General features: G+C 51.6%; 96 protein-coding genes and 1 riboswitch (1 of these 97 running past the window's edge). Of the genes, 28 read left to right on the top strand and 68 right to left on the bottom strand.

The window, feature by feature from the left end; genetic code table 11:
* The 9 genes from PGL01S_RS13780 to PGL01S_RS13820 all read right to left on the bottom strand — a co-directional run.
* A partial coding sequence (locus PGL01S_RS13780; protein WP_280525710.1) for a beta-ketoacyl synthase N-terminal-like domain-containing protein occupies nt 1-504 on the bottom strand: 504 nt, incomplete at its 3' end.
* A 148-nt stretch (nt 505-652) separates the two neighbouring features.
* A complete protein-coding gene (acpP, locus tag PGL01S_RS13785) occupies nt 653-886 on the bottom strand; it encodes an acyl carrier protein (RefSeq protein ID WP_091181516.1) in 234 nt (77 codons plus the stop codon).
* Nucleotides 887-980: 94 nt separating this feature from the next.
* Nucleotides 981-1730 (bottom strand): 3-oxoacyl-[acyl-carrier-protein] reductase, encoded by a 750-nt coding sequence (fabG, locus tag PGL01S_RS13790; RefSeq protein WP_127495195.1) that lies wholly within the window; start codon nt 1728-1730, stop codon nt 981-983.
* A 35-nt stretch (nt 1731-1765) separates the two neighbouring features.
* Nucleotides 1766-2689 carry an ACP S-malonyltransferase gene (gene fabD, locus PGL01S_RS13795; RefSeq protein ID WP_127495196.1) on the bottom strand — a complete coding sequence of 308 codons (924 nt, stop codon included), beginning with the start codon at nt 2687-2689 and terminating at the stop codon, nt 1766-1768.
* Nucleotides 2690-2703: 14 nt separating this feature from the next.
* Nucleotides 2704-3690 carry a beta-ketoacyl-ACP synthase III gene (locus PGL01S_RS13800; RefSeq protein WP_127495305.1) on the bottom strand — a complete coding sequence of 329 codons (987 nt, stop codon included), beginning with the start codon at nt 3688-3690 and terminating at the stop codon, nt 2704-2706.
* Entirely contained in the window at nt 3690-4682 is a 993-nt protein-coding gene (gene plsX, locus PGL01S_RS13805) for a phosphate acyltransferase PlsX (RefSeq protein ID WP_127495197.1), read from the bottom strand. The genes PGL01S_RS13800 and plsX overlap by 1 nt, the downstream gene beginning before the upstream one ends.
* Nucleotides 4683-4740: 58 nt before the next feature.
* Nucleotides 4741-5313, bottom strand: coding sequence for a transcription factor FapR (gene fapR, locus PGL01S_RS13810; RefSeq protein ID WP_015845070.1), 573 nt, complete (start codon nt 5311-5313; stop codon nt 4741-4743).
* Nucleotides 5314-5491: 178 nt separating this feature from the next.
* Nucleotides 5492-5665: a 50S ribosomal protein L32 gene (rpmF, locus tag PGL01S_RS13815; protein WP_015845071.1), complete on the bottom strand. Its 174-nt coding sequence runs from the start codon at nt 5663-5665 to the stop codon at nt 5492-5494.
* Between the two features lie 37 nt (nt 5666-5702).
* Entirely contained in the window at nt 5703-6227 is a 525-nt protein-coding gene (locus PGL01S_RS13820) for a YceD family protein (RefSeq protein WP_127495198.1), read from the bottom strand.
* Nucleotides 6228-6388: 161 nt separating this feature from the next.
* Here PGL01S_RS13820 and PGL01S_RS13825 point away from each other — a divergent pair, with 161 nt between their 5' ends.
* On the top strand, nt 6389-7636 hold the full coding sequence (locus PGL01S_RS13825) for a nucleotidyltransferase (RefSeq protein ID WP_127495199.1): 1248 nt from the start codon (nt 6389-6391) through the stop codon (nt 7634-7636).
* On the opposite strand, the gene PGL01S_RS13830 is transcribed toward PGL01S_RS13825, so the two are convergent.
* Nucleotides 7626-8426 carry a S16 family serine protease gene (locus PGL01S_RS13830; protein WP_127495200.1) on the bottom strand — a complete coding sequence of 267 codons (801 nt, stop codon included), beginning with the start codon at nt 8424-8426 and terminating at the stop codon, nt 7626-7628. The genes PGL01S_RS13825 and PGL01S_RS13830 overlap by 11 nt on opposite strands.
* Before the next feature lie 130 nt (nt 8427-8556).
* Between PGL01S_RS13830 and PGL01S_RS13835 the strand changes: the two genes are divergently transcribed.
* A complete protein-coding gene (locus PGL01S_RS13835; protein ID WP_127495201.1) occupies nt 8557-9789 on the top strand; it encodes a nucleoside recognition domain-containing protein in 1233 nt (410 codons plus the stop codon).
* On the opposite strand, the gene coaD is transcribed toward PGL01S_RS13835, so the two are convergent.
* Together coaD and rsmD are read right to left on the bottom strand one after the other, a co-directional pair.
* Nucleotides 9790-10302 carry a pantetheine-phosphate adenylyltransferase gene (gene coaD, locus PGL01S_RS13840; RefSeq protein WP_127495202.1) on the bottom strand — a complete coding sequence of 171 codons (513 nt, stop codon included), beginning with the start codon at nt 10300-10302 and terminating at the stop codon, nt 9790-9792. It lies immediately after the preceding gene.
* Nucleotides 10289-10879, bottom strand: coding sequence for a 16S rRNA (guanine(966)-N(2))-methyltransferase RsmD (gene rsmD / locus PGL01S_RS13845; protein ID WP_127495203.1), 591 nt, complete (start codon nt 10877-10879; stop codon nt 10289-10291). Before rsmD ends, coaD begins: the two co-directional genes overlap by 14 nt.
* A gap of 357 nt (nt 10880-11236) precedes the next feature.
* Here rsmD and PGL01S_RS13855 point away from each other — a divergent pair, with 357 nt between their 5' ends.
* Nucleotides 11237-11767, top strand: a complete 531-nt coding sequence (locus tag PGL01S_RS13855) for a CcdC protein domain-containing protein (protein WP_127495205.1) — start codon at nt 11237-11239, stop codon at nt 11765-11767.
* Nucleotides 11768-11878: 111 nt separating this feature from the next.
* The gene (locus tag PGL01S_RS13860; RefSeq protein WP_127495206.1) at nt 11879-12217 is read left to right on the top strand and encodes a L,D-transpeptidase; all 339 of its coding nucleotides are present in this window, start codon (nt 11879-11881) and stop codon (nt 12215-12217) included.
* A gap of 22 nt (nt 12218-12239) precedes the next feature.
* Here the strand turns inward: PGL01S_RS13860 and PGL01S_RS13865 are convergent, their stop codons facing one another.
* The 6 genes from PGL01S_RS13865 to PGL01S_RS13890 form a co-directional block, all read right to left on the bottom strand.
* Nucleotides 12240-13025, bottom strand: coding sequence for a glucosaminidase domain-containing protein (locus PGL01S_RS13865; RefSeq protein ID WP_127495207.1), 786 nt, complete (start codon nt 13023-13025; stop codon nt 12240-12242).
* Nucleotides 13026-13167: 142 nt separating this feature from the next.
* Nucleotides 13168-13968, bottom strand: coding sequence for a TatD family hydrolase (locus PGL01S_RS13870; RefSeq protein WP_127495208.1), 801 nt, complete (start codon nt 13966-13968; stop codon nt 13168-13170).
* A 20-nt stretch (nt 13969-13988) separates the two neighbouring features.
* Nucleotides 13989-14738 (bottom strand): ABC transporter ATP-binding protein, encoded by a 750-nt coding sequence (locus tag PGL01S_RS13875; RefSeq protein WP_127495209.1) that lies wholly within the window; start codon nt 14736-14738, stop codon nt 13989-13991.
* Entirely contained in the window at nt 14735-15511 is a 777-nt protein-coding gene (locus PGL01S_RS13880) for an ABC transporter permease (protein WP_127495210.1), read from the bottom strand. The genes PGL01S_RS13875 and PGL01S_RS13880 overlap by 4 nt, the downstream gene beginning before the upstream one ends.
* The gene (locus tag PGL01S_RS13885; protein ID WP_127495306.1) at nt 15501-15803 is read right to left on the bottom strand and encodes a thiamine-binding protein; all 303 of its coding nucleotides are present in this window, start codon (nt 15801-15803) and stop codon (nt 15501-15503) included. Before PGL01S_RS13885 ends, PGL01S_RS13880 begins: the two co-directional genes overlap by 11 nt.
* 34 nt (nt 15804-15837) lie before the next feature.
* Nucleotides 15838-16872 (bottom strand): ABC transporter substrate-binding protein, encoded by a 1035-nt coding sequence (locus tag PGL01S_RS13890; protein WP_127495211.1) that lies wholly within the window; start codon nt 16870-16872, stop codon nt 15838-15840.
* A gap of 147 nt (nt 16873-17019) precedes the next feature.
* Nucleotides 17020-17133, bottom strand: a riboswitch (TPP riboswitch).
* Nucleotides 17134-17332: 199 nt separating this feature from the next.
* On the opposite strand from PGL01S_RS13890, the gene PGL01S_RS13895 reads away from it, so the two are divergent.
* On the top strand, nt 17333-18646 hold the full coding sequence (locus PGL01S_RS13895; protein WP_244935589.1) for a glycosyltransferase family 4 protein: 1314 nt from the start codon (nt 17333-17335) through the stop codon (nt 18644-18646).
* A 57-nt stretch (nt 18647-18703) separates the two neighbouring features.
* Here the strand turns inward: PGL01S_RS13895 and PGL01S_RS13900 are convergent, their stop codons facing one another.
* Both PGL01S_RS13900 and PGL01S_RS13905 read right to left on the bottom strand, forming a co-directional pair.
* Nucleotides 18704-19657, bottom strand: coding sequence for a GDP-mannose 4,6-dehydratase (locus tag PGL01S_RS13900; RefSeq protein WP_127495212.1), 954 nt, complete (start codon nt 19655-19657; stop codon nt 18704-18706).
* A complete protein-coding gene (locus tag PGL01S_RS13905; RefSeq protein WP_127495213.1) occupies nt 19654-20706 on the bottom strand; it encodes a mannose-1-phosphate guanylyltransferase in 1053 nt (350 codons plus the stop codon). Before PGL01S_RS13905 ends, PGL01S_RS13900 begins: the two co-directional genes overlap by 4 nt.
* A gap of 320 nt (nt 20707-21026) precedes the next feature.
* Here PGL01S_RS13905 and PGL01S_RS13910 point away from each other — a divergent pair, with 320 nt between their 5' ends.
* The gene (locus PGL01S_RS13910; RefSeq protein ID WP_127495214.1) at nt 21027-21605 is read left to right on the top strand and encodes a hypothetical protein; all 579 of its coding nucleotides are present in this window, start codon (nt 21027-21029) and stop codon (nt 21603-21605) included.
* Between the two features lie 55 nt (nt 21606-21660).
* Here the strand turns inward: PGL01S_RS13910 and PGL01S_RS13915 are convergent, their stop codons facing one another.
* The 3 genes from PGL01S_RS13915 to PGL01S_RS13925 are packed head-to-tail and all read right to left on the bottom strand — an operon-like array spanning nt 21661 to nt 24533.
* On the bottom strand, nt 21661-22677 hold the full coding sequence (locus tag PGL01S_RS13915; RefSeq protein ID WP_127495215.1) for a GT-D fold domain-containing protein: 1017 nt from the start codon (nt 22675-22677) through the stop codon (nt 21661-21663).
* Nucleotides 22646-23422, bottom strand: a complete 777-nt coding sequence (locus PGL01S_RS13920) for a glycosyltransferase family 2 protein (RefSeq protein WP_127495216.1) — start codon at nt 23420-23422, stop codon at nt 22646-22648. The genes PGL01S_RS13915 and PGL01S_RS13920 overlap by 32 nt, the downstream gene beginning before the upstream one ends.
* A complete protein-coding gene (locus PGL01S_RS13925) occupies nt 23391-24533 on the bottom strand; it encodes a glycosyltransferase family 2 protein (RefSeq protein WP_244935591.1) in 1143 nt (380 codons plus the stop codon). The genes PGL01S_RS13920 and PGL01S_RS13925 overlap by 32 nt, the downstream gene beginning before the upstream one ends.
* 233 nt (nt 24534-24766) lie before the next feature.
* Between PGL01S_RS13925 and PGL01S_RS13930 the strand changes: the two genes are divergently transcribed.
* The 3 genes from PGL01S_RS13930 to PGL01S_RS13940 are packed head-to-tail and all read left to right on the top strand — an operon-like array spanning nt 24767 to nt 27753.
* On the top strand, nt 24767-25450 hold the full coding sequence (locus PGL01S_RS13930; protein ID WP_127495218.1) for a class I SAM-dependent methyltransferase: 684 nt from the start codon (nt 24767-24769) through the stop codon (nt 25448-25450).
* A gap of 5 nt (nt 25451-25455) precedes the next feature.
* Nucleotides 25456-26550 carry a glycosyltransferase family 61 protein gene (locus tag PGL01S_RS13935; RefSeq protein ID WP_127495219.1) on the top strand — a complete coding sequence of 365 codons (1095 nt, stop codon included), beginning with the start codon at nt 25456-25458 and terminating at the stop codon, nt 26548-26550.
* 30 nt (nt 26551-26580) lie between these two features.
* Nucleotides 26581-27753, top strand: a complete 1173-nt coding sequence (locus tag PGL01S_RS13940) for a glycosyltransferase (RefSeq protein ID WP_127495220.1) — start codon at nt 26581-26583, stop codon at nt 27751-27753.
* Between the two features lie 3 nt (nt 27754-27756).
* Here the strand turns inward: PGL01S_RS13940 and PGL01S_RS13945 are convergent, their stop codons facing one another.
* Nucleotides 27757-29661 carry a DUF4214 domain-containing protein gene (locus tag PGL01S_RS13945; RefSeq protein ID WP_127495221.1) on the bottom strand — a complete coding sequence of 635 codons (1905 nt, stop codon included), beginning with the start codon at nt 29659-29661 and terminating at the stop codon, nt 27757-27759.
* 188 nt (nt 29662-29849) lie between these two features.
* Between PGL01S_RS13945 and PGL01S_RS13950 the strand changes: the two genes are divergently transcribed.
* Together PGL01S_RS13950 and PGL01S_RS13955 are read left to right on the top strand one after the other, a co-directional pair.
* Complete coding sequence (locus PGL01S_RS13950; protein WP_127495222.1) at nt 29850-30497, top strand: acetyltransferase; 648 nt, start codon at nt 29850-29852, stop codon at nt 30495-30497.
* Between the two features lie 32 nt (nt 30498-30529).
* A complete protein-coding gene (locus tag PGL01S_RS13955; RefSeq protein ID WP_127495223.1) occupies nt 30530-31648 on the top strand; it encodes a DegT/DnrJ/EryC1/StrS family aminotransferase in 1119 nt (372 codons plus the stop codon).
* 132 nt (nt 31649-31780) lie between these two features.
* On the opposite strand, the gene gmd is transcribed toward PGL01S_RS13955, so the two are convergent.
* The gene (gmd, locus tag PGL01S_RS13960) at nt 31781-32896 is read right to left on the bottom strand and encodes a GDP-mannose 4,6-dehydratase (protein WP_127495308.1); all 1116 of its coding nucleotides are present in this window, start codon (nt 32894-32896) and stop codon (nt 31781-31783) included.
* Nucleotides 32897-33265: 369 nt separating this feature from the next.
* Here gmd and PGL01S_RS13965 point away from each other — a divergent pair, with 369 nt between their 5' ends.
* The gene (locus PGL01S_RS13965; protein ID WP_127495224.1) at nt 33266-34834 is read left to right on the top strand and encodes an FMN-binding glutamate synthase family protein; all 1569 of its coding nucleotides are present in this window, start codon (nt 33266-33268) and stop codon (nt 34832-34834) included.
* A gap of 167 nt (nt 34835-35001) precedes the next feature.
* Here PGL01S_RS13965 and PGL01S_RS13970 read toward each other — a convergent pair whose 3' ends face one another.
* Complete coding sequence (locus PGL01S_RS13970) at nt 35002-35583, bottom strand: GNAT family N-acetyltransferase (RefSeq protein ID WP_127495225.1); 582 nt, start codon at nt 35581-35583, stop codon at nt 35002-35004.
* A gap of 198 nt (nt 35584-35781) precedes the next feature.
* On the opposite strand from PGL01S_RS13970, the gene kduI reads away from it, so the two are divergent.
* Genes kduI through kduD form a run of 3 tightly spaced genes read left to right on the top strand, consistent with a single transcriptional unit; the run spans nt 35782 to nt 38137 of the window.
* Complete coding sequence (gene kduI, locus PGL01S_RS13975; protein WP_127495226.1) at nt 35782-36615, top strand: 5-dehydro-4-deoxy-D-glucuronate isomerase; 834 nt, start codon at nt 35782-35784, stop codon at nt 36613-36615.
* 1 nt (nt 36616) lies between these two features.
* Nucleotides 36617-37384: a DeoR/GlpR family DNA-binding transcription regulator gene (locus PGL01S_RS13980; protein WP_127495227.1), complete on the top strand. Its 768-nt coding sequence runs from the start codon at nt 36617-36619 to the stop codon at nt 37382-37384.
* 3 nt (nt 37385-37387) lie between these two features.
* Nucleotides 37388-38137 (top strand): 2-dehydro-3-deoxy-D-gluconate 5-dehydrogenase KduD, encoded by a 750-nt coding sequence (kduD, locus tag PGL01S_RS13985; protein WP_127495228.1) that lies wholly within the window; start codon nt 37388-37390, stop codon nt 38135-38137.
* Nucleotides 38138-38151: 14 nt separating this feature from the next.
* Here kduD and PGL01S_RS13990 read toward each other — a convergent pair whose 3' ends face one another.
* The 12 genes from PGL01S_RS13990 to PGL01S_RS14045 form a co-directional block, all read right to left on the bottom strand.
* Entirely contained in the window at nt 38152-39606 is a 1455-nt protein-coding gene (locus PGL01S_RS13990) for a M56 family metallopeptidase (protein ID WP_127495229.1), read from the bottom strand.
* Nucleotides 39603-39962: a BlaI/MecI/CopY family transcriptional regulator gene (locus tag PGL01S_RS13995; RefSeq protein ID WP_127495309.1), complete on the bottom strand. Its 360-nt coding sequence runs from the start codon at nt 39960-39962 to the stop codon at nt 39603-39605. The genes PGL01S_RS13990 and PGL01S_RS13995 overlap by 4 nt, the downstream gene beginning before the upstream one ends.
* A 165-nt stretch (nt 39963-40127) precedes the next feature.
* Nucleotides 40128-40964 carry a carbohydrate ABC transporter permease gene (locus PGL01S_RS14000; RefSeq protein WP_127495230.1) on the bottom strand — a complete coding sequence of 279 codons (837 nt, stop codon included), beginning with the start codon at nt 40962-40964 and terminating at the stop codon, nt 40128-40130.
* Between the two features lie 4 nt (nt 40965-40968).
* On the bottom strand, nt 40969-41862 hold the full coding sequence (locus PGL01S_RS14005) for a carbohydrate ABC transporter permease (RefSeq protein WP_127495231.1): 894 nt from the start codon (nt 41860-41862) through the stop codon (nt 40969-40971).
* Between the two features lie 138 nt (nt 41863-42000).
* Nucleotides 42001-43329: an ABC transporter substrate-binding protein gene (locus tag PGL01S_RS14010; RefSeq protein WP_127495232.1), complete on the bottom strand. Its 1329-nt coding sequence runs from the start codon at nt 43327-43329 to the stop codon at nt 42001-42003.
* Between the two features lie 117 nt (nt 43330-43446).
* A complete protein-coding gene (locus PGL01S_RS14015) occupies nt 43447-45006 on the bottom strand; it encodes a response regulator transcription factor (RefSeq protein WP_127495233.1) in 1560 nt (519 codons plus the stop codon).
* Complete coding sequence (locus PGL01S_RS14020; RefSeq protein WP_127495234.1) at nt 45003-46763, bottom strand: cache domain-containing sensor histidine kinase; 1761 nt, start codon at nt 46761-46763, stop codon at nt 45003-45005. Before PGL01S_RS14020 ends, PGL01S_RS14015 begins: the two co-directional genes overlap by 4 nt.
* A 132-nt stretch (nt 46764-46895) precedes the next feature.
* Nucleotides 46896-48368 (bottom strand): rhamnulokinase, encoded by a 1473-nt coding sequence (locus tag PGL01S_RS14025; protein WP_127495235.1) that lies wholly within the window; start codon nt 48366-48368, stop codon nt 46896-46898.
* A gap of 12 nt (nt 48369-48380) precedes the next feature.
* Entirely contained in the window at nt 48381-49640 is a 1260-nt protein-coding gene (gene rhaA / locus PGL01S_RS14030; protein WP_127495236.1) for an L-rhamnose isomerase, read from the bottom strand.
* A 20-nt stretch (nt 49641-49660) separates the two neighbouring features.
* A complete protein-coding gene (locus tag PGL01S_RS14035) occupies nt 49661-51730 on the bottom strand; it encodes a bifunctional aldolase/short-chain dehydrogenase (RefSeq protein WP_127495237.1) in 2070 nt (689 codons plus the stop codon).
* 151 nt (nt 51731-51881) lie between these two features.
* Nucleotides 51882-52934, bottom strand: a complete 1053-nt coding sequence (locus PGL01S_RS14040) for a Gfo/Idh/MocA family protein (protein ID WP_127495238.1) — start codon at nt 52932-52934, stop codon at nt 51882-51884.
* Between the two features lie 13 nt (nt 52935-52947).
* Entirely contained in the window at nt 52948-53835 is an 888-nt protein-coding gene (locus PGL01S_RS14045) for a sugar phosphate isomerase/epimerase family protein (RefSeq protein ID WP_127495239.1), read from the bottom strand.
* A 123-nt stretch (nt 53836-53958) separates the two neighbouring features.
* On the opposite strand from PGL01S_RS14045, the gene PGL01S_RS14050 reads away from it, so the two are divergent.
* The gene (locus tag PGL01S_RS14050; RefSeq protein ID WP_127495240.1) at nt 53959-54888 is read left to right on the top strand and encodes a helix-turn-helix domain-containing protein; all 930 of its coding nucleotides are present in this window, start codon (nt 53959-53961) and stop codon (nt 54886-54888) included.
* Between the two features lie 51 nt (nt 54889-54939).
* Here PGL01S_RS14050 and PGL01S_RS14055 read toward each other — a convergent pair whose 3' ends face one another.
* The 3 genes from PGL01S_RS14055 to PGL01S_RS14065 form a co-directional block, all read right to left on the bottom strand.
* Entirely contained in the window at nt 54940-55713 is a 774-nt protein-coding gene (locus PGL01S_RS14055) for an IclR family transcriptional regulator (protein ID WP_127495241.1), read from the bottom strand.
* 136 nt (nt 55714-55849) lie between these two features.
* Nucleotides 55850-56203: a hypothetical protein gene (locus tag PGL01S_RS14060; protein ID WP_127495242.1), complete on the bottom strand. Its 354-nt coding sequence runs from the start codon at nt 56201-56203 to the stop codon at nt 55850-55852.
* 29 nt (nt 56204-56232) lie between these two features.
* Nucleotides 56233-58176 (bottom strand): primary-amine oxidase, encoded by a 1944-nt coding sequence (locus PGL01S_RS14065; RefSeq protein WP_127495243.1) that lies wholly within the window; start codon nt 58174-58176, stop codon nt 56233-56235.
* A 224-nt stretch (nt 58177-58400) separates the two neighbouring features.
* Here PGL01S_RS14065 and PGL01S_RS14070 point away from each other — a divergent pair, with 224 nt between their 5' ends.
* The gene (locus PGL01S_RS14070) at nt 58401-59816 is read left to right on the top strand and encodes an ammonium transporter (RefSeq protein WP_127495244.1); all 1416 of its coding nucleotides are present in this window, start codon (nt 58401-58403) and stop codon (nt 59814-59816) included.
* Between the two features lie 2 nt (nt 59817-59818).
* Nucleotides 59819-60163, top strand: a complete 345-nt coding sequence (locus tag PGL01S_RS14075) for a P-II family nitrogen regulator (protein ID WP_127495245.1) — start codon at nt 59819-59821, stop codon at nt 60161-60163.
* 42 nt (nt 60164-60205) lie between these two features.
* On the opposite strand, the gene PGL01S_RS14080 is transcribed toward PGL01S_RS14075, so the two are convergent.
* The 3 genes from PGL01S_RS14080 to PGL01S_RS14090 form a co-directional block, all read right to left on the bottom strand.
* Nucleotides 60206-60907: a type 1 glutamine amidotransferase gene (locus PGL01S_RS14080; protein ID WP_127495246.1), complete on the bottom strand. Its 702-nt coding sequence runs from the start codon at nt 60905-60907 to the stop codon at nt 60206-60208.
* A gap of 127 nt (nt 60908-61034) precedes the next feature.
* The gene (locus tag PGL01S_RS14085) at nt 61035-61682 is read right to left on the bottom strand and encodes an SGNH/GDSL hydrolase family protein (protein WP_127495247.1); all 648 of its coding nucleotides are present in this window, start codon (nt 61680-61682) and stop codon (nt 61035-61037) included.
* A gap of 61 nt (nt 61683-61743) precedes the next feature.
* Complete coding sequence (locus PGL01S_RS14090) at nt 61744-62481, bottom strand: DUF4184 family protein (RefSeq protein ID WP_127495248.1); 738 nt, start codon at nt 62479-62481, stop codon at nt 61744-61746.
* 169 nt (nt 62482-62650) lie between these two features.
* On the opposite strand from PGL01S_RS14090, the gene argC reads away from it, so the two are divergent.
* Nucleotides 62651-63604, top strand: a complete 954-nt coding sequence (gene argC, locus PGL01S_RS14095; protein ID WP_127495249.1) for an N-acetyl-gamma-glutamyl-phosphate reductase — start codon at nt 62651-62653, stop codon at nt 63602-63604.
* A gap of 46 nt (nt 63605-63650) precedes the next feature.
* Here argC and PGL01S_RS14100 read toward each other — a convergent pair whose 3' ends face one another.
* The 11 genes from PGL01S_RS14100 to PGL01S_RS14150 form a co-directional block, all read right to left on the bottom strand.
* Nucleotides 63651-68576, bottom strand: a complete 4926-nt coding sequence (locus tag PGL01S_RS14100) for an S-layer homology domain-containing protein (protein ID WP_244935590.1) — start codon at nt 68574-68576, stop codon at nt 63651-63653.
* A gap of 340 nt (nt 68577-68916) precedes the next feature.
* Nucleotides 68917-71331, bottom strand: coding sequence for a beta propeller repeat protein (locus PGL01S_RS14105; RefSeq protein WP_127495250.1), 2415 nt, complete (start codon nt 71329-71331; stop codon nt 68917-68919).
* A gap of 203 nt (nt 71332-71534) precedes the next feature.
* Nucleotides 71535-73580, bottom strand: a complete 2046-nt coding sequence (locus tag PGL01S_RS14110) for a cadherin-like beta sandwich domain-containing protein (protein WP_164775462.1) — start codon at nt 73578-73580, stop codon at nt 71535-71537.
* Nucleotides 73581-73875: 295 nt separating this feature from the next.
* Nucleotides 73876-74376 carry an LURP-one-related family protein gene (locus PGL01S_RS14115; protein ID WP_127495252.1) on the bottom strand — a complete coding sequence of 167 codons (501 nt, stop codon included), beginning with the start codon at nt 74374-74376 and terminating at the stop codon, nt 73876-73878.
* 148 nt (nt 74377-74524) lie between these two features.
* Complete coding sequence (locus PGL01S_RS14120) at nt 74525-74980, bottom strand: GyrI-like domain-containing protein (protein WP_164775463.1); 456 nt, start codon at nt 74978-74980, stop codon at nt 74525-74527.
* Nucleotides 74981-74985: 5 nt separating this feature from the next.
* Nucleotides 74986-75792 (bottom strand): class I SAM-dependent methyltransferase, encoded by an 807-nt coding sequence (locus tag PGL01S_RS14125; protein ID WP_164775464.1) that lies wholly within the window; start codon nt 75790-75792, stop codon nt 74986-74988.
* A 148-nt stretch (nt 75793-75940) separates the two neighbouring features.
* Nucleotides 75941-76990 (bottom strand): ABC transporter substrate-binding protein, encoded by a 1050-nt coding sequence (locus tag PGL01S_RS14130; RefSeq protein WP_127495255.1) that lies wholly within the window; start codon nt 76988-76990, stop codon nt 75941-75943.
* A gap of 29 nt (nt 76991-77019) precedes the next feature.
* Nucleotides 77020-77982 carry a galactofuranose ABC transporter, permease protein YjfF gene (yjfF, locus tag PGL01S_RS14135; RefSeq protein WP_127495256.1) on the bottom strand — a complete coding sequence of 321 codons (963 nt, stop codon included), beginning with the start codon at nt 77980-77982 and terminating at the stop codon, nt 77020-77022.
* Nucleotides 77975-79015: an ABC transporter permease gene (locus tag PGL01S_RS14140; RefSeq protein WP_127495257.1), complete on the bottom strand. Its 1041-nt coding sequence runs from the start codon at nt 79013-79015 to the stop codon at nt 77975-77977. The genes yjfF and PGL01S_RS14140 overlap by 8 nt, the downstream gene beginning before the upstream one ends.
* 4 nt (nt 79016-79019) lie before the next feature.
* On the bottom strand, nt 79020-80525 hold the full coding sequence (locus PGL01S_RS14145) for a sugar ABC transporter ATP-binding protein (RefSeq protein ID WP_127495258.1): 1506 nt from the start codon (nt 80523-80525) through the stop codon (nt 79020-79022).
* A gap of 75 nt (nt 80526-80600) precedes the next feature.
* The gene (locus tag PGL01S_RS14150; protein WP_174806564.1) at nt 80601-81662 is read right to left on the bottom strand and encodes an ABC transporter substrate-binding protein; all 1062 of its coding nucleotides are present in this window, start codon (nt 81660-81662) and stop codon (nt 80601-80603) included.
* A gap of 247 nt (nt 81663-81909) precedes the next feature.
* Here PGL01S_RS14150 and PGL01S_RS14155 point away from each other — a divergent pair, with 247 nt between their 5' ends.
* Genes PGL01S_RS14155 through PGL01S_RS14165 form a run of 3 tightly spaced genes read left to right on the top strand, consistent with a single transcriptional unit; the run spans nt 81910 to nt 86215 of the window.
* On the top strand, nt 81910-83703 hold the full coding sequence (locus PGL01S_RS14155) for a sensor histidine kinase (RefSeq protein ID WP_127495259.1): 1794 nt from the start codon (nt 81910-81912) through the stop codon (nt 83701-83703).
* A 14-nt stretch (nt 83704-83717) separates the two neighbouring features.
* Nucleotides 83718-85265, top strand: a complete 1548-nt coding sequence (locus PGL01S_RS14160; RefSeq protein WP_164775465.1) for a response regulator — start codon at nt 83718-83720, stop codon at nt 85263-85265.
* Entirely contained in the window at nt 85262-86215 is a 954-nt protein-coding gene (locus PGL01S_RS14165; RefSeq protein WP_127495261.1) for a sugar ABC transporter substrate-binding protein, read from the top strand. The genes PGL01S_RS14160 and PGL01S_RS14165 overlap by 4 nt, the downstream gene beginning before the upstream one ends.
* Nucleotides 86216-86259: 44 nt before the next feature.
* Here the strand turns inward: PGL01S_RS14165 and PGL01S_RS14170 are convergent, their stop codons facing one another.
* The 5 genes from PGL01S_RS14170 to PGL01S_RS14190 form a co-directional block, all read right to left on the bottom strand.
* On the bottom strand, nt 86260-87540 hold the full coding sequence (locus PGL01S_RS14170; RefSeq protein WP_127495262.1) for a glycoside hydrolase family 27 protein: 1281 nt from the start codon (nt 87538-87540) through the stop codon (nt 86260-86262).
* Nucleotides 87541-87675: 135 nt separating this feature from the next.
* Nucleotides 87676-88563: an AraC family transcriptional regulator gene (locus PGL01S_RS14175; RefSeq protein WP_127495263.1), complete on the bottom strand. Its 888-nt coding sequence runs from the start codon at nt 88561-88563 to the stop codon at nt 87676-87678.
* 14 nt (nt 88564-88577) lie between these two features.
* Nucleotides 88578-91169: a winged helix-turn-helix domain-containing protein gene (locus PGL01S_RS14180; protein WP_164775466.1), complete on the bottom strand. Its 2592-nt coding sequence runs from the start codon at nt 91167-91169 to the stop codon at nt 88578-88580.
* 144 nt (nt 91170-91313) lie between these two features.
* Entirely contained in the window at nt 91314-97871 is a 6558-nt protein-coding gene (locus tag PGL01S_RS14185) for an OmpL47-type beta-barrel domain-containing protein (protein WP_127495265.1), read from the bottom strand.
* Nucleotides 97872-97969: 98 nt separating this feature from the next.
* Nucleotides 97970-98800 (bottom strand): AraC family transcriptional regulator, encoded by an 831-nt coding sequence (locus PGL01S_RS14190; RefSeq protein WP_127495266.1) that lies wholly within the window; start codon nt 98798-98800, stop codon nt 97970-97972.
* 164 nt (nt 98801-98964) lie between these two features.
* On the opposite strand from PGL01S_RS14190, the gene PGL01S_RS14195 reads away from it, so the two are divergent.
* From PGL01S_RS14195 to PGL01S_RS31115, 3 genes are all read left to right on the top strand, one after another.
* A complete protein-coding gene (locus PGL01S_RS14195) occupies nt 98965-100062 on the top strand; it encodes an FG-GAP repeat domain-containing protein (protein ID WP_127495267.1) in 1098 nt (365 codons plus the stop codon).
* Nucleotides 100059-100913 (top strand): Gfo/Idh/MocA family protein, encoded by an 855-nt coding sequence (locus tag PGL01S_RS14200; RefSeq protein WP_218032366.1) that lies wholly within the window; start codon nt 100059-100061, stop codon nt 100911-100913. The genes PGL01S_RS14195 and PGL01S_RS14200 overlap by 4 nt, the downstream gene beginning before the upstream one ends.
* A gap of 71 nt (nt 100914-100984) precedes the next feature.
* The gene (locus tag PGL01S_RS31115; RefSeq protein ID WP_218032367.1) at nt 100985-101137 is read left to right on the top strand and encodes a hypothetical protein; all 153 of its coding nucleotides are present in this window, start codon (nt 100985-100987) and stop codon (nt 101135-101137) included.
* A gap of 37 nt (nt 101138-101174) precedes the next feature.
* On the opposite strand, the gene PGL01S_RS14205 is transcribed toward PGL01S_RS31115, so the two are convergent.
* The 5 genes from PGL01S_RS14205 to PGL01S_RS14225 all read right to left on the bottom strand — a co-directional run bounded on the left by PGL01S_RS14205 (nt 101175) and on the right by PGL01S_RS14225 (nt 107680).
* Entirely contained in the window at nt 101175-102347 is a 1173-nt protein-coding gene (locus PGL01S_RS14205; protein WP_127495268.1) for a serine hydrolase domain-containing protein, read from the bottom strand.
* 88 nt (nt 102348-102435) lie between these two features.
* Nucleotides 102436-104808 (bottom strand): glycoside hydrolase family 95 protein, encoded by a 2373-nt coding sequence (locus PGL01S_RS14210; protein WP_127495269.1) that lies wholly within the window; start codon nt 104806-104808, stop codon nt 102436-102438.
* Between the two features lie 48 nt (nt 104809-104856).
* Nucleotides 104857-105690 (bottom strand): amidohydrolase family protein, encoded by an 834-nt coding sequence (locus PGL01S_RS14215; protein WP_127495270.1) that lies wholly within the window; start codon nt 105688-105690, stop codon nt 104857-104859.
* 22 nt (nt 105691-105712) lie between these two features.
* Nucleotides 105713-106729, bottom strand: coding sequence for a zinc-binding alcohol dehydrogenase family protein (locus PGL01S_RS14220; RefSeq protein ID WP_127495312.1), 1017 nt, complete (start codon nt 106727-106729; stop codon nt 105713-105715).
* Nucleotides 106730-106744: 15 nt separating this feature from the next.
* Nucleotides 106745-107680 (bottom strand): aldo/keto reductase, encoded by a 936-nt coding sequence (locus tag PGL01S_RS14225; protein WP_127495271.1) that lies wholly within the window; start codon nt 107678-107680, stop codon nt 106745-106747.
* Nucleotides 107681-107819: 139 nt separating this feature from the next.
* Here PGL01S_RS14225 and PGL01S_RS14230 point away from each other — a divergent pair, with 139 nt between their 5' ends.
* Complete coding sequence (locus PGL01S_RS14230) at nt 107820-108683, top strand: helix-turn-helix domain-containing protein (RefSeq protein ID WP_127495272.1); 864 nt, start codon at nt 107820-107822, stop codon at nt 108681-108683.
* A gap of 116 nt (nt 108684-108799) precedes the next feature.
* Nucleotides 108800-109582 (top strand): phytanoyl-CoA dioxygenase family protein, encoded by a 783-nt coding sequence (locus tag PGL01S_RS14235; RefSeq protein ID WP_127495273.1) that lies wholly within the window; start codon nt 108800-108802, stop codon nt 109580-109582.
* Here PGL01S_RS14235 and PGL01S_RS14240 read toward each other — a convergent pair.
* From PGL01S_RS14240 to PGL01S_RS14250, 3 genes are all read right to left on the bottom strand, one after another.
* Nucleotides 109562-110479 (bottom strand): AraC family transcriptional regulator, encoded by a 918-nt coding sequence (locus PGL01S_RS14240; RefSeq protein ID WP_164775467.1) that lies wholly within the window; start codon nt 110477-110479, stop codon nt 109562-109564. The genes PGL01S_RS14235 and PGL01S_RS14240 overlap by 21 nt on opposite strands.
* 67 nt (nt 110480-110546) lie before the next feature.
* Complete coding sequence (locus tag PGL01S_RS14245; RefSeq protein ID WP_127495275.1) at nt 110547-111464, bottom strand: nucleoside hydrolase; 918 nt, start codon at nt 111462-111464, stop codon at nt 110547-110549.
* Nucleotides 111465-111551: 87 nt separating this feature from the next.
* Nucleotides 111552-112376, bottom strand: a complete 825-nt coding sequence (locus tag PGL01S_RS14250; RefSeq protein ID WP_127495276.1) for an AraC family transcriptional regulator — start codon at nt 112374-112376, stop codon at nt 111552-111554.
* A 116-nt stretch (nt 112377-112492) separates the two neighbouring features.
* On the opposite strand from PGL01S_RS14250, the gene lacZ reads away from it, so the two are divergent.
* Nucleotides 112493-115343: the 5' portion of a beta-galactosidase, LacZ type gene (gene lacZ / locus PGL01S_RS14255; protein ID WP_127495277.1), read on the top strand. It continues 263 nt past the right edge of the window; the window shows 2851 of its 3114 coding nt (coding positions 1-2851); it begins with the start codon at nt 112493-112495; its stop codon lies beyond the right edge, outside the window.

A 115343-nucleotide genomic window follows, 5' to 3' on the forward strand; every position in this document is an offset into this window, starting at 1 on the left:
ACCCGTCGCGCAAGCCGTAACAGCCGTGCTGTTCGGGCCTTTCGCGCCGGTCAGCATCGAGACTTGTCCGGAAGCCATGTTCGCGATCATCATCGGAATGAAGAACGGGCTTACGCGCTTAGGACCTTTCTCGAGCAGGATGTTATGCTGGTCTTCCCAAGTTCCGAGTCCGCCGATACCGGATCCGACGATAACGCCTACGCGCTCGGGATCGACATTGGAGCCGATCTCGAGTCCTGCATCTTTAACCGCGTTCAAGCTGGCAACGGACGCGAATTGGACGAAACGGTCCATGCGGCGCGCTTCTTTTTTATCAAGATTGTAATCTTCCGGATTGAAGTTCTTAACTTCAGCGGCGATTTGTGTCGGATATTCGGATACGTCAAACGCTTCGATGCGCGATACGCCCGATTTCCCTTCCATCAAATTACCCCAAAACTGTTCCAGGTCTGCTCCGAGCGAGGTAATAACCCCCATGCCGGTAACGACAACTCTTTGTTTCATTGTAAGATTCACCTCAAAGTGGACTGCATTCAGATGCGTACGTCACATCTTCTATAATAAAAGCGTACAAGCTCATTCATAATGTCATGATGATTCCGTGCCTCAGATGGAGAGAAGTCCCGTCTATTACAACGGGACCCTTGTTTCCTTACGTATGAGATTGTATGTAATTGACTACTTCTCCCACCGTGGTGATGGTCTCTGCATCTTCATCAGAGATCTCCATATCAAACTCGTCTTCCAGTTCCATGACCAACTCAACGACATCAAGAGAGTCAGCGCCGAGGTCATCTTTGAAGGAAGCTTCCAGCGTGACTTCCGCTTCGTCTACGCCAAGTCTGTCGACGACGATACGTTTTACACGTTCTACTACTTCGGACATCCGATTCACCTCCTCCTAGGGTATTATACGAGAATTTAAGACAAAACGCCATACGTAACCGTTGCATTTCCGGTCATTGCGGCGTGATGCTATCTTACATGTACATGCCGCCGTCAATATGGACGGTTTGGCCTGTCATATAGGAAGCAGCATCGGATGCGAGAAAGCGTACCGCTGCCGCAATATCCTCGGCTGCGCCAAGGCGCGCAAGAGGGATTTGCGAAGAAAGCGATTCCTTCATCTCGGAGGACAACTTGTCCGTCATATCCGTTTGAATAAAGCCCGGTGCAATGCAATTTACGGTAATGCCGCGGGAAGCAAGCTCGCGCGCGCTCGACTTCGTGAGGCCGATTACGCCTGCTTTCGCCGCGACATAGTTCGCCTGACCGGGATTTCCGAGCACGCCCACTACCGAAGAGATATTAATAATGCGTCCGGCACGCTGCTTCATCATTGGCCGCGTGACCGCTTTGATCCCGTTAAAGACACCCTTCAAGTTCGTCTCAATAACTTGGTCAAATTCCTCTTCTTTCATACGCATAATTAAATTATCTCTTGTAATGCCTGCGTTATTCACCAAAATATCGATTGAACCGAATTGATCCACAACTTCTTTGACCATGGCTTCGAATTCGTCGGTTTTGCCAACGTTCGCTTTCAGAATGATAGCGCGTCGGCCAAACGCTTCAACCGCCTTGGCCGTCTCCGCCGCAGCCGCCTCGCTGCCCGAGTAGTTGATCGCAACATCGGCGCCGGCTTCGGCAAGCGCAACGGCGATAGCACGGCCGATACCGCGGGATGCGCCCGTTACAAGCGCTTTTTTGCCTTCAAGACTAGCAAACATGGTATACCTCCTCCAAGTTTTGCACGAGCACGATACTACAGTGTTTCCAATGCAGCAATGCTGTTTACAGAGATAACGCGCAGATTTTTGTCGACTTTCTTGATCAGGCCTGCAAGGACAGTGCCCGAACCGATCTCAACGAAAGTATCCACGCCTTGTTCAGCCAAATAACGGATGCTGTCTTCCCAAAGAACCGGAGAGTAAACCTGCTCGACCAGAAGATTGCGGATCGAAGCCGCTTCCGTTACCGGAGCAGCCGTTACATTCGCTACTACCGGAATAGCTGCATCGTTCATCGGCACTTCCGACAATACGCCGGACAGCTTCTCAGCCGCTGGCTTCATCAGCGAGGAATGGAACGGCCCGCTTACTTCCAGCGGAATGACACGCTTCGCGCCGGCTTCTTCTTTGCCTCGCTCAACAACGGCTTGAACACCTGCTGCCGAGCCGGAAACAACGATTTGGCCCGGACAGTTAACATTCGCCAGTTCAACCGTATTTCCTTCTTCCGTGATCTTCGAACATAATTCGGACAGAACGCTGCGTTCCGCTCCAAGCACGGCGGCCATTGCGCCTTGTCCGCTAGGAACAGCCTGCTCCATGAACTCGCCGCGCGCGCGAACCGTGCGGACCGCATCCTCAAAGCTGAGCACGTCTGCCGCAACCAGCGCGCTGTACTCGCCAAGGCTATGGCCAGCCACGTAATCGGCTTTGAGTCCTCGGCCTTCAAGCGCCTTCAGCAAGGCAACACTTACCGTCAGAAGCGCCGGTTGCGTATTAACCGTCTGCTTCAGCAGATCGTCCGGACCGTTGAAAATAATATCGCTCAGCTTGAAGCCCAATGCTTCGTCCGCTTGCTCGAAGACAGCGCGGGAGCTTTCAAACGCTTCGTACGCGTCTTTGCCCATACCAACGGCTTGCGCGCCTTGGCCGGGAAAAACAAATGCAGTTTTGCTCAAACGAATTCCCTCCATTACCAGATCAATACGGAAGCGCCCCAGGTGAGGCCTCCTCCGAAGCCAACAAATACGAGGCAGTCCCCATCGTTAACTCTTCCCTGCTCTACGGCTTCTGCCAGCGCGACCGGAATCGATGCCGCGGACATGTTGCCGTATTTGTCCAAGTTAACCATACACTTTTCTTCCGACAGGTCGAGTCGGTTAAGAGCCGATTGAATGATACGGACATTGGCTTGGTGAGGAACAAGAAGATTGATATCCTCTTTGCTCATCCCGGCTTTGCGAAGAGCTTCCTCCGCCGCATTGCCCATAATGCGCACCGCGAATTTAAACACTTCATTGCCGGCCATATGAATGTAATGCTGCTTCGACGCAACGCTTTCCGCCGTTGAAGGCATGCGCGAACCGCCGCCGCTTACTTTCAAGAGATCTCCACCGCCGCCGTCAGCGCCAAGCTCGAACGACTTGAATCCGCGGCCTTCCTCTACCTGTCCGAGCACCACGGCACCTGCGCCGTCTCCAAACAAGATGCACGTGTTGCGGTCCGTATAATCCGTAATGCGGGATAAGGTCTCGGCCCCAACAACAAGGACATGCTTGTACATGCCGGTAGCGATCATATTCGAAGCGGTTGCCAGACCGTATATAAAACCGGAACAGGCTGCCGACAAATCAAATGCAGCCGCTTTTTTCGCTCCTAGCTTTTCTTGCAGCAGGCATGCCGTCGAAGGGAAGAACGTATCCGGCGTGATTGTCGAAACGATAATCAAGTCAATGTCTTCAATGGCAATGCCCGCCGCGTCTATTGCTTTCAGCGAAGCCTGATAAGCCAGATCGGAAGTCGCCTGCTCCGCTGCCGCCAGACGGCGTTCGCGGATCCCCGTGCGCGTTACGATCCATTCATCGTTGGTTTCCACCATTTGCTCAAGTTCTTGATTGGATAAAATCCGGTCGGGAACGTATTTGCCCGTACCAATAATGCCAACAGGATGTAATTTCATCATGACCTCCCGCCTATTTCCGCCGCTATAGACTCCGTAAGCTGGGCTTTGATAGCCGTCCGGGCCTGCCGGATCGCATTTTTCACAGCCTTAGCATCCGAGGAGCCGTGACATTTCATCACCAGTCCGTTCAAGCCAAGCAGCGGAGCGCTCCCATGCTCCTTGTAATCCATCTTTTTACGCAATGCGCGAAGTTTCGGCATCATAACCGCTGCGGCAAGCTTCGTCATAAGCGTCTCGCCAAAAGCATCTTTGAGGAATGTCATCAGCGATCCCGCTGTCCCCTCCATCGCTTTAAGCATAATATTCCCCGCGAAACCGTCGCAAATGAGAATGTCACAGCTGCGATTAAGCAAGTCACGCGCCTCAACGTTTCCGATAAAATTAATCGGAGCCTGCTCGAGCAGATCATAAGCCGCTTTCGTCAGCTCATTGCCTTTACGCTCTTCGGTACCGACATTCAGAAGGCCTACGCGTGGGTTGTCAAAACCATGCACCTTTGCGCGATAAATACTGCCCATGATTGCGTATTGGAGCAAATGCTCAGGCTTCGCGTCCATATTGGCGCCAAGGTCAAGCGCAAGCACTCCAACATCGTCCATTGTAGGAAGCATTGGGGCGAGCGCGGGACGCTCGATCCCTTCCAGTCTGCCAACAACAAGCAGTCCGGTCGTCATCAATGCACCGGTGTTGCCCGCGGAAATCATCGCATCGGCGCGTTTCTCGCGTACCAGCTGGCCGGCAACGACCATGGACGAGCCTTTTTTTCGGCGAACCGCTTTGACCGGCTCTTCATCCGGACCGATCACCTCATCCGTATGGCATAACGTCACGTTGGCCGGTTTCTGTCCTTTGAACAGCGGCTCAACTGCCGCCGTGTCGCCGACAAGAACCAATTCCGTATCCGGCCACTCCGCCGCAGCTTCCAACACGCCCTGAACGATAAGTCCAGGGGCGTGGTCGCCTCCCATCGCATCTATGGCGATCCGCATGTTTCTTACCTCCCAGCCGCTCTGCCCCGTTAGAAAGGCAAAGCGCTAACATAAAAGCCTATGCCTCGTTCTCTCCTTCACCAGCCGAACGGTAAATGACGAAGTTCCCTTGGAACACCATTTCATCCCCGACATAGGTAAAGAGCTCCACCTTCGACTTGTGGCGCTCGCCGGATATCGAACGTACATAAGCTTTTGCAATGCACTTCTCGCCCAGCTTAACCGGCCTTATAAAGCGGATGTCCGCCGTGACCGTCAGAGCGATTTTCTCTTCAATAACTGCAACAGCCAGCGAGTTCGCCTGGGCAAATACGTGATGGCCCCGGGCAATTCCCGTGCGCGAGAAAACATGCTCTTCTCGAATTTCGAATATCGAGATCCCGCTTTTGTCCAGCTGCAAATCTACAATGTCACCAATCACTTCGTGCAGCGGCAAGGACTGAACGGAATCGTAAGAACGCTCAGCCATCAGCTTCATCCGCTCGCGCAGCTCGGGAATACCCAGTTCCATCCGGTCAAGCCTTATGGTCTGAATGCTGACCTTCAAATGCCTGGTCAGCTCCCGGTCCGTCATAAACGGATTTTCGTCAATTAATTGTGCGAGCAGCTGATGCCGCTGTCGCTTAGGCATTCGTTCGATCTTCGGCACCACCTTAACAGTATTGTGACCCTTGTCTGATTTTACTCGAATAATGGCTGATATTATAACCTGGTACTAAATAAGTATATAAAAAAAAGAGTATGTAAGCAACGGACACAAAAAAATAGCACCTCATCGTAATGAAGTGCTATTGTGGGAAACCCCGAGATTATTGGGAAATAATCTCTTTCGTTTTGTAATATCCGCACACTTTGCATACGTGGTGGCCAAGTTTCAGCTCTCCACATTGCTCGCATTTTACCATACCTGGTACCGCCAGTTTGAAATGCGTACGACGTTTGTCGCGGCGAGTTTTGGATGTTCTTCTTTGAGGTACTGCCATGTTTCCCACCTCCTTCACAGAATCAATGAATCACGCTTTATTGTTCGTCTTTGAATAAATCCTTGAGCACTGCCATGCGAGGGTCAATTTTCTCGGTTGAGCAGCCGCATTTTTGTTCATTTAAGTTCTGTCCGCAATTTTGGCACAGTCCTTTGCAATCGTTACTGCATAACGGAGCGAACGGCATGAACAGCTGAAGCACTTCTTCCACATAAGGCTTCAAATCCAGCCTGTCCCCTGCTACGGCAATAACGTCGTTGTCCTCGTCCTCTTCCTTTTCTTCCTCATCCTGCTCGGACGCCGGCTTGAACTGGTCGGACACAGGGATTACCGTATGAAGCTTCACCGGGTCAAGACAACGAGAGCAAGCGAGTTCCCAAACAATGGACAATTCGCCTTCGACCGTAATCGAGCCTTCATTGCCCGTTACCTGAAGCGACACATGGAGCGGACCGTGACTGATGACATCCGATCTGTCTTTAAATAACGCGGACACATCGAGATTCTCATCAATCTTTGCCTTAATGCCTTTGGACATCGTTTCTTGTACATGAAACTGCATGTGATCACCCCAAACAAACAAAAATTATTATATCTATCATCGAGCGGTTTTGTCAACATTTTCACACTGTTTTTCATCTTTTGCCGCGTTATTTCGTGAATATAACGATATCCCTGTGCTATGATGGGACATATATCCATCTGAAATAAGGAGATGTCAGATTGCGAACGGTAGGACTAATTGTTGAGTATAACCCATTTCACAACGGTCATCAATATCATTTGCGCGAATCGGTCAAAATAGCAAAAGCCGACGCCGTCGTAGCCGTCATGAGCGGACATTTTTTGCAGCGCGGAGAACCGGCCGTCATGGATAAATGGGCCAGGACGGAAGCGGCGCTGCGAGGCGGATGCGATCTGGTGCTGGAGCTGCCCGTCGCCTACGCTACGCAAGCAGCGGAGTGGTTCGCATACGGAGCGGTCTCCACTCTGGAAGCGACAGGGATCGTCGACGCCTTCTGCTTCGGTACGGAGAGCGGGGAGCTTGAAGTGCTGCATGAGGCAGCCAAGCTTGTCGCCCACGAGCCGCCAGCCTTTCAAAGTCTGCTTCGGGAAGCTATGGAGAACGGGAGCAGTTATCCTAGCGCTTACAGCTCGGCGATTGCTTCTTACCTTGCTTCGATCGGGCGATCGGATGCGGCGGATTTCCCTTTTGCCCAGCCGAATCATACGCTAGGTCTTCATTATTTAATCGCGCTGGAACGGATCGGCGGGCGGATGCTGCCCTACACGATACGCCGGGAGAAATCCGAATACGGGCAAACGACGGTTACCGACAGCGCCATCGCCAGCGCTACCGCGATCCGCAAGCTGCTGCTGGAAGGCGGCGAGCTTGAAGCAAGCAAGCCGCTCGTGCCTGCCGGTACTTTTGCCGTGATGCAGAAGGAATGGTCTTCCGGCAGAAGCCCTGTAAGCTGGGCCAACTTCGTCCAGCAGCTGCTGCATGCCGTTGTCACCCACACGCCGGAACAGCTTGCCGGCTACCGCGAAATGACGGAAGGTCTCGAACATAGGCTCCTTCAAGCGCTGCCGAAGCTCAACCATACCGGATTTGAGCCGCTTATTGATGCGCTTAAGACGAAGCGTTACACCCGGACCAAGCTGCAGCGCTCCTTGCTTTCTATTCTGCTCCGCCATAAAAAAGAAGATTTCACTGCGGAGAAGCTTGCTGCCGGCGTCCAATATATCCGCGTGCTTGGATTCACGAGCAAGGGACAGCAGCTTCTGCGCCGCATGAAGAAGGAAGCGAAGCTCCCCGTCCTGCTAAGCGCCGCCAGAGCTCCTATCGAATCCGGATACCTGGAGCTCGATACGCAAGCTTCGGCCGTCTATATGCTGGCCCAGCCCGGACATGAGTCAGCGGCGGCGATGTACCGCGATTTTACGGACAGGCCGATCATTATCGGGTAAGACCAGCTTCATCCTGTATTGCCGCTATAGCAGAGCCCAGCGAGGTGACGGGGATAACCTTCATCTCGCTGCGAAGCTCCTTCGCTTTCGCCGCAGCCTCCTTATAGTTATCCTTCGGAGCAAGGAACAGCTCTGCCCCCGCTCGATCCGCCGTAACCACTTTCAAGGCAATTCCGCCGATTGATCCAACGTTCCCGTCTTTGTCGATCGTTCCTGTTCCCGCAATTCTGAACCCCCGGGTAAAATCCTCATCCAATAGGAGATTAAGTGATTGCAGCGCAAACATCAGACCGGCAGACGGTCCGCCAACGTCACTGGCTGAAATCGTGATTTTCCGGCTCTCATCGTCAGGCTGCAGCCCTTCAGGCGATACTTTGTAAGGAATATTCGCATAGCGGTAGGCAGCTTCAACGGCGCTATTCTGCGAATTAAGCATGTCTTTGGACATCCGCGCCAAATAATCTTTCTCCGACAGCCCATTCGTGACCGAGTTCTTGCTTAGAATTTGAAAGTCTTTGTTCCATATAGCTTGAATCGCCTGCCAATACTTCGCATCGGTTAATTTAACGGTTGTAACCAAAAAAACGCCGCTTTTGTCCATTCCGGCATTAGTCTGCTGGATTGCTGCACCGCTACTGCTTTGCTGAACGAACGGCGCCGTCTCGAACGTTAGCCCAGGCTCATAGACAACCAGCGGTGTCGGAGCATAGACTACGATCCACAGCATTACCGCGATCAAAAAGATCCCTGCCGCCTGCCTCGCGTTACCGCTCAGCCTAAACTTGCCCATAGAACTAACTCCCTCCCTTCCTCAAGGGTCTGGTCTATCCCGCCCTAGACGCGCGTACAATGGAACAGACCCCGGTTCGTCCAAGCCTCTTGCGTAATCGATGATCCTAATTCCAATGGAGTTGATAGATATGGCACGAACGATTCTGTACGCGGCAATCTCGATTCTGATGGTTGCCGCCATCATACGTCAGCCGGATGAAGCGTTCCAAGCATCCCTTCAGGGACTGACCATTTGGTGGAACATCGTATTTCCCGGTCTGCTGCCCTTCCTCGTCTTGTTTGAGCTGATAGCCGCATTTGGCCTTATACACGGAATCGGCGCTCTTCTTCGTCCTCTGATGCGAGGCTTGTTCAAGCTGCCCGGCGAAGCTGCGCTGCCCTTGCTCTTTGGATGGCTGTCCGGACATCAGGCAGGCGCCGAAGCGACGGCTGCTCTTCGCCGCGATCAGCTGGTAACGAGACGCGAAGGGCAAAGACTGCTGGCCTTGTCCCATATGCCCAACCCGCTTTTTATGATTGTCGTTATTGGGGCAGGCTTCCTGCATCGGCCGGAGCTTGGCTTATTTATCGCTCTTATGGTCTGGCTCTCCGCCCTCTGTACGGCCGGATGGATTTCGCTGATCAGCCGGCGGAGGTCTGCGGCGCATCACCTTAATGTCCCTCAAGCGGCCGTTGCACCGAGAGGCTTGATGGAAAATGCAGCGGACGCGATTACGACAAGCCGCGACCGTGACGGCCGCAGCTTTGGCAAGGTGCTTGGCGATGCGGTCTCTTCCGGCGTTCAAAAGCTGCTTGTTGTTGGCGGCTTTATGATTTTTGCGGCCGTAGCAGCCCGGCTGGCGTTGCCGCTCATCCAATTCGCGCTGCCAAGCGGTATTGCCGAATTGGTGCTGCCCGCTTTACTCGAGAGTCATATCGGTGCCTACGGGGCAGCCGTATGGCAAGGCCCCGGCATTACTACCGCAATAAGCGCCGCCGCGGTTGCGGCTATTCTGGCCTGGAGCGGGTTAAGCGCGCTGCTCCAATCAGGCTATGCCATCACCGGCACGGATTTGAAGCTGCTGCCGCTCATTGGCGTCAGACTGCTGCATGCGCTGCATGCCGCTGGGCTAGCCTTGCTGCTGTGGAAGCCGGCACAGGCTGCCCTTGCGATGCTGCCAAGCCGGCTGACCGGCGCTACGGCAGCCATGCTGCAGGACGGCGCTCACTGGCAGCGCCCTTCCAACGCATACGAGGCCGTCACCGCAGTAGGCCTCCCGTCGCTCTGGCCGTATGCGCTGACGGCCGTCGCCGTTCTTGCTATTATGCTGCTGTTGATGCGCGCAGCCGCGCCGCGCGTACCTGGCCTCAAGAAACGCTAGTTAGCCGTTTGACTGCCTCGCTTTATATTTCTCTACGAGACGAGTCTCGATCGGAGCCGGAACAAGCTCATGAACCGGTCCCCCAAACATCGCGATTTCCTTCACAATGCTGGAGCTGAGATACGAATATTTCGGGTTCGTCATCATAAAGATCGTCTCGATCTCTTCATCCAGCAACTGATTCGTCGAAGCAAGCGTAAGTTCGTACTCGAAGTCCGTCACCGATCGGATGCCGCGGACGATAACGCTGGCTTTGCGCGATTTCATGAACCGTACGAGCAAATCCCGGAAGCTGTCAATCGACACATTCGGAATGTCGCGCGTTATTTCGCGAAGCATCTCTTTCCGCTCGTCAAGCGTAAACATCGGACTTTTGCTTGTATTGTTAAGCACCGCCACGATGACGTGGTCGAATTGCTTGGCCGAACGGCGGATAATATCGAGATGTCCCAATGTCGGAGGATCGAAGCTCCCCGGATAGACCGCTACTCGTCCGTTCTCATTCATCTGCATGGCTTGTTCCTCCATCTGCGCTGCCGGGCGAATAACGGTAGATCGTAACTGCCGTATCGCCATATTTTTGTTTTCTCAGCAAAATAAAATGCTCCATCTCGTCCGGATACTCATGCCCGGCATCATGCTCCACCACAATAGTCGCGCCATCCTCCAGCAGCGACCGCTTCGCCAGATCGGCCATCAGCTCGTCCATATGGGTCAAGCGGTAAGGCGGGTCGAGGAAGACGATAGAGAACGCGATTCCCCGCTTCTCCAGCAGCTTCAGCGCACGCTCCGCGTCGTTGCGGTATATTTCCGCATGCCGTCCCATTCCTGCCGCTTCGGTATTTAATTTAATGATATCAATGCTTATTTTTTCCCGGTCGATAAAGATCGTCCGCTCGATGCCTCTGCTCCAAGCTTCAATACCGAGCCCGCCGGTGCCTGCGAATAAATCGAGTGCCAGTCCACCGTCGAAAAACGGTCCAATCATGCTGAATATCGCTTCCTTCACCTTGTCGGTCGTCGGACGGGTATTCATGCCTGGAACCGCCTTCAGCGTGCGGCCTTTTGCCGCTCCCGCAATGACTCTCACTGCTTATTGCTCCCTTCCTCTACTGTCGATGCCTATAGTACCACACTTTCCCTTGGATTATAAAGGCACCCGGAGAGGAGGAACGAGGGCCTCAATATTTTTTTTGGCGTAATATGTATAATCGCCCACAAACCGGACAAGATAAAATCATCGGCGTCGGAAGATGCCGTAGACAACCGCGGAGAAGACTTACGTTTCCCCATAAGCTCTTCGTCCGGTTTCTCCTCTCCCATGAAAGGACGCTCAGAAATGAGCGTCCGATTTTTTTGTAAACAGGCCATTTCCCCACTGCTAATTCCGGTCATTTTGGTATATAGTTACAGTACCACTTTTAATAGACGGGAGGTTTACGGCCCTATGAACCAGATCGGCAGCTATATTATTCCCTTACTCGTTATTCTGTTTGTCGTGTACCGGCGCTTGAAGCGTTCGGTAGGTTTTCAGCCTTTCAAGCCGAGCAGGCTGAAAATGCGCATCGGTATCTTCAGTATCATTGGCATTCTGCTGCTGGCCTCCGGCTTCCCGCATCCTGCGATCTATATTTCCGATGCCATCGGTATCGCCTGCGGCGCGGTAATTGCTTATTATGCCATCAAGCACAGCCGTTTCGAACAGCGCGAGGATACGTTGTTTTACCGGACGCATGTCGGCATCGAGACTTTGGTTGTCCTGCTGTTTATCGGAAGAATCGCCTTCAGGATCATTGAAATGTTCGGCACCGGAGGCGCCAATGCCATGAATCCGGCGCTAAACAACGAGACGGCGCAGATGCAGCAGTATACGAATGATCCGCTGACCGCGGCAACTTTCTTCCTGCTTGTAGCTTATTATCTCGGCTATTATACGTTTATCCTTCGCAAGAGCGACGAGAAAGCGGCTGTATCCTAAAAGCGTTCCCCTTCGGGACGCTTTTTTTCATTGTCCTCTAAAACCGTAACCTTGCGGCTTGTCAGGAATATCATGGCATGAGCAAAAAAATGATGGCGAGGAGACTGCAGCATGGCCGTTTACCGCATAATCGTCGATTTGTCGGACCGGATGCTTCATCTGCTTGACGGAAATGTTGTCGTGAACTCTTATCCCGTTGGCATAGGCAAGATGGTTACCCAGACACCTTCGGGAGAATACAAAATTATTAATAAACAGGAAAATCCCGGCGGACCCTTTGGCGTGTTGTGGATGGGATTGTCCAAACCGCATTACGGCATTCACGGCACGAACGACCCTTCCTCGATCGGAAGAATGGTATCGCATGGCTGCATCCGGATGTACAACGAGGATGTGCTGGCTTTGTCCAATCTTGTGCCGGTTGGAACCCGGGTTACGATTCGCCCCTGAACGCAGGGAAAGCGGCAGTCTCTTAAGGGAGATCTGCCGCTTTCAAAGTGACGGTCTGGGTTGCCTGCTCCCAAACGGCTTTGCGGTTTAATGATGCCGCCAAGTCTCTTACCGTTACATAACCTGTGGAAATATCGAGCCGGGAATCAAGCGGATGGCCGTTAACCGTCAGCTTGCCCGCGGTCCAGCCAATAGCGGCACCAAGCGTTTCCCCAAGTGCCCGGGCAGCAACCCAGGTTGTTCCTCCGTCCAAGTATCCGACCGCGGCAACAAAACCGTCTACCAGAATGGGAACCGTCTGCGAGGAACGGAACATCGTTGTCGATGATGCGGAAGCAAAGGCCGTATCATACTGCTTCAAGGAATATTGGTTTATGAGAGTAGCCAGCTTACTAGGATAAGCAGGATCCGTCGCATAACCGCTCACGTACAGCATCGTAGCCTGTTGCTCGGGCGTTACGGCTGCACGGACGCGGACATAGCGGGGAGTGGCAAACAGCAGATCCTGATCCTTCAAGAAATGATACACGCTGTTATAAGCGCGGAACGACGAATTCATGCTGATCAATGTTCCGTCAACCACTTCCCAGGTTCCTTTCACCACCGCTTCGCCATGCCAATAAGCATTGGGAGCGCCCGATCCGACCTTAATGCCTCCGAGATTGTACCAAGGATGAATGACCCCGCCGGTCTCGAGCATACACTGCGCCAGCCGCAAGGATGGAAAAATCGATGAGCCTTCGCGTCTGACCTGCAGAACAGTCGGGACAAGCGCTGCAATAAATTGCGATCTTGTGAGATTCGCCATTTATCCTCCTCCTTTCCAGTCAAAAACTTATACAAGCTCCTCTCAGTGTATGGAGCTTTGATCCGATTCGTAACGGTGACTGCCGCCGAGGCAGCAAAAAAACTCCGTTATGCCCATATTCGGCATAACGGAGTTGCTCTGCTTACAAACTATAAAATTCACGCGTATTCGAAAGCAGCCGTTCCCGCACTTCCTGCTCCGGAAGCTGCTTGATCGCGGCGATATGCGCGCAAATGTCATGAACCATTTGCGGCACGGTCCTACGGCCCTCGTAAGGCCCTTCAAAAGGCCACGGTCCGTCCGTCTCCACCATGATTCGCTCCAAGGGATACTGCTGTACCAGCGTCCTGATCTCCTGCTCGTAGGCCACGTCCGGCGTCACCGAAATCATATAGCCGAGCGAGATCATTCGCTTAATTGTCGCTTCGTCTCCCTTAAACCAGTGGAAATGGACCTTCTTTACCTGATGCCGCTCCATGATATCGCAAGCTTTGGCACCATCCCCATATACCGCATGCAAAATAATCGGACGGCCTAGTTCCGCGGCAAGCGCGGCAAATCGATCAAGCAAATCGAGATAAGGAGCCTCGTCAAAAGGTCTCCCTTCCTCGGCTGCAGAGGTCCGGGAATAATAAGGCAAGCCAACCTCGCCAATGGCGAACGCTGCGCCGGCTGCATGCTTCGCCTTAATCCATGCAAACAGCTCATCTTGTTCCCATGCCGCAGGAACCGGCTGTTCGGGATGATAACCGTATGCGGGAAACACCCGTCCCGGGAACGACTCGGCGAGCGCGGCGTTGGTCTTGCAGGAATCCAAATGCATCGACACTGCTACAACCGCTTCGATTCCCTCTTCAAAAGCCTGCTCGAGCAAAGCTTGCCGATCCGCTTCCTCATAGGAATCAAGATGAATATGCGCGTCAATTGCGTTTTTCCGCTCCATGATGATCAGCCTCCTTACGCCTATTGAAGCAGCTCGTGAATCTGCTGTTTCAGTTCGTTAAACAACGGTTCCCGCCATAATTGCGGGGAACGGGGTCTTGCGAAGGGTACGATGATCTCTTCCAATATCACTGCCGGCGCTGACGACAAGACAAGGATCCTGTCCGACAGCAGCAATGCTTCCTCGATGCTATGCGTAACAAGGAGAACCGACCGTTTGTTCTGCTCCCAGATGGACATCAGCCACTGCTGCATCTGCTGTCTCGTCAACGCGTCAAGCGCGCCAAACGGCTCGTCAAGCAGCATTAAAGTCTGGGGAGACAGCAGCGCCCGCAGGAAGGATACGCGCTGCTGCATCCCGCCGGATAACACATGGGGATAGGAATCGGCGTACTCCGCGAGACCGATGCGATCCAGCCATTCACGCGCCTGACGCCCCGCTTCCTTACGCTCCGTGCCTGCGATCCCAAGCGCAAGCTCGATATTAGCCGACACCGAACGCCAAGGCATCAGGGAGGCCTGCTGAGGCATATACGATATATGCCCCCGGCTGCCGGTTACTTGCTTGCCGTCAATCCAGATTTCACCGCCAGTTGGTTGCTCCAATCCGCCAATGAGCTGGAACAACGTTGTTTTTCCGCTTCCGGAGGGTCCGACAATGGAGACGAATTCGTTCTCGGCAACGGTGAGCGATAAGCCGTTCAGGACGTTTTTCCGGCCAGCATCAAAGCTTTTGCGGATCTCTTTTAGTTCAAGCGCTGGAGCTGTCATGCTCTTCCCCCTCCTTTCGCCGGACGCCACCGGATGACAAACCTTTCGACGAGAGCTACGAGTCCAAATAAAGCTAGGCTCAGCGCCACGATTAGAAAGACCGAAGCAAATACCCTTGCCGGCTCATAACCTTTGGATGAGAGAATCATATAATGGCCTAATCCCTTGTCAGCTCCAAGCCATTCCGCAACAACGGCGCTTAGAACGGCATACGATGCGGCGATTTTGAGACCCGAGAATAAGTGAGTAACGGCATTGGGCAATTCGAGCCGCGTAAACAGCTGCCAGTCACCCGCTCCAATCATCCGCATGTAATTGCGAAGGGTCGGATCCGTATCCTTAAAGCCATTCAGCATGGCCACGGATACCGGGAAGAAACATACGATCCAGACGAGAATAAGCTTGGGCAGAACGCCGTAACCGAGCCAAATCGTAAGAATCGGGCCAATCGCGATGACCGGCACGTTTTGCGTGACGACAAGCAGCGGATAGACCGCCCTCCGGACAAAAGGAATAAGGTGCAGAATTGCGGCAAGAATGATCCCGGCTGCCGCGCCCCCGCCGAATCCGACAAGCGCCAGCTCCACCGTTGCCCAGGCATTGTCCATCAGGCGCGGCCAGACGTCAACCATTTCTTTTACGATAGTAGTCGGCGAAGGCAGCTGCCACTTGGGCACAACGCCGCTATCAACCGAGAGCTGCCAAGCGGCAAGGATAAGGATGACGAGCAGCAGAGAAGGCCAGACCGCATGATACCAGCCTTTATTGCCCATCCGGATATTTCTCCAACAACCGGCCCATGGAAGCCCCGTTAGCCGGATTGAAATAGACCTTTACCTGCGAGATAACGGACGGACAGCCCATCTCGGTCATGGCTTCATTCATGGATTGCACGATTTCGAACAATTGCGGGAGTTCGCCCTCCATCGTTGTCTCCAGAGGCGCTACCCGGTAAGGGACACCCGATGCCTTAATAATCTCGATTGCGCGGTCTACAAACGGAATAACGCTTTCCCCGTTTGGCGTTGTTGGCAGAATTTGAATACTTACAAGCGCATTGGCCATCATCGTCAGCTCCTCATAATCCTATTGTTTTATCCTAAGCTTTCGGGAGGAAGTCGTTCGTGAACGCTTTATCCGCCTCCAGCTCCTTCTCCAGCAGCTTGTGATCGAACATCCACTGGGAATAGTTCACCCATACTTCCTTCTTCTGCACGCCCCACTGCGAAGCGTCATCCGTATATTTCGGGCTAAGCCACTTCTGGCTTGCGCGAACAAGGTCCGCATTCAGATCCGGCTCTGCCTTAATCAGCACTTCCGCCGCATCCTCCGGATGGTCAATCGCGAATTGGTATCCCTTAGCGGCGCCTGCGACAAACGCTTTAACAATCTCCGGTTTCTCGGCGATCATTTTCTCGCTAGTTTCAAGAAGCGGCGTGTAGTAATCCAGCTTGTCGCTGTAATCGGTCAAGTAAACCATATTCAGCTTCTCGCCGCGCAGCTCGGCTTCCACGCCCGTCCAGGCATAGTAGATCCAGGCAAAATCAATGTCGCGCTTCACCGCCGTGAAGAAATCCGTATCGCCGATGCTAAGCATCTTCACTTTGGTTACGTCCGCGTTCTCTTCCTGCATCAGAGAGCCGATTACCGCTTCTTCTACCGGCGCTCCCCAACCTCCGTAGGTTTTGCCTTCAAACTTTTTCGGAGAGTCGATTCCTTTGGATGCCGGCGAAGCGAAGCCCGAAGTATTATGCTGAATCACGGCAGCAACGGATACAAGCGGCACACCGGCGATTCGCGCCATGGTGAGCGACTCTTGGTAGCCGACGCCAAACTCCGCTCCGCCGGAAGCTACCATTTTATCCGCGCCGTCCTGGCCGGGCTGAATAATCTCGACGTCAAGGCCTTGCTCCTTGAAATAACCTTTATCTCGTGCCACGTACAATCCGGTATGATTCGTGTTAGGCGTCCAATCCAGTACGACCTTTACTTTGGTCAACGGCTTGTCCGCTCCGTTACCGGCTGACTCGTTCCCCGTATTCTTGTTGTTGTTCGAGCCGCATGCGGCCAGCAGCACAACTACCGCCAGCATAGCTGCAACAATCGCGAACCTTCTCTTTGCACCTGATCTCATCTTTCTGTCTCTCCCTCTCTCTACTTGACTATGACGTTTGCTATTATGGCCGGACTACCTTCTGAAAATAAAAAAAGCCCTCCGATTTCCGGAGAGCCATACTTTTCGTCAGCTTTATTACAGGTCCGCCCGCTTCCTAATATAACGGGCAACCTAAATAACAAATTCCTACGCTGGCATTATCCAGATCAGGTATAAGGGTCGGAATTTTCTTCGGAATTCCCTCTCAGCTAGCCTCAACCAGCTCCCCGGTGCTATTCACTTACGTCAATAAACCTCATTATACCCTTTCTACCCGAAAAAGCCAGCTTCCTTTTAAATAAGTCATCTATTCAAGGTTCAAGGTTAGACATAAGCCGATTTTTACGCTTGGTGGGTTGTTGTCCTTATAGCCGCGTGACCGGGATGAATAGTATGTAGTCGAGTGCATATCCGCTAATATCGAGAGGATTGAACCGGGGTGAAAAGACGACACAAGAGAAGCAAGAAGCCGAAACGGCCAAACGCATCGAGGTCTAGAAGACGCAAATCAGGAGGCCGTACCCGATCATACGGCAGACGAACCGCTAAGCGTCAAGCAAAGCGAAAACAACGCCGGCTCTCCAATAAGCGCAGCGCCGGGCGGCCCGCCGCGGAGAAGGCAACGCTTCAATCCGACGGCTCAACCCGGGAACCAGGCGTAAATATTATCGGTTTTGTTCATGCCGAGATGGGGATCGGGGAATCCTCGCGGCTAGCGGCAAAAGCGATTGATTCGGCGGCCATTCCGTTTGGCCTCCTTAATTTCCCGCTTGCCGTAGCCTCGAGAATGTCGGATTACAGCTGGTCGCATAAGCTGCTGGATAAAGCCCGGTACAATACCAATATTTTTCATATGAATGCCGACTTTATGCGTCCTGCCCGCGAGCATTTCGGAAACGAATTGTTCAACAGCCGTTACAACATCGGGTATTGGCATTGGGAGCTGCCGGAGTTTCCGGAAGAGCATGTGGAAGGCTTCAGCCATGTCAACGAGGTGTGGGTGTGCAGCAAATTTGTTGCCGAGTCCGTCTCCAAACGGGCATCCGTTCCCGTTGTTACGATTCCTCACTGCATCCAAGTACAAGTCGCGCCGAATATTAACCGCTCTTCCTTCGGGCTGCCGGAGAACCGGTTTCTGTTTCTAATGATGTACGACGTCCAGAGCTCAACCTTGCGCAAAAATCCCCGGGCGGTAATTGAAGCCTTCAAGCTGGCGTTTGACAAAAACGATCAGCGCGTTGGACTTGTCCTTAAGGTAAATAATGCGGACTTCCGGCCAAATGAGCTTGCCGAGCTGAAGAAGCTGATTGCCGAACGGAGTAATATGCATTTAATTGACAGAGTGCTGTCAAGGCACGAAGTAAACGCCCTGCTGCAGTGCACGGACAGCTATGTTTCCCTTCACCGTGCCGAGGGATTTGGTCTTGGTCTCGCGGAAGCGATGTATTTAGGCAAACCGGTCATAGCAACGAACTGGTCCGGCAACACGGAGTTTATGAATGCTTCAAATTCCTGTCCGGTTTCCTACCAGCTCGTTAACATCGGGCAGGACTGGGGGCCGTACAAGAGCCATCAGATCTGGGCAGAGCCTAATATCCGTCATGCCGCGGAATACATGCAGCGCCTCCTATCCGATGCTCGCTGGCGGGAATCCATTGCGGTAAGCGGCATGAGGACGATTCATAACGATTTCTCTCCTGCCGTGATTGGCCAACGGATCAAGAACCGGTTAATAGAGCTGCGTCAGATTTAAAACAATGAAAGGCCTGCCCGATAGCGAGATTGCTCTCCCCTACCGGGTCAGGCCTTATTAAGCCAGCTCATTGCGCCAATAATTCAATAAATCCTTCATGGTCTGCTCGAACGGAATTTCCGGCTTCCATCCGGTCTGCTCGTAAAACTTGCTATAATCCCCTACAAGCACCTTAACATCGGATGGCCGAAGTCTTGTTTTGTCTTCCTCTATCGTAATATCGACGGTACTATAGCTAAGGAGGATTCGAATCACCTCGCGGATCTCATGGCATTGACCGGATGCGATATTATAGATTTCACCGGCCTCGCAATTGTCCATCGCCATCCGGTAAGCTCTAACCACATCGCGCACATCCGTGAAATCCCGTTTGGCGTCCACATTCCCCACATACAGAACCGGCGGCTTTAAGCCCTTCTCGATCTCCGCGATTTGCTTCGCGAAATTCGAACTCACGAATTGTTCGCCTCTGCGGGGACCATGATGATTAAAGGTCCGCGTTCTGATAATGTGCTGTCCATAGGTTTTGAAATATTGGTAGCCCAAGTAGTCCTGGGCGATTTTACTGACTGCGTACGGACTTATAGGTCGAAGCGGATTGGTCTCCTTGACCGGCACCTCGTCTTCTTCCACATGCCCGTATTCCTCGCTGGAGCAGGCAATCAGCACTTTGGAGGCTAACCCAAGCTTTCTTACCGCTTCCAGCAGATGAACCTGCCCTACAATATTGTTCGTCATGGTCTCGGCAGGCGATTCCCATGACAGCGGTACAAAGCTTTGCGCCGCCAAATGAAAGATCAGGTCCGGCCGAATGTCCGCCATCATACGCTCAACCGCCTGAGCATCCATCAGCTCGCACTCATACAGGCACATATCCGGCAGCAGATGGCGAATATGGCGCAGCGAACTGTGACTCCTCATGGTTCCTGTCACTTCAATCCCCTCGCCGAGCAGATGCTCGGCAAGATGACTGCCTACAAAACCGGTTATTCCTGTAATCAGTGCTTTCATCCCTGCCGGCCTTCTTGATCCGCAGTAAGCGCGGCGATCGCATGCTTGACATTTTGTTCGTCCGATTTCCGGCAGATAAGGAGGCCTTCTTCAGTCGATACAATAATCAAATCCTCAATACCAATCGCAACAACCTGCTGCTGTTCCGAATAAATAATCGTGTTGCGCGTCGCAAACGGGAAGATTTGCCCCAGCAGCAAGTTTCCGTCGCCATCCGTATTAAATATTCTCTCAAGCGAGGTCCAGGTTCCAACATCGTCCCAAATAAATTCGATAGGGATCGTATAGAGACGCTCCAGCTTTTCTACCAGGGCATAATCGATAGAAAGCTTCTGCAAACGGGCATACGACTGCCTGAACTCTTCATCCTTTTGGTCAAAAATAGACCACATCCCCGGCTGATACTTCATCATGTAACCGGCGATCGTAGACGGCTTCCATATAAATATACCGCTATTCCAATACATATTCGGAAGCTCTATCAGCTTCTCGGCTTTTTCCTTGGTTGGCTTCTCGATAAAAGCTTTGACCTCTTTGATGCGTTCCCCAAACTTATCCGCATGCTCTTCGGTTTCTATCGTCTCAATATAACCGTAACCCGTTTCGGCTCTTGTGGGGACTATGCCAAGCGTGACGACAACGCCATCCGTCTTGGCCGCCTGTTCCGCCGCGCGAAGAGCATCCATCAATTCGTCCGTATCCGGAATGTATTGATCGGAAGGTGCCGTTACGAGCACGTCGTCCAGCTCCTGCTTCAGGAAATAACTGGCCGTCAATGCGATGCAAGGTGCGGTGTCTCTCTGATCGGGTTCTATAATGATACGATTGTCTCCCAGCTCGGGAAGCTGTTCCTTCACGATCGGCAAATAGTTTTCGCTTACGGCGACATACACATTTTCTTCGGGCAGACAGGAACGGAATCGCGCGTAGGTTTGCTGCAGCATCGTTGCCTCTTCCGAAGCCAACGTCAGAAACTGCTTCGGCTTGGCAACCGTGCTTCTTGGCCAAAAACGCGTCCCCTTACCTCCTGCCATAATAACAGCGATCATTGACTTTCACCTCGAAACGGTAACTCTTCTACTATTAAAACCTCTCTTCTAGTCAAGCCGGAGCTCCTTCCTTAACCGGTGCCGGATTGATAAATTACATATCTTCAACTTATGCTTTAATAGAGTAATCCTAATGGACGAATAGCCAATAGGGACGGAAATCAGGCAGATGACTCCGCCCAACTATCGCTTTCAAGCATAAACGACCATGCTTTGACTTAATCTATTAAAAATAGACAATCGTTCACGGCAAATACCGTCTTCTCTATGAATCTCGCAACATATGATACGGTATATCAATTGAAAGGAGAGGATTAGATATGGGAGAAACAGGTTTGACAGGTCTGACCGGTCTGACTGGAGCTACTGGCCCTACAGGCCCTACTGGCCCTACGGGTCCTACAGGTCCTACTGGCCCTACTGGCCCTACGGGTCTTACTGGCCCTGCTGGTCCAGGTGCTGCGGTTTACGGTGCTAACGGAGGGGTCTTCCCGCTTGGCGCAATCGGAATCATCGGAACAGTTATTCCACCTGTTGAAATTCTTGCCGTTCCTGTTACAGTTACTTCGGCTGCAGCCAATAAAGTAAAAATCGACGGGGTTGTTGACGTAGCGATTTCCGGTACAATCCTTGGCGTATTGCTGAACCCAACGATTACCGTGGATCTGCTCCGCGACGGCGTTGTAGTAGCTTCGGTTACAAGCACAACTTTCGCAACGATAGCACTTGCTGCAGTACTGGATCTTGAAGTAGTGATTCCAATCACTTTCTACGACACGCTCACTGTCGGCGCACACGAATATACGCTCGAAGTAGCCGTTAACTCGATCTCTGTAGCAATCACAGGTGCTACTGCTTCGGTTCAATACTCCTCGCTTACAGCTTCGGTCGGCGTCTAACCAAACCCAAACAGCCTTTTCCCTTCACGAAAAGGCTGTTCCTCTACATATGCGCTTAGAGTGGCGCTTCTCCCTTGATGAGCGCATTGGCTAGATGGCCGAAATCGATCGCTACCTTGCCGGTTAAGCGGGCAAGCTCTTCGGTAATCAATACGGCAGCGATTCCCGCGGAGACCAGTGCAATGTCAAACTCGTACTGTTTAGCCAATGCCACTACTCTGGCGGCATCCCGGGCACCGTTAACCGGCGTCACGATGCCTGCAACGAATAAGCCGCGATGGTCAAGAACGGCGGATAGCTGTTCGGCCATATTGCCTATAAGGAGAATACGCCTGTTCTGCAGAATCGGGAGAAGGCAGCCCGCCGTGCATAAGCTGTAATTAATAAGGGAATCCGTCCATTGCTTCTCCCGGAGCGATAAGCCAAAGGCTTGAAAAACCGGCGATACAAGCAGCTGATAATTCGGCATTCTGGTTCTCGGTATGCCAACAATATCGGCCCCGTTAACCGCTTCGACCAAGCGGTTGCGAATATCCAGATCCGGCACCTTCACTCCCGCATATTCCAAAAATTTGCCTTCCCGCCTTACTTGATCAACCGGCATAACGATTTCTTGAGCCATGGTAAGCAGCTCTCCGTCTCCGAGCCTTACAACCGATAACGGCCGCTTCTCCTCCATGGCATGAAGAATCGCATCTCTGACCTGTTCCGGAAGCATAAGAGGAATGGCTTGCTCCATATGCATGCTTACTCCCGTTGCTATGATTTGCTGGAGAGACAGGTCCGGAAAAATGATATTCGGCGGCAATAGTTGATCTATGATTTCTTCCCCGCCTGCATATTTTCCCTCTTGATATCCTTTTGCGTAGCCCTCCATAAAACCGGCAAGCTGCCCAGTCTCTGCCCTGGTTCCTTCCGTTTCCGCTTCATGAGCCGCTTCCGGCACTGCTTCTCCTAGCTCTGCCGGGTTCATGATGATTTTGGGCGAAGCATGGGTTAAACGTCGTTTCCTGCCGATTTGCTTCTTCCGTTTCCGCGGCTTACCTTTTTTGCGAGGCGTCCGAATTCGCATGATGTTCCCCCTTGCCGTTCTCATCGTGTAATTCAAGAGGGTCTATTCCCCATTTATTCATAAACAGCCGCCGGTTTCGGTCAACCAGCTCCTCAAGAGCTTCTCCGTCATAACGGCCGAAGGAAGCACTTCCATGATGATAGACAAAAGCATCCTTTGCGACGGCAACGCGGTACCCAGCGCGATAAGCCCGGTAACAGTAGTCGTCATCCTCGTAATGACCGGGCGAGAACCGTTCATCGAGTTGACCTATTGTCTGCATCAGGCTGCGGGAGAACAACATGCAAAAACCGATGATCCGGTTCACGAACTCGCATTGCCCGTTCTCATCGATTTTCAGACGCTCGGCGAATTCGTCATAACGGCCAGTTATTGCGATTTGCTGCCTACCGCTCGCATAGTTTGTCATCGGCCCAACCAGCCCGATGGCAGGATCCGAATCCAGCACGCTGTGCATCCTGCCCAGCCATTCGGACGTGACCAAAACATCATTATTAAGCAGAAGCAGCCGGTCGCCTCTGGCCAATCTCATACCCCAGTTGCAGGCTGCCGGAAACCCCGTGTTCACCGGCAAGGAAATGGCAATGATCCGCTGCTGCTTCAAATAATCCAGCGTACCGTCGGTTGAGCCGTTGTCAATAACAATAAGCTCATACGGTTCTTTGGTATGCTTACGGATCGTTCCGATGGCCTCCCGCAAATGGGAGAGCGCGTTATAGGTCGGAATGATGATGCTTGTTAACATCTTTCGCACGCTCCCTTTTGCGCAAATGATCGGTATATTTGAGGCGCGGGCTTTCCTCCCGCATCGCCCAACCCAGCGCTTCCAAATGATCGCCCATAATCAGCTTAGAGATCGGATTGCTCGCGCCGACATTATCCTTCCTGTGCCTGTTTCTTTTAAATACATTGATGCTGCCGCCGATCCCGATTCGCAAGCCCCTTTGCAAAGCAATGGCCTGCGCTTTCGGAGGAACCGCCAGGTTGGCGAAACCGATCACGTCAATCGCTCTTCGGCTTAAGGCATGCGGAACGGCCGTCATGGAATTCACATTCAAATCATCCCGGCGATTGGAACGGTTCAGAAAATATTTCATAATCGAAACTTCGTCCCAATCGGAGAACATGCCTACATAACGGGAAAGATCGTTCAAAGCGACGTCCATGTCACGATCAGTTGCCCTTGCAAAGCTTAACAGCTGTTCAGCGGCTACCGGGATATCCGCGTCAAGAAAAATCACGATGTCGGAGGTTGTAATTTTCGCTCCGATTGCTCTTCCCACATCGTGACCCAAGGCTTCGTTATAGTGGAGAATGATCGCTCTGCTGCTCGTTCTTGCCATCATAAAGCTCGAGTCCGTCGAGCCGTTCACAACAACAACGATCTCATGGAGGGGCATTCGCTCCAGCTCCTGAATGGTTGACTGAATGGACAACTCCTCATTCATGGCCATAACAACGGCTGCCACTTTCTTATGGGTCGGAAGCAGTACCCAATTGCGGGTCTCGTCAAATGAACGAGTAGAAAAATACCCTTCAACGAATGCTTTCATTACCGGAATATACTTGCCGGCGGCAGTTGCTTTTCGAATTAATCCGCTTTCCTTGAGCCACAGCCCCTGCACATGTTGTTGAAGGTCTGCCCCCTCCTCCATTAATGCCGTTTGAGCAGCACTTCTGCCGAGTCTCCAAGCCAATATGGTTAATTGCTTGCTGGTCCCCTTATCCGCAAGCCCCCGCTTGGTCTTCTGGGGCCTGGATTTCCTTGTACCGGCCGGATTCGGGCGCCGTCTCGGCCGGGATGTCAACGGTTTGGTAGAATACGCTGTTTTTCTTTTCCTGGCGAGGCTTCTCATATTCACACCTCGTTATTCTCATTATGTCTTTCTATGTGCATGCCAATAGAATCCTCCTAGCGTCTGCCTCTGACATTGTATGTGCGGACAATAGAATCGTAACGGCTTATGTACGGCACCGCGCTTCATAAATGTGTATATCGCCTGCACGTTTGTCCCTGACCTCTTATAGCAAACGAACATAAAATATTTCAATTCTTGTGCTTCTATAACGATAGATGGGGAGTTGACTTATGGATTGGAAGTTTTATAGGCCAGAATACGCAGCCGACCATGCACCGGAAATACCGGCGGGAATGATGACGGAAGGAGCTTGGTCCGGACACCGCCGCTTTGCATACGATCTTGTTCGTTTCGCCAAACCGAAAGTAATCGTTGAGCTTGGCACCTTATACGGAACTTCATTTTTCAGCTTCTGCCAGGCCATTAAGGATGCCGCTCTCGATACCGCCTGCTATGCCGTGGACACTTGGCAGGGCGATCCTCATACAGGGATGTACGGGCAAATCAACGATGGCATTTATCAAGCGGTTCAATCGGTCAAAAACAGGGAGTATCCGAATGTCGGCAGTCTTGTGCGAACCACTTTTGACGAAGCGCTTGCTAAGTTTTCTGATAAAACGATCGACATCCTTCATATCGACGGCTATCATGCTTATCATTCGGTGCTCCATGATTATGCGAGCTGGCTGCCGAAGCTGGCGCCAAACGGTATCGTCCTCTTTCATGACACAGCAGTCAAAATCATGAATTTTGGCGTTCATATTTTGTGGGATCAGCTTAGCGCCATTCATCCCCACATGCAGTTCCAACATTCCAACGGCCTTGGTGTGCTCTTTCCGAAAGGCGTGCCGGACAAATTTCAGGATGTTCTTGCCCAGCAGCAGAAGCTCATCCTCCGTTATGCCAGAGGGTAGAGACCATGAAATACACCATTCCGAAAGACACCTACAAGAAAGCGAAGGATTGGGCGAAAACCCTTTCCGCAAGCGAAGCCAAAGAACGATATAAAGTGATTTATCCAGCCGAAACGGTACGGTTGCCTTCCCCAAGAAGCATTGATCCGCACCGCTGGATCTCAACCTGCCACTATGAAGAAGCTTTTGTTGTCAGCATTCCAGATGGAAGGCTTATGACAAGCCACATGTACGTGATTACGCCGGATAACAAGCGGCTTGGCGATCTGGAGCTGTACGATACCGGCTATGAAAAAATGGTTCTTGAAGAGCCTGACTATTATGCCGGAACCGTCGCCTCCTTGTTCTGGGGCTGGAACTTCCCAAAACCAAAGAGCCGCGGCACGCACACGGTATTCGGACACTGGTTCTTTGACATTTTGCCCCGCATTCATCTGCTGGAGAAGAGCGGGATAACGATCGATAAATACGTATTGCCCAAACTGACCTTCCCTTTTCAATACGAGTCATTAAAGCTGCTTGGCATTCCCTTTAACAAAATTATTCAGGTCGATCAAACGGACTTCCATCTGAAGGCTAAGACTTTGGTTGTGCCCGCCGTACCGCTCATGATCGGAAAATGTCCGCCTTGGGCTTCGCATTATATCGCGGATCAAATGAAGAACAAGCGTAAAATCCGCAAACGCAAAGGCTACGAGCGGATTTATATCACGCGTGAGGACGCGGAGGCCCGCCACGTGGTCAACGAAGACGAGGTGCTTCGCTACCTGCAGACAAAGGGGTTTAAGAAGATTGTGCTCACGCCGATGACGACGGAGGAAAAAATCGAAGTTTTTGCTTCGGCCAAAGTCATTGTGGCGCCTTTCGGTAGCGGCAGCATTAACGTTGCCTTTTGCGACCCCGGGGCATCGCTGATTGAACTGGCCCCCGTATCCTTTGTCGACAATTATTTCTGGAAGCTATGCTGTCATGCCGGGCTTGATTATTACGAGCTGTTATGCAAGGTTGAACCCCAGGCGCATGTAGGTGCGGACAACATCATTGTCGATATCGGAAAGCTGGATATTTACTTGCGGCTTAACGGTATTGTGAATGCTTGAACGATTTCTTAAATTACAGGAGGATAAAGCATGAATATCCTGATATGGTCTAATCAGTTCTCGATCGGCGGAGGGATGCGCCTCTTGTTTAATCTGACTGCTGCCATTGCCCGCCAGCCGGGAGTAGAGCGGGTCAGACTAGTCGTCGCACCAAATTCGCAGCTGCGAAATTACGCGGAGCTTCAAAAAACGGGGAATATTGAAATCTGCTTTAACGATTATCCGATCAACCATCCCCAGAGCAGCCACCTGCTAGCGAATATGAACGTGGTTTATTTCTTCTGGCCGCATACCGAGCAGTTTCAAGCCATTGACCGTCCTACGGTCTGCACCTTCCATGACACCACCATCTTTGATTTCGTGCCGCCGTTCATGAAAGGCGACGAGTTGTCCTTTCATTGGAGATTATCCAAAAAATGGATCGATCACACGTCTTCGGTAGTCGTATCCTCCCAACATGTCAAGAACAGACTTGTCGCCCATTTCGGCAACCGTTCGGAGCAGGCATTTGTCATTCCGCATGCAATTACTCCAATCGCAAATGTCTATAACCGCAAGGTGTCACCGGAGCTAGGCGCCCGAATTCCGTCCGACTATATTATTTATCCATCCAATACTTCTCCGCACAAAAACCATAACAATCTGCTTATGGGCTTTGCCAAATCGCGGTACAAAAGAAAATACCCGTTAGTCTTAACCGGGTATTTGACCGATAAATTACGCATTCCGTTCCCGGACAGCACGTCCGAAGTGAACTGGATTCCAACGCTTGTATCCACCATGAAGAGGACCGGTCTTCTGCTCGACCGGCAAGTCTACCCGCTTGGATTTGTAGGCGACCATGATATTCCCGCCTTGATCAAAAACGCTAAAGCACTTATTATGCCAAGTCTGTCGGAAGGCGGCGGCAGCTATCCGGTTGAAGAAGCCTTGCGGCTTGGCACTCCGGTGTTATGTTCGGATATACCGGTTATGCGGGAGCATCTGTCCAGACATAGCGCCAAGATTGCCTGGTTTGACCCGCATAACCCGGATTCCATCGCCAAAGCGCTGGATGATTTGTTTGACGACTATGAAACTTATAAATTATCGGCTTTGCAAGGCGTCCATGACGCCACGCAAACCTGGGACGATATTGCCAAGCAATATATTGAAGTGTTCCGGATTACCTTCTGGCGTTATTACGGCAAGATTCTCTATTAATAATCAGATCCGGCCAATGATTGCCGCATAATCCAAAGCCACATTCGCCCAGCTCCTGTGCAGAAGGCCGCTTGCCGCTTCCTTCTGCGCGGGAACAACCGACTTCCCTTGCACATACAGCTTGCCGATGGACTCCGCCATTTCATCAGGATTGTAAGGATCAAATGTCGCAAAGCTGCTCATATCCGGAATAACCTCCTGGACAATCGACAGCCGGCCGAAGGCAACCGGGGTATCCATCAGCAACGACTCGACGATCGGGAATGGACAGCTGCCTTCGAACAAGGTTGGCACAACGACCCCTTCCGCATATTTGTAAAGCGACGGCAAATCGGCTGACGGGATACGGCCCATAAAGATGACCGATGACCGAATAACGGGATCGGCAATCGCGTTCAGCGCTTCCGTAATTTCCTGCTGTCTCGGACGGTTATTGAGATCATCCGTAAATACGAGCTTTAATCCGGATGCCCTTCCCAGATCGGTAAGCCGGAATCGGTGGAACGCGTCAATAAGCCGCTCGTGGTTTTTGTGCAAGCGGATGACGGACGGGAAGGTCAGGTAAGGACCAAACAGATTGTATTTGACGCGGAATTCTATCTCGGTCTTGATGCCAAAGGATGAGTATTCCTCATGAGGCGCAGCGAATCGGACCACTTCCGTCTGATGAACCGGAAGATTCAAATACGTCAGCCCTTCATGATTGCGGATATAATCGGAATCAAAAACGACAATCGCGGCATTCCTCGTAATTTTTTCCGCCAAAGAATGAATGTATTGAAAATGATCGATATCCTTCGAATACAGATCCGGGAAATGCAGATAAACCAAATCATGCAGACAAACGATATACGGTCGGTGCAGGTATTGGGCCAGCCCCATGCCAACGTAAGGGACGATCCAGACATCAGCAGGCACGATCCGGTTGATTGTCGCCATGCTGTCGGAGTGGTAAAAGTGCAAACGGCTTGGATACAAGGCCTTGAGGGGAGCAAAGATGGTTTCCGTCTCATTCACATTGGCTTCCGTTGTTGCGATATGAAGATTAAATCCGTTTGGCAGCCCTAATAGACCTTCGGTAAGGCGGACGAAGAAACGTCCGATCCCTTCGCCGTCCATTGCGATTTGGGCGCCGAAGCATAGGAACAGACCGATATTCTGGTTTGCCGCGGCCCTGGCGTTTAACGCGGCTTTCACTTTAGGGGCAGGCGGATTTACGGCACGCAACAGATTCTGCGCTTCTTCCGACATGAGCACCCTTGCCAGCAAGCCTTGCCTGGAAACTCCTTGGTGGATGGCCATAACTTCGTTTGCGACATGTGCGTCTTCCGGCTCGCGGCCTAATAGCTCAGCATAGATTCCATGGATAAAGTCCAAGGTATGGGCTGGGAATAAGCCTTGCAAATTAAAGGCCGAAGTGTTGTGGTCTCCGGACTGTTTTCTCGTAAATACCTGCTCGGCTTCGCCGCTTTGCATGATAGACGCCGCCACTGAGGCTCTTGTCATCGCGCCGGCTTCCAGCCTGCCTTTAAATTCGTAGAATCCGGCCGCATCCGGCTCTCGCTGCAGAAATTGCCGGTAGATCTCCCAAATAAAGTCCTCATTATCCAGCTTGAATACAAAATGAAGGTAATCGATGATCCGGCTTCCCTCCACCAGACTTGCCCGCACTCTCGCATTATTGGACCTTAATCGGGCTGCATCCTCCGCCGATATGGAAGCTCCGTCGGGAACGGCTGCATGCGGTACGGCTTTCTTCTTTCTTCTGCCCGTTTTTTTGCCGCGCAGACGTTTCCTGCCTTTTCTTCTCGAAAGTCTCTTCGGCTTTCCGTTTTTCCGCCGTTTGCTTCGTGCTGTTCGGCTGCGCAAGCTGCGTCTGACCGACCTGCGTTTCTTTTTTCGCTTCATTGGTCTGGCCTCCCATCACTATTCGTCTGTAGATAGAGTATTGTCACGGCCCGAAAAAGAAACGGCTCACGCCCTAGCCCTCTGGGGATTTCGACCATATTTGCCGAAATAGACGCCTGTCTAGCCGGAATTGAAGCATTTTATGGCCGCTTGAATATGATGGGATATGCGTAAAGGAGTCGATCGTTTTGTTTCATCATGCCTTGCCTAATAAAACCGTAATTATTGGCGCCGGAGGTCACGCCAAAGTGATCGCGGATATTTTGCGGCACGATCCGCATGTCGAGCTGATCGGCTGCATCGGCCCGGATCCATCGGCAACCATTCTTGGCCTAACCGTGCTTGGCGGTGACGAGCTGCTGCCGGGATTGCATAAGCAAGGAATCCGCCATGCCTTTGTGGCCATCGGCAACAACGCAAGGCGGCATGCCCTTGCGAAGCATGCGGAAAGTCTCGGATTCGAGCTGGTAAATGCCATCAGTCCGCGCGCTTATTTGGCTTCCGGCGTTACTCTCGGCGCGGGAGTAGCGGTAATGCCGGGATGCGTCATTCAGCCGGACACCCGAATCGGCTCATATAGCATCATTAATACCGGAGCTACCGTTGACCACGACGGGAACATCGGCATGGCCTGCCATATTGCGCCGGGCTGCCATTTGTCCGGCAACGTCACAGTTGGCGACGAATCTTTCCTCGGTACCGGTACTTCGGTCATCGACGGCATGCAAATCGGCGAGGGCTGCATGATTGGAGCCGGAGCGGCCGTCATCCGGCCAATTCCTTCGCATTCGCTGGCTGTTGGCGTACCTGCCGTTGTCAAACGGACTTTAGCTTAAGAATGAAGGTAACTCGGAGGGAGGCATAATTGATGGACAACAAATTTTATCCGGTTGCCGTACCCGTATTTAACGGAAACGAAAAGAAATATGTCATGGATTGCATCGACTCAACCTGGATCTCTTCTGCCGGAAAATATATTAACGATTTCGAGACTAATTTCGCCGCGTATTGCGGCACCAAATATGCGATTTCCTGCAGCAACGGCACTACCGCCCTACACCTGGCGCTGCTGGCTTTTGGCGTTGGACCGGGCGATGAGGTCATCGTTCCGACCGTCACCTTTATCGCTACCGCAAACGCGGTTGTATACTGCGGGGCAACTCCCGTCTTCGTCGATTGCGAGCCCGAGACATGGAACCTGGATCCCGAGAAGATCGAAAGCCTGATCACCCCTCGCACCAAAGGCATTATTCCGGTGCATCTCTACGGCCACCCGGCCGATATGGACGCCGTCAGCAGCATTGCCAAAAAGCATGGTTTATTTGTACTCGAGGATGCCGCGGAAGCGCTAGGCGCGGAGTATAAAGGGAAACGAACGGGGTCGCTTGGCGATATCGCAACCTTTAGCCTCTTCGGCAACAAAATCATTACAACCGGCGAGGGCGGCATGATTACGACCGACGATGAACAGCTGGCGAACAAGATGCGTACGCTCCGCGGCCAAGGCATCGATCCGGTGCGCAAATACTGGTTCCCGATAGTCGGTTACAATTACCGCTTGACCAATCTGCAGGCTGCCGTCGGCTGTGCCCAGCTCGAGAATGTGGATTGGCATATCGGCGAGAGGAAGAGAGTTGCCGGTCTTTACTACGAGAATCTCAAAGATGAGCCTTCCCTTACGCTGCCTGTCGAAATGACCTGGGCGAAAAACGTATATTGGATGTTCAGCGTAGTTCTTAACGATGCAGATGAGGCCCGAAGAAATGAAATTATGGCGCAGCTCAAGGATGACGGCATCGAGACGCGGCCTTTCTTTTACCCGATGCATGTACTTCCGCCTTATCAAGGCTTGCAGCATCATGAACAATTCCCTGTTGCAAACCGCATTACCGCGCAAGGCTTTAACGTCCCTACTTACGGCGGACTAACCGAGCAGGATATTCAGCATATTTGCGACCGGATCAAAGCGCGTGTTCGCGGCGTGTAACGCGTATATAGAATGAAGAAAGCCCATCTATTTATCCCCGGGGATTGTAGATGGGCTTTGTTATGGAAGGGATGGGGCCGAAAGGAATAGCAAAAAAGCTGCCTCTTGCGAGACAGCCTTTTCCGTAATTGCTTATTCCATATCCAGGCTTACGCCGTAACCGAGCTTGCGCAGATCGACAACCCGCCGCGCTTCCTCCAGATCGCCAGCGACCATCTCCCCGACCAGATCCTTCAGACTGCTTACCGGCTGCCAGTTCAGCTTGGTCCGCGCTTTAGTCGAATCCCCGATCAGAAGCTCTACCTCGGACGGCCGGTAGAACCGGGGATCTACTTTGACTACGGTCGTGCCTTGCGGAATCTGGTATTCCGGATTGCTGCAGGATACCACGTAGCCGTATTCCTCCGCCCCTTCTCCGTCGAAGGCAACCTCGATGCCCGCTTCCGCAAAAGCAAGGCGGACAAACTCTCTGACCTCCGTCGTTTCGCCCGTGGCAATGACGTAATCCTCAGCCGTATCCTGCTGAAGAATCCGGTACATTGCATCGACATAGTCGCGCGCATGGCCCCAATCGCGTTTAGCCGACAGGTTGCCGAGAGCCAGCACGTCCTGCAGCCCGTAAGCGATCCTCGCTACCGCACGGGTTATTTTCCGGGTTACGAAGGTTTCTCCGCGAACGGGGCTTTCATGGTTGAACAAAATCCCGTTGCAGGCATACATATTGTACGCTTCCCGGTAGTTCACCGTAATCCAATAGCCGTACAGCTTCGCTACCGCGTAAGGACTTCTTGGGTAAAACGGCGTCGTTTCGCTTTGGGGCACCGCCTGCACCAATCCGTAAAGCTCGGAGGTGGAAGCCTGATAGATCCTGGTCTTCTCCGTCATCCCCAGAATCCGGACCGCTTCAAGCAGCCGCAAAGTTCCGATGCCGTCCGCGTTAGCCGTATACTCCGGCGAATCAAAGCTGACATGAACATGGCTCATTGCGGCCAAATTATAAATCTCGTCCGGCTGAACCTGCTGGACCAAGCGAACCAAGTTCGTTGAATCCGTTAAATCTCCGTAATGAAGCACCAGCTTCTTCCCGATTTTATTCGCTTCGTCCGCGAGGCGGTCGATCCGCCCGGTATTGGCAAGCGAGCTCCTGCGTCTAAGTCCATGCACGACGTATCCTTTGGCAAGCAGAAGCTCAGCCAGATACATCCCGTCCTGCCCGGTAATCCCTGTAATGAAGGCGACCTTATTCATGGTTCCCTCCGTCATCGTCATATTGAGCAGGTCGGTCTCCTGCTATCTTCCATATGGTATGACAGGACAAACTGCCTCGGCATCGGACAAAGAACTATTTTCAGCCAAAATGAAATACTGCGCTTAAGATCAATACTATTGCGAGAACCACATACAAAATGAGGGATATTAGCAAAGCTGTCCGCCTGTTCATAGCATCGTCCCCTTTAGCATCGTATACACTTCATTATATGCGGGCGGGACATTCGCTGAGATTGTACGGCGGTTAATTTTCGTACGGGTTGTATGTCCCTGGAAAGCATCCCCTTTTCGGCTGTGATATAATGAACGTTATGACGTTATTTCTCGAGCCAGGAGGGTTTACAATTTATGCTGCTTTCCATTCTGCTTATTTTGGTGGCCATTATCGCGCTGCCTCCAATTATCTTCTTCAGCTACATGTACGCCTTATCGAAGAAACCCAAACATTCGATTATCCGTTCGCATCCGTTCCTTGGCTGGCTCCGCTACCTGCTTGAAAAGCTTGGTCCCGAATTCCGGCAATACTGGTTCGATAACGATACGGAGGGCAAACCGTTCTCGAGAGCCGACTTTGTTGGCGTCGTGTACGCCGCCAAGTACCGGACGGACCTGATCTCCTTCGGCGGCCGCCGGGACTATGAGAAGCCCGGCTTTTATTTGTCCAACGCCATGTTTCCGAAGCTTACCAGCGAACTTAAGATCGATAACGATACGATGCTGCCGGGCAAAAAGTATGTCATAACGGACGAAGGCGTCTTCACGCGCCAGGAAAAGTTTATCTCCGAACAAGTCAGGCCTTGGCTCCTTCATGACGACGATGCGCTAATCGTAGGCGAAAACAGAGATCAGCCATGGAAGCTCAAGGGTTTGTTCGGTGCCTCCGCTACCTCCTTTGGCGCAGTTGGCGAGAACTACATTCAGTCGACGGGCAGTGGCGCCAATATGGCGGGAGGCTCTTGGATCAACACGGGAGAAGGCGGCGTAGCCGATGTCCATCTATCGACCGGCGTTGATGTGGTGTCCCAGATTGGACCCGGCTTATACGGCTTCCGGGACGAGACGGGCAAATTCTTGATTGAAGCCTTCAAGCGCAAAGCCAGCCATTCCAACATTAAAGCCTTTGAGCTGAAATTCCATCAAGGCGCCAAGATTCGCGGCGGACATCTGGAAGGCTCCAAGGTAAACGAGAAGGTTGCTGCCGCTCGCCTTGTTCCCGTCGGTAAAACCGTCAATTCTCCTAACCGTTTCGAGTTTCTGACAAGACCCGAGGAGGCGCTGGAATTCATCCAAACGCTGCAGCGGGAAGGCGGCAAGCCGATTGGCGTAAAAATCGTCGTTGGCGATCCGCAGCGTCTCGAGCCGTTTTTCCAAGCTATGATCGATATGAATATTTATCCGGATTTTATTACGGTTGACGGCTCCGAAGGCGGCTCGGGCGCTACCTTCAAAGCAATGGCAGACGGCATGGGGCTTCCGTTGTTCGCCGGCCTGCTGATTCTGGACGACACGGCCCGCAAATTCGGCATTCGGGACCGGTTCAAAATTTTCGCCTCCGGCAAGCTTATTACTCCGGATAAAGTTGCCATTGCTCTAGCGCTCGGCGCGGATGCCGTCAATTCGGCCCGCGGCTTTATGATGGCGAACGGCTGTATCATGGCACTGCAGTGCCATACCGGCAAATGCCCGGCAGGCGTCACAACAACGGACGATAAGTACCAGGAAGCGCTCGCTCCAGAAGAGAAGCAGTGGCGCGTCATGAACTATATCCTCCAGATGCGGGAAGGCCTCTTCTCCCTGGCTGCCGCTTGCGGTCTGAACAGTCCGCGCGAGTTCCGCCGGGAGCATGTCGTGTTTATGACCGACAACGGCCACACGGACCGCGTCGTTGATTTGTATCCGTATCCGGAAACGGTATAACATAGATAAACGGTTCGAATCCTTATAAAAATAGCGTTGCAGAGAGCTATCCCTGCAACGCTATTTTTCGTTTTTGTTCCCTTGCAGCTTTTTTTAGCAAAACTCCCCCCGCAATAGATAGCAGAGCGCTCTACGTTGGAAATAGTACAGTATCATGAGGCGTTTCTTTATATACGAAGTCGCTCATCTTCGACAGGACTCGATTTACTTCTGGTGTAATACCGATAGCTCTCATCCTCGATTTTAATCTTCTTCTTAAATATAAATCCGCTCTTCTCAATCACCCTCATAGAGGCGATATTGCGAATATGGGCCAGCGCGACTAAACTGTCGATTTTCGTATGCTGAAACAAGTACTCCACCATCCCTTTCACCGCTTGCGTCGTATAGCCTTTATTCCGGTGCTGATTCGAAATCGCGTACATGATCTCCCGCTCCGGGACGGGCAGCTCTTCTTTCAAGCCCGTACAACACCAGCCAATAAATTCGCCGCTCGATTTTTCTATCATCCCCAGCCTTAATCTCAGGTCGCCAACCTCTCCGCCCCCCGACACGGCCTTAAGGAACCTTGCGTTCTCTTCCCGTTCATAATGAACAAACCATTCTTCCCTCTGCTCCCTGGACACGTTCCAACCCGGCAGAAACTCATAAATTTCAGGCTGCCAGGTCAAGGCATGCAAGCTTTCCAGATCATCTATCGCGTACTCCCGTAAATAAACGGCCGGACAATCAATTCGGATTTGACTCATACCTATCTCCCCCATTTCGCTGCTTCCCTCACTATAGCAAGCTTCCAGCTCCGCCACAGTATCCTCTTTCATTAAAAATAAACTTTCCCGTTCAAATTTAGGGTTGCAATTCCACATGGCCCACCTTAAAATGAACTTATACGAACTTAAATAAACTTATTTAAACAAATTCATTTAACCATTGGAGGTCATTTCAACATGGAAATCCGTTACGCATCGCATCCGCAAGAGGTAAAAGCATTCGATACAACGCGACTTCGTCAAGAGTTCCTGCTCGAGACTCTTTTCGTTCAAGACCAGCTGACCCTTACTTACTCGCACGTTGACCGCTTTATTATTGGCGGCGCGGTACCGGTTAACCAATCCGTTAAGCTCGAAGCCGACACTAAAACCATGGGTGCGGCAACCTTCCTCGAACGCCGCGAGATCGGCATCATTAACGTAGGCGGCCGCGGTACGGTTACCGTTGACGGCACCGCTTACGATATGGAAAACAAAGACTGCCTCTACATCGGCCTTGGCGCTGCAGAGGTTGTGTTCACAAGCTCGGATTCGGCTAATCCGGCCAAGTTCTACCTGAATTCGACGCCTGCCCACAAGAACTACCCGACGGTGAAAGCATCGATCAGCGAAGCTTCCCCTAACCATCTCGGAGCTCTTAACACGAACAACGAGCGTACGATCTACCGTTACATCCACACTGGCGGTATCCAAAGCTGCCAGCTGGTTATGGGCCTCACGATGCTGAAGCCGGGCAGCAACTGGAACACAATGCCTTGCCATACGCACAACCGCCGCTCCGAAGTATACCTGTACTTCGATATGCAAGCAGACGGAAATGTTTTCCACTTCATGGGCGAGCCTCAAGAAACGCGCCATCTGGTCGTGCGCAACGAGCAAGCGATCCTGTCGCCTAGCTGGTCGATCCACAGCGGCGTAGGCACAAGCGCTTATACGTTCATCTGGGGTATGGCTGGCGAGAACCAAATCTTCGAAGATATGGACGCGGTTGCACCTCAAGATTTGAAATAACATGAATGCGATTCGCAGACATGAATTAATTATGGAAGCCCTTCTGGCGAGCCGCGAAGTTACCGTTCAGGATTTAAGCGAACGGCTGAACGTGACGGGAAAGACGATTCGCGAGGATCTGGCCAGGCTTGAGGAAAAAGGACTGCTCCTTCGCATACACGGGGGAGCAGTCCTTGCCCAAAGCGACCAGCTTGGCATTTTGTCGCAGCAAGAGCCGCTAGTGCGGCATGCCTCCGAGAAGACGGAGATTGCGGAGCTGGCGCTTACTTTTATTGATCCCGGCGACATTATCGCGCTGGACGGCGGCAGCACAACGCTAGAAATCGCCAAGAGGCTGCGGAATCAACCTATAACCGTCGTGACCAACGATGTACACATCATTGCCGAGCTGTCCCGCAAGGATGAAATTCAGCTGGTCGTGCCCGGCGGTTACCGCGTCCGCAATATGCTTGCAGGCGCGGAAGCCGAGGCTTACATCCGGAAGCTCAATATTAAAAAAGCCTTTTTGTCCGCTACGGGCGTTCATGCGGAATTTGGCTTCACAATTTATACAGGCGACCTGACGGCATTCAAGAGAGCCCTTCTCGATACGGCGCAAACCTCGTATGTGGTCGTTGATCACCATAAATTTGGCCAAGGCGCATTGTTTACCTTTGCGGACTTTCATGAGATAAACACGATTCTGACCGACTCGGGGATCTCATCGGACACGGCTGGGCAATACCGGCAGGCCGGTGCGAATCTTGCGATTTACGAAAGGATGAATTAATCGATGTTATTTGACCTGACAGGCAAAACAGCAGTTGTAACCGGTACATCCGGCGGTCTTGGCCAAGCGATGGCGCTTGGTCTTGCGGAAGCGGGCGCATCCGTCGTTGCCATCTCTTCCTCGAACAGCAATGCGACTGTTGCCGCAATCCGCGAGCTTGGCGGACAAGCGGAAGAAATCTCCGCCGACCTTAGCAACGCCGATATTCTGGAAGATGTCTTTAATGAGGCCCGCGGCTTTTTCGGCAAGGTGGATATTCTCGTGAACAACGCTGGCATTATCCGCCGTACGCCAGCCGCCGACCACGCGGCAAAAGACTGGTATGATGTCATCGACCTGAACCTGAACTCGGTCTTCTTCCTCAGCCAGCTCGCCGGACGCCACATGCTGGAGCGCGGCAGCGGCAAAATTATTAACGTCGCTTCCATGCTCAGCTATCAGGGCGGCATCAATGTTCCCGGTTACACGGCAAGCAAACACGCCGTTGCCGGCGTAACAAAAGCGCTGGCGAATGAATGGGCTGGCCGCGGCGTGCAAGTAAACGCTATCGCCCCAGGCTATATGACAACGAACAACACGGCCCCGATTCTGAAGGATGAAGCCCGCACGAACTCGATTACCGAGCGAATCCCTGCTGGCCGCTGGGGTACGCCGGATGATCTGAAAGGTCCGGTTGTATTCCTCGCTTCTTCGGCATCCGACTACTTGAGCGGTCATGTTCTCAACGTAGACGGCGGATGGATGGCAAGATAAAAAGAAAAAGACGCTTAAACGGATAACCGTTGAGCGTCTTCTTTCTTTTGATCCCAATTATATTTATTCAGCTGATCGATCAGATTCTTCATGTTGTCAAGGTCAACCGCATATGGACGGACATCTCCGCCGAGCAGAAACTCGGCTTCTCCCCTCGTCATAGACACGCTATATGCATGGCTTACCGTAAATGTGATCGAATCCACATTATCGATCAGACTAAGCAGCATAATGGCATTCCGGTAAAAAACGTTTTTATTCGCGGCCATTTCTTTCTCCGCCTGCATATCATCCGTTCCATCGTAATTGACGGTAACCCCGTATGGCTGCGACTTCGTCTGAAGCGAAATCCCCTTCCCTTCCAGGTCAACCGGCTTAGGCATAGCCCCAATCAATCCGCCTACCTTCATGTGATTCCCGACATACAAGGTTTTATTTTCCATAAGCTTTTCAAGATCGTAACCGGCATACGTTTCTTTTTCCAAGGCTGCCGGCTGCATCGACTGCTGCAACGGCTTCGGATTAGCGGTAAATCCGGTAACAAGCACCACTGCAGCCAGCATCGACAACGCTATAACCCAAGAGGATGGCTTACGGTAAGCAAGAACGTTCGTAATTCTCGCCTTCACATCGCTTTCTCCGAAAGCAAGCGGCCCGCCCATTTGCCATTTGCTGCTGTTCATCGATATGGATAACAGCGTGGAGGCATAGCTTCTTTTCACCTCGCTCCCCATCCGCTTCATCACCCGTTCATCACAGGACATCTCCATGTCTTTGCTCATCAGCCTGTAAGAAATCCATAGGACAGGATTATACCAATGGATAATCATCAGCAAATAGGCAGCAGGCTTAATCAAATAATCCCGCCTCTTGATATGAACCTGCTCGTGGGCAACGATATAAGGCAGCTCTTCTTTGGACAGACCGGTCGGGATATAAATTCTCGGCTTCAGAAAACCAAACACAAATGGAGTGCGAATCTGATCCGTTTCAAAGATGCGATCCTGTACCAGCGTTGCCGTTCTCAGCTTACACCATAGCCTCGCATACTGGATCATACCGTATAGCAGCAGTACGCCAACACCGGTTACCCAAATCAAGCTGCCTAGCCACACCATGATTTGCATCGGATTTACGCTCGCTAAAGGCGTGGCAGACGGAAGAGGAACAAGCTGGCGAAGACTGTCCACGCCGATGTCCAATACCGGATTCTTCCGCATCCCGATATCATGCGGAACATATTCGAACCTTCCTGCTTGCGAATGGTTAAGAGGACGTACCGCTTGCAACAAGCTGAAGCCTGCCGAAAAACTAACGGGAACAAGCAGTCTTAACGCTACAGCCGACCATAGAAAGTAGGAAAATCGTTTAGGCAGCCGTTTGAACAATAATCTCGCAAGCATGACAGCGATAGCCACATACCCCGCCGTAATGCTCATATTAACAACCGTAATAAACAGATTCGTCATTGCGTCGACTCCTCAATGATCCGCTTCAGCTCCTCCGCTTCCTTCCTCGACAGCTTCTTTCCGCCAAGAAACGCCGTCAGAAATTGCGGCAACGAGCCGTCGAATGCTTTCTCGACAACCGTCTGACTTTCGTACTTCTGTGCTTCGGTTTTCTTGGTAAGGGACGTCACAACGGCCTGTTCATTCCTTAAAATGCCCCGCTCGCATAGCTTTCTCAGGACGGTATAGGTCGTCGATTTGCTCCAGCCCAGCTTTGATTTGCTCAGCTTCACAAGCTCCGTTGAATTAATCGGCTCATTGTCCCAAATCAGACAGGCAAATTTGTATTCCGCATCAAATAACTTATAGGCTTCCAGTTCGATCGCCTCCACTTTAGGTTTATCTCAATAAACCTTATAAACGAAGTTTATTGCAGTAAACCTCCTTTGTCAAGAGAATGCACCTCTTGTGTTTGACTATCCACCTGCGAAAAACGAAATAAACCCGCAAAGCCTTAGCTTTGCGGGTTAACTACTTGTTTTCTATTTCAGACCGCTTGTGCTGATCCCTTCAACGATATGCTTCTGGAAGAAGAAGAAAATCGCGAATACCGGAATCAAGCTTACAATCGACATGGCGAACATGGCGCCCCAGTTAGAAAGCGTCTCGGCATCGAGATACATCTTAAGGGCCATCGATACGGTGTACATCGAAGGCTTGTTCAGGTAAAGCAGCGGACCAATCAGGTCCTCCCAGCGCCAGTAGAACGAGAAGATTGCGGCGGTTGCCATGGCCGGGATAATGAGCGGCAAAATGATGCGGTAGAACAACCGGAACTTGCCGCAGCCGTCAATGGTAGCCGCTTCGTCGAGTTCACCCGGAAGGGTTCGGATAAACTGCACCATCAAGAAGATAAAGAACGGTGCCCCGAAGTATGCCGGGATAACAATCGGCTTGATGGAGTTCAGCCAATGAAGCTTGGAGAACAGGATATATTGCGGAACCAGCGTTACGTCATGCGGAAGCATCAGCGTAACCATCATAATCGCAAACCAGAATTTTTTGCCCCGGAAATTAAGCCGGCCGAAGCCAAACGCTACAAGCGCGGAGGACAATACCGCACCGATTGTGGCAAGCACGACAAGCACAAGCGTGTTCGTAATGTAAGTGCCAAACGAATGGCCGCCTATGCCGGCCCAGCCGTCCGAATAGTTCGTCCAAATCCATTTGTCCGGAATCAGGCTGTTTGCGGTTGTAAAGATCGTTTCGCTTTTCTTGAAGGAGCTCATGAGGAGCCAGATCACGGGATAGATCATCAAGATCGCGCCGCCGGCTGCAGCAATATGATAAATCGGCCATCTCCATTTTTTTGCGATCATGTGCTTACCCCTCCTTCGACTCGTAGTGAACCCAGTATTTAGATGACAGGAACAACACGGCTGTCAGTACAGACACGATAATCAACATGATCCAAGCCATTGCCGATGCGGTACCCATATCGAAGAATTGGAAGCCTTGGCGGAACAGATACAGCGAATAGAGCAAGGTGCCGTCCAGCGGACCGCCCGTGCCTTTGGAAATAATGTAAGCCGGAACAAACGTCATGAAAGCTCCGATTGTTTGCATTATGGCATTAAACAATATGATCGGTGTCAGCATGGGCACCGTTATTTTAAAGAATCGGTTAAATCCGTTTGCGCCGTCTACGCTTGCGGCTTCGTATAAGCTGACCGGTATGTTCTTTAAGCCTGCCAGGAAGATCAGCATCGAAGATCCGAACTGCCATGCCGACAAGGTTATGAGCATCCACAGCGCTGCCATCGGATCGGCAAACCATCTGACCGCATCCAGGCCGACAAATTGAAGCAATCCGTTAATAATCCCTTTATCGCCGTACAGGTTGCGCCACATGATGGATACGGCTACGCTGCCGCCGATAATGGATGGAAGGTAAAACAAGGTCCGATACACGCCGACCGCTCTCGAAGCGGTATTAAGCAGCATGGCAACCATAAGGGCGAAAAACAAACGAAGAGGAACTCCGATAAATACGTACAGGAACGTGACCTTTAACGATTTCCAGAATTTCTTGTCACTCGTGAAGAGATCATGGTAATTGTCAAAACCAACCCAAGAAGGTGTTGTAAACAGATCATAATCGGTAAACGACAAATAGAGGGATGCCAAAATCGGAACAAAGGTAAATACAAGAAAGCCGACAACAAAGGGGCTGATAAACGCGTAACCCGTCAAATCTCTCTTAAAGATCGCTTTCATTCGGACCAACTCCTGCACAAGATTCGCTACCGGTGAAACGGCTGGCGCCCAGGAGGAGCAGCACACGTTTCGCGGTGAATATAAGCCTTTTATAAAGGATGGCTGGCCGTTTGCGGCCAGCCATCCTGCCTGTCATTCTTATTTGTTCTTGGCTAATATCGCATTGGCTTCCTCGCGGAATTGCTTAGCGGCATCTTCCGGCGTAATTTGCTGGAAGTCCATTTGCTCCGCAAGCGAGCTGAACAAGGTAATAATCTCTGCTGCGCCAATCGGATCCGGCGGATCCATTTGCGAGCTGTTATCTTGCGCCCATGCCACATAATCGAATACTTGCTGTTGAGCTGGTTCAAGCGTTGGTTTGATTGCTTCGATAACTTTGCTGTTTACGGGTACGCCACGGTCGCCTTTGATCAGCTTGTTAGCTTCAATATCATTGACGAAGAAGTTGATAAAGTCGGCAGCCGCTTCTTTTTGCTTGGAATTCTGAGCAATCGAGAAGTACATGCTTGGCTTCAGATAGAGACCTTTCACACGGTCGGGATTTGGCATATTTGCCATTTCCAGCGGACGGTTCGCCACTTGTTGAATGCCTACGAACTGGTTCGTCCATTGCCAGATCCCTACTTGCTGGCCTTTTACCATCAGGTCATCTTCCAGACCTTTAATCTGCGCTTTTACGTCCGGCGGAGGCGTGTCTCCGTCCTTCACAAGCTGAGCCAGCGGTTTGAAGAAGTCAACGAACAGCTGGTCGTCCTCATAACCAAGCGCATTGCCTTCCGCATTATAGAGATGCTGGCCTTTCGTACGCAGGTAGTAGCCGAAGAATACTTCCGGACGGAAGCCGTTATCGAAGTAGAGACCCGCTTCCTTCGCTTTCGAGGCGAGTGCGAAGTAATCATCCCAAGTCCAGTCATCCGCCGGCTTGTCTACGCCCAGCTTCTTCAGAAGGGCTGGATCGTATTGGAAGTTTACGGTGTTCACGCCAAGGTTAAAGCCATAAAGCTTGTCGCCCAGCTTACCGCCGGAGAGCGCGTTCTCCGAAATATCGGTGGTGTCAATCTGCTTGTTCAGGTAAGGCGTAAGATCGGCGAGCTGTCCTTTCGAACCATATTGCGACAGGTAGGAAATATCCATTTGCACAATGTCCGGCAGCTCGCTGGCAGCGGCCTCGGGAGCAAGCTTTTTCCAATAGTCGTCAAAGTTGGCGTATTCGGACTCGATCTTCACGTTTGGATGAGCGGTCTCATACATTTTGATAACTTCAAGCGTGTAATCGTGACGAGGCTGCGAGCCCCACCAGGCAATACGGAGAGTAATGTTTTTCCCTGCGTCCGTTTTGCCTGCATTAGCGGAAGTGCTTGCATTCGCGTTGGAGGCTTGATTTGCGTTGTTATTGTTGCCCCCGCCGCATGCCGTAAGAGTCGTAGCCAAGATGAGTGCGATTGCTGCTGATAGCTTCTTTCCCATGTTTCTAGCGCCCCTTCCTTAAACTATGTAAGTGTTTACATTTCCTATAGTACAGTTAAAAAGGAGAGCCCGGAATCGAATAACCAGTGATTTTTCATCAAAAAACAGACATCTTGTTTAGGATGTTTTCTTGAAATCCGATGGTGATTTCCCGGTATATTTCTTAAAGACCTGGCTGAAATAATGGGGATTATCGCCAAAGCCCAGCTGCTCCGCCAGTTCAAATACTTTAACGTCGCTGCTTGCCTCGATCAGCTCCAGCGCTTTGTCCATTCGCGTTTTCATGACATAGTTCGAGAATTTATCCCCCGTCTCTTTCTTGAACAGCTTGCCTAAATAATCCGCATTCATGTACAAAATCTCGCTTGCCGCCCATTGCAGGGAAAGGGCCGGATTGCTCATATGCTCGCTGACGATATTCATCATCTTCTGAATGATGCCGGAATGCCGGCAGGATTGAATCTCGTAGTTCTCCTGGCAGATTTGTTTGGCCGCATTCTCTACAAAGCTTTGCAGCGCCTGCAAGGTATTGAGAGACTCAAGCTTGGCCAGCAGCTGCAAATATTCGTTCATCCGCTTGGGTTCCGCCTGACGGATTAACGCTACATACAAGGGAATCACGTACGATTTGGCCGTGGAGTTATCCAGCCTAAGCCCCGCCAGAATCCGGAATGCCTCCTCCAGCTCCTTGTTCACCTCTTCCCAGTTGCCCGATTTGGCCGCCATGCAGAGCTGGGTATCGTCATACAAAAAGACCTGTTCCTCTTGCTCATCCTGCTGCTGGATATCCCGGACCGTGATAAGGCTTCCCCCGCCCAGATAGAAGCGATGATTCAGACAGCTTCGCGTATCCATGTACATCTTGCGGGCTTCCGCCAGTTCGCCGGCGTCGCTGATCGCTATCGTTGTATCCATCTTGAAATACCCGGTGAAGGTCCGCTTGACTTCCGCCAAAATGGCGAGAAGCTCGCTTTCGGGATACTGATCCCGGATCAGGATAAGCAGCTGGCTGCCTATCGTGGTGCTGAGCAGAATGGTAGGCTTGCCGATAATATCTTCGGCGATATTTTTAAGCGCAAAGAGATGATCGAACTCAAACGGACCCTCAAGCTGGCATAGCAGCAGCCTGGCTTCCAGATTCTCGAGCTGAATGCCGAACAGCCTGCCGTATTCGTCCCATTCGCGGCGCCCGTAACGCTTGTTCGTTACGTATTCTTTCAGAAACTGCTCCTTCGCGCTTGGGAGTACCTTCTTCAGCTCCTCTTGCATCCGCTGAAGGAAAGCATCGGTACGCCGTTCCTGATCAAGCTGTTCTACGACCGACACAATCGCTTCGGCGATCGTATTCTCGTTGCAAGGCTTCAGCAAATAATGCTTAACCCCGTACTGCATGGCTTGACGGGCATATTCGAAATCGCCAAAGCCGCTCAGCATGATGCACGCTGTATGCGGATAAGCCTCCTTTACCCGTTTCACCAGACTGAGACCGTCCATGCCCGGCATGCGGATATCGCTAATAATGATATCGGGCTGCTGAGCCTCGATAAATTGAAGGGCTTCCAAGCCGTTGCGCGCCGTACCGGCAAGCTGCGTTCCGTATTTATCCCAGTCCATCAGAGAAGCAATACCTTCCAGAATAATCCGTTCATCGTCAATCAACAGCACTTTATACTTCATGTTCTCTCCCCCATTTCGATTGGCAGATACAAGGTAATCCGTGTGTCTTGCTGCGGAACGCTCTCTACCCGAATGCCGTAAGCTTCTCCGAACAGCATCTTGATGCGGTCCTCTATGTTGCGCAGGCCGATTCCCGTTCCTCTTGGCTGAATTTCCCCGCTTCTAAGCTGATCGATGACATCCGGTGCAAGCCCCGGGCCGTTATCCGCTACGGTTATTGCAATGCCGCCTTCATATTCTTCTGCCGTAATCGTAATTACGCAAGCTTCGATCATTTGCTCCAGCCCGTAATGGATTGCGTTCTCCACAAGCGGCTGCAGGCTGAGCTTTGGCACATACACATTTAAGAGACGGTCAGGGATCCGGTTTTCGAATACAAGGCGCTCTTCGAATCGGATATGCTGGATCGCGATATAATGGCTGACCAGCCTCATTTCATCCTCAAGCATCACGGTTGGCTGCTTGTGGCTGATCGTGCTGCGGAGCAGATAACCCAGGGATTCAACCATAATAGAGATCTGCTTATGTCCGGCGATTTTGGCCGACCAGTTAATGGATTCCAGCGTGTTGTACAAAAAATGCGGATTAATCTGCGCCTGCAGCGCTTTGAATTCCGTATCCTTGATGGTCAGCTGCTTGACATAATTTTCGTTGATCAGCTCGTCGATCCGTCCCACCATCATCCGGAAATTTCGCTGCAGCTGGCCGGCTTCATCCTTCGCTAGATTGCGCTCCTCCGGTTCTTCCGCAAATTCGAAATGCCCGAGCTGAATCCGCTTCATTCTCTGATTCAGCCGTTCTATTGGCCCCGTTATGGAACGCGAGAAGCTGAGCGCAGCTCCCAGAATGAGAACCGAGAGTAGAATGTAGACGATAATAACGGTATTTTTCGCCGATTCCGTCGTATGGAAGATCTGATCGTAAGGCATCACGTTAACGTACACCCAATCCAGATAGCCGGAGGAATAATAGGTGATGAAATAGTTTTTGCCCGACAACGATACAATCTTGAAGCCCTGCTGTCCGGTTAGCTGCAAGGAAGTCAGATCCATTCCGTCAGGCTGGTCATGCGGATAGACCAGGTGGCCGCCCTTTTGCAGGATGGCAAAATACGCTTTGGAATTATCCGCCGAGGTTACAAGATCGCTATAGAGCCGGTCGATGTCGATCCTGACCGCCATATTGCCCAGATGATCCAGCTCCAGCCCGTCCACCCTGCGGATTTCCCTGCCCGCAATAAGAGCGTTATCGCCGTAATCCGGGAAGACAAACTGGACGCCGCCATTTGTTTTGTTGGTCTCATTTACGACTTGCGCGTTGCGTTCGGTTGACAAATTAATCATCTTGTAACCGTTTCCATATTGCTTCCTAAAAACATCCATCACATGAAACGACAGTATATATTTCTCGTTGCTGGTGAAGGTCAATAGCCGCTGGCGTATATTTACCGCGGTCAGATAGTTGCTGTACTCGGAGCCGCCTGCCTTAATCTCGCTCAAATAATCCTGAATGTAGCTGTCCGTCGCAATCTTGAAGGAAATCTTCTCCATATTGCGGAGCTCCTTCTCGACGCCTAGCGAAGCGCTGTTGAGAGCACTGGCGGATTGCTTGTAGATTTCCTTGTCGTAAGCGTGAAAGGCATACTTCATGACCGCAAAGGTCGCAATGCCGATAACCGCCATCATAAAAGCAAGCATGACAATTATTTTATATTTGATCCGCAAATTATAATAGAAAGCTAGTAACCCCTGCCTCAAGTTGTTTTCCCTCCAGTCTTCATGCGTAAGTATTGATTATGAAAAAAAGGCAGCAAATACAGCGAGATCATCCCCGCAGTACCGCTGCCCGTAAATACATCCTCTTACGCAAGGTCACTGGCGGATAGACTTTTACCGGAGCGCTGTAATCTCCAGGAATCGTCCGTATCCATCATACCATGCCTCCCCTTGTTGAGGGCCGTAAATCGTAACCGGGAAAGAATCCCTGATAACACGCCGTGCTTCCCAAATATCCGCGAACTCGCCTCTTGCAATCCATTGAACCGCCAGGTTCCCGATCGCGCTGCCTTCCGCGGGTCCCGCCCATACCGGCTTGCCGATCGCATTCGCCGTCCACTGGCAAAGCAGCGTATTATGAATGCCGCCGCCGACCATATGAAGACCGTTAAACTGCTTGCCGGACAACCGTTCCGTCAATTCAAGCACATAACGATATTTGAAGGCGAGGCTTTCCAGAATGCAGCGGACGAGCGTGCCAGCATCCTCCGGAACCGGCTGATTCGTCTTCCGGCAATATTCCTTGACTCTCGCCGGCATGTCGCCCGGAGCCATAAATAAGGGATCATCCGGGTCGATAAAAGCCGTAAACGCAGGTGCTTCTCCGGCAAGCTTCACAAGCTCGGAGAAGCTGTAATCCTGTCCGGAACGCTCCCACTCTCTCCGGCTTTCCTGCAGAATCCACAAGCCCATAATGTTCTTCAGCAGACGGTAAGTGCCGCCATAGCCGCCCTCATTCGTAAAATTAAGCTGTCCCGCCTCCGCCGTCATAATCGGCTCCAGGATCTCCGTTCCGAGCAGCGACCAGGTTCCGCAGCTTAAGTAAGCGAAGGAACGTTCAAGCGCCGGTACGGCGACCACCGCCGATGCCGTGTCATGCTCAGCTACGGCATGAACGGCAATCGGTCCAAGGCCAAGCTCCTCCTGAACGGATGGCTGCAGATTCCCGGCGGGCGAGCCAGGCTGAAGCACTTGCCCGAACAAGGACTGCGAGAGACCAAGATGCTGCAGCAGCTCCTCATCCCATTCTTGCTTAAGCGGGTTGTACAGCTGAGTGGTCGTTGCGTTGGAAAACTCGTTGTGCATTTCGCCGGTCAGGAAATACCGAAGCAAATCCGGGATCATCAGGAAACGCTTCGCCGCAGCAAGCTGCGGTGATTGATTCAGCTTGGCCGCATAGAGCTGGTAAATCGTATTAAACGGCAGAAACTGAATGCCCGTCCGGTTGAATATTTCCGCAGGAGTTAATTCCTCCTGAAGTCTCTCCATCATTCCGGCGCTTGAGCGGTCCCGATAATGAAGCGGATTGCCAAGCAGACTTCCGTCAGCTGCGATAAGTCCGTAATCTACCGCCCAGGAATCAATGCCGATGCTAAGCGGCTGTATCCCCTTATGCTTGGCCTTAAGCAAGCCTTGCTTGATCTCGTGATACAGCCGCAGGATATCCCAGTGCAGACGGTCGCCCGTCTGCACCGGATCGTTAGGAAAGCGGTGGAGCTCTTCGGTTACGATCTTGCCATCCTTCAGACTGCCCAGGATCGCTCTTCCGCTGCTTGCTCCGAGGTCAAACGCCAATATGTCCGACAACCGGTCGCCCTCCTAACCGCGCTTCAGCAATACGTTTTGTTCGTATTCTTTCACTTCGCTGATCCACTGCTCGCGGACCGGAACACCCTTCGTAGCGCAATAGTAATCCCATATCGCGCCAAACGGATACGACTTGAATTCTTCGGTGAGCGCAAGGCGGGTCGTATAATCGCCTTCCAGCTCGATTTTCTTCAGTGTTTCCACCGGCTCGAGCATCGCGCGGAGCAATGCCTTGATTGTGTTGCGCGTTCCGACAACCCAAGCGGCTACCCGGTTAATGCTGGCATCGAAGAAATCAAGGCCGATATGGGTTGTGCCCAGCAGATCATGGCGAACCAGCTCTCTGCCGATCTCAAGCAGCTCATCGTCCATGATGACGACATGGTCACTATCCCATCTCATCGGGCGGCTGACATGAAGCAGAATGCCGCTTGTGAATAGAGCAAGGGAAGACAATTTATTCGAAATGACTTCCGTCGGATGGAAATGGCCCGCATCCAGACAGATCAGCTTGTTATTCTGCAAACCGTAGCCCATATAAAATTCGTGGGAGCCAACCACGTACGCTTCCGAGCCAAGCCCAAACAGCTTGCTCTCCACCGCGTCCAGGTTGTAATTCGGATCAAGCGGCTCGGCAAACACTTCATCGAGCGAAGCCTTCAGACGCTTGCGCGGTGTCATGCGGTCAACCGGATTATCCTTGAAGCCGTCGGGAACCCAGACGTTGGTCACGCAGGTCTGACCCAGCTGCTCGCCAAAGTAAGCGCCAATGCGGCGGGAAGCCTTGCAGTGGTCAATCCAGAATTGGCGGATCTCCGGATCCGGATGGCTAAGCGTAAAGCCGTCGCTCGATTTCTCATGCGAGAAGCAGGTTGGGTTGAAGTCGAGTCCAAGCCCCTGCTCCTTCGCCCAGATTACCCAGTTTTCGTAATGACGCGGCTCAAGCTGATCCAGTTCAACCTTTTCGCTCGTATCGGTATAGATCGCATGAAGGTTTACTTTATGCTTGCCCGGAATGAGGGAGAAGGCTTTCTCCAGATCGGAGCGTAGCTCCTCCGGCGTTCTTGCCGCGCCCGGATATTGGCCCGTAACCGAAATGCCGCCGGTCAATTCCTGGTCCGCGTTCAGGAAGCCTTTTACGTCATCGCCTTGCCAGCAATGCATGGAGACCTTGACCGTCTCCAGCTTGCGCAGTACTTCGTCCGTATCGATTCCATGCTGGGCATACAATGCTTTCGCCGCTTCGTAAGCTTGCTTTACATGTTGATCCATCTGTAGAGGCGCCCTCCTTCTTAGCGTGTGAATGCAGCCGGTACACCGCCGTCAATCGTCAGCATGCAGCCGGTTGTTTTGTCCGATTTCGAAGATGCGAAGAAGGCGATGCCTTCCGCAATATCTCTTGGATAAATATTGACGAGCAGCGTAGTCCGTTTGCGGTAGTGCTCTTCCAATTGATCCGGCTCGATGCCGTAAGCCGCGGCACGCTCGTTGCGCCATGCGCCGTTCCAGATCGCGGAGCCCTGCAGAATCGCGTCCGGCAGAATCGTATTGACGCGAATGCCGAATTCGCCGCCTTCCGCCGCGATGCAGCGTGCCAGATGAGCCTCCAGCGCTTTTGCCGAGCTGTAAGCCGTAACGCTCTTGCCTGCGAAGATCGAGTTCTTGGAGCCGATAAATACCATGTTGCCGCCAATGCCCTGCTGTTTCATCAGCTTGAACGCTTCACGGGCAACAAGGAAATAGCCGGTGCCAAGCACGTTAATATTCAAATTCCATTCTTTGAGAGAGGTTTCGTCAAACGGGCTGGATGTTGCGAGGCCTGCGTTGTTGACGATAATATCCACGCCGCCGTAGACGAGAGCTACTTCCGCATAAGCAGCCTGCACCGCTTGCTCGTCCGTAACGTCCATTTTCACGGCGTAAGCGCGGTTCTCGCCGTATTTGTCGTTGATTTCTTGCGCAACCTTCTGTGCGCCCTCCAGATTCAGGTCGGCCAGCACGACATGCGCGCCTTCCGATACGAGGCGGCGTGCCGTCTCGCTGCCGATACCGCCGGCACCGCCGGTAATGAAGGCAACCTTGCGGGAAAATTCGGCTTCAGCCGGAGCCAGCGACAGCTTGTAAAGCTCAAGCGGCCAGTACTCTACGTTATACGATTCGTTCGCGCTCAGCGATACGAAGCTGCCAAGCGCCGTAGCGCCGCGCATAACGGAAATCGCGCGATGGTACAAAGCGCCGCTTACTTGCGACAGCGCCCAGCTCTTGCCCGTGTTGATCATGCCAAGACCCGGAATGAGGATGACGCGCGGAGCCGCTTCGAACATCACGTCGCCTTCGTTTTTGTTTTCCTCGAAATAAGCTTTGTATTGCTCTTTATAAGCGGCAACGCCTTCAATCAATTTCGACTTCAGGCCGTCAATATCCTCCGCGTTAGGCGTCCAATCGATAAAGAGCGGAACAACCTTCGTATGAACGAGATGGTCCGGGCAAGCGGCGCCAACCTGCGACAGCTGCGGAGCGTCCGCGCCGCCAACGAAAGAAAGCACATCGTCTTGGTCGTCGAACGACAGGATCATTTTCTTCGCGTCGGATACGGCACCGCGGATCGTAGGCATCACCTGCGATACGATTTGACGGCGAACCTCGGCCGGAAGGGCTTCATGTTTCACGCCGCCGAATAATTTGGCTTCATTGACGCGATCTTCGATGAAAGCTTCTGCTTCATTAATAATCTTGATCGTCTGCGCATAGCATTCTTCGGACGTTTCGCCCCAAGTTACAAGGCCATGCTTCTCCATCAGAACAAGCTCGGCGTTAGGATTAGCCAATACGCCTTCCGCGATCATCTTCGAGAGAGTAAAGCCGGGACGCACGTATGGCACCCATACGAAGCGGTTGCCGAAAATCTCTTCCGCTAGATGGCGGCCGTTATCCGCGCAGCACAGGCTGATAATCGCATCCGGATGCGTATGGTCTACGTGCTTGAATGGCAGGAAGGCATGCAGCAAAGTCTCGATCGAAGCGCGCGGATGCTTCGCGTCGATCATGCAGTTGCCCAGGTAAGCAACCATTTCTTCGTCCGTCATGGCATCGCGTTCGAACAAAGGACGGATATCTTCCATGCGAAGACCGGTGAAGTTCGCCGCTTTCATCGAACCAAGGTCCGAACCGCTGCCCTTCACGTACATCACTTCAATATCGCGGCCGCGGAAATCTTTAACCGTCGTTTTCGTGGAAGTGTTGCCGCCAAAGATGTTGCACACGCGGCGGTCTGCTCCGATCAGGTTAGAGCGATAAACCAATTGATCGAGTCCGTTTGTGAATTCAGATGCTTTAGATGATTGCCATAAGCTTTGTACCATTTTGTTTACCTCCGAATACGTTGTTTTATCTTTATGTTTCGATAGTAACATGTTTGTTTATATTTGAAAACAAAAATATTTCGGGCATAAACAAATATAATCAAAAACAAAAAGAGCGGGAAAGCTCCCGCTCCCCGCTCCTGCCAATCGGCTACCTCCGAATAAAATCCGCAATCGTTACTTTTTGCCCGGTCCGCGCGCTTTCCAGCGCCGCATTAACCATAGCCATGCTGTATTGGTTATCCCGGCTGTCGGTTTCCGCCCTGCGGTTCTCCTCAAGCGAGAGGAACATCTCGTCGAGGCAGCCCGGATGCCCGGTTCTTTCCGAATGGGCATTGTATACCACGGAATCCGCCTCTACCCGTTCAAACGATTTAATGAACTTCCCTTCCTGAGGTTCCGGCGCAATCACTTCCGCAAAGGGGGCATCATGCCCGTTCCAGATCGCCGTCCCCTTCTCGCCCGTGATTCTCCAGTCTGCTTCCCACGACGTGTTTGCCCCTTCCGCACACCAGGAACCGCGGTAATTGAACACCGACCCGTCAGACATTTCGAAGATGCAGACTGCCGCGGCCGCCCCTTCGTACCAAGAGCCCGGCGGGTTAAATTCGTGGCAATAAACGGACACCGGATCTGCCCCCAGTATTAGGCGCGCCTGATCGAATGTGTGGATCGCCATATCGAGCAGAAGCGGACTTGCCATCGTTTCCCGGAATCCGCCGAAATGCGGCCCCAGGAAGAAATCCGCGTTCACAAAACCCGGCTTGCCAATCGTACCCGAGTCCAGCAAATGACGCAGCGCGCGAATACGGGGATCAAACCGCCGGTTTTGCATGACGGCATGCGATTTCCCCGTCTCCTCCGCGATCCGGATCAGATCCTTGCATTCCTCCGCGGTTTCCGCAAGCGGCTTCTCCCCAAAAATATTGCAGCCAAGCTGCATCGCCGTACTTGCAATCCGGTGATGGCTCGCGGGGATCGTTACGTCAAAGACAAGATTAGCGCCGGTCTGCTGGATAGCCTCGGCAAGATCGGTGAAAGTTGGGCAGCTTAGCCCCTTCTTTTCCCTCATTTTCTCGGCAAACTCCTGCTTGATATCGACTAAAGCGACAATCTCCGTATCCTTGCGCTCGATGGCCGTATCGATCCAGATGTTCGACATCCCCCCGCAGCCTGCTACTACAACTTTATATGTTGCGCTCATTCCCATGCACCCCTTATTTCGGATTCGGCACAAACTGTCCGCCGCGGCATTGCTTCAAATAGTTCAAGGCATGAACTTGTCCCGTCATCTCCAGCTCGTCGCGGTAGACCGGATCATGCCAGCCTTCGATATCGATTGTCCCTTGATAGCCGGCTTGTCTGAGAATGGTGATAACATCCGTCCAGTTCGTATCGCCAAAGCCAGGCGTCCGGTGCCACACGAATGGCTTTGGCCCATGAATGCCGTATTCCTTCACGATATCCCAAGCGATGGTTGCGTCCTTGCCATGGACGTGGAACACTTTGTCCACCCATTTGCGGAGCTGCGGAATCGGATCGATCAGCGAGACCATCTGATGGCATGGCTCCCACTGCAGACCGATATTGTCGGACGGAATCGCGTTAAACATCATTTCCCAAGCCGTCGGGTTATGCGCAATGTTCCAATCGCCGGCTTCCCAGGTGCCGCCCATATCGCAATTCTCGAACGCAATTCGCACTCCCTTATCCGCAGCCCGCTTGCCCAGCTCTCCGAATACTTCCGCATACCGCGGGATAGAGCTTTCAATCGATTCGCCGGTCAAACGTCCGGTAAACCCGGATACGATGTCCGTCCCGAACAAATGCGCATGATCGATCAGTCTTTCCCAGCTTGCAAGGGTATCCGCGTTATTTCCCGCGCCGGTCAACGGATTGCCAAAGATGCCAACCGTCGATATAATGAAACCGTATTCATCGGACAGCTCGCGAACCCGCTTCGCCGTCTCAACCAGATTCGTGTCGCCCGTTGTCTGCCAGAACGTCAAGCTGTAAGATTCGAAGCCGTGAGGAGCAATCTGAGGAATCACGCGCACCGCGTCGCCTCCGCCAACCAATGTTCCGATCCGAAGTATATTCGTCATATCATTACCACTCCTATGTAGGTGGATTAATTTTGAATGCAACCTCAGTATAGCGCGGGAAAACGGACGATTCTCGACCATTCTTGTGTTTTACTAGTCCAATATTGTGGAGTTGAATCTATCATGAGCTATCCGAAGGAACTGCGCGAGAATACTCGAATAGACGAGAAAATGCACCCGGTTCAAATTTTTTCGAACCGCGCTCTTCAGAAGAAGCCGGGCGAGCTGATTCTCTATTTGCATTGGCATGAGCATTTCGAAATTATCGTCATGCAGCAAGGCAGCGCCGTCTTTCATATCGACAGCGAATCTTACGAGGCTCTTCCGGGGGATGTTTTATTCGTGCCGGCCGGAGCGCTTCATGTCGGCTACAGTCTATGCGATGGAGAAATCTCTTACCTCGCTATCGTCTATAACAGCTCTCTCTTCCAGAATTGGATGCAGGATTCTCTTCATACGAAATATGTCCTGCCCTATTTGGAGGGCCGCGTACAGCTGCCGGTCAAGCCAACCCGGCTCGACCCGTCCTGCGCGGATTATTATTACTTGCTGGAGCAGGCCAACACGGAGTTTATAGAGAAGCAGCCCGCCTATCAATTGATGGTAAAATCGCAGCTTCATATGCTGCTTACTCTGCTGTCCCGCAAATTTCTGCCTCAGCAGCTTCCGGAGCAAGCGACCAATCAATACGTGCATAACCGCGAACAGTTCAAAGCATTAATCGAATATATTGAAGCCAGCTTTGCGGACAAGCAGACGGTAGCCGATGCGGCAAGGCGGATGAACCTGAACGTCCATCATTTCTGCAAAATGTTCAAAAAGCTGACCGGCCGGACTTTTATCGATTACGTCAACGTATGCCGGGTGAATGAAGCGGAGCGGCTGCTGCTCGCCGGCGATCTCTCCATTACCGAGATTGCGGGCCGTGTCGGCTGCGACAACTCCAATTACTTTACGAAGATGTACAGAAAGTACAAAGGCGTTGCCCCTTCCCAGCTCAGAAAACAGCTGGCCGACGCAAACAAAATCCCCTTAAGCGAGCCAATCGCCTAAGGGGATTTTTATTGAATAATCGCTCATTCTTAATTATTCATTGATTCTTAATTACTCGTTGATCCGGTACAAATGCCGGTACCCTAACTCCTGAGAGATCAGATCCGCATATTTTTTCACGTAATAGCTGTACTTCTCGATATTCTCCGCTGTAAAACGCAAGGTTGGGCCTGCGCAATTCAGCGAACCGATCACCGTATTTTCGTAAGAGAAGATGGGCGCGCCGATGCCCGTTGTCCCTTCCGTCGCTTCGCCGGAGGTGATCGCATACCCGCGCTTGCGGATCTGCTCCAGATCATTGGCAATATATTCTCTTGTTAAAAGCCGCAGAGATGGCAAGCCTTCCCAATCAATCTGATTCAAAATGGATTCCCTCGCTGAGGAAGTCATGTACGCCAGAATAACCCGATTGGAAGCCCCGATGACAAGCGGCAGCCTCAGCCCGATCGGCTCGGAAATTTTGAGCAGCTGCGGAGAATCGATATTGTCGATATACACGCCTTCGGTGTTCTCGCGGGTAGCCAGGTAGACCGTTTCCTTCGTCTTCTTCGACAGCTCTTCCATAAACGGTCTGGCAATGGAGCGGAACCGCAAGCTGTCCCACATCAAAAATCCGTATTTCATAATCGACAAGCCCAGCTTGTATTTCTTCGTCTTGCTGTTCTGGGAGACAAAGCCATGCTCCGACAAGGAAGCGAGAATGCGATGTACGCTCTGCACCGGCATATCGAGTTCGCGGCTGATCTCCGTCACGCTGACTTCCTTCTCGCTCCCCTGCGGCACTAGATAATCCAGTATATGTATCGCCTTCGAGATCACGGACATGAGCTTCGCCTCCATGTCATATTTTCGAACATCCCTATTCCATCTTATTGTAGAATGGACGTTTATCATTTGGCAATTCATTCTTTCACGGGGAAAAAGCTGATGCATCCTGACACGCATCAGCTCTCCCGAAGCTTCAAAAGGATAATAAGGTATACATCCCTACACACAAAACGGCTAGAGAGATCGTTGTGCATACAATCGAATGCCCCGTATGACTGTCCTTCTTCATAACGGCGGCGATCAGCTGCCGGACGGCAAAATACATGCTTGCCAGATTGATAAGGAATAAGACCATCATTACGGTACTCATCAGAAAGGAACTATTGTTACCCGTTTCCTGATGGTGATGATGCATTTCACTGACCGTCCCCATAATAAGAGGCATTGTCAGCCAATGAACAAGATGCAAAATAAGCACGCCGGACACGGATACCATCGACAGTACTGAGTATTTCGACTCTACGCTCAGATGCCGCAGTTTCATCATTAGACATGCCTCTCCTTTCTATGCCTAACTTAGCTCTGGCAACCGTCCGCCTTCACCGTGCTGCCGCAATATTTTTTCTTCGCCTGCGGAGGCAGATTAATGGCCGGGCTTTGATTAAAGAAGCTGACCGGCTTCAGCATAAAGCCGATATACGCGGCAGGCATGACCGGCCAATCCTCCGGACGGGGCACATGGGTATGCCCCATCGTGTACCATACGACAACGTCGGTATTTTTAATATTTCGGTCCTTCTCCGCCCAAGCGGACAACCCGTCTCCGCCCAGATGCTGGTTCGGATATTTGCCGGAAGCATACATCTCATCCTCGTCGTAAGGGGTAACCCACAGATGGTGCTTAATAAATCCGGCGCGCTTGATCAGACTGGAACTATCCGATGCAAACGGGAAGCAATTCTCCCCCGTCACGATTTTGAAGCCGACGGATTGGCCAAGCTCATTTTTCACGTTATCGTTAACAAACTTCCAATACCTCGCCGTCTCCAGCTTAATATCGCGCTTCGCCTGAAGCTCCGTCTCCAGCAGTGTCGATTTGGCGTAAAAAGCGTTCTCTCTCGGATTGTTCTCGCCCGGCTCCTCCGGTACGACATTGACCTCATAGACCGAGTTCTCGTTGCCGTCAATCTGCATATCGAGACGAACGTTGAAGAAATGCTGATGATTGGGCGCATAGAGATCCGGTCCCACCAAATTGCCGTATTTCGGCGTTTCTCTCGGATGAAGTCCGGCCGTGGACAGGATCCCCGTCAGCTTCACCTCGAATTGAATATTGCCGTCCTGATAGAGATACCAGAAAAATCCGTATTCATAGTTGGCTACCGTCGAAATAGAGGAGATGACTAACCGGCGGGAACGCCTAACTTCGACATCGTTTGTCCGCCAATCCGTATGCTTCCACAGAATGCCGAAGTCTTCCTCATGCATGCAGATGGCGTTTTTGATGACGTATAAATCCCCTTTGCTGTCCGTCATGACGCCGTCGAAATATTTAATATAGCCCACGCAGTCGCAGCCAAGCTCCAGGCTGTTCGCCAATTGGCCAATACCGTATTCCCCGCTGTCGAACGCGTTCTTCCGGTTCTGAATGGGGCCCGGATCGCCATAAGGAACAACCATCTCCGACAAGGAGCCGCGGTACAGCACCGGACGGTCGCGTCCTTGATCATGATAGGACAAGGTATGCAGCGTTAGACCTTCGCGGGCGTTAAAGCCGATTCGGAACTTCCAATTCTGCCACTCTACCTCATGCCCGTTAATCGTAAAGCTTGGACCTTCCGGCTGCGTAATTTCGACCGGCTTGATCCCGCCGCGCAGCGGCCCTACCCGGTCGGGCGTATAGTTGAACTCCTTGTCGGGAATTTTCGTATATTCATATTCTTCAACCCGAAGCACTTCCATCGTATTCAAATCTATAATTGGAACAATCGGCAATGGGCGGGCGTAACCGTTATCCTTCTCATCGCTGCGGAGGAAGCACAAGGGTCTGGCTAACCGTCGGGTCGCATCCTCTTCCGTCCCCCAATTGCCCGGCGACCACAAATCGACCATTACGAGCTCCGGCGCATGGATGTCGAGCCGCTCCAGCGCTTCAATAAACAGCGGACTCTTGCGGACGGCAATCTCGCATTCCGCCTGCTCATCCAGCATGATGGTTGGCTGTACGCCCGGAACATGCACCCAAGAGACCACCTTTTGTCCGGTAAGAGAAACGACTGCTTCATAGGTCGCATTCTCTTTCTTGTTCAGAATAATAATAAAGGCTTCTCTCTCAAACGGTGTGGAGCCGTCATATTCCATGACAATCTCCTTCTTGGGCTCTTTCAACGCAACATGCACAAACCGGTCGGATTCGGTTAATTGACGCTGCTCTTTCAGAATGCGTACGGCGGCGCTTGTTTCTTCCCGGCTAAGCGGCTCCAGCGGGTGATTCGCTAACGATAAAGTAAGTGGTGTCATGTCAATCGCCTCTCTTCGCTTGATTAATGTTAACTTATGTGACAATAATATCCCGTCTTTTATTGCTGTCAAACCTCTGTTTCCCGAATATCGAGAAAATCAGAATTTGATTTGTCCGAATTTTTCGATTTTCTCACATATCGGGATACTCCCGTTCTCTCTATTCGGATAGCGGGTCATAATTACGTCATGAAAGATAACATATAAATATAGGAGGGACTTACATGCTGAAATCCTGGAAAAAGTACTTATCAATCGCTTCATGGGTGACTCTGCTCTTCACCGCGTTACCTTTAACCGCCTTCGCGGAAGGAGAAACCGCTGTCGTAGATACCGGGGATACGACGTGGATTATCGTCGCAACCGTACTCGTCATGTTTATGTTCATGCCCGGACTCGCTTTATTCTATGGAGGTCTCGTTGGCCAGCGGAATATCTTGTCTACCGTCATGCATAGCTTGAGCGCCTTTGTGATCGTTACGCTTGTCTGGGTGCTATGGGGCTATAGCTTCGCGTTTGGCCCCGGAGTTTCCGGCGTATTTGGAGGGTTTGAATTTATAGGCTTCCAGCATGTCGGCATGGATGCCAAGGATGGCCTGACGATTCCTCATCTGATCTTTGCCATGTATCAGGGAATGTTCGCGGCCATAACTACCGCCTTAATCTCCGGCGGCGTGGCCGAGCGGATCAAGTTTAACGTATGGGTCATATTTGCCGTTCTGTGGGTTACCTTCGTCTATGCCCCGATGGCGTTCTGGGCATGGGGAGGCGGCTGGCTCTCGAAGCTTGGCGGGCTCGACTTCGCCGGCGGAACCGTCGTTCATATCTTATCCGGCGTAAGCGCGCTGGTCGCCGCTCTGGTCGTAGGCAAAAGACGATCCTTCCCCAACCGGACTTTACCGCCCCACAATCTTATTTTCTTTATGATTGGAGCGATGTGTCTCTGGTTCGGATGGTTCGGCTTTAATGCAGGCAGCGCCTTAGCTTCAGGCGGGTTAGCAAGCCTTGCCGTTGTGACGACGCAGGTTGCTGCAGCGGCAGGCGGCGTGCTATGGATGGTTATGGAATGGAGATTGCGAGGAAAAGCAACAATGGTTGGCGGCGTAACCGGCGTCATTGCCGGACTAGTAGCTATTACGCCGGCAGCGGGTTTCGTGTCGGTGCTCTCGGCAATTCCAATCGGCGCTCTTGCAAGCGTCATTTGCTACTGGGGTCTTCATGTCGTCAAAGCCAAGCTGCAATACGATGATTCCCTTGATGTATTCGGCATTCACGGGATTGGCGGGATCTGGGGAGCTATTGCAACAGGCATATTCGCCAGCACCAAGGTTAACCCTGCCGGAGCAGACGGACTTATTCACGGCAATGCCAAGCAGGTCCTTATCCAATGCGTAGACGTGCTTGTCGCGATTGGACTTGCGGCCGTTGGCACCTTCGTCATCTTGAAGGCAATCTCTTTATTCACAACCCTTCGGGTGTCGGAAGAGCAGGAATTAACCGGGCTTGACCTCAGTCTGCACGGGGAGAATGCCTATAACACCTTTGAAGCGATGAACAGCGGCATTCCCGCAAGGCCGCAAACGGAGTATCAGCCTGCCGGCACCGTGCTTACCGCGAGTCCCGAGATGAAAGGAGTGTAACCATGAAGCTGCTGACCGTTATTATTCGTCCCGAGAAATTAAGCAGCGTGACAGCCGCCCTTCACACCATCGGAATCAGCGGCATGACCATCAGCGACGTCCGCGGCCAAGGCATTCAGAAAGGAACCCGGACCTTATACCGCGGAGTGGAGTATCAGACGGATTTCATATTAAAAAACAAAATCGAAACCGTCGTTAGCGACGACCTCTATGAAGAAGCGGTGGAGGCCGTTATCGAAGCGGCAAGAACAGGCGCCATTGGCGATGGCAAAATTTTCGTTACGGACATTGCCGACGCGATCCGGATTCGAACCGGCGAGCATGGCCGGGCTGCGCTGGGCCAATAAACGGAAGAACCCTCCCGTTTACGAAGTCGGGAGGGTTCTCTATTAGGAAGCCTTGATAGGCGATAGAGCCGCCTGATCCAGCACTTGGTGCAAAATATGGAAGGAAGCGGCAACGCGGTGCATATTGCGGCGAATCTCTTCAGGGGATTGGATATAGGGCGAATCAACCAGCTCGCTTGCCCAACGCGTTACCATTTGCTCCATACAGGCAGGCGTAGTCTCGAGATGGAACTGCAGGGCTAACACATCTTCTCCATACGAGAAGGCTTGATGTCCGCAAGCCTCCGAGGTTGCGAGCAGGGTTGCGCCTTCAGGCAGGTCAAACGTATCGCCATGCCATTGGAACGAGTGGAATTCAGCCGGCATTTCCTTCAGCCAAGGATGCTCTTCACCGCTGCGCTCAATGCGGTGCCAGCCAATCTCCTTAAGCGTATGCCGATATACTTTTGCGCCAAGAATCTCCGCAAGCATCTGTGCGCCCAGACAGATTCCCAATATTTTAATTCCGCGGTCCATCGCCGATTTGACAAACCTTTTCTCATCCGCAAGCCAAGGGAACTTATCTTCTTGATAGACGCTCATTGGCCCGCCAAGAATAAGCAGCAGCTCCGTTGTGTCCAGCCATTTCTTATCCAATTCCACTGCCGGGTTAACAACCGTAAGCTGATGTCCGCCCCACTGCGCCCAATCCGAGAAAGTGCTTATATCGTCAAAGTCGAAATGCCGAAACGCCAGTATGTTCATCCCAATTCCCTCCCGTGTGAAACGTGTCTGTTGTCTATAGTCTTATTGTAGAGCTGAATTCGGGAAGACTCGACTCGATTTTCTCACATAGTGGGAAACGACAGGAATTCATTCGGTTAAAATAGGATTAAGTAATGGCAAGCGGGCTGTTCTGCACGGCCTTCAGCCACTCGGATGCCATCAAATAATGGCCGGCCGCCGTTGGATGTACGCCGTCAAACAGCCAATAATCAGGCTCAGCTTTTTCCGCCGCTTGATCAAAAGCCTGCTGGAAGGGCACAAATACCGCCTGATACTCTTCCGCTAATTGCTTCACAACCTCGCTCTGCCGCTCTACCCTCTCGCGCCAGCCGCTCCATTCCTTGGCAGTTACGCCTGTCCGCAGAACAAACGGTTCGCAAAGAACAAGCCCGGTCTCCGGCAATACTTCCTTCGTCTCCTCCAGCAGAACGCGGTAAGCCCGCTCGAAACGGTCCGTCGCGCCGCTAGGCAGCTTGTCCATGATGCGCCATGTATCGTTAACCCCGATCAAGATACTAAGGAGATCCGGCTTAAGCGCAATCGCATCTTCATTCCAGCGCGCGTACAGGTCGGATACCCGGTTCCCGCTAATCCCCCGGTTAATGAATTGATGCCCGGCCTCCGCTTGCTCGCTGCCCAGCCGGCCGGCAATATGATACGCATACCCTTGCCCAAGCAGCTGGCCCGCATACCCATCCCGAGAACGTCCGCAATCCGTGATGGAATCCCCTTGAAACAAAATCACTTTCCCCATTCTAAACTTCCCCTTTGCGTATGAAATAAAGCAAACGCTTCCTCTCCCATTTTATAGAAGACTACGTTCTTCTGTAAATCATGGAAGCGGCAACGAGGCCAACGCAGACTCCCGAAACAGGCGCAACAGCCAAAATACTGATAGCCGGCAGACCGCTGGCATTTAATTTCAACCCCGTGAGCAGCACCGCCCATAGGAACACAACCATCCAATACATCCATTTCTGATAGGAAGGCACGGTAACAATATCCTCATTCCTCGGATTGCTTTTATACAGCTTAATAAGGACCGTTAGCGTTATGACCAACAGTCCCAGCAGAGAAAAGCTGTACTGCAGCATTTTAAATAAAGGCAGATTCAGAAAGACAATCCGATTCAAAACAGCCACGTGATGAACAAAGTAACCTCTCTCGTGCGTAAACCCGTCTACCAGAATATGCGTATAGAACCCGATGATCACGGAAATCAAATAGACGAACCAAGCCTTGAAGCCTCTCCTATCCCAGCTGCCGATCAAATGATAGGCACGTTTATCTAGATCAAATAACGAAGGAAGATGCAGGGCAAGCGAGGCTTTGACCACATAATGAAACAAAAGGCCAAGCACAAGGCTAAGCGGGATAACCTGCAGGAATAAGCCCGCAGCCGTATGCCCGATAGACTGATAAGGCTCCAGCCGCACGAAATACTCCATATCCGGCCCCATGCTGCCCAGCACCAGCCCCGTAACGCTCAAAAGCTTTCGGTTTATCTTTTTTAGCGGATAAGCAAATATCGGATGAGCTAGCGTATAAGGCATCCCTTCGAGCTCCAATCTATACTTTATTTCTAAAGGTTATAGACGAACGGAACAGAAAAAGGTTACAGGATTTTCAAAAATTTGAAAAAGACTGGTCATCTATAATAGATGGGTGTATATTTATTCATAATATTGCATTAATATTCTTGGATGGAGGTTGCAAAGAAGGATGAAGCACACCGTATTTGTGGATGGTCAAGAAGGGACAACCGGCCTCAAGCTGCTTGATTATTTGTCCCGTTTTTCATCGATCGAAGTTCTGAAGATTGATCCCGCGAAAAGAAAGGATCCCAAGGAAAGGGGAAAATTACTTAATGAAGCGGATCTCGGTTTCCTCTGTCTTCCCGATTCGGCTGCCAAAGAGTCTGTCTCGCTTGTCAAAAATGACAAGACGAAATTAATCAACGCAAGTTCATTATTCAGAACGGACAGTAGCTGGGTATACGGGCTGCCGGAATTAAAACACCAGCGGGAACGGATACAAGCGTCATCGAGAATCTCCGTGCCAGGCTGCCATGCCACCGGCTTTATCCTCTCCGTTAGACCTTTAATAGAATCCGGTCTCTTGCAGAAGGACTATCCTGCTTCCTGTTTTTCGATCTCGGGTTATACGGGGGCCGGAAAAAGCGGCATTGAAGAATACGAGAATGCAGACCCGGCTTCCATCGATAAACTCCATGTTCCGAGGCCTTATTCCTTGCTGCATAAACATAAGCATTTACCCGAAATGGTCATGTTCTCAGGACTTGAATATCCCCCGGTGTTTACGCCTATTAAAGCCAATTATCCCCAAGGGCTGGCAATGACCGTTCCGTTAACGGGAAGAAGCATGGCTAAACAGGCATCCGCAAAAACGGTGCGCGAAATATTGGCCGCGTATTACGAGGCAGAGCGATTTGTCCAGGTTATGCCTTACGATTCGGAAGCTTATCTGGAGGACGGTCATTTCCTTATTGATGAATGCAAGAACACGAACCGGTTGGAAATCTTTGTTTTCGGACAGGAAGATCATATTACGATTGTTTCAAGATACGATAATTTAGGCAAAGGAGCTTCGGGTGCTGCGATTCAAAATATGAATTTGATGCTGGGATTTGACGAAGCGTCCGGTCTGATCCTCTAATAAAACAAGAGCCGGCTACCCATGGGGTAGCCGGCTTTGCTGTTTATTAACCTTGAACCGTTGAAATCAGTCTGTACAGAATCGTTGCTGCTTCCGCGCGCGTTGCTGTTTTATCCGGGTAATAGTAGCCTTCCGGCGTCCCTTTAATCAATCCGGATTTCAGCGATTGTGCCGCCGCGTCAGCTGCCCAAGCTGCAATTTCGCTGCCATCCTTCAAGGCCGCAAGCTGATCTGCGCCGGCAGCTTGCGACTTGCCGACAAAGGCAAGGACATTAGCCGCGGTTACGGCAAGCTGCTGTCTTGTAATTTTGTCATTCGGACGGAACGTTCCATCCGTAAAGCCTTGAATGATACCCGCTTCCGTTGCTGCCGCTACCGCGTTAGCATACCAGGCATTTGCGGTTACATCCTTAAAGCTGTTTGCCGGGTTGCCTGCTGTCAAGCCAAGAGCTCGCGTCAGCATCGCCACCCACTCCGCACGGGTCAACTGCTGCTCAGGAGCAAATCGATCGGCGGTTTCACCGTTCAGAATCAAGCTTGAAGCAAGAGCGCTAATCTCTTTTTCGGCCCAATGCCCTCTCGTATCGGCAAACGATTTGTTTATGGCCAATACCGCATAGACGCTGTTATGATTCGTGCGAATAATCGCGGTCACGTTACCGTTTGCATCGGTAACAAATGTCGTTGGCACCGGAGTTACAGAGCCGTCCGAACCGATTACAACAGCAGCGGTTGGCTTCGAGGCAGGTTTGCCAAGCGGAATCGTGCGGGTTACGTACTGCTTCCCAAAATTCTTAACCTCTTGCCAATTCGAATGGCTGCCTACCCATACGTTAAATTGAACGGGAGCTCCAACCAATGAACCGTTTTGCTGCTGCAAAGCCAGTTCGCCTGCATGCTTAACCGCATCGGATACCGCGCTGATTGCCACGCGAAGCTGTTGTCCGTTTGTTACGGAGCTGTTTAGCAAAGCCTGCAAAGGAAGCTCATACGTTCCCAGGCCAGTTTTGACCGTGATCGTCAAAGACTTGTTGTTCTTCAGAAGCTCGGCAAGCGTAGAAACAGGGAATTCTGCCTGCAGATTGCCTTGCCCTTTCAGATCCGTCAAATCGATTGTAATGGAATCCGCTTTGCCGCCTTGAGCTGCGTTTGCCAGAATAGCTGCATCCACCTTCACAACGGACGCCGGCTCTCCGTTAGGAGCGGTTTCCGTTGCTGCCGTAAAGCCGCTGATCGTAGATCCAGTTCCCGAAGTCGTGACGACAGGACCGGTCGTTGCGTCTCCGCCAGTGGAAGGCGTTGTTGTCGAGCTGCCGCTTGTAACGGTTACGGTTGCAGTTGCCGTAAAGCCGCCGTCTTCCGTTGTCACGGTTATTTCGGCCGTACCTGTTCCTTTTGCCGTTACCACGCCATCCGTTACCGTTGCAACCGAAGTATTGCTGCTGCACCAGTACAGGTTATGGTTCTCCGCGTTGCCTGGTTGAATCGTTGCGGTGAGCGTGTCCGTCTTGGTATTGGTCAGATCGAGAGCAAGCTCAGCCTTATTGAGCGTTACGCTTGTTACGCCGACGGTAGCATCCGGATAACGGTACACTTCGAAATCGTCGATAGCCGCCCAGTTGCCCGCTTTTGCATCGGAGAAAACGCCGATTTGCAGCTTGCCGTTGGTCACCTCAATACGGTCGATCGCAAACGGAGTGTAGACGCTGCCGCTTGCGCCCCTCATGTCTTTCGTCAGCTGCGGCGCATTCTCGCCGTAGCCCGATACCTCGAGCTGGAACTTGTTTTGTCCGCCTCCCGTTCTTACCCACACTTGAACCTTATACACGCCGTTCGGAACGGTTAGCGTCTGATAGTTCGATTGCTGGTAAGCCGAACCGGACCAATGGGTCATTTTATATTTGCCGCGCGGGTTATCATTGTCGATGGACGAAGCATTCGACTGCGTACCCGGATGCCATTCCTGCCATGGAGAAAGGGTTGCTTTGCCATTGCTGTCGGTTGTTTCGAAATCGAGATTGTTATCTGGGAAAGGTACCAGAACGCTTGCCACCGCAGGTGTCTCGGTGACCGCATTGCTAGCCGCCGATTCGTTGCCTGCTTGGTCTACCGCCTTCACCGTAAAGGTATAACGCGTGCCCGCTTTCAGGTTGGTCACCGTATAGACGGAAGACGGAGCAGGATCAACCGATGCCCGTTTAAAGCCGTTGACATAAATGTTGTACTTCAGGAAATCGGTCTCGACGTTTGGTTCCCAAGCCAATTTAACCTGTTCGATTCCCGGCTCCGCCGTCAGGCCAACCGGTGCCGAAGGTGCCACGGAATCCGAGCCCGCCACTGTTGTTGTGTTTACGGAAGAGCTTGCCGCAGATTCGCCGTTAGCGTTAAACGCCGTAACGCGGTAGGAATAAGCCGTACTGCCTCGAAGCCCTTGATCCGCATAACCGGTCGCATTTCCGGCCGCGAGTCCAATCAGCCGGTAATCCGGATATACTCCGTTTGCCGTAGTTTCCGAATCCGTGGTAGAACGGTAGATTTTATAGCCGTCCACATCTGCGACCGCTGTCCAGGACAGCTTGATATTATGTCCGCCTGATAGCTCAGCGCCGACTCCTTGCGGTGTCCCCGGAGCGCTCGTTCCTTGTGCTGCCGATGGAGCTTTTGCAATAACCGGAATCAATTCCACATCGTCGAATGCAGCCCATTCGCCGCCTTTATTGCGGGAATGGATACCCAACTCCACTTGTCCGTTCGTCACTTGAATTTCCGGAATAACGATTTGCGTCCACGATCCCACATAAGCCGTAGTTGCCGCCGCAACGCTCAGATCGGCGCCGCCGTATTTCTTCGCTTCCAGGCTTACGTTCGTATCGCCGCCCTTTTGATACCAGACGGAAGCTTTATACGTACCGTTAGGAACTTTCACCGTGCGGAATGTGGTCTGTTCATAAGGCGTGCTGCCGCCTAAATAATGAGTAAGCTTATAAGAGCCGCTTCTTGGATTATCCCTGTCCGCCTTTTGAGCGGATGCTTGGCCTTCGGGCGTCCAGCCATTCCATCCGGCAAGTCCGCCTTCTTCAAAGCTGCCGCCAATGCTCAAATAGTTATAGCTGCTTTGCACGAAATCATAAGAGAACTGGAACCAGTTCAGATTGGCTTTGCCGCGGAAAACGACATACAACTTATGCTTGCCGGATACGGATTCCGCTTGGGCGGCTTTTGTAATCCATGCCCCGTTTGTATCCGTGAGATCCACGCCGCCGACATACTCGCCGTCCGGACGGTCAAGGCGGAACTCGATGCCGCTGTCGCCTTGCGATTGCGCTCTGACCTTCACGCTTGCCGTGCCATTCAGGAATTCAACGTTATCAAATGCGATGTAGCTGCCATCCATCGTTGTACCGACAGCTTTGCCGCCGCCGGCGTCGGTAGTTACTGCCGTTGTCACGCCGTTCATTTCACTGTAATCCTCGGCCTGCAGGGCAGCATACGGGCTGATTGCAGCCGCGCTGTCCTGTGTTCCGTTCCATACAAAGCTGGCTACGGCACCGGCGGGAAGCGTATAAGCGAAGCTTTTGGATCCCCAGCGTACTTTGAAGTCCTTCGGCTGCTTCGACGAGTTCAGGGCTACCAGTACTTTGGAGCCGTCCTTATTGACAAATGCAACATCCTCGATGCTGCCCGCGCCAAACGTATTGGACTTGATCCGCTGCGCTCCCGGCAGAACAAATTTGCTTGCCTGGCCAAAAGCATAGAACTCTTCGTTGTACTTGACTTCATCCGTGCCGCTGTTAACCGTAACTATACCGCGGCAGTCCGAACAGCCCCCTACATACGGACCGTGATTCTCGTCAAGCGCAATATTCCATTTGAGCGATGTGCGAGCCCAGTTGCGGGTAGCGCCGATGATGAGATTCTGAGCATCCCACTGCACGTTGCCTGCAAAATCAGGCGCGAATTCACCGCCCGAGCTTTCCGTGAAATAAATGTCTTTGTCCGGATGCTGGTCATGAACAAGCGACTGTGCGCTGACATTGCCCGAATAGCCGTGGAAGGCGGAACCGGCAATATACTTCTTCGCATCCGGGTCGTTCAGAACCTCGATCGGGTAGTCCGGCTCACTCCAGTTATGATCCCAGACCACAATTTTGGTATCGATCTTAGCCGCTTCAAACGCTGGCCCCAGGTAATCCTTCACGAACTTCGCTTGATCCGCCGGCTCCATTCTCATCCCCGGGTAATCGGCCGGTTCGAAATGCGGTTCATTCTGAAGCGTAACGGCGTCAATCGGAATTCCTTCCGCTTCATAGGTTTCAATAAATTTGACGAAGTATTGCGCGTAAACCCCGTAATATTCCTCTTTCAGCTTCCCTTTTACTGATGAGTCCGTTGTTTTCATCCAACCCGGCGCGCTCCAAGGCGTGCCCATAATTTTCAGATCCGGGTTAATTTGCAGCGCTTGCTTAAGGAACGGAATAATGTATGCGCTGTCATGAGCAACTGAGAAATGCTCCAGATTCGGATCCGTCTCTCCCGGAGGCATATCGTCATACGTATAAATGCTGGTTGCAAAATCGCTTGCGCCCATCGGCAGCCGCATATAACTGAACCCAACGCCGTCGCCTTCACGGCTGAACAGCTTATTCATCAAAGCGTCTTTCGCCTGATTATCCATTTGAGAAATGACATACGCCGAAGAATCGGTTAGAGCGCCACCGAAGCCGTCAATCGTCTGGTATTTCGTATTCTCGTCTACGTCTATCGTCAGCTCTGCCGGCGCGCCGTTCGATTCGAATGCGACATCCGGCTGCTTGGCGATCAGATTGCTCTTGTCACCGGTTGTCATCCATACGTTTACCGGATCAGCGGCAGCTGCCGATACTGCCGGCAACGCAATGCCGGTAAAGCTCGAGACAACAAGACCGGCGACCAGTGTCTGCGCGGCCATTCGTTTCCACATACTTGCTCCCATGCTTCAAGCCCCTCTCAAGAAAGTTTCTCTGCCATGCTGAGTACTGCTTTTCCTATTACCCGTTTAATAAATAAGCCTTGTTGCACCCCCTGTTCCTTGCATGGATCCCCTGGATGTATGTCTTGTTGCTTACCTGAATTGGATAATATCATCAATTGAAATCGATTTCAATAAGTTGATAAAAAGAAATTAACCGCTTTCATACAAAAAGTGCCGTTTTATGGCGTTAAATATATAAAAACCGATTGTGCGATATGTGATATCTTTTGAAATCGATTTCAAATAACGTTAATAAAACACCCGGTACATCCCGTACCGGGTGTTGATCGTCTACCCTCGTTTATCTTTCTTTTGGTCCGCTATTCCCCGGCTTCGGTTTGTTGGCTGCGATATCTCCCCGCACGATGCCAAAACCGTTAGTACCGATATACACGCGCCCGTATACGCGCGGATCGCCGGTAATGGCTTGCGTCGCATTCGCATATTGATGGAGATCATCATTGATCCGAATCCAGCTGCGGCCCGCATCATCCGACCGGTAGAATCCAAACTTGCCGTTGATACGCCCATTCATATATATCGCCATATACGATTGACCCGGTGCAGCCTTGCCAAAGCCGATCATCGCCGATTCCTGCACATTTTTCAACTTCGTAAAGGTGGCACCCGAATCGGTAGAATGGAAAATGCCGTATTCGCTTTGCGTGTTCGTATTATCCTTCGCCGCAACCAGCCAAATATCGCCTTCAACGCCAGGAACCGCTTTAAACTTGCTATTCAGCTTTGATGGCAGGTTAACCGCTTTGACGGATTTAACGAAGTTTGCCCCGCTATCCTTGCTTACATAGAAAGCCCCGTCCGCATAAGCATAAAATTTGGAGGAGTTTACTCGGTCGGAGGATACCGTAGCTCCCTCCGGAATGCCGGCCGAAGCTGTCCATGTCTGGCCATGATCATTCGAGTAGCTTACCGGTCTGCTTTGGTCTGCCGAAGCGCTTTTCGGAGCCCATACAATCGTATTTCCGTTGGCGCTAAGAGCAACCGTTCCGCCTTGCGTTTTATCCCCGTCTGTATCTGTCCACGCGTTGGAAGCAGGTGTCCAGGTCACACCGTTATCCGTGGAGAGGCCTAACCGGGCATCTTTATTCTCCGCATTGCCTACGCGAACGATTAAGTTCGGATTCAACTCGGCATAATCCAGGTCCGTGCTTGTGCCAAAGTAAGGATTCGTAATCATGGTTGGCGCTTTGTCCAATTCTTCATGCCGGAAGCCGCCAATGTCGCCCATTGCGCTGATCAGATGCGCTCCGTCCGGAGGGCTGATCAGACCGAGAACAGCCGTTTCTTCAATTCCTTCGGCATGAACGGATACCTTCACCTTATCGCCGTTATTGCGGTCCAATGCCGTCAAATGATCCGCAGCAAATAGAGTAGCGCCTGTTCCGTACAGAAGCCGGTCCGGATTAAACGGGTCAATCTCGAGATCGCCAATCATCCAGCCAAGCTTCGGATTTTGCTCGACATCGGTCGGACTCGACGTTCTACCCCAATCCAGCCATGGGGATTGCGAGTAATCCAGATCATACTTATTCACCCTCGAATAGCCTTCCCCCATCGTCCAGAAGGACGTCCAGGTCGCTCCGCCATCCGTGCTTCGGAAAATATGCTCATCCGGCCACCACATATTCATTGTTGCGACCATCACCGTATTCGGATTGGAAGGATCTACCGCAAGCCCTCCAAACGGATAGGAAGGGACTCCGCTGGCATCGGTTGGCGCAATGACAGCCGGACTGATATCCGTCCACGCCCCGCTTTTCGTATCGAGTTTCCAGACCGAACCGGCTTTCGTTCCGTTCCAGGCCGGACCGTCGTAAGGGCCAATCGCGCTGTTATACGTAATATACAGCTTCCCGTCAGCCGTGAGTACGCCATGATGAGGAACAAAGCCTTCATGCGGCTGTCCGGCAACCGGTTGCCAGGTAGCGCCGCCGTCCGTACTTTTGTAAATGCTTTGCTCCGTGTCTGCAACTCCCACGTAAATCGTCTTCGTTGTTTGCGCCGATTTCTTATGCTTTGCATCAGCCTTTTTCCCGGTTGTTGCATCAAAGGCAATCCATACCGGCCCTACCTCTCCGCCATAATAATCCTTTACGTTCTGCTCCGCCGTAAAAGAAGTGACTTTGTTCCAAGTCGCGCCGTAATCGGTGCTTCGCCACAACCCGTTGCCGTTGCGCGCTCCAAAATACACTACGCTGTTATTGTTCGGATCAATCGCAAGACGTTCGCCCATCGAACGGCCCGGCATATTGCCTCCGAATTTGAACGGCAGAACGGTTTTCTTCCAAGTCTCCCCTTTATCGTTGGAGCGCAGCATAACCCCGTTCTGATCTGTAAAGTCATTCGAATAAGTGCCAGCGGCAATATACACCCGGTTCGGATCTACCGGATCGGTTGCAAGGCTTTCCACGCCGGCCATATTCCAATTGTCATAGCCGACCCAATCAAGCAGCTGCTTCCAGGTATTCGTCTTCTTGTCCCAGCGGTAGGCTCCCCCAATGTCCGTTCTGACATAAACAAGATCTTTCTCGGAAGGATTGTAGATGATTCCGGGGACAAATCCTCCGCCAACCGTCTTTACTCTCCCCCAGTCATAGCCTTGCGACTTGCTGCCGGATGAGGCCATAACCCCATTGCCGAACAAACTGGCCGTTAGCGCGATAACAGCGATGATACCTGCAACCTTTCTCTTCATTACACCTTCTCCTCTGTTAAAGTTTAGTTTAGCACATTGATTGAAAACGCTTTCTTATGTGCCGCTGTTATCGTACAACGAAAGCAATTTCCATGGATACCCTTGGTTTTATATGTAAATTCAGTTCAAAATTAGTGGTTGCATATGGCTGATTGCATCAAAAAAGCTTCTCCGAAACGAAGCATTCGAAGAAGCTTTCCAATTTAATGCGATTTGTTGTAATCGAGCAAATGAAGCACCATTGTTACAGCCTCTGCTCGCGTTGCCGAAGCCAAAGGCATAAATCGATTAGTGCTTCGTCCGTTAACGATTCCGGCATCGTAAGCAGCCGCTACAAGCGGCTTCGCCCATGAAGGAATGAGACTATCATCCGCAAAACCGGTAGAAGCCGTTACGGCCTGCTTTCCAACTGTACGCATGAGAATTGTCGCCATTTCCATTCGGCTAATTTCCGCATTCGGATGGAAGCTTCCGTCCTCATACCCTTTAATCATACCCTTCTGATAAGCAAGATTTACGGCATCTTTCGCAAATGGCGCAATCTCCGATTGATCCGAGAAGGTATGGCTGCCGGCTTGCGTATCCGGCTTCAGGCCTAATGCGTTAGTTACGATAACGGAAAACTCCTGACGGGTCACGGTTTGATCCGGGCGGAAGCTTCCGTCCGGAAAACCGCTTATCCAGCCCTGCCCGGCTCCGTCAACAATCAGCTTCTCTGCCCAATGCCCTGCAATATCGTTAAAGCTGACGGGCTTCGTGGGAGAATCCGGCGTTACAGTCGGAGGAGGCGAAGTTGGCGCATATCCTCGGTTGAGAATGACCAAATAGATTTGTTCTGCCCCGTTTTGGGCGGTCACCCTAATTTGTATCGTATTGCTGCCCTGATTTAAGCTAAGCGGAACGCTGTTTACCCCGCTTGCGAGACTAGTATACGCACCTTGATTCAAGCTCATTTCCGTTGTAGCATGACTTTCGGCGACAACCGGCTTTAAGGTAATGGAATCAACGGTATAATCAACGCTTGTGTTATAGGCGAAAGTATTTTCGTCAAATGCTGGGTTTAATGTCCCCGCAGATAACGTCAAGCTGCTGAGTTTGGCATTGCTGCTTTGCCGCTCGACGCGAATGGTATAGGTTTTCGCATTGCCGTCATCCGCTGTAACTTTGATATGCAATGTATTTAATCCATCCTGCAGCGGGATCTCAGGGCTGTCCGTGTTATCGGCTAGGCTGGTATAGGAGCCGCTGCCGGATTGCCACTCTACCTTGGCTGAGGAATCCGCGAGCTTAGGCTTGAAGGTCAAGCCGGACACCGTGCTTGGCATCACAACCTCGTAGTCCGTCGTTGCGCTGTCAAAAGACGGAGCCAGACTTCCGGCCGATAAGCTCAAGGCGGATAAATCCGCATTCGAGCTTCTGCGATGGAGGCTGATGCTATAGGTTTTTACGGTGCTGCCATCCTGTGCGGTAACTTGGACTTTAATGAGGTTGTCACCTGCAGAGAGAGGCAAATTCGTGCTTGCTGTTCCGCTAGTAACCGATTCATCGGTTCCGCCGTTAATGCTCACTTTAATCGTAGCGTGCGCTTCCGCAGAGGTTGGCGTTACGGTTGTAGAAGATACGCTGTTGGCAACCTCGGCGGAATAGGAGATTGTCCCGCTTGAGAATAACGGAAGAATAGAAGCCGCAGATAAATTCAGTTGCGATAGATCCGCATTTGTGCTTGCCGCTGCACGGATGACGTTAATCGTGTAGGCTGTTACCGTACTACCATCTTGCGACGTCACCATGACGGGAATGCTGTTGCTGCCGACAGCCAGATTAATGGCATCGCTTGCATGATCGCTTATCGCAGCTAGCCCGTTTATTGTCGCTGAAGCATCTCCGTCCGTAAGTGTTGGCGTAAAAGCAATAGATGAAGTCGTATACGGAACATTCACAGTGTAGCTTGTATTAGCGGAATCAAAGCCCGGCGATAAACTCCCTTCCGATACGGTTAATTTCCTCACGGTAGAATCATTTGGCTGTGGCCTATGTACATGGATACTGATTATGCGGGTGGCCGTTTGATCGGCGGAGGTGATTCTCGCCTCAATAAGGTTCAACCCCGGGTTCATGAATAAATTACCGCTCGAAGTCCAATTTCCAATCAGATTCCAAGTTCCGCTGTTTACCCGGTATTCCAGTTTCGTCTGGTCATCGCTTACCCTTATGCCAATATAGGAGTTGGGATTCGAGCTTCTATCCATGTATAGATCATAGTCGGACACATCATTTGAGAACTCAGGATATAACTCTCCTCCCGCCGACAACGCTAGGACATTGACATCACTTCCTGCCGCAGAAGCCTGTCTAATTGAGGTTGGCAGCAGGAGACAGATAATCAATAAAATAGTCATTATTTTTCTAAACGGCATGTTGGATCATTCCTTTATGTATAAGATATTCGACATAATTCTACCAAATTATAAGACAAAGATAGATATATGGATAGAGATAAATAAAGAAAAGACGCCCCAGATTGGAGCGTCTTCTATTTTATAATTATGTCCCTGCGGTTCCCGCGTTGCTCGCGGCCTTCTGCATGGCATGCATGCCGATAATGACGGCAATAAGCTCGTAGGAATCCAGAAATTCGCATTGATTGTCAAGCACGAAAGCATCGGATGAAAACCAACCGTTAACTTGTTTGAATTGGGCGACAATGTTATCGGATTCATCTATTACATCGTATTCTCTCGAGAAGGCCGGCGAAATAATCTCGTAATCGCCGCGGCCGATCGTTTCATAGGAATATTTTTTCGTGAAAAACGACAGCCTGCTTCTAAGCACTCCCGCTTCCTCACCATCCGCTCCGTTGACCTCCCACTTGCCCGAGAAGAAGGGGAACCTCCCGTTATAGAGCAGTTCACCGTTCGCACCGTAGATATCGATGGTAGAGCTAAAAGCGCTTCTCATATCGAGCTGCCCGACTTGCTGCTCCTGCTCGTTTAAAATCTCCGTCACACCGGCATTCCAAAAATTCTCACGAAAATACAATTGCAATTCAGTCGCCCCTTTCGCATGCCGTGACTATTCCTTTTTATGTTATGTATAACGCCGGTACAAGTCAAAATGTTTCATTATTCCCGCATATCCGACGCTTTATGGGTGAATATCAGCAAAAAGAAGGCTGCCGTCCCCGGCTGTCTTCTTACAAAATGGGAACATACACATCCGCATTGCGAACATGCTGTTCTTCACCGAAACGGAATACTTCAAGCGCTAGAGATCTCGTATTGTTTTTAACGTTCATCGCTTCCAGGGCCGCCTTGATTAACGCATATGGATCCTTTTCGCTTGACCTTACCTTCGCATAGCTCTGGCCTGGAACGGAAAAGCCGAGCATGCCTTCCGGAACCTCGTCGATTCGGGATACTTCCATGCAGTATATATAAGTGAACAGAAAATCATTGGCAAAATGAGGGCAAACATAGCTGTCCGCATTGATCACGTTCGGAATCTCTTTTATTCTGGACAGAAAAAGCTCATTGACCTCCTGGATGCTTTTCGGATTTACGCGCCTGAATGCATTCGTAACCGCCACTCCAACAAAATGCTTCTCTTCCAGTGTAACAATCTCGACCTGCTCCAATTGCTTATTGGTCACGCGAATCACTTCTCCTCATTTAAATTTGGATAAAGCGGCGCCAAAGCGGTATCGATCTTGTCGGCAACTAGCGTATAGAATTCGGGAACATTCGGGCTCTTGGAACTCGGAATTTCTTCAAAGGCCCGAATAAATAAGCCTGAAGCTCCGGCCGCCGACAAAATATCGCCAACCGTCCAGCTGCAGGCGAGCACTTTGCCAAGACCTTCTCTCTCTTCCTCCGGCAGTAGCTTGGCGAAGGCAACCTCGCCTTCCTTAATCCCTTTTTCGAAGTAATTGCCGCTTGGCTCAGTAAGATTTCTCGAGGTTACCCAGGCCCTTGCAAAAGGATGAAAATCCGTCAGCAGAAATCTTCCGTTCGCTCTCAGCCTCCGGCGGACAACATCAAAGATCGCATGAAGATCGGAGAAGTAATGCAGGACGCCAAACTCCATCAGAACGATATCGAATTGTCCCAGCTCTTCCTCATCCGGAATAGACAGGGCATCCGAACAGATATAATTCAGCTTAACTTTGGCCGCAGCCGCAACATCCAGCGCATACCTCTGATTTTCCGCCGATAAATCCACGACTGTAACCTCTGCTCCCTGCATGGCAAGCGCGATCGCTTTTCTGCCATGCGAACCCAGCAGATTAAGCACCCGCTTCCCCGACGGATCTCCTATGTACTTCAGCCAATAACGCAGATTATGGCTGCCCGTCTGCCTTAACGTCTCGGCTAATTCAGCGGGAGTACCGTATTGCCGAACCCAAGCTTCATAAGCCTTCGTCTCCCACGCCATTTTGTTTGCCTTCACTAACCGTTCCTGCAAACCAACCTCTCCTCTCATGATAGACGGCTTCGAGAAACTTCCAAAGCTAAACTTCCAAAGATAACCAGATCTATTATATACGAGAAGGTACTTGGCAAAAAGAAAAAAATCCGCCTTGAGCGGATTTCTGTCTAATAATCCCTATATGCTAGAATTTACGTTTGCTTATTTCCTGCGCCGCTCTCTCCTGCGTAAAGACATCCTCGGGCGGGACCATCCGCTTAGGAAGCGTCCTTCCGGCCATAATCTCCTTGGCCGTCTGCATCAGCTGAGGCCCAAGCAGCGGATTGCACTCCACCACCGCGTTCAGCTTGCCTGCCGCAAGCTGCTGCAGCGCCTTTCGGGAGCCGTCGACCGAAATGACGATAATATCGACTCCGGGTCTAAGGCCTGCTTCCTCAATCGATTCAATGGCGCCAAGAGCCATATCGTCATTATGAGCGAATAATACTTGCGGACGCTCGTCTTCCGGCACCTCCAGGAAGGTGCGCATCACCTCCCTGCCCTTCTCTTCCGTAAAGTCGGCGGGAGCGCTTTGCGTAATGACCATATCTTTTCTAGCCTTTATAATGCTGCGGAATCCTTCTCCCCGCTGAATGGAAGGCGTAGAGCCTTTGGTTCCCTGCAGCTCCGCTATCCGGATCGGGCCAGGCTGGCTGCGCATGAGATCAAGAAGATATTTTCCCGCCCTCACCCCTTCTTCATAAAGGTTAGAGCCAATCGTTGTGACAAATAGCGACGAATCCTTTACGTCAACCGAGCGATCCAAGATGACAACCGGAATCCCGGCCTGCTTGATCTCCAGAAGGATATCCTCCCAGCCGGATTCCACGACTGGCGCGATGGCGATAACATCGACCTTCATTTCAATAAAAGAGCGGATGGCTTCGAATTGCTTGGACTGGGACTGCTCGGCATTACTCATAATTAACCGGATACCCGACTCGGCAGCCGCATCCTGGACTGAGGCCGTATTGGCGAGGCGCCATGCGCTTTCGCTTCCCAATTGGGAGAAGCCGAGAGTTATCGTTTTCCCGGGATTTACGTTCGAGGCTGAGCTCTTCAGCCATTCGCTTATGGCTGGCGGTGCTTCACTGTCTAAGGCCGGCACGGGGGCGGGTGCTTCCACCCGGGAAGTGCAGCTTTGAAGCAGTAAGATTAGGACCAAACCAAATAACAAATAGATTAGCTTCTTCATGCCTGCCCCACCCCCTTGAAAGGAATAACTTATGTCTTTAACGTGACCCTCCGGTCACTGAGCAGTCTCTGGAAGAGGATAAACACAAACAGTAACAACCCGATCACAATCTTTGTCCACCAGGAGCTTAGCGTTCCTTCGAAGCTTATTATAGTTTGGATAACCCCTTGTATCAATACGCCGATCAAGGTTCCCGCGACGTAACCGACACCGCCGGTAAGCAGCGTTCCGCCTATAACAACGGCCGCAATCGTATCAAGCTCCAGTCCCATGGCATGCAATCCGTATCCGGATAGCATATAGAAGGTGAACACGACTCCCGCGAGCGCCGAGCAGAAGCCGCTGAACGTATAGACTAATATTTTCGTTCTGGCCACCGGCAGCCCCATTAGGAGCGCGGATTGCTCGCTTCCCCCAATCGCATACACATTGCGGCCAAATCTCGTATAATGCGCAAGATAGATAGCGGCTAGAACAATCACCAACGCAATGATTACGTTAATGGATATATTGCCTCCGGGAAGCGGTACCTTGGTTTGGGCTGCCTTGGTAAAAAAGCCGTTTGTCACCGTAATCGTATCAATGCTGATGATGTAACAGATCCCTCTGGCGAGGAACATTCCCGCAAGAGTAACGATAAACGGCTGGATTTTGAAATAATGAATAATGGCCCCTAGCAATGTCCCGAATAAAGCTCCAAAGATAAGAACCATCGGAATAACAACGACCGGTGACCAGCCGTGCCGCTCTACCAATGTGGCGCAAATCATCGTAGTGAGGGCAATAACGGAGCCGACCGACAAATCGATGCCGCCGGAAATGATGACGAAGGTCATCCCTACGGCCGTTATGATAAGAAACGAATTATCGATGAGCAGATTATATAGAACCTGTGCGGAGAAAAATCCGGTGTAGCGAAATGAGCCCGCGGCGAACATGACCGCTAGCAAGCCAAAGGTCACAAGGATCGGAACGTATTTGCGGTTAAGCATGGCGGGTAACCTCCTGTTCTGCAGGGTAATTCCTCTTCTTCCAGCGGGTAATCAACGTCTTGCGGAACGCCTCGGATTGAATGAGGCATACGGCAAGCACGACAAAAGCCTTGACGACAAGCGTAATCTCGGGCGGAACGCCAATCATATAGATCGTGGTGGTCAAGGTCTGGATGATCAATGCGCCAATAACCGTTCCCATCAAATAAAACCGTCCGCCATTCAGAGAGGTCCCGCCGATCACGACTGCTAAAATGGCATCCAGCTCATACCATAGTCCGGCGTTGTTCCCATCCGCGCTGGAGACGTTCGAGCTTAGAATCAGCCCTGCTATTCCCGCGCATAAGCCGCAGAACACATAGACAGTCAGAATCACGGTTCTGGAGCGAAGACCCGCAAGCCGGCTAGCCTCCGGATTGCTGCCGACGGATTCAATAAACAAACCGATGGCTGTTCTTCGTGTCAGCAGCGAGGCAATCAACAGCACGGCCGCAACGATAAAGATAGAAAACGGCAAGGAAGCAAGCGAACCCGCGCCGATATATTCGTAGTTCGAATTGGATACGGTTATAATTTGCCCGCTGGTAATTAACTGCGCAATACCACGCCCGGCAACCATTAAGATAAGAGTCGCAATAATAGGCTGAATACGCGTGACCGTAACAAGCGCGCCATTCCACATGCCAAGCACGATAGACAGCGCGATGGATGCCAATACCGCCCCAATTACGAGCAAGACGGAGCTTGGATCCGTGCCTTTGCTTATTGTCAGACAAGCCATAGCGCCGGAAATCGCCACAATGGAACCAACGGAGAGGTCGATTCCGCCCGTTGCAATGACAATGGTCATTCCGATGGAAACCAGGATAAGAGGAGCTCCAAAATTAAGAATATCAATCAAGCTGCCGTATAAGTTGCCGCCCCGGACCGCTAGAGAGAAGAAATCCGGTGAATAGATGAGATTAAACAATAGCAATGCCCCAAGCACAACCAACGGCCAGAACAAATGATGACGGTGCATTTTGCCTCCCATAGCCTTATCCCCCTGCCATCGCTTGCATAATTTGCTGCTGGTTCAGTTCGCCGCCGCCAAGCTCCTTGACTTTGGAGCGGTCCCGCAATACTGCCACGCGGTCGCTGACGCGGATGACCTCTTCCAGCTCCGAAGAAATAAAGAGAACCGACATTCCCTGCTTCGCAAGCGAAAGAACCAGCTTCTGGATCTCCGCCTTGGCCCCAATATCGATTCCTCTCGTTGGTTCATCCAGGATCAACAGCTCGGGTTCCGTCAGCAGCCAACGGGCAAGCAGTGCCTTCTGCTGATTGCCCCCGCTCAGGTTCTTAATCAAGTGTTCGGGGTTTGGAGGATTAATGTTCAGCATCTTGATATACTGGTCTGCGATTTCATCCTGTTTCTTGCGGGAGATCGGCCGGAGCCAGCCTCTTGCTGCCTGCAGCGCGAGTATAATATTTTCACGGACAGTCAGATCGTCTATAATACCCTCGGTCTTCCGGTTCTCCGAGCAGTAAGCAATGCCCAGCTCGATAGCGCTTCTTGGCGATTTCACCGGACTGCCGGATTCCCCGGCAAGCAGCTTCCCTTGATCCGGCCGGTCTACGCCAAAGAGCAGTCTTGCCATCTCCGTCCGGCCGGAGCCCAGCAGGCCTGCTAATCCAACTACCTCTCCCTTCCGGATCTCAAGATCAAACGGGTTAATCGCCCCTTTTCGGCCAAGCTCGGATGCGGTAATCATGATACTCCCCGCGGCGGCACCTGCCTCTTCAGACAGCTTCGGCAGCTCTTCCAGCAGCTTAAGATCCTTGCCGATCATCTTCAGAACAAGCTCGATGCGCGGCAGTCCCGCTGCCAGGTACTCGCCTTCCAGCTCTCCATTGCGTAGAACGGTAATCCGGTCAGACATTTCATAGACCTGATCGAGAAAATGGGTAACGAACAATATAGCCAATCCGTCGTTTTTCAACTTTCGCATAATGCTGAACAGCTGATGTACCTCATTTTGATCCAGACTGGAGGTGGGTTCGTCGAGAATAAGCACTTTCGCCGAAATGCTGAGCGCCCTGGCAATCGCAATAAGCTGTTGGACAGCGACGGAATAAGCATGAAGCGGCAGCGTAACGTCGATGCTCAGATTCAGCCGTTCCTTCAGAAGCCGTGCGGCTTCCTTGTTCATCTTGTTCCATAGGATTCTGCCGAATTTCCTTGGCTCCCTCCCAATATAAATATTTTCGGCAACTGTCAGGTTCGGACATAGATTCACTTCCTGATAGACAGTGCTGATCCCGGCTTTCTGCGCCTCTAACGGCCCGCCAATCGAGACAGCCTGATTTTCGATGGTAACCGTACCTTCATCGATAGAGTAGACACCGGTTAACACCTTAATGAGGGTCGATTTGCCTGCTCCGTTCTCTCCCATCAGCGCGTGAACCTCGCCGGGGAACAGCCGGAAATCCACATTGGACAAGGCCTTTACGCCGGGGAAGCGTTTGGTGATTCCGGTCATTTGAAGAATAGGTGCCTGCATGCTGCTCTCTCCTTTCCAAGAGAAAAAGCCGCCCAGCGGCAATCTGGTGCTCCAGGCGGCTTTTCATTCTTTTTATTAGTACTGGCGGCTCGGCAAAGCTTCCTTCGCCTGCTCGGATGTGAAGGTCGTTTCGTTCGTTACGATACGCGTTTCAATTTCTTTGCCGTCTACAACCGCTTGAGCAGCTTCCATCAACTGAGGTCCAAGCAGTGGATTGCATTCCACGATAAAGTTGATCTTGCCGTCTGCCGCGGCTTGCATCCCGTCTTTGACCGCGTCTACCGAAATAATGATAATGTCTTTGCCCGGCACAAGACCTGCGGCTTCAATCGCTTGAATAGCCCCTAAAGCCATGTCGTCGTTATGCGCGTAGAGAACATCAATGTCTTTATGCGCCTTCAGGAAAGCCTGCATAACTTCCTTCCCTTTGGCACGAGTGAAGTCGCCGGTCTGGGAAGCGATAATTTTGAGCTTGGGATTCGAAGCGATCGTGTCCTGGAAGCCTGCCTTGCGGTCGTTCGCCGGAGCGGAGCCTGTTGTTCCCTGCAGCTCGACGATATTGACATCTTCCTGCGTATCTTTGTATTGATCGACCAGCCATTGACCGGCTTTCTTGCCTTCTTCAATAAAGTCCGAGCCGATAAAGGTCTTATACAGTGACGTGTCGGCCGAATCTACCGCACGGTCTGTCAGAATGACCGGGATACCGGCATCCTTTGCTTCCTTCAGCACCGTATCCCAACCCGATTCCACTACCGGGGAGAAGGCGATAACATCAACCTTTTGCTGAATGAAGGAACGGATCGCTTTAATCTGATTTTCCTGCTTCTGCTGGGCGTCCGAGAACTTCAGATCGAACCCGGCTTCTTTCGCCGATTCCTGGATCGACTTCGTATTAGCCGTACGCCATCCGCTCTCCGCCCCTACCTGCGAGAAGCCAAGCGTAATTTTCTTATCGCCGTCTCCCGAGCCGCTGGCCGTTTCTTGGGCCGCAGCCGTCTCGGCCGGCTTATTTGTTGCGTTTGCCGTATTGTTCGAGTTGTTCCCGTTGCTGCCCCCGTTGCCTCCGCAAGCGGTTACAATAGACACCATGACAGCAAGCGTTACCGCAAGTCCCCATCTTTTCTTTAACTTCATCAGGTTAATCCTCCCTTTTCGTTCACCATGCCTGGCGTGATTCAAGTATAGAACCGTTGCGTGCAACGGAAATATGGAGTCCGTTTGGAGAATCGTTGAATCCTTTTGGCAACTTCCCGGAAATCGAGAGCGTAAAGTGTAATTTTTTTCGCAAAAGGTGCACTATACCGCGAATCTCTTAAAAGCTTAAAGTTTCATGCTATAATGAAAAAAATCAAATTTCATCCTCAATTGGAGAGAGCAGCCAATGAAGCTCATCAAATGGATTACGTCGAGCCTTAGGGCCAAATTGCTGAGCATGTTTATTATTCTTACCGCGGTTCCATTACTGGTGGTTGGTCTCATCTCCTATCAGAAATCGTACAACACGGTCTCCGACCATAGTAAAGCCTCAACCCAGCTTGTCGCGGATCAATTAGCCCGCAATATGGATATTTTGTTCGGGGATACCGAGAGGATTCTCGAGATGGGGAAAGATCCGCAGGTGCTGCAATTTCTTTATTCGCAATCGGAGACGTATCAGGAAGCCAAATCGATCCTGCAGACGTTCAAGTTCTACCGCGAAACCTATAAGTACGACAAAGTGCTGAACATATCGATGGTTAATTTTTACGGGAAAGGTATCAGCGAACGGAAAGGCGTCTTCCAGCTTGACCGAAATCCACTTCGCAATCCGTATTTTCAATATTTGACGCAATATCCCGATGCGGTCCTGCGAATTCCGGAATCATCCTCGTCCGATTCCAATCGCCTTGACGGGTTCACCTACCCCGGGCAGAATGCCTTGTCCATTATTGCGGCAATCAAGCAAAGGATTACCCATGAGGTGATTGGTTTTATCGTCATTGACCTCAATGAAGCGATGATTGACGATTTTCTCAAAAATACCGTCATCGGCAAAACCGGCTTCTTCTATATTAACGACCGGTACGGAACAACCGTGTTCCAGCCTCAGTCCCCTGCGGCCTCACCAGCTATTCTGGAACAAATCGATCAGGAACCGATGACCGCGGCAAGCGACAGCTTTGTTCTCTCCACCAAAGCAAAGCCTCAATTCATCGTGTACAGCACCTCTCAAATAACCGGTTGGAAAATTGTCGGCGTCGTGCCGTTTCAAGAAATTATCGCCGAAGCGAACGGCATCCGTCAGCTCATTATTGTCAGTGTTGCGCTTAGCGCGGTCTTTGCTTTAACGCTGTATTTCTTCCTGACGAACCGCCTGACCCACCCGATACAAATTCTGATGAACAAAATGCGCAAAGCGTCCGGCGGGTACCTCGATGCGAAGGTCACGCCCAGCGGGACCGATGAAATTGCCGATTTGGGTAACAGCTTTAACCGGATGATTGAAGAGATCAAAAGCCTGATGGAGAAAAACCGGCGGGAGCAGGAACAGAAGCAGATGGCGGAGCTGCGGACCCTTCAAGCCCAGATTAACCCCCATTTTCTGTACAATACCTTGGACTCGATTATATGGATGGCGGAAGCGGAGAAAAAGGAAAGCGTTATCAAGCTTGTCAAGGCTTTAGCCCGGTTTTTCCGGTTAAGCTTGAACAAAGGCCGGGACTGGATCTCCGTCAAGACGGAGCTGGAGCATGCCCATACTTACCTGGTCATCCAGCAGATGAGATATCATGACATTTTGCAGTACGAGATTAAGGTGGATCCCGAGCTGCAGGTCTACCCTATTCTGAAGATGAGTCTTCAGCCTTTGATCGAGAACGCCATTTATCACGGCATCAAAAACAAGCGCGGCCAAGGATTGATCATCATCAGCGGACATGTGGAGGATCGGGATCTGGTTCTTACGGTCGAGGATAACGGGATTGGGATAACCCCGGAGCGGCTTGCCGAGCTGCGGGAGGAACTCGAGCTGCCTGTCGATTCTCTTGCCGTTAAGCAGGATGATCAGGAAGGCGGCTTTGGCCTGCAAAACGTGCATCAACGAATCCGGTTGTATTTCGGCCAGCGGTATGGGGTTGAGATTGAAAGCGTATACCGGGAAGGCAGCAAGATTTCAATTCGCATTCCAAAAAAATAAGGATGGTCATAACGATGAAAAAAGTGATGATCGTTGACGATGAAATATTGATCCGCGAAAATATCCGGAGCTGCGTCGACTGGACGAAGGAAGGCTTTGTCTACTGCGGCGACGCACCGGACGGAGAAATAGCTTTACCGCTTATCGAGGAGCAGCAGCCCGACATTCTGATTACCGACATCAAGATGCCGTTTATGGACGGTCTTGAATTAACGGCCATTGTCCGGAAACAACTGCCTCATATCAAAGTTATTATTATGAGCGGCCACGATGAATTCCGTTATGCCCAAAATGCGATTCGCCTTGGTGTCGAAGACTACTGTCTGAAACCGGTTAGCGCCGCCGAGCTGATTGAGCTTCTCCGGAAGGTCAGCGTCAAGATAGATGAAGAGCAGAAACGGCTCAAAGGCCAAGCCATTACGAAGGAAAGGCTGCTCGCTGACCTCTGCGGCGGTTTAATAAGCACTTCGGAAGCGATTGAATCCGCTAAGGAGTTGAATCTCTCCCTATCCTCCCGCTTCTATGCCGCCGCTGTTCTGGATGTCAGGCCGGCTGATTCTGCCGACCAGCAGCTCTTGACCAGCGTCAGGAACGAACTAGATCGGCGGCTTGAACAACCGATCGAATGCTTATCGTATTACCGGAGCAAGACTGAGCTCGTCTATATCTTCAAGAGCAATTCCGCGGAAAGCCTGACGGGCTTTATCCAGACATTCAACTCCGATATCCGGTTACAGCTCGAGCAGCTGTTCGACTGCGAAATTTACGCCGGAATGGGCAGTCTTCAAGAGCGTATACACGGCATTCATATTTCTTGCCTGGAGGCGGAAGAAGACAAATATATTAGCCGGCTTACCCGGCTTAACCAGGCGTCGCTTCACGATATTCATGAGCCAATGAATATCGTCATTAACCGCAGTCAGTTCCTCGAGTTTGCGAAGATTGGCGTACCCGCAGAGCGGGATTCTTTTGTTAGGGAGTTTGCGGCACCGTTAAAAGCTCTTCCTTTTAAAAGCAGCTACAGCTTCTATCTGTTCAACGACCTCACCCTGGAGGCGCTGCGCTGCGCGAAGCAAACCTTCCGTACCGGTGCGGATCCGGGCTGCAGCGCCCCCCGGCTTCAGCAGGAAATTAAAAAAATAGCTTCTTGGGAAGAGTGCTGCTCTTATTTGAATGGCTTGCTGCAAGAGCTCTGGCAGTGGCGGTCGGAATCCTCGGACAAATACGGCGACGTTATCAAGCAAGCGAAGGATTACATTCAATCCCACTACAATAATGAACAATTATCGCTCAAGATCATGGCTGCCCATGTGAGGATCAGCCCTAGCCATCTAAGCAAAGTTTTCAGCCAGGAAACCGGTCAGACCCTTACCGAATATTTGACGCAGATCCGAATCGGCAAAGCGATGGAGCTTCTTAAGACGACCCGCAGCAAGTCTTTCGAGATTGCTTTTGAGGTGGGCTATAATGATCCTCATTATTTCTCCAATCTATTTAAAAAAATGACGGGCATGACACCCAAGGAATACCGCAATCAAGGAGAAAAGGATGAGACGGCATGAGACGGCTGACGCGCTTGTTTATGATTTTTACCTTGCTGCTTGCCGGTTGTTCCAACAATGGGACAGGAGAGCAGTCGTTATCTTCTGCTCAAGGCTCCCCATCGCCAAACGGCAGCTTTGCCAAGGATAAAACCTTCGGCATTATTTATCCGATGACTTATCCTACTTATGAGCTTATTACGCTTGACGCTAACGAAACCGCTGCGAACAACAACGTGGCTTTAATCGTTAATGCGCCGGATGAAGCGAACACCGAGCAGCAAATCCGCATTATGGAATCGATGATCAAGCAAGGAATTGACGGAATAGCCATATCCCCCGTCGATTCCGCGGCGCTTGCTCCCGTCATAAATAAAGCAGAGGCAACCGGAATTCCCGTCGTTACCTTCGAATCGGATGCGCCGGGCAGCAATCGCACCGCTTTTATCGGGGCAGACAACTTTATGACCGGGCGTCAAAGCGCCATGACGGTCAGCCGCCTTCTTGGCCATAAAGGCATGATCATTGTGGAGAACGGCATGGAGGAAATGCTGGGAATGCAGCAGCGGCTGGAGGGCTTTCTCGATTATCTGGCCCAGGAATCGTCCATAGACGTGCTGGAGGTTCATCATAATAAAGGCAGCGAGGAGCAAGCGATGAGCGATATCGAGACCATGATTGACGCTCATCCCCACTTTGATGCCATGGTAGGTCTCGACTATATCTCCGCTTCCGCATCTACTTTGATCTGGAAGGCAAAAGGGTTGAACCGGCTGGCCATATCAATGGGCATTACCTCCACAAACAAAGATGCCTTGATTAATGGCCAGCTTGCTGCCGTCATCTCTCAGAACGAGACGATTTGGGGTCGAACGATTGTGGAAACCCTACTCCGGGCAAGCAAAGGAGAGAAGGTAGATTCCATGCTGAATACGGGGATCACCGAGCTTAGCGCAGACCAATTGAAGTAACGCTCAAATGAAGATGGCGAACTCCATTGGAGTTCGCCATTTATTTAAACGGTATCTAGTCTGTACAAAGCGGCGCCATGCGGCGCAATAACCGAAGATAACGAGGAGCTTAGGGCGCCCAATACCTCTCCTGTCCACAAGTTCTTGATGCTTGCTTCTCCGTCCATACCCAAATCGCCGAAGGATACGGATACTTCCGTCTCTTCTTCGCCGGTATTAAACAAAGCCACATAACGTTCCCCGTTGCTTCCTTCCGCGGACCATACCACTCGATCGCCAATCCGCGATACTTGTCTTGCGCCAAAGCTGGTACGGTGCATATGCAGCACGTCCCAGTTCGTCAACAAAGTCAACGTCCATGCGTCATTATCGCGCATTTCGCCGCCCATCATAAGCGGGGAACGGAAAATCGTCCACAAGGTCATCATCGTCAGCTGCTCGTCGCGCGTGAAGTTGGTCATACGGTCCGGGTGCGAGCAGCGAACGCCGATGCGGCCAAGTGGAAGCATATCGCAATCCGGCCAATTGCCCGGCTTCGGACGCCCCTCCCAAGTTTTGCAGCGGTCGAACATGTCGAGCAGCAGCGGCCAGCGGTCCCAGAAGTCATCCGTCATCCGCCACAGGTTTGCGTTCTGTTCCAGGAAATCCGCATGCTTCACGGGCGCGGGACCAGGCGACAAGCTAAGCACGATTGGACGTCCGACATGGTCAATGGCTTTGCGGATCAGTTCAATCTCGCCGAGATGCGCTCCGCCATGCAGCCAGGAGTCGGCGATATCATCCACTTTGATGTAATCAACGCCCCACTCGGCGTACATTTCAAACAGCGAGTTGTAGTACTCCTGCGCGCCTTCCTTCTTAGCGTCCACGCCGTACATATCCGTATTCCAGCCGCAGAAGGAGCAGGTATGCGCGATATCTCGGGCAGTTAACGAAGTGCCTTTAATAGGCGTATTATCATGAACAGCCTGACGCGGTATTCCGCGCATAATATGAATGCCGAACTTTAATCCAAGGCTATGCACATAATCGGCAAGCGGCTTGAAGCCTTGACCGCCTTCAGCGGAAGGGAAGCGGTTCACTGCCGGAATGAGCCGGGAATAATCATCCATTTCAAGCCGGACGAAAGGACGGTAAAGATCCGACACGGCCCCCGGTTCGTACCACTGGATATCGACAACGACATATTCCCAGCCAAAAGCTTTCAGATGCTCCGCCATATAATCGGCGTTACCGCGTACTTCGTCTTCCCTTACGGTTGCGCCGTAACAATCCCAGCTGTTCCACCCGAGCGGCGGTGTTGGGGCAAATTCACGATGCTGCATAATGACCCTCCTGTATTTCAAGAATGAATAGGAATGAATTGCTCTATATCCCTATATTAATTCCTATTAGATCAGGTCATCTACAGTAATCTAGCGTCAATCATAGTAAAATATTGCGCCCCTCGACTATTGCTATTAGTCGAAATATACCCGGTTATAGACAAGCTGGCCTTCCCCTTGACGGAAATGACCCGGCGTCTCCCCCGTAATTTTGCGGAACCATTTAATAAAATAACTGCCGCCGGAATAGCCCACCTGCTCCGCGATCCGCTCCACGCTCCAGTCGGACTCCTTCAGCAGCCTGATCGCCTCTTTAATCCTCGTCTGATTCAAATAATCGTTAGGGGACATGCCTACCGTTCTGGTGAACAGGCGCAGCAGATGATATTTCGACAAGCTTAGCTGGTCGGCCAGTTGCTCCAGACTGATCATATTTTCGTAGTGCGCATCGATATAAGCGACTGCTTCTTTCACCTTAAGCGGCCACTCCCTTGTATCCTCCTTCGGAGCAAGCGCAAACCGGCATAGCTCGGAGATAAACTGGTACACATAGGAGGATGCCGTATACGGCTCCTTGATCCGGCCGGCATGAGCTTCTTCGTACATCTGCAGCAGCCTTATCGGACGGCTTCCCGTAGGCAGGAGAGGAGTTTCTCCAAGCTGCTTCTTTACCTCTTCCCAATTCGGGAGAATGAGAGAAGGACGAATTAATACAAATATAAAGGACCAATGCGATCCTTCCGGCGGAAAATAATAGCGGTGATCTCCGGGGATCTCCGTCAGAAAGGCTTGTCCTGCCTGGATACGAAAGGTCTCCGTCCCTTTCTCGTAAATGCCTTCTCCGTCAAACGTATATTGAAACAACAACAAGGGTCCGTCGTTCCGGGTCAATCCGTCCCAGCGGTAATGCTGGTCGCGAATGACATCTTGTCCAATCGCAAACAGATTGCATAAAGCCAGATGCTCCGGCATTGTAAAACGGAACCCAAATGTTCCCGTGCTTGTTAATTGACCTGCGTTCATCTATATTCCCCGCTTTATTCGGCTAGCCCGTCTAGCTCGCGGGCTGCCGCAAGTGCCTGCGTCCGGGAAGATACGCCAAGCTTGGCGTAGATCCTGGACAGGTATACTTTTACCGTGCCTTCCTTTAAAGCCAGCTTGGCCGCGATTTGTTTGTTAGGCGCACCTTGTCCGAGCAACTGCAGGATAAAGGTTTCCTGCTCCGTTAAAGGTTCGACCAGTACCGGTTGCGGTTGAGAAGGATTGTCCTGCTGAGGGAAGCATTCCAACAGCCGCTGCACGTAAGCAAGCGATACACTCGGCGATTCATTTTGTACGGCCTCTCGCTGCCGATGCTCCACATACATCTGAAGCAGCTTTTTCATTTGAATCCCCTCGTCAACAAAGCTGCGAATATAACCGTTCGACTCCCCGATGACAAGCGCTTCATGAAGAAGCTGCATTGCCGCGCCGCGATTGCCGCGCTGATATTCCGCGAGCGACTGCACAACGCTGATCTCCGTCCGAACAAGGAAGCAAGGGTCCTGTTCAATCGAGGACTTGATAAATTCCAATTGCCTCAAAGCCTCGGCTGTTTTCCCTTGCGCGGTCAGTATCCTGGCGTAGACGGTATACTCGGTCCAACGGTTGGATGCCGGTTGAATGCGGTCTGACAGGCGCAGCCAGGATATCTCCGCTTTGGCTTCCGCGAGATTGTCTTCCTTGACGTAAAGATGGGCACGGCTTGCGCGAAGCGGATACAGCCAGTGATACTCGCCTTTTTGGTCCGCCATTTGGACGGCTTCGTCAATCGCTTCATGCGCCTTCTGATACTGTCCGTTAGCGGCGTAAAGGCGCGACAGCGTAATCCGGTTAGGAATAAACAAGCCTGCCGTCTGCCTAGCCCTGTCGGATTGCTCGATTTTGCGAATGAGCTGCAGACTGTCGCTTTGCCTGTTCCATTCATAATAGCCTTCGCTTAGGGCTTGAACGACATATAAATTAATGAGCGATTGCCCCCACCCGTGCTGCTCCAGTACGGATACGAACCGCTGACCGATCCGTTCGGTATCGGCCGACAAAATGCCCTTCAAGCCAAAGGCTGTCCGCCTGACGAGCGGCTCAATCATATTGTAATTAAAGTTGTAGAAGATGGGATCCTCCGGCAGCACCCCTTGAAGCCGGTACCCGACAAACGAATCCCATTGCTCGTAACGCCCCGTATAGAAGAGCAGGTTCGATTGAAGGAACAGCATGCCTCCCTGCAGCGGTTCAAGCTCAGCAGCGGTATCGGGCTGTTCGTACATGGTTTCCAGCTTCTCTACGGTCTCCGCGGAAAAATGCATCTGCCCCAACAGCAGATGCGCGAATGCACGATACATTAATAAACTCGCCGGGATCGGGATATGTTCGGAGACCGCCTGTATGCGTTCAAGCAGCGAGGCTAGCTCGCCTTGTTTCAGCGCATCCGGAATGTATTGTTCCAACCTCTCCGCAGCTTCCTTGTAGCTTTCTCCGGCTATCGCATGGTCGATGGCCTTATCGAGCATCCCTCGGGCAGCAAAGGCCTGACTAGCCGCATGATGATATTTCAACCATTGCTCACGGCTTCGGGAGCGGAGACGGTTCTTCAAAAATTCGGCAAATAGCGAATGGTACCGGAACCAGCCGTTATAATTATCAAGCGGAATAACAAACAAATTGAGAATACGAAGCTGCTCCAGCATTTCGCGGCTGTCCGAGCGGTTAAACGCCTGATTGCATACCTCCGCGTCCATGCGCTCGAATACGCTGGTTTGAAGCAGAAAGTCCGTAACGCCCGGAGGCAGCTTGTCGAGCACCTCCTGGAACAAATAAGAGGAAACCTTTTCATTGCTTCCGTCAAAGCCAGCGATAATCCGGTCCATATCCTGCTGAGCCTGAAGCGAGATGGAAGCCAGTTGAAGCCCCGCAACCCATCCTTCCGTTTTTTCAAACAGCTTGCGGGTATGCCTTTGCTCCAAATAAATCCCTGCCGATCTGCAGAACTCTTGCGTCTCCTCTTGGGTAAAATGAAGCTGCTGCATGCCGATATCCGTCCGTTCTCCTCTCGCAAGCCATTTGGCCGCGTCAAAGGAGATTTCTCCCCGGCTTGCGATAATAATCCGGTGATGGGAAGGCAAGTATTCTATGAAATAAGACAAGCTGTTATGGATCTCCGCCTGCTCGATATGATGATAATCATCCAGCACGAGGGCTATTGAATCTTGAGTTGCGGCAAGTTCGTTCAGAAGCGTATCAATGATCGCATTTACCGTTGAACCCGACACAAGTGCTCCAACAGCGGAAAGCGAATCCGCTAAAGAAGATGGGCCTGTTTCCATATAAGCATTTAATACATACCGCCAAAATCTCGCTATATCATTATCTCTTTCATCCAGAGACACCCATGAGGTTTGAATGCGGGCGGATTGTGCCCACTGCGCTATTAAAGTGGACTTTCCGGAGCCCGCCGGAGCGCATACCGTCACCATTCGGCCCTGCATCCCTTGCTCCAGCGAATCAAGCAGCCGCTCCCGGATAATAAGATTTTTCTTAACAACAGGAAGCCGTATTTTTGTTTTTAATAGGATAGGTTCAGAAAATAACATACGCTCTCCTTCTAAGTCAGAAATATTATCTTTATTATACTGAAATTTCGACATTTTTTGCTCAAAAATAGTTTGAGAGGCTGGACGGATTAAACAGAAAAAACCATTACCTGTTTCGGCAATGGTTTTTCGCTCCACTCACTTTTAATTTTGATAGTATTCAATCATCCGCAGCAGCAGCACTGCTGCCTCCGCTCGTGTAGCTTGACCTGACGGCACGAATTTGCCGTCTCCTCTTCCTTGCAATATACCTGCTTGCTGCAAGGCGGCTACATAGCCGGCAGACCACGCCGGAATATCCGAGGCGTCGGAGAACAAAGCCTTCACCTTCTCCGGTTCCAGCGGCTTAATCCCCGCCGCTTTGGCCAGCATGGTCACAAGCTCTGCCCGGGTAACCTGGTCGTTTGGCCGGAACGAGCCATCCGCATAACCATTCACGATTCCGAATTCTTTTGCTCTGGCTATAGCTTCAGCTGCCCAAGCCGGAATTCCGTTTTTATCCGAAAAGACTAATTCCGGTGCTGCAGACCCGGATTGATCAATCACCGCATTCATAAGCATGGTGACGAATTCCGCCCGCGTGACTTGTCCTTCTGGCCGGAACGTACCGTCGTTAAAGCCATGAACGATTCCGCAGCCGTATGCATCCTTTACCGTCGTTTCCGCCCAATGTCCGGACATATCGCCGAATCGGGAGGTGCCGTCAGATACCGGCTTACATGCGACAAGCTCAAGCTTGCCGGGCTCTTCCGGCTCCACCTGAGGCGGATTGACCGGATTGTATCTTGTAATTTTTACGGTATACTCCTGTACCGTTGTCCCATCCTGAGCGGTAACGCGAACCGTAATGGTTTGAGTGCCAACTGCCAAATCAATGAATTCGCCCATCGGCTCTCCTTTTTCATCCAAAATGTCGGCTTTAGCATTCGCATCGCTTGGGACAGCAGTCACTTTCGTTTTCGATACCGAATACGTAACTCCCGCCGTATAATTCAACGTTGAGTCCTTGAACGGCTCGTTCATTTGGATATCGCTAAGCTTAAGCGTGCTTAAATTCGCATTGCTGGATACAATCTCAAAGCGATATTCGGGAGTTAAGCCGCTTTCATTGCCGGCAGCATCCTTTGCTTTAGCTTGAACGATATGCGCTCCAATTGCGAGAGCCTGGCTCGGTACAAAGCTCCACCTGCCGTCATCGCCGGCTTTCGCATTACCAACGGTGTCGCCATCCAGCTGAATCGTAATCTCAGCGTGCTTTTCCGCTGTTCCGGCAATTTCGGGTTTTGTCTGGTTTGTCTTTGAACCTTCATCCGGCTTATTGAAAAGCGGAACCGATGGGGCAGTCGTATCAATGACAAAATTCAGCTGTACGGCCTCTTCCTTCGCATTGCCTGCGGCATCGGCCACTTTGACCTTTACCTGATGGCTGCCGTCACTTAAACCATCCGAAGAAACAAAGGACCATTCACCTTCTTCATTAACTTGAAAAGGCTCCATTGCAGCTCCGTCCAGCGTTAATAAAATCCATGCTCCTGCCTCCGCATCCCCCCGAATGAGAGGTTTGTCCGTATTGAGCAGCGCCCCTTCGATTGGAGCCGCTACGTCAGCCCATTCGGGAGCGATTGTATCTATCGTAAATGATACTTCATCCGATTGAGGCCCCTTATTGCCTGCTTCATCCGAAGCCATGGCAGAAATCGAATGCTCGCCGTCGGGCAATTCCTCCGCAAGAGTAATCGACCATGCGCCAGATTCGTTGGCTTTTCCTTCAGCAGCTTTATGGCTATCTATATAAATAGTAATGGCCGCGTCCGCTTCCGCCGTACCCGAAATGGTCGTTTTGTTCACCTTCGTAACGGCTCCATCCTTCGGCTCAACAATAACCGGCGCTTCCGGTGCCTTGGTGTCTACCGTCCAAGAAACGGAAATTGAGTCCTCGCTGACATTGCCTGCTGAATCCTCGGCAACGGCTTTCGCGATATGAACCCCATCCTTGAGCGCCTCGGTTATCGGGTAATTCCAATTGCCGTTTTCGTTGGTTTTAATCGTTGTCACAGCCGTATCGTCCATATAAATCGTAACCTTCGAGCCCGCCTCTGCTTGTCCTTTAAGCACTGGCTTACTGCTGCCCGAAATAGCACCGTTTGCCGGGGCTTCAATAATCGGGGCTGCAGGCGCGGTAGAATCAATAATAAACACCAGTTCAACGGAATCTGCGGAGGCATTGCCCACGGAATCCCGGATCGTAATCCGCACATGATGAATACCATCCGCTAACGAGGACACCGGCTGGGCCTTCCATTTCCCTTCACCGTCGGTAATGACGGCCGGCAGCGCTTGATCATCGATTTGAATTGAAACTTCGGAGTTTGCTTCGGCAGTGCCTGAGATTGCCGGTTTGTTATCGCTCGTAACCTCATTGTTCTCCGGCGTCAATACGACAGGCAATACCGGCGGAGTCCGGTCAATGCGGACTGTCGCTGCCGCGACAGAGCTGATGTTACCCGCTTTGTCGATCGACCTCGCACTGATCGTGCTCTCTCCTTCCGCCGTAACCGACAGCTCTCCTTCATAGTTCGTCCAATCCTTCGCTCCGGCACCCGTAATGCGGTATTCGGTACGGTCAAGGCCGGATTCACCGCGATCGGAGCCTGCCGTAATGGTTACCTTCACGGCGTTTGCCGATGTCCATTCCTCCGTATCGGGAACAACCGCCGGAGCATCGGGTAACGATCGATCGATTTGTACCTTTCCTTCCCGAACCTCTCCGACATTCCCTGCTTGGTCAATGGTCCTTGCGCTGATCGTCGTAATGCCCTCGGCATCAATGCCAACCGTTTCGGAATAGACCGTCCAATCCTTTGTCGCTGCTCCGGATAAACGGTACTCCGTTCGGTTTACTCCCGATCCTCCTTGGTCTTCGCCGGGCAAGATCGAGACCATCACCTTATCCGCCGAAAGCCAACCGGATTTATCAATGACTATGCCCGGCGCGGTTGGGGCTGTTTTATCCAAAAATACGCTTGTGTCAGCAATGTCGCTTATATTTCCTGCCTGATCTACCGTTCTCGCGTGAATCGTTGTCCGGCCTTCGGCCGTCACGGTAAATTTTCCGTTATAGGGTTTCCAATCCGCATCAACTGCTCCAGTCAAACTATACTCGGTAATGCTTGTGCCCGATAAAGGATCTGTCCCCGGCGTGATCGTAACGTCAACGCCCGAGTTCGTCCACTTGTCGGCGGAAGCCTCTATTTGAGGATGCTCCGGAGCGGTTCGGTCAATCTGAACGGTCGCTTTGGAAGCTGTTCCTTTGTTGCCTGCTTTATCTATCGTTCTTGCAAACACCTCGGTTTGACCTTCCACGGTTATGATAATGGGGCCCGTGTAAGGCTTCCAATCCGAATTGGCAGCACCGGACAGGCTGTACTCCACTTCTTTCACACCGGATCCTCCGTTATCGGTTCCCGCTGTTGCGGTTACCGTTACACGATCTCCCGCATTCCAACCGGATACGTCGGGAGACAGCAGCGTTTCACCAGGCGACGTAAAATCAAGCCCTTGCCATTCCTCGGATTCTTCGCTTATGTTCCCTGCCTTGTCTACCGTCCTTGCCGTAACCGTCGTTTGGCCTTCGACCGTAAGGTGAATCGGTGCCGAATAAGAAGTCCAGCCCAGCGTGGTTGCACCGGACAGCTTATACTCAACGCGATCGACCGAAGAGGCGCTATCCGCACCGGCAGTTAGCGTTACGGTAACGTTAGCTCCCGACCAGCTTCCGCCTGTGGGGCTTATAACCGCAGCTGCGGGCGGAGTCCGGTCCAGCTTCACGGTTCCTGTCGATACGGGACTAATATTGCCTGCTAAGTCTATCGTTCTTGCACTTATCGTTGTCTGGCCTTCGGCAGCGATGGATATCTGGCCTGTATACGTCGTCCAGGTAAGCGTAGCGGCACCGGTTAAACTATACTCCGTGCGCCCGATTCCTGAGCCACTATCCGCTCCTGCCGTTACGGTAACTTTAACGGAAGCGGCATTCGTCCAGCCTGTCACATCCGGCGCAACGTTTGGCGCCGCGGGTTTTGTTTTGTCGACCTTGACCGTAACCGGAACCGCTATACTCGTATTGCCGGCATTATCGGTTGTTCTTGCTTCAACCGTTGTCTGGCCTTCCGCGCTTATCGATAGAACACCGGTATACGTTGTCCAGTCTTTGGTTATTGCACCGGACAGCTTGTATTCCGTTTTGTTCACGCCTGATCCTCCCGCATCGGTTCCGGAGGCAACCGTTACCGATACATTAGACGAGCTCCAATCTGATGCCGAAGCTGTAATGACCGGGGCGGTTGGTTTTGTCTTGTCTATGGAAACGACCGTCGTTCGTTCGGTACTTATATTGCCCGCCTGATCAACGGTCCTGGCGTGAATGGTTGTCTGGCCTTCCGCGCTGATTAACACGGTACCCGGGTAGGTAGCCCAATCCACAATTGTTGCTCCGCTAAGGCTGAATTCGGTTCGTGCAGCTCCCGAACCGCCGTTATCCGTTCCGGCTGTAACGGTAAACGTTACGCTCAAAGCGGACCATGTGCCGTTAGAAGGCGTTATAATCGGAAAAGCAGGCTTGGTTCGGTCAATTTTTACAACCGTTGTCGAGATGGAACTGATGTTATTGGCGTTATCCACCGTTCTGGCGCTTAGCGTGGTCTGTCCTTCCGCACTGATCGTTACCTTTCCGCTATAGGTCGTCCACCCAAGCGTCGTTGCACCGCTAAGACTATACTCGGTCCTGTTGACGCCGGAGCCTGTATCCGCCCCCCCGGCGACAGCAACCTGAACGGACGCGGCATTTGTCCAATTGGCCGTATCCGGCGTTACGACAGGTGCCGTTGGCTGGGTTTTATCCACCTTTACGGTTACCGTTTTGCTCGTTCCGATATTACCGGCATTATCAATGGTTCTTGCTTCAACGGTGGTCTGTCCGCTCGCCCCAATTAAGATCGGACTATTATAGGTCGTCCAATTCAGGTTAGAGGCGCCTGTCAGCCTATATTCGGTCCGGTTAACGCCGGAACCTCCCGTATCCGTACCGTCCAGGATAGCTACCGTAACATCCGTACTGCTCCATGCTCCCGATGCCGGGGTTATTGCGGGGGCTGCTGGCGGCGCCATATCAATCCTAATAACAGCAGTCCCTTCGCCGCTTATATTGCCGACTTGATCAATAGCCCTCACATGGATCGTCGTCTGCCCTTGCGCGAGAATCGAGAACCCGGCGGTATAGGTATTCCATGCTTGGGTAACGGCTCCGGAGAGGCTGTATTCGATCCGGTCTACACCCGAACCTCCCGGATCCGACGATGACGAGAACCAAGCCGATACCGAAGTTGAACTCCAGCTCGTTTGCGACAGGCTGATCGTTGGCGTTGTCGGCGGCGTCCGGTCAATCTTGACAACCGCGGTTGTTACAGCGCTTATATTCCCGCCATTATCTACCGTTCGCGCGGATATCGTTGTTTGTCCCGAATTTGAAATTCTTACCGGATCGGAACCGTTATACGGGGTCCAGCTTGCGGAAGTCGCGCCGGATAAACTGTACTCCGTCCGGTTAACTCCCGTTTCCGCATCCGTTCCCGGCACGATGGACACGTCCACATCGGAAGCGCTCCATGCGCTGCCGACTCCCGTTATGGTTGGGGCGGACGGCGGGTTAAAATCGAAGGTCAGCTTATACAGTTTTGTATTCAAATCATAGGTTGAATCATTGTATCCCCCAACGACGTATACGTCCGATCCAACCGCCACTAGACTGGCATTTTCCAATTGATCCGGATTCGGGACATCCGATTTCCAAGTATTTGTGGAAGGGTCGTACAGCGCAAAAGTTCTATTGCCCATAACTAATACTTTCCCGTTATCGAGAGTCACTTGCGAATGCCTGAAAAAAATATCCCCGGCGTTATAAGGCATCTGAGCAGCTCTGGTCCAAGTGTTTGCTGCGGGATCATAAATATAGGAGTCAAAGGAATAGACATAACCGCTAAGACCGCCGGTAAGCAACACGCGTCCATCCTTCAACGTACTCTGAGCTGCTCCGTAAATACCGATAGGCAGCGGGGCAGCCTCATCCCAACGATCCGCAGCGGGATTATAGATGTACGCGTTGTTGTACAAGGTGGAGCCCAAGCTTGGGGAATAAATCTCGTTCGCTCCGCCTACGGCCAACACGCGGCCGTCAAGCAGCGTGCTCTGGGAATGTCCCAGCACCGTATGCGGGAAATTCGCCGCATTGGTCCAAGCGTTTGCGGAAGGATTATAAATGCGGACAGCATTGTTGTAGACGTAGCCCACATTATTCATGAACGCATTCCCTCCAATGGCAAGCACGCTGCCGCTTGGCAGCATGGATTGCGCGTGATAAGCCACCGGCAAAGAAGGCGCATTGGAAGACCAGGTTTGAGTAACCGTATCGAAGACGTACGAATTCTTCGAAAAAGAATTGTTTCTTGCGTTTTGTCCCCCGGTTAAGAGGATTTTATTTCCCCCAACCGCGCTAGCCATAGCTCCGGAAAGCGTCTCCGGCGGGATAAAAGACGATGGCAGCTCTTCAACCGACACAGCGGCAAATGCTGTTTTTTCACCTCCAGTCGGCAAAAATACGAAAGCTATTGCGATAAGCAACAGCATGCAGCTTAATTTACGAAACACGATCTTCGTCCTCCTCTAACTGAATGAGCAGGACAAGCTTAGCAAATATCATTTTCAGAGCCAATTAACTTTAGTTAACTGCATCAAATAATTTTTTATTAATCCCTTGCCGACTCTCGGAATTGCCCCGGCGTAAGACCGGTTACCTTCTTGAAAAGGTTATGGAACGTCGGCTCGCTCTGATAACCTACCAATTCTCCTATTTCCTTCACCGGCCGCCCGGTCATGATCAAGTAGCGCTTTGCAGCTTCCATCCGGCACCGGATCAGGAATTGGATGACGGACATCCCCACTTCCCGGTGAAACAAATGAGACAAATAGTACTTGCTGACGAAGGTGACTTTAGCAAGCTGTTCCAGCGTGATAGGCTGCTGATAGTTTTCCTCGATGTAGCTTCGGGCCTTTAGGACAGCCGCTTCCGCAGGCTTGACGAGCCTTCGTTCCGTTGATTCACCCGGTATTTGGCGCGCCAGCCGCACAAGCATTAGTCCGAACAAATGGTTGGCTGCCGCCCTGGATTCCGCTAACCCGGAATGCAGCTCGGCCAGGCATTCCCGCACCAGCCTTGCGAACTCCTCCATTTCCCCCCCTAGTTGTATGACAGGCGTCTGATCCGATTCGAGGAAGTAATCTTGAGGGCATCCCTTCGCCTGCAGACCTTTAAAAGCAAAATAAGTAGCTCTGAAGGGATACTGCGTTGACCATTCTTCATGCCATATCCCACGCTGGTACAGCAGAACGGTTCCCGGCCCAACCTCGTACGACCTGCCGTCGACAACAAATGTCCCTCTGCCTTCTTCAACCCATAGCAGCTCGCTGAATGACTCATGCCGGTGAAGAGGATGCTGAAAGGGACTTGCTTCATGACAATCGAATTCGCTGCCTCCGATCAGTGAAGCCGGACTTAGAACTCGCGAAGACACTCCCATCCTTTTCCCTCCTATTCGCAAGAATGAATAGCCCGTTTCGCAAGATAACTCATTGAGAACAGGCTAAATTTCCGTTATTTTCTAGTTAATCGCGATTACTTGAAATATAATCGTTTCTCCACTCTATTTGCAATAAGCAATAGCTATTATTAGGAGGTGTCCTCATGCTGGAGTTTAAGAAACGAAAGCTCTCGGATGATAAATTCGAGGCATGCGCCGTATTTGACGTAAACAACGACGGTGTGCCCGACATTATTAGCGGGGCTTACTGGTACGAAGGACCGGGATTTAACCGCAGACACCGGATCTGCGAGGTAGCGGAAATCGGCGAATATCACGATGATTTCTCCGACTTCCCCATGGATGTAGACGGTGACGGCTCGACTGATATCATCACGGGCTCCTGGTTTACCGAAACGTTAAGATGGCGCCGCAATCCCGGTACTACAGGAGAAGATTGGAAAACGACCGACATTGACCGATGCGGCAATATAGAGACGATCCGATTTAACGATATCGACGGCTGCGGCGTGCCCGAAATTTTCCCCAATACCCCAAACGAACCTCAAGCTTTCTATAAGTTGTTGCGCGACGCCGATGGCAAAGGGACCGGCCAATTCCGAAAAATAATAATCGGAGATGCTCCAAGCGGGCATGGCATGGGTTTTGTCGATATTAACGGGGACGGCCGCGTTGATCTAGTCCTAAGCGGAGGCTGGCTGGAGCAGCCGGAAGATCCGTATCGGACGCCTTGGGTATTCCATGCCGAATGGTCGCTTGGCTCAGCCAGCGTGCCGGTCATCGGCCATGATGTGAACGGCGACGGTCTCGTCGACCTGATTGTAGGTCAAGCGCATGATTACGGACTCCACTGGTATGAGCAGCGCCGGACGGAAGACGGCTCCCGCAGCTGGATCCGCCATACGATTGACGGTACCGCTTCCCAGTTCCATGATCTTTGGCTGGTTGACCTCGATCTCGACGGCAAGCTTGAGCTTGTTACAGGCAAACGTTACCGTGCCCATAACGACGGCGATCCGGGAGCGCATGATCCGATTGGCATTTATTACTACACCATTAATAACGGACGATTCGACAAGCATGTTATCGATTATGGACCTGCAGGTGAAGCTTCCGGCACGGGCATTTATTTCTGGATTCAAGATCTGACGGGCAACGGTTATCCGGACATTGTCGCGCCAGGCAAGGACGGGCTTTATTTATTCGAAAATATCGGACCGGCAAAGGAGCGATTACGATGAGCACAAAGCTGCGTATCGGTTTTGTAGGCGTAGGCGGAATGGGGCAAATGGCGCATTTGTCTAATTACGCCGTGCTGAAGGAGGAATGCGAGGTGGTTGCCTTGGCGGAGCCGCGGCAGCAGATGGCCCGGCTCGTAGCCGACCGTTATGGCGTATCGGAGGTTTACGGCAGCCATCTTGAGCTGCTGGAACATGCATCGGTTGACGCCATTGTTGCGCCTCAGCCCTTCCGTAACCATGCGAATGTTATTCCGGATATTTTGCGGGCTGGCATTCCGGTTTTGACGGAAAAGCCTCTGTCTCTTACGGTGCGGGAAGGCGGCAAAATGGTACGGATAGGCGAAGAAAGCGGCACGCTTCATATGATTGGTTACCACAAACGTTCGGATCCGGCGGTAGAATACGCCAAGCGCGTTATTGAAAAATGGAAAGCATCCGGCAGCTATGGCGAACTGCAATATATCCGGATTACGATGCCGCCGGGAGATTGGGTTGGCGGAGCAGACCAGCCGATTGGCAGCGATGAGCCTTATCCCACGCTCCTGCTGGAACAAGTTCCCGACGGATATACGGACAAAATGACGCAAATGCTGGACAGCTTCGTCAATTATTATATCCATCAGGTGAATATGTTCCGCCATCTGCTTGGAGAGAATTACAAGCTTACCTTCGGCGACCGCCGCGGTATTATGCTAAGCGGCGAGAGCGACAGCGGCGTTACGATTACCTTGGAGATGGCTCCTTACCACACCTCCCACGAGTGGGAAGAACAGATTCTCGTAGGTTTCGACAAGGCTATGTCCGCATTGATCTGCCTGCCCCGCTGGCACGCCAACGCGCGGGAAGAGTAACGATCAAGAAAGACAACGCTTCCGCCGACGAAGCTCTTACTTACGAGCCCATTCTGCCGAACGTCTCCGCGATGCGCAATCAGGCACGTTATTTCCTTGCCGCCGTCCGCGGCGATCGGCCGGCGCCTTGCACGGCTAAGGAAGCGCTGCAGGATTTGATATTTGCCCAATCGTATGTGGAGTATATGAACCGGACCTATCCGGAGAACCTGCCGGGATACTAAAAAAACGCTGCTGCGCCAATTGCGCAGCAGCGTTTCCTTATAAGGTGCTCATCACGATATTGCGGAGCTTCCGTGTCAGCGGCGTAGTGCCCGCATCCTTCTTCTGAATCATAAGCAGAATCGTCACACCCTCTTGAGGGAAGTTGCCGAAGTATGCGCCTAACCAGCCATCCCAGCCGTATTCTCCCGGGCTTGCCAGAATTCCCGCAGTCTTTGTGTCCGTCACGACGCGCATCAAGTTTCCGTAGCTGTGACCGGTCAGCGTATGCCAGGCGTCAAAGGCAGGCTGCTGGCGGGCATTTAACGTTCCCGACGTTAAATATTGAACCGTTCTTGGACGCAAAATGCGTACGCCGTCCAGGCTTCCTTGGTTCAGAAGCATGGTCGTAAATTTCGCCGCGTCGTCAATCGTGGAGACAAGTCCCGCGCCTCCGGATTCGAAAGCCGGTTCACGGTCCATTTGATGAATAATGCCCAGATGATTGCCCGTAAAGAGACTCATTCCGTCTTGCTCGCTTGCGTACGTTTTGACGAGACGCCCTCTCTTCTCTTCCGGCAGCCAGAAGCCCGTATCCTTCATGCCAAGCGGGCCAAAAATCTCCTTCCGCAAAAACTCGCCAAAGCGCATGCCGCTTACCACTTCGACGATTGCGCCGAGCACATCGGCCGATGTGCCATAAGTCCAGGAGGTTCCCGGCTGGAAAGCAAGCGGGCCTTCGCCCAGCTTGTTCATGGCTTCCACGGTGCCCATCGGAGATTCTCCTAACAGGCGTTCGTCAATCTCTCTGAACAAAGCCTCCGTAGCTTGTCCTGCCGCATGAGTTCCGCCGTATACCAGGCCGCAAGTCATATCAAGCAGGTCATGAATATTCATTTCCCGTTCCACGGGCACAAGCTCGCCGTTAACCTCGGCCTGTTGATTTTCGAAGCCCGGCAGGTATTGGCTGACCGGATCAAACAAGTCAATTTCTCCGCGCTCCATCAGAATCATAACGGCCGTTGCCGTAACGGGCTTGGTCATCGAATATAAGCGGAAGATTGTATTACGCTCTACCGGGCGTCCCGCTTCGCGGTCGGCTAGTCCGTCTTCATGATAAAAAATTTCTTCGCCGTCTTTAATCACCATAAAGCTGGCGCCGGCTACCTCGTTGTTATCGATGCTTTTTCTAAGCGCTGATTTAATCTGGCTGACTGCTGTCTGATCTAACATGATCGATAATCTCCTTCGCTTTCAATTACTTTCAATGACCAAAAGTATATTCGTTATTGAAGGAGAAAACTCCTTTATATTAACCTCACTATGCCTTGATTAATTGGTATCTTCCGCCTGCAACCGTCTCGAATGACAATAAGCCTTGCTCATCCAATGCTGCTGCAATCGCAATACCATCCGATTCCACGCGAAGCGCTGCAGCCGACCGGATCCGGCACATTCCGCCCGAGTTGGAAACGATCTCCGCGGTTGTAACAGCCCCTTGCTTCCATTGGAGCGATACGTCGAAATGGCCTCTCGCCCGCAATCCCCTCACATAACCTTGCGGCCAGGCATCCGGTAAGGATGGCAGCAGCTCCAGGTAGCCTTGATGGGATTGCACAAGCAGCTCGGCGATTCCGGAAGTCGCAGCGAAGTTGCCGTCAATCTGGAATGGCGGATGGGCATCAAACAGATTGCCGTATACGCCGCCATGATGATAATTCGTGTTGCCTTCCTCTACTAGAGTCAATAGATTCGAGAGCAGCCCTAATGCCCGGTTGCCGTTGCCAAAGCGAGCCCATAATCCAACCTTCCAGCCTAGACTCCAGCCCGTACCGCCGTCTCCGCGGATTTCGAGAGAACGCTGGGCAGCTGCCATAAGCTCCGGAGTCTCTCCCCATGTCAGTTGGCGACCGGGATAGACGCCGAACAAATGAGAGACATGACGGTGGAATTGATCCTCGTCTTCGAAATCCTTCGACCATTCCTGAAGTCTTCCATTCTCGCCGATTTGCAGCGGATGAAGCCGGCTGCGCGTGTCCGCGAGCCGCTCTCTGAATGGTTCATCAACGCCAAGAATCGTTGAAGCCTCAATCAGATTCGTGAACAAGTCCCAGATAAGCGACAAATCCATGGTAGACGCGGCGCTGACCGCAGCCAGGCCTTCTGCCGTACGGAACTTATGCTCCGGGGAGGTCGATGGCGACGTAATCAACCGGCCGTCCTTGTCTTCATGCAGCCAGTCCAGGCAGAATAAGGCCGCCTCTTTCATGACCGGGTAAGCCTTATCCCGCAGAAACGCCTCGTCTAATCCAAATGCGTAATGCTCCCATAAATGCTGGCAGAGCCATACGCCGCCCATCGGCCAGAACGCCCAGCCCGGATCCCCGTGACCGTAATCGCCAGCCGGCGCAGAATGGCACCAGATATCGCTGTTATGATGCGCGGTCCAGCCCGCAGCGCCGTAATTCGTTGAAGCGGTCTTCCGGCCGTTCTTGGACAAATTCCCGATGAAATCCAGCAGCGGCGTATGGCAATCGGCCAAATTACAGGTTTCCGCAGGCCAGTAGTTCATCTCCGCATTTATGTTAAGCGTATAGTTGCCGCTCCAGGGCGCTCTTGTCTCTTCGTTCCAGATGCCTTGCAGATTCGCGGGCTGGGTTCCTTTGCGGGAGCTTCCGATCATCAGATAACGGCCGTAATGATAAAGCAGCTCCACAAGCCCCGGATCGCTTGCCCCGTAATCCCGGATTCGCGCGTCTGTCGGATAATCAGGCGGCGCAATCGACTCGCCAAGACTCAGCTCCACGCGATTAAACAGCTTCCTATGATCTTCAATATGTCTTTGCAAGAGCGATTCATAGGAAAGCTTCTTGGCTTGCTCCAAGTAAGCGTAAGCTTCTGCCGACTCGTCCTTGCCTTCGCTTCCCGGTGAACGGTCGTAGCCGTTAAAGCTGGTTGCCGCGCTGAAAATAAGAGTGACGGCCGTTGCGCCCGTAACGCGCAGCCCGTCATTGCTGTAAGAAGCTTGTCCTTCTTCCACCCGGGCTGCCAATCGGCCTTCGAACCGCATTGCGTTGGCGCTGCCGGGCTCTCCATACTTAACAGGCATGTCCGTGTCGTAGTAACTCGGATCCACGTGTTCCGGCGCGTCTCCCCGAAGTATCAGGCTATCCTTGTCAAAAGCCGTCTCGTACCGCAGAGCGCTCTCAAGCCGGGCAAGGAAATTAAGCTTGCCCGGCTGACTCGCTTCGAGACGAAGCACAACAACCTGATCGGGATAAGATACGAATAAACGTCTCGTATAAGTCACGTTGCCGATTTGATACTCAACCGTTGAGGTCGCATCATCAAGATGGAGCGCTCTCCGGTAATTTTTCATCGTGTTCCCGTGCAGAAATTTTATATAAAGATCAGCCATCGGCAGGTAGGATTGCGTATATGGCCCCATCATCTGCTTGCATAACCGGTCGGCTGCCGCATATTGCCCCTCTTCGATCAATTTTCTGACTTCGGGCAGCACTTTGACAGCGTTGTCATTATCTCCGTGGCGGGGGCCGCCGGACCAGAGGGTATCTTCGTTTAACTGGATGCGTTCCATTTCCGATCCGCCAAACATCATCGCTCCAAGACGTCCGTTCCCGGTTGGCAGCGCGTCGGTCCATCTGACCGATGGACGATTGTATTGCAGTTTCATAGCAGCCTTGCTCCTTTTTGTAGGGGATATAAGTTGAAATCTATGATTTTATTCCTTTATTCCATAAAATCTTGCGCAGTTCCTGCCTAAAACAAGGGATTGTTCTTCTTCCGTAAAAGCTTCCAGGTAATGCCTTACGATATTTATCGTCTGATCGTAGGCACCGCTTAACGTACAAACCGGCCAGTCCGAGCCAATCATCAGCCTCTCGATTCCGAAACATTGAAACACGGTATCCAGATAGACGGCGAAATCATTCTCATGCCAATTGCCCCACTTCGCCTCCGTGACCATGCCGGACAGCTTGCAGCAGACATTCGGATAAGCCGCGAGTCTTGCCAGATCCTGAGCCCACGGCTCAAATCCTTTATTGGCAATATCCGGCTTCGCGATATGATCAAGGACAAAAGGCTGATTAGGGAACATTTCCACAAGCTCGGCAGCATAAGAAAGATGTTTGGGAAACAACAGCAAATCGTAGGTTAAACCGTACTTTTCCAGAGAAGCTATGCCATTTCTGAAATCCTCCCTCAGTAGAAAGCGGTCATCCGGCTCGTCATGCACCACATGGCGAACCCCTTTAAGCAAAGGGTGATTGCCATATTGCTCCAGCTGCCGCTCAATCTCCGGCGAGCATAAATCTACCCAGCCTACAACGCCTTTTATCTCGGAATAACGATCCGCCAAGTCTAAGAGCCATTCCGTTTCCTGAAGCGACTGCCGGGCCTGAACGGCAATGGAACCGTCAAATCCGTTTTGCAAAAGCAAGGGCTTCAAATGCTCCGGCAGAAAGTCAGCCTGAATCGCCTTGTGCTGCGCGGACATCCAGCCGTAATCCCGTTCGTTGTACATCCAGAAATGCTGATGGGAATCTATTCTCATGCGCTGCCTCCTTTTCTTTAACCTAAGGCCATTCTATCATCGCTTTAATCACTTTGTTAGCGGGATCCAGCCAGGATTCGAAATGATCCGCCATTTCGTCAAACGGCACAAGATGAGTCACGTAGCTGTCAACGTCAATGCCTCCCGCACGGATAACCTCCAGTACATGGAGGCAATCTTCCTTCGTTGCGTTGCGGCTTCCCATAATGGTCAGTTCCCGTTTATGGAATTCGGAATCATCGAAGGAAATATGGCCTTTTACTAATCCCACGTACACAAGCGTCCCGCCATGCGCCGCGTAACGAACCGCTGCCGACATGGAATGGGTGTTTCCCGTGGCATCAAATACGATGGTCGGGTAATCGCCGCCCGTCAAAGCCTCCAACCGGGAGAACGGATCATCCAGCGCATTAACGGCATGATCAACCTTTGCCCACTGCTTGCAAAAGTCCAGTCGTTCGTTATTCACATCCATTGCGATAACATTCGCGCCCGCATGCTTGGCGAGAGCCATGATGCCAAGGCCGATGGGCCCCGCTCCGATCACGAGCACCGTATCACCGGCCGCAAGTCCCGACCTCCGTACGGCATGCGCTCCGATGCTGAACGGTTCCACGATGGCCGCTTGCTCCAGGCTCAAGCCGTCCGCTTTGAGCAGATGCGTAACGGGAACGGAAATTTTCTCGCGCATTCCTCCATCCGCATGGACGCCCAGCACTTGAATCGATGTACAGCAGTTTGACTTTCCATGCCGGCATGCCACGCATTTCCCGCAATGCAAATAAGGGATAACGGCAACCTGATCGCCGGTTTTGAAGCCTTCCTCGTTATCGCCGATTTGTTCGATAATACCCGACAGCTCATGGCCGAGTATACGCGGATAAGTGAAGAACGGCTGATTTCCTTTATAAGCATGAAGATCCGTTCCGCAGATGCCGACCCGTTTCACCGATACGATCGCTTCACCAGCCGTAAACACCGGCTCCTCGAGATCCGCATACCTGAATTGCTCAACTTGCTCGCATACAATCCCCTTCATCATGCAACGTCTCCTCTATCTCTTATTATAAAACGGTATACCGCTCGCCCAAGTCTCGTTCATAATAGGCGCTAGAATTTTCCTAACTTCCCCAAGCAGCTCAAGATTAACCGGCTCATCGACCCACATCGCGTTCTTTGCAATGTTTGAAGGATTAGCCGTGCTGACAAGCGTTGTTGGAATCCGCTCGTTCATGGTAGAAAATTGAACCGCAAGCTTGGCAATATCCTCGCCTTGCGCGGCGCAATACTCCGCTGCCCGCTTGCATAACTCTTTAACCTCCCGGCTGGCGGGATGCCAATCCGGCGTACCCCGCGTTCCCAGCAAGCCCATCGATAGGGGCGATGCATTCACGAGTCCGATTCTCTTTTCCTCTATTAAAGGGAGAATCGTTTCAAGCGTTGTGTCATTCAAGGAGTAATGGCAATACGAGATGATGGCGTCTATGTCGGCGTTAGGCAGGAACTCTTCAAATAAGCTGAGCGGCAGCCCGCAAATGCCGGTATTTCGGATTTTCCCTTCGGCTTTCAACCGCTGAATGGCGGGGATCGCCTCTTCGTAAATAATAGCCGGCTCTACGAATTCAATGTCATGAAGGAACAGAATGTCCAAATAATCGGTATGCAGGCGCTGCAGGCTCTCTTCCACGCTTGCGACAATGGTCTCTCCTCTGAAATCAAAAGCATCCGCCCCGTATCTGCCTGCTTTCGTAGACAGATAGTAACGGTCGCGCGGAATGCTCTTCAATGCTTGACCAAGCACCGTTTCCGCTTTCTTGAGTCCGTAATAAGGCGATACGTCAATCAGATTAATGCCGGCATCGATTGCCACATGAACCGTGCGGATGCTTTCGTTGTCATCCGTTTCGCGGAACACGGAGCCAAGCGAAGAAGCGCCAAAGCTAAGTGCCGATACTTGCAGTCCGGTCTTGCCAAGCTTTCTATATTTCAAAGAGTCTCACTCCTGTTATAAAAGAATATAATTTCATTCTACATCAGCATAATCACACATGAAAACGCTCTAATCCTGTTATTTTATGCTCTAATTTGCTATCATCGAAGTAGTTACTGGCAGAAAGGAAGACGAAGTCATGCAAACCATACACAAACGCTTCGAGGAAACGGATAAATTCCCGTTCAGCCTTGTCTATCGGGATACGAAATCGCCGCAGCGGGAGCTGCCCGACCATCTGCATGACTGGTACGAGATTGTTTTTGTTTATTCCGGCGCAGGGACCTTCTTCATCAATCACAGCTTTTACGAAATGAATCCCGGCGATGTGTTTCTTATTCCCGGCAATACGGTTCATCGCGCGTTCCCGGAAGAGCTCTCGCCCGTGACCTCCAGCGCGATCTTCTTTGCGCCCCGTTTCATTCAGCCCATGGAATTCGGTGAATCCCATTCGCTGCTTCGCTGCTTCGAGCAAGCACGGAAAAGCAAAAGCTATAAGCTGGAGACATCCCTTGACGAGCGCCAGGCTTTTTCCGGCCTGATTGACGTCATGAATGAAGAATGGCATAACCGGCTTCCGAGTTATCGTGCAGCTATTGCCGTCAGGCTTTATGATTTCCTTATCGCGTTGAACCGGATGGCCTTGACGGAGACCGAGCATACGAGAAGCTCCAGCACCGAGCCGTCCTGGATCAGAGTGATCCTCGATTATATTGATGCTCATATCGGATCGCAAGAGATGAGTCTCGCCGACCTATCCTCGAAAGCATCCGTAACGTATGCCCATTTCTCCAGAGTGTTCAAACAGCATACCGGCATGAACGTAAGCGAATATATGCTGATCAAAAAAATCATGTTAGCCAAAGAAAAGCTGATGCTGACGGGCGATACCATCGCCTCCGTGTGCCAGGCATGCGGCTTTGAAAGCGAATCCTATTTCTATAAAAAGTTTAAGCTGGTCACCGGGATGACCCCCGTGGAGTACAGGCGCAGCTGCCGGTAAAGTCGATTTTCGCTTTTGGCGATTTCCCCTTGTTTTTCGGTTGATTCACCAAGAATAGCAGGCGTCCAGCCTATATGCTAAGGATGAAATCACAGAATCAGAAAGGGTGAACGTTTATGTTGGACAGCACGAAAGTATTAACCGAAGAGCAAGTACGCTATTACAGGGAGAATGGATTTGTTCAAATCGATGACATGTTGTCTGCGGAGGAGGTCGAGGAGCTGCGGGGCTACCTGGAAGAGACGATGGCGGTGCAAAACGGGCGCTCCACGCAAACGGCAGCTTCGGGGGATCTCTATTACAAAGTGTTGAATCAACGGGTTAATACGTGGCGGGATCACGGAGGAATGGCCCGGTTTGTGTTGTCCCGCCGGTTGGCCGACGCTGCCAAGCAGTTATCCGGAGCAAGAGGCGTGCGGCTCTTTCACGATCATGCCTTGCTGAAGATGCCTCAGGATTCGAAGCCAACGCCCTGGCACCAGGACTTGCCTTACTGGCCGATGAACGAGCCGGGCGCTTTGTCCATCTGGATTGCCTTGGATGATGTGGACGAGCATAACGGATGCTTGATGATGGTGCCTAAGTCGCAAAAAATCAAAAACTTGAAATCGATCGACCTTGTTAATCCGGAAGATATCTTCTCCAACGATGGCGCCAAGGATGTGGACCGCAATACGGCAGCCGTCGTGCGGATGAAAGCCGGCAGCTGCTCCTTCCACGACGGACTCACCTTTCACTATGCCCATGCCAACGAGACCGATAACCCCCGCCGCGCTCTTGCTATCGTCTATATGCCGGACGGCACGACTTACAGCGGCGCGAACCATGTATGTACCGACGGGCTTGGCTTCCGGAAGGGTGACGTGTTGACCGGCGGACTATTCCCTAGGCTCGCCTGACTCGGCGCGTCCCTTCATCCGCTTTCTGTAATGGCTTGGCGTTTCTCCCGTGAGCTTCTTGAAAACATGATTGAAATGGCTCAAGTCCTCGTATCCTATATCCAGCGCAATGCGGGCAATCTTGTCGCTTGAAGCGGCCAATAATTGCTTGGCAAGCTGAATTCGCTGGTCGTTACGAAATTCCACGAAGGACATTCCGGTCATTTGGCGGAACAGCAAGGTAAACTTGCTTTGGCTCATGCCCGCCATCTGGCTGATTTGTTCCAGCGACAAGGGATGGGATTGATGACGTTTAATAAATTCGCATAGGCGGGCGATCATTTCCCCGTCGTTCTGAATGGAAGGCAAGGAATGATTGCGGTTATTGACATACATGCGGCTGAGGATGATAAACAACTCGATGAGCTTTGATTTGATTAGAAAACGATACCCGCTTTCCTTATTTCCGTACTCCTTCATCAGCTGCTCCAATATTCCTCGGATGTCCAGCATTTGCCGGGGAGACAAGGTAAGCTTCGCTTGGAAGGATACATCCGACCGCAGAAACGGCTCCATATAATAAAAGTCGATAAACGAAGTGACTCCCGATAATACGGCAAGCTCCCGTTCGAGAAGAGCCGGTACGAACAGGACATTCACAACCCCCATCCCTTCGCTCTGAACGACCGTATACGCATGATCCATGCCGGGTTCGATGATGAACACATCTCCGGCCGCAATAGGGAATGTTTGTCCTTCGTATTCGTGAAGTCCCGAGCCTTGGCTAATAAAGACGAGTTCTACGAATTCATGGCGGTGCAGCGGAATCATCGTACCCTGCTTGAGCTCATAAGGTTCAATATGAAATAGAAAATGTTCGCTTTCCAGATGCTGATCGCTTTTCAGCACATCGCTCATACGGGTCCCCCGTCCGTTCATAAGGCGCTTTGCGGCTTGCAAAGCGCCTTTGCTGGACTATCAGATTTCAATGGAATTGTTTGATCTTCAGGAACAAATCCTTAAATACCGCATCCCGGTCAATATATCGCACGTAACGGATGAGATGCCTCGAAGGATCTGAGCTCCAACGGAAGTCTTCCGCAATGCGTGGACTAGGAAGCAGCTGCGAAGGTGCCCATTTTGGATTATTCAGCCAGGCTATCGTAGAGATATCCCAGATAACTCGGGAGTAGGCATAATGATCATCCGCGCAATCCCGGTAAGTCTCGTACAAATATTGCCCCAGCTCCCCCTCCGGCTGCACGTAATCCCGAATTTCGGATAACGTAGTCCTCAGATTCGAAGCAACTCCCATGCAAGGAATTAGAACAAGCGGCACGCCGCTGTCCATAATGACTCTGGAGGCATGCAAGTCCTGGGACAAATTAAACTCCCTTGTATCTCCCCATTCCAATGTATGGCCGCCAAGCCACACCACTACAATCTTTTCGATAATCCCAGGTTCCGTCAAAATGGCGCTTGCCACGTTCGTTATCGCTCCAATAGCTACCACATACAGCGGATCGTCGGCTTCACGCTGCATCGCCCTCTTAATCAGATCACGGACCGCATCACTTTCAACGGGCAGCTCGGCACCGGGCAAGTATTGCTCCGAGCCGCGAAAGGCCGGAACGTCCTCGCGCTTGAGCAGCTTTCGTATTTTCAGAATCTCGTTATAGCTTTTTGTCATGCCGTCGCCCGGGCTGCTGGATAATTCGTTGAAGAACGGGGCGGCGTATAAAGCCTCGACTTCCATTCTCTCATTCGACAGCAAAGAGTAGGCTACGGCGAATTGATCGTCAATTTCGTTGTACGTATCCGTATCGAGAACGATATGGATTTTCCCGGTTGGCGGGGCTAATCGTTGGACCACAAATGATTCGGACAGCTTCGGATACGACATTTCCTATTCCTCCATTATCAACAACCCATATTGTGTAAGCCCTTGCAAGATCAACTTTAAGCCGTTTCAACTCCAGCGTCAATGCGATTACGGAACCAATCCGTGCAGCTTCTTGAACGCTTCGGGATTCATCCCGTTCAGCTTGCGGAATACGACGCCGAAATAGCTCGAGCTCTCGAAACCAACCCTGCCCGCAATCTCGTACATTCTCATCGCCGGGTGCTGGAACATAAGCTGCTTGCTCCGTTTAATGCGCTGCTGGTTAATGTATTCCATCGGTCTGATATTCATCGTCTGCTGAAACATTCTGCATAAATATTGCGGGGTAACGGTCGCCACAGCCACCAGCTCGGTAAGCGTCATCGGTCTTTGCAAATTGTTCTCTATATAATGAAGGACGGGCTTCACCCGGTCGAACTCCTGATCCGAATAGGATGGGGACAGCAATTGATATTTAAGATCGATTAACAGGCCGTATAACAGCTTCGATCGTTCGAGGTCAGCCTCCTGATCATTGTCCATGGCCAAAGTCAACATCTGTTCCAACGGCTTGATGAGCTCATTGGTCTTCAGTCTTCCTGTTCCCGATTCGCTAATTCCGGCGAACAACAGCATTTGGTCCGCCTCTCGGCCGTTAAACGATACCCACGATACCTTCCATTTCTGATTCAGCGGCCTGTAGGAATGAGGGGTGTCCGGATAGAGGAAAAACACATCGCCGGCTTCCACTTTATACGCCTTGCCGTTCACAACGACCTCTCCTAAGCCCTCCAGTACTTGATGCATCAAGTAATCGGGAAAGCCTTCGGGGCGTTCGGTTTCCATTTGATGCTCCCAGTAGCCAACCGTCGTTGCAAAGAGCGGAAGGCCGGATGTTTCATCCTGCGAGCAGAAGAAATAATTACCCTCCATCAGGAAGACCTCGTTTCATATTTTAAGAGATGAATGTAAAATCCTTATATTTTATAAGTATACATTCCTCACTATACTATGAATATACTATCATTGAATTTTAGGAGATGAGAATTTTGCGAGCCAAACTTAATTATCAGCCGCCTGCAAACGGCTATCCGGAATGGAACAATAACCCTGAAATTTTCCAAATCAACCGTATTCCTGCACACGCTTCCATGATGTCGTACAGCTCTGTGGAAGAAGCTCTTATTGGCGATAAAACGGCTTCGGAACGTTATTTGTCCTTAAACGGAGTTTGGAAATTCGCCTTTGCCGAAACACCCGATACACGCATTCAGAACTTCTTTCAATCGGATTACGATGCCAGCTCTTGGACCGACATGCCCGTTCCATCTCATTGGCAGTTCCACGGCTTCGATTATCCGCAATATACGAATATCCGTTATCCATGGATCGAATCGGAGCCGGAATTGCAGCCGCCATTTGCCCCGACCAAATACAATCCGGTTGGTTCCTATATCCGAAGCTTTCAGGTTCCGGAATCCTGGAACGGTCAACCGGTATACTTGAGCTTCCAAGGCGTTGAATCCGCCTTCTACGTCTGGGTGAACGGCGAGCTGGTCGGCTATAGCGAAGACACCTTTACCCCGTCCGAATTTGATATTACTCCTTACTTAACGAGCGGCGAGAACAAGCTGGCCGTAGAAGTGTACCGTTGGTGCGATGCGAGCTGGCTGGAGGATCAGGACTTCTGGCGCCTCAGCGGTATTTTCCGCGACGTGTACTTGTATTCGAAGCCAAAGGTGAATATCTCGGACTTCTTTGCAGGTACCCACCTGGATGAGGAGTACCGGAATGCCGAATTGGAAGTTACCGTAACCCTCGAAAATTACTTTAACGAAGCAGCGGACGGCATCCGCGTTGAAGCCCAATTGTACGATGCTGAGCAACAGGCTGTATGGACGGAACCTGTAGCAGCTACCCATTCGTTCGCAAGCGACGGCGAGCATCGGCTGTCGCTGTCCGGCCATGTGGAGAACCCGCTCAAATGGAGCGCAGAGGCTCCTCATTTATATACGTTAGTGTTAACGGTCAAGAATGATGCCGGCCTAATCGAAACGCATAGCAGCAAGGTTGGCTTCCGGACGTTCGAGCTCAAGGACGGATTGATGCGGATTAACGGCAAACGGATTATTTTCAAAGGCGCAAATCGTCATGAATTTTCCTGCGATACCGGCCGGGCTTTATCCAAAGAGGATATGCTCCGGGATATCAAGCTTATGAAAACCCATAACATTAATGCGGTCCGGACCTCCCACTACCCGAATCAATCGGTCTGGTACGAGCTATGCGACGAATACGGTTTATACGTCATTGATGAAACGAATCTGGAAACGCACGGCTCCTGGACCTTCGGTCAGCAGGATTTGCCTGCTCATACGGTTCCGGGAAACCATCCGGAGTGGAGAGCCAACGTGCTGGATCGCTGCAATTCGATGTTCCAGCGGGACAAAAATCATCCTTCGGTTGTCATCTGGTCGCTTGGCAATGAATCCTTTGGCGGCGATAACTTTATCGCTATGCATGATTATTTGAAGGAAGCCGACCCTACAAGGCTTGTGCATTACGAAGGCGTGTTCCATTACCGCCCTTCCGAAGCTGCGTCGGATATGGAATCCACGATGTATGTTCGTCCTAACGAAGTTGAGCAATATGCCCTTCATCATCCGAAAAAACCTTATATCCTGTGCGAATACTCACATGCGATGGGCAACTCTTGCGGCGGGCTTCATAAATACGCGGAGCTGTTCGACAAATACGACATTTTGCAGGGCGGATTTATATGGGATTGGGTAGATCAGGCGATCCGGACCAAAACGGCTGACGGCGTGGAATATCTGGCCTATGGCGGCGATTTCGGCGAATCACCGCATGACGGCAACTTCAGCGGCAACGGCCTCCTGTTTGCTGACCGTTCCGTTACTCCAAAGCTGCTTGAAGTGAAAAAATGCTACCAGAACATTTCGATTTCGGATATCAATCTTGCTGCTCAGACGATTCGCGTAACGAATAAAAATTTATTTACCGACCTTGGCGTTTACGATATGAAGTGGGAAATTCAGCATGAAGGAAAAACCGTTCAGAAGGATGTAATGAAGATGTCGTTGGCACCAGGCGAGACTACGAAAGTAACGGTACCGTACAGCCCTTCGTTCTGCGAGCAAGAAGCGGTTCTGACCATTTCCTTCGTTATTCCGGAGGGATCGAAATGGGCGGAAGCCGGCCATGAAATCGCTTGGGAGCAGTTTATCCTATCGCCACGCGTGGTGGAGGTTTACAGCAACGTTACCGATGCCGTTCATGCTCCTCTGCGGTTAAACGAAGAACCCGAGTCGCTGCAAATCAGCAATAACGTATTATCCGTTACCTTTAGCCGTCTGACTGGCGATATCGTCTCCTATCGCTCCGGAAACAAAGAGAATTTGCTTGAACCAATTCGTCCTAACTTCTGGCGTGCGGCAACCGACAATGACTTCGGAAACAAAATGCCGGAGCGCTGCTTGGTATGGAAGGATGCCGGAAGCACCAAGCAGCTCATTCAGTTTGCATGGACCGCAGCTCAAGACCGCTGCCATGTCACAACGGTGCATCAACTGGCTACAACTCCCGCGTCTTTGCTTACAATCAGCTATACGGTTCATGCCAACGGCTCGATTGATATCCGCGAGCAGTTAATGCCTGGCGGCGACAAGCTGCCTGAAATACCGGAATTCGGCATGCTGCTTGTTCTTGACGGCAGTCTGGATACCATCTCCTGGTATGGCTTAGGGCCGCAGGATAGTTACTGGGATCGCAAAACCGGCGCGAAATTAGGCCAATACAGCGGTTCGGTTAAAGACCAATTTGTTCCTTACCTGCGTCCTCAGGAATGCGGCAATAAGACCGATGTCCGTTACGCAGAGC

The organism is Paenibacillus glycanilyticus NBRC 16618 (assembly GCF_004000805.1).
Classification (GTDB): Bacteria; Bacillota; Bacilli; order Paenibacillales; family Paenibacillaceae; genus Pristimantibacillus; species Pristimantibacillus glycanilyticus.

What these genes read in the sequence shown, in the direction of transcription:
- acpP (WP_091181516.1), bottom strand. Translation starts at nt 886, where the DNA reads ATGTCCGAAGTAGTAGAACGTGTAAAACGTATCGTCGTCGACAGACTT.
- fabG (WP_127495195.1), bottom strand. Translation starts at nt 1,730, where the DNA reads ATGTTTGCTAGTCTTGAAGGCAAAAAAGCGCTTGTAACGGGCGCATCC.
- PGL01S_RS13800 (WP_127495305.1), bottom strand. Translation starts at nt 3,690, where the DNA reads ATGAAATTACATCCTGTTGGCATTATTGGTACGGGCAAATACGTTCCC.
- plsX (WP_127495197.1), bottom strand. Translation starts at nt 4,682, where the DNA reads ATGCGGATCGCCATAGATGCGATGGGAGGCGACCACGCCCCTGGACTT.
- fapR (WP_015845070.1), bottom strand. Translation starts at nt 5,313, where the DNA reads ATGCCTAAGCGACAGCGGCATCAGCTGCTCGCACAATTAATTGACGAA.
- rpmF (WP_015845071.1), bottom strand. Translation starts at nt 5,665, where the DNA reads ATGGCAGTACCTCAAAGAAGAACATCCAAAACTCGCCGCGACAAACGT.
- PGL01S_RS13820 (WP_127495198.1), bottom strand. Translation starts at nt 6,227, where the DNA reads ATGCAGTTTCATGTACAAGAAACGATGTCCAAAGGCATTAAGGCAAAG.
- PGL01S_RS13830 (WP_127495200.1), bottom strand. Translation starts at nt 8,426, where the DNA reads ATGGGCAAGTTTAGGCTGAGCGGTAACGCGAGGCAGGCGGCAGGGATC.
- PGL01S_RS13835 (WP_127495201.1), top strand. Translation starts at nt 8,557, where the DNA reads ATGGCACGAACGATTCTGTACGCGGCAATCTCGATTCTGATGGTTGCC.
- coaD (WP_127495202.1), bottom strand. Translation starts at nt 10,302, where the DNA reads ATGCAGATGAATGAGAACGGACGAGTAGCGGTCTATCCGGGGAGCTTC.
- PGL01S_RS13855 (WP_127495205.1), top strand. Translation starts at nt 11,237, where the DNA reads ATGAACCAGATCGGCAGCTATATTATTCCCTTACTCGTTATTCTGTTT.
- PGL01S_RS13860 (WP_127495206.1), top strand. Translation starts at nt 11,879, where the DNA reads ATGGCCGTTTACCGCATAATCGTCGATTTGTCGGACCGGATGCTTCAT.
- PGL01S_RS13865 (WP_127495207.1), bottom strand. Translation starts at nt 13,025, where the DNA reads ATGGCGAATCTCACAAGATCGCAATTTATTGCAGCGCTTGTCCCGACT.
- PGL01S_RS13870 (WP_127495208.1), bottom strand. Translation starts at nt 13,968, where the DNA reads ATGGAGCGGAAAAACGCAATTGACGCGCATATTCATCTTGATTCCTAT.
- PGL01S_RS13875 (WP_127495209.1), bottom strand. Translation starts at nt 14,738, where the DNA reads ATGACAGCTCCAGCGCTTGAACTAAAAGAGATCCGCAAAAGCTTTGAT.
- PGL01S_RS13880 (WP_127495210.1), bottom strand. Translation starts at nt 15,511, where the DNA reads ATGGGCAATAAAGGCTGGTATCATGCGGTCTGGCCTTCTCTGCTGCTC.
- PGL01S_RS13885 (WP_127495306.1), bottom strand. Translation starts at nt 15,803, where the DNA reads ATGGCCAATGCGCTTGTAAGTATTCAAATTCTGCCAACAACGCCAAAC.
- PGL01S_RS13890 (WP_127495211.1), bottom strand. Translation starts at nt 16,872, where the DNA reads ATGAGATCAGGTGCAAAGAGAAGGTTCGCGATTGTTGCAGCTATGCTG.
- PGL01S_RS13900 (WP_127495212.1), bottom strand. Translation starts at nt 19,657, where the DNA reads ATGAAAGCACTGATTACAGGAATAACCGGTTTTGTAGGCAGTCATCTT.
- PGL01S_RS13905 (WP_127495213.1), bottom strand. Translation starts at nt 20,706, where the DNA reads ATGATCGCTGTTATTATGGCAGGAGGTAAGGGGACGCGTTTTTGGCCA.
- PGL01S_RS13910 (WP_127495214.1), top strand. Translation starts at nt 21,027, where the DNA reads ATGGGAGAAACAGGTTTGACAGGTCTGACCGGTCTGACTGGAGCTACT.
- PGL01S_RS13915 (WP_127495215.1), bottom strand. Translation starts at nt 22,677, where the DNA reads ATGCGAATTCGGACGCCTCGCAAAAAAGGTAAGCCGCGGAAACGGAAG.
- PGL01S_RS13920 (WP_127495216.1), bottom strand. Translation starts at nt 23,422, where the DNA reads ATGTTAACAAGCATCATCATTCCGACCTATAACGCGCTCTCCCATTTG.
- PGL01S_RS13925 (WP_244935591.1), bottom strand. Translation starts at nt 24,533, where the DNA reads ATGAGAAGCCTCGCCAGGAAAAGAAAAACAGCGTATTCTACCAAACCG.
- PGL01S_RS13930 (WP_127495218.1), top strand. Translation starts at nt 24,767, where the DNA reads ATGGATTGGAAGTTTTATAGGCCAGAATACGCAGCCGACCATGCACCG.
- PGL01S_RS13935 (WP_127495219.1), top strand. Translation starts at nt 25,456, where the DNA reads ATGAAATACACCATTCCGAAAGACACCTACAAGAAAGCGAAGGATTGG.
- PGL01S_RS13940 (WP_127495220.1), top strand. Translation starts at nt 26,581, where the DNA reads ATGAATATCCTGATATGGTCTAATCAGTTCTCGATCGGCGGAGGGATG.
- PGL01S_RS13945 (WP_127495221.1), bottom strand. Translation starts at nt 29,661, where the DNA reads ATGAAGCGAAAAAAGAAACGCAGGTCGGTCAGACGCAGCTTGCGCAGC.
- PGL01S_RS13955 (WP_127495223.1), top strand. Translation starts at nt 30,530, where the DNA reads ATGGACAACAAATTTTATCCGGTTGCCGTACCCGTATTTAACGGAAAC.
- gmd (WP_127495308.1), bottom strand. Translation starts at nt 32,896, where the DNA reads ATGAATAAGGTCGCCTTCATTACAGGGATTACCGGGCAGGACGGGATG.
- PGL01S_RS13965 (WP_127495224.1), top strand. Translation starts at nt 33,266, where the DNA reads ATGCTGCTTTCCATTCTGCTTATTTTGGTGGCCATTATCGCGCTGCCT.
- PGL01S_RS13970 (WP_127495225.1), bottom strand. Translation starts at nt 35,583, where the DNA reads ATGAGTCAAATCCGAATTGATTGTCCGGCCGTTTATTTACGGGAGTAC.
- kduI (WP_127495226.1), top strand. Translation starts at nt 35,782, where the DNA reads ATGGAAATCCGTTACGCATCGCATCCGCAAGAGGTAAAAGCATTCGAT.
- PGL01S_RS13980 (WP_127495227.1), top strand. Translation starts at nt 36,617, where the DNA reads ATGAATGCGATTCGCAGACATGAATTAATTATGGAAGCCCTTCTGGCG.
- kduD (WP_127495228.1), top strand. Translation starts at nt 37,388, where the DNA reads ATGTTATTTGACCTGACAGGCAAAACAGCAGTTGTAACCGGTACATCC.
- PGL01S_RS13990 (WP_127495229.1), bottom strand. Translation starts at nt 39,606, where the DNA reads ATGACGAATCTGTTTATTACGGTTGTTAATATGAGCATTACGGCGGGG.
- PGL01S_RS14000 (WP_127495230.1), bottom strand. Translation starts at nt 40,964, where the DNA reads ATGATCGCAAAAAAATGGAGATGGCCGATTTATCATATTGCTGCAGCC.
- PGL01S_RS14005 (WP_127495231.1), bottom strand. Translation starts at nt 41,862, where the DNA reads ATGAAAGCGATCTTTAAGAGAGATTTGACGGGTTACGCGTTTATCAGC.
- PGL01S_RS14010 (WP_127495232.1), bottom strand. Translation starts at nt 43,329, where the DNA reads ATGGGAAAGAAGCTATCAGCAGCAATCGCACTCATCTTGGCTACGACT.
- PGL01S_RS14015 (WP_127495233.1), bottom strand. Translation starts at nt 45,006, where the DNA reads ATGAAGTATAAAGTGCTGTTGATTGACGATGAACGGATTATTCTGGAA.
- rhaA (WP_127495236.1), bottom strand. Translation starts at nt 49,640, where the DNA reads ATGGATCAACATGTAAAGCAAGCTTACGAAGCGGCGAAAGCATTGTAT.
- PGL01S_RS14035 (WP_127495237.1), bottom strand. Translation starts at nt 51,730, where the DNA reads ATGGTACAAAGCTTATGGCAATCATCTAAAGCATCTGAATTCACAAAC.
- PGL01S_RS14040 (WP_127495238.1), bottom strand. Translation starts at nt 52,934, where the DNA reads ATGAGCGCAACATATAAAGTTGTAGTAGCAGGCTGCGGGGGGATGTCG.
- PGL01S_RS14045 (WP_127495239.1), bottom strand. Translation starts at nt 53,835, where the DNA reads ATGACGAATATACTTCGGATCGGAACATTGGTTGGCGGAGGCGACGCG.
- PGL01S_RS14050 (WP_127495240.1), top strand. Translation starts at nt 53,959, where the DNA reads ATGAGCTATCCGAAGGAACTGCGCGAGAATACTCGAATAGACGAGAAA.
- PGL01S_RS14055 (WP_127495241.1), bottom strand. Translation starts at nt 55,713, where the DNA reads ATGTCCGTGATCTCGAAGGCGATACATATACTGGATTATCTAGTGCCG.
- PGL01S_RS14060 (WP_127495242.1), bottom strand. Translation starts at nt 56,203, where the DNA reads ATGATGAAACTGCGGCATCTGAGCGTAGAGTCGAAATACTCAGTACTG.
- PGL01S_RS14065 (WP_127495243.1), bottom strand. Translation starts at nt 58,176, where the DNA reads ATGACACCACTTACTTTATCGTTAGCGAATCACCCGCTGGAGCCGCTT.
- PGL01S_RS14070 (WP_127495244.1), top strand. Translation starts at nt 58,401, where the DNA reads ATGCTGAAATCCTGGAAAAAGTACTTATCAATCGCTTCATGGGTGACT.
- PGL01S_RS14075 (WP_127495245.1), top strand. Translation starts at nt 59,819, where the DNA reads ATGAAGCTGCTGACCGTTATTATTCGTCCCGAGAAATTAAGCAGCGTG.
- PGL01S_RS14080 (WP_127495246.1), bottom strand. Translation starts at nt 60,907, where the DNA reads ATGAACATACTGGCGTTTCGGCATTTCGACTTTGACGATATAAGCACT.
- PGL01S_RS14085 (WP_127495247.1), bottom strand. Translation starts at nt 61,682, where the DNA reads ATGGGGAAAGTGATTTTGTTTCAAGGGGATTCCATCACGGATTGCGGA.
- PGL01S_RS14090 (WP_127495248.1), bottom strand. Translation starts at nt 62,481, where the DNA reads ATGCCTTATACGCTAGCTCATCCGATATTTGCTTATCCGCTAAAAAAG.
- argC (WP_127495249.1), top strand. Translation starts at nt 62,651, where the DNA reads ATGAAGCACACCGTATTTGTGGATGGTCAAGAAGGGACAACCGGCCTC.
- PGL01S_RS14100 (WP_244935590.1), bottom strand. Translation starts at nt 68,576, where the DNA reads ATGGGAGCAAGTATGTGGAAACGAATGGCCGCGCAGACACTGGTCGCC.
- PGL01S_RS14105 (WP_127495250.1), bottom strand. Translation starts at nt 71,331, where the DNA reads ATGAAGAGAAAGGTTGCAGGTATCATCGCTGTTATCGCGCTAACGGCC.
- PGL01S_RS14110 (WP_164775462.1), bottom strand. Translation starts at nt 73,580, where the DNA reads ATGGATAGAAGCTCGAATCCCAACTCCTATATTGGCATAAGGGTAAGC.
- PGL01S_RS14130 (WP_127495255.1), bottom strand. Translation starts at nt 76,990, where the DNA reads ATGAAGAAGCTAATCTATTTGTTATTTGGTTTGGTCCTAATCTTACTG.
- yjfF (WP_127495256.1), bottom strand. Translation starts at nt 77,982, where the DNA reads ATGCTTAACCGCAAATACGTTCCGATCCTTGTGACCTTTGGCTTGCTA.
- PGL01S_RS14140 (WP_127495257.1), bottom strand. Translation starts at nt 79,015, where the DNA reads ATGGGAGGCAAAATGCACCGTCATCATTTGTTCTGGCCGTTGGTTGTG.
- PGL01S_RS14145 (WP_127495258.1), bottom strand. Translation starts at nt 80,525, where the DNA reads ATGCAGGCACCTATTCTTCAAATGACCGGAATCACCAAACGCTTCCCC.
- PGL01S_RS14150 (WP_174806564.1), bottom strand. Translation starts at nt 81,662, where the DNA reads ATGAAGTTAAAGAAAAGATGGGGACTTGCGGTAACGCTTGCTGTCATG.
- PGL01S_RS14155 (WP_127495259.1), top strand. Translation starts at nt 81,910, where the DNA reads ATGAAGCTCATCAAATGGATTACGTCGAGCCTTAGGGCCAAATTGCTG.
- PGL01S_RS14160 (WP_164775465.1), top strand. Translation starts at nt 83,718, where the DNA reads ATGAAAAAAGTGATGATCGTTGACGATGAAATATTGATCCGCGAAAAT.
- PGL01S_RS14165 (WP_127495261.1), top strand. Translation starts at nt 85,262, where the DNA reads ATGAGACGGCTGACGCGCTTGTTTATGATTTTTACCTTGCTGCTTGCC.
- PGL01S_RS14170 (WP_127495262.1), bottom strand. Translation starts at nt 87,540, where the DNA reads ATGCAGCATCGTGAATTTGCCCCAACACCGCCGCTCGGGTGGAACAGC.
- PGL01S_RS14175 (WP_127495263.1), bottom strand. Translation starts at nt 88,563, where the DNA reads ATGAACGCAGGTCAATTAACAAGCACGGGAACATTTGGGTTCCGTTTT.
- PGL01S_RS14180 (WP_164775466.1), bottom strand. Translation starts at nt 91,169, where the DNA reads ATGTTATTTTCTGAACCTATCCTATTAAAAACAAAAATACGGCTTCCT.
- PGL01S_RS14190 (WP_127495266.1), bottom strand. Translation starts at nt 98,800, where the DNA reads ATGGGAGTGTCTTCGCGAGTTCTAAGTCCGGCTTCACTGATCGGAGGC.
- PGL01S_RS14195 (WP_127495267.1), top strand. Translation starts at nt 98,965, where the DNA reads ATGCTGGAGTTTAAGAAACGAAAGCTCTCGGATGATAAATTCGAGGCA.
- PGL01S_RS14200 (WP_218032366.1), top strand. Translation starts at nt 100,059, where the DNA reads ATGAGCACAAAGCTGCGTATCGGTTTTGTAGGCGTAGGCGGAATGGGG.
- PGL01S_RS31115 (WP_218032367.1), top strand. Translation starts at nt 100,985, where the DNA reads ATGCGCAATCAGGCACGTTATTTCCTTGCCGCCGTCCGCGGCGATCGG.
- PGL01S_RS14205 (WP_127495268.1), bottom strand. Translation starts at nt 102,347, where the DNA reads ATGTTAGATCAGACAGCAGTCAGCCAGATTAAATCAGCGCTTAGAAAA.
- PGL01S_RS14210 (WP_127495269.1), bottom strand. Translation starts at nt 104,808, where the DNA reads ATGAAACTGCAATACAATCGTCCATCGGTCAGATGGACCGACGCGCTG.
- PGL01S_RS14215 (WP_127495270.1), bottom strand. Translation starts at nt 105,690, where the DNA reads ATGAGAATAGATTCCCATCAGCATTTCTGGATGTACAACGAACGGGAT.
- PGL01S_RS14220 (WP_127495312.1), bottom strand. Translation starts at nt 106,729, where the DNA reads ATGAAGGGGATTGTATGCGAGCAAGTTGAGCAATTCAGGTATGCGGAT.
- PGL01S_RS14230 (WP_127495272.1), top strand. Translation starts at nt 107,820, where the DNA reads ATGCAAACCATACACAAACGCTTCGAGGAAACGGATAAATTCCCGTTC.
- PGL01S_RS14235 (WP_127495273.1), top strand. Translation starts at nt 108,800, where the DNA reads ATGTTGGACAGCACGAAAGTATTAACCGAAGAGCAAGTACGCTATTAC.
- PGL01S_RS14240 (WP_164775467.1), bottom strand. Translation starts at nt 110,479, where the DNA reads ATGAGCGATGTGCTGAAAAGCGATCAGCATCTGGAAAGCGAACATTTT.
- PGL01S_RS14245 (WP_127495275.1), bottom strand. Translation starts at nt 111,464, where the DNA reads ATGTCGTATCCGAAGCTGTCCGAATCATTTGTGGTCCAACGATTAGCC.
- PGL01S_RS14250 (WP_127495276.1), bottom strand. Translation starts at nt 112,376, where the DNA reads ATGGAGGGTAATTATTTCTTCTGCTCGCAGGATGAAACATCCGGCCTT.